Here is an 84,870-nt window from a genome sequence, read left to right as displayed (position 1 = left end):
GGCGCGCGCCCCCCCCGCGCTTCGTAGCTGTCTTTCGCCCGGCGCGTGGGGGCCTGTTGCCGACACCGACCGCGCACGACGGTTCTTCCAACGGAATCTCCGCTGCCTCACGGCAAGGAGGTCCGTCCCTGTTGGACAGTCTACGGCTTCTGCCGACACCGCGCGCCACCGACGGCACGAAAGGTTGCCCCGCGCAACGGGGCTCGAAGGGCGATCTGATGCTGCCCTCCCTCGTCATCGCCGCCACTACACCCCGCCCGCCCACGACCGCGCGGAAGGAGGTGAGTGATCGTGGCACCTGCCCGCGCACCGCGCGCCCGCCGCGCCGTGGCCGCTGAACCCACGGCGGTGGACTGGGGTGACTACGCCGCCGCCGTGCACCGCTGGGAACTCATCACCGGACGACCCGCGTCCTACCCGACCAGCCCGGCCGCCACGGACGCCCCGTCCTCGCGCCCGCGTTCGTCGAGTGGCTCATGGGCCTACCGCCTGGCTGGGTCACCGCCGAACATCTCGACCTGCCCCGCACCGCCCAACTGCGCGCCCTCGGCAACGGCGTCATGCCCCAGCAAGCCGCCCACGCCCTGCGCCTGCTGCTCGATGATCTCACTCACCTGCCCCATTGTCCGTGCCCGACGCCGGCTGGCGCACTGGCCGTGTCATCCCGCCCGCGTCGGCCGCTCGGCCTCCGGCAACACCGCGCCCTGCCGCCTCCGCACTGCGGCGCACCGCACAACTCGCCACACCAGGACCGCTGCTGACTCGCGCCGCTGACCAGCGGTGCTGCGGGGCGGTGAGCCGTCCCACCGGCCTGCCCGCTGCGCAGCATTCCACCCACCCGCGCTGCCCATGAGGAGGCCTCGCCATGCCCATCCGCAGCCGTACGCGACGCCACCGAACGGAGCCTCGATGACCGCCGCCCCCGATGCACGCGCCCCCCGCCGCTCCGCCGCGTCACGTCCGCGCAGCCCATCCCCATCGCGCCGTCCAGCCGCCACCGGGACGCCGGGCAGGGCGCGCCGTGAGCGTTACCCGGGGACACCCCGCGGCCGGTACCTCAGCCTCGGTGCCGGTGTGCAGAGCCTCTGCGTGCTGCTGCTGGCTTGCCAGGGGGAGATCTCGCCCTTCGACGGTGCCTTGTTTGCCGACACGGGCTGGGAGCCCAAGCAGGTCTACGCCCAGCTCGCCACAGCCCGCCGCCTCGGTGCCCAGGCGGGGATTCCGGTGCGGACGGTCTCGAACGGAAACATCCGTCTCGACACCCTTAACCCGGCGGCTCGGTTCGTCTGGCTGAGGTCGATCTCGACGCCACGCGCGGTCGGTCGAGCGCTGAGGAAGACGACCCCGATGGCTGCTCGCCGTTCTCCTGCCGCACGGGTACCCCCGTCTCGGGCCCGGGCACGGCATGACCAGCGATCCCGAACGCCCGAAGCGGGCGGAGCCGGACGGGCTGCGACATGGGAGCCCCGACGACGAGCAATTGCTGTACACGCCCGCGCAGGCGGCCGAACGCATGTCTCTGAAGAAAATGCTGATCTAGCGAGACACGGAAAGAGAACTTGCCATGTCCACCCGCAGCACGACGCGCCGACCAGTCGCCTGCGCGGCTGGGGTGACACCATCCGCCATCGCTGGCACTTTGGCACCCGGCGGTCACCGAATCAAGACAACCGAGAAATCTCGGGTCATTGCGCTCTGGCCCGATTTGCGCGGCTGGCCATGAGTGACCAAGCCATGTTTCCGGTCTCGAATTCACTGAATTTCTTAGGAGTCGTGATATGAAAGAGAATTTATCCCGTCGCGCGTGGACTCCGCGAGAAGTCGCGCAGCAGCTCGGGATTCCATATGAAACTGTGCTCGACTTGATTCACCAAGGAAAACTCAATTCACTCAAGGCGGGTCGCTACTACCTGGTCCCCGACTTCGAATTAAACCGATACCTGCACTCGTGTCAGTGATGCTACCGTCAGCGCTGGGCAAGTAGATTAGCATGGTAATCAACCGAACGTTGCACTTAGGGACTCGACTGTGGGACGACTATCAACTCCGATAGGCGCATACGGCATCATCAAGGTCGAAAAGCTGACCAAAACTGCCCGGCGAGGACTGTCCTACCGCGCCAGCGCCTACTTCAGAATGCCGGATGGCTCCCTGTCGCGCGTTCGGCGTCAGGCCGCGGCCAAAGACATAGCGGTCGTCCGCCTCAAAGAGGCGCTCGTGGCAATGTCCGAAGAAGCTCGCGACGGAGAGATCGACCGGTCAGCTAGATTTGCACAAGTAATCGACCTGTACCTGGACGAGCTCGAGGAAGAAGCGATCCTGGGGAACCTTACGCCGACCACGGTCCGTCTCTATCGTAGTGTGCTCAAGAACTGGGCGATCCCCGATCTTGGGCAGCTGCATTGCTTCGAGGTCGTCGTCACCCGCTGCAGCAAGGTCGTCAGGAGCGCTCGGAAAAAGAAGAGCTACGACACGGCGAAGACCTTGAGGGCTGCGCTGTCCGGTGCTTGTGACTACGCGGTCAGGCACGGTGCAATGGACGAAAATCCCATTCGCCACATCGGACGCATGTCGCGTGGTGGCGAGCCGAAGACTGTGGAAGCCCTTGACGCGGATGAGCGCGTCGATCTTCTCGCCAAGCTCCGGGCGTACGCGCTGACCCGCCAGACGGACGCACGAGGACGTTCACTGGGCTCGCGTGGCCGGCTCTGGCTGGACCTGCCCGATCTGATGGAAGTCATGCTCGCCAGTGGCGTACGGATTGGCGAAGCCCTGGCAATCCTCGGTTCCGACATCGAACCTGATAGGAAGACTGTAGCCGCGACTCATCACATCATCCGAGTAGCAGGAAGCGGGCTCATGCGCCGCCCGCTGCGGAAAGGAAACCAGCAGGAACTCGTACTCGGCGTCCCGGAATGGTCCCTTCCCGTACTGCTGCGGAGGAAGGCGACCGCCGGTGAAGGCCCGATCTTCGCCTCGTTCGCCGGTGGATTCCTCGATCCATCGAACGTCATCAACAGGATCAGCGAAGCGATGACCGCTGTGGGGTATGGGTGGGTCACCAGCCATGTGTTCCGCAAGACGGTCGGGACCGTGCTCGACGAGGCTGACCTGCCCACGACAGCGATCGCCGACCAACTGGGGAACAGCCGTCAGGTGGCGGAGCGGCACTACCGGAAACGCCGCATCGCCAACACGGCCAACGTTGCCGCGCTCGAAACCATGCTCCCGACGAGTGCGTGAGTCGACTGCTTGACCAGTTACTAACTCGGCGACCAACGGCTGCACCGAAACCGGTGATCAGCGCGAACCGGCTGACTGTGTGCCGGTGTTCATCAGCCTGTCGTTCTGGCAGTTTCGGAAGTTCGTGGAGACCGCGGATGGCCTGCGTGAGTCAACGCCCTCGGTCCCTGGGCGCTGGCTCTGGCGGAGACCTCACGTGAGCTACGAACCGCTCAGTGGCCCGGGCAGGGGGCGGGGTACCGGCGGCGTGCTCGCTGTCGGGCTCAGTTGCGGCGCGGCCGACGGCGTGCTACCCGGTGCCCAGGGCGGCTCCTGACCTGGCTGGCTCGTTGCGATTCGGACTGGCAGGACGCAGGTCGAGGTCAGCGTCCCTGCGCCGACGAGGACGGTCGGCTCGTGGCTGAATTTGCGCCGGACGCCCCGGCTCACTCATCGCACCAGTTTGTCACTCACCGTAGCAGGCGAAGCTTCGTTTTCGCTGTCTTTCATCGACAGGTCGAGGCTTGACGATCTTCGTTGGTTCGGATGGCTCCCACCTGCGTCAGCGGTGAATCTTTCGCCGAGGATTCACGCTGCGCGACCGTGATTGGGATTCTGCTCCGATACGTCGCTCCAGAACGGGGTCGAAACTGTCGTACCTCGTCGTTATGGTCAAGGAATGACTGAGGGGACGGAGCCCGGGGAACCGGATGGGCCGACGGTCGACGCGGCGCTCGGGCGGCGATTGAAGGCTCTGGCGTGCACCGCGCCGGTGCACGACCTCGACGCGCGGAAAGGCCGCCTCGACTGGGTAGACGCAAGTGCCTACCAGATGTCCGAAATCGCGCTGACGATCATCGACCAGGTCACCATCCGGATGGATTTCGACCGCGGCGCCGATCATGAAGAGGTTCTGCGCCGGAGCCTGCCGTTCGTAGCCGCCCAGGCGCCGGACCGGCCACGGGAGGAGCACCTCCGGGTCGCCAAATGGGTCATGGACAACCTGATCAATGTCGGCACGCAGGATCGCGGCTTCGCAGCGACGTACGGGACATTCGACGCCGACGGGCGGTACGAACGACGCACCTGGCCCTTCAAGCTACTGGTCGAGTCGTTCTCGACGGAGGGCGAAATCTACCTCCGCTCAACGGACGAAGCCATCAATGTCCTGGTCGGCGCGCTCGACACCGACGTCGAGTCCGCCCAGGAGGCCACGGAGACGAAACTGGCCAACCTGGTCCGGCGTGGCCGGCTCTCGGACGCGCAGCTGGCGGCGGAGGCGGCGCGGTGGCGCACCGTCCAGTACGCGGACCAGCTACGGCGGCTGCTCGACGCCACCCGCCGGGACGTGCGCTCGGTGGACTGGCTGAACGAGGTGCCAGATCTCGTCGAAGACGCCTTGGCACACATCGCGGCGCGGCACCGCGCTGAGACAGCGATCCTCACGAACATCACGCAGGCCCGCGACGAGTCGGAGTCCTCGGCCCGGAAACGACAGGCCGCGTCGCTCATCACGATCGTCCGGGACTGCATGCAGCGCCATGGCCAGCTGCAAGCGAGGCTGCTTCTCGCCGGGAAGACGTTCCGCGCCGAGCAGGACAGGCAGGAGTTCTCAGCACCGGCCAGACGGGTCATGATCGACCTCTTCGGCCAGTTGCTGACCCCGACTCTCTCGTTGAGCGTCGCGGACGCGGCCCGGGTGACGACCGCCTTCTTCGGCAAGGGCACCGGCTTGTGGGTGCGGGGAGCCCCCCGGCTGGTCGATGTCATCTACATGCTGCTGGCACCGCCGGCGGACCGCGACGACCTGGGCGAGGCGGTTCCCGAACCCGATCTCATTCCCGCCGCCGACCCGGCCGTTTTCAGCGAGGAGCAGTGGGCGGCGATCGACCAGCTACTGGCGCTCGGTCCCGTCCCCAGACGATTGTCCGGCCTGCTCGCCGAGGCCCGGCAGACCGACCCCGAGCTGCCCCAGCTGGTCGGCCTGCGGGTACTGCACCTGCTCGATCCAGGGATCACGACGGCGTTGCGTCAAGGTGACGAGTCGATTCTGCTCGCCGTCGATGACGGCGCCGTGCTGTCCGACGAGGAGTTCGGCGGCGCCGATCTGCTCGTCGGCCTGGTCGCCCTCGACACCGGGCGACACGCCACCGACCGAGCACCGACCGGCGAAGATACCCGGGACGAACGAGGAGAGGTGGTCGCGTGAACTCGGTGGCCGATGACGCTACCGATGCCGGGCGATTGCTGGCCCTGGGGATGCGACCCAAGCACCTGCCCGCCCGCGACGCCGTCTACGCCGGGTTGGTCCGGCGCTACCACGAGGACGACGCGTTCGCAGAGCTCGTGCGCGCGTTCGCCGAAGGGCTCGGCATCTCCATGCTGGCGGTCACTCAGCAGTCCGGCGCGGTACCGGCCCCTCGCGAAGAGTCACCGTTCGAGCTGAAGATCGACGAATACGCCAGGCGCACGGCCTTGGGTAACCGCGGAGTCGACAAGATGCTGCACGGTCTGGCGCATCTCGCGGTCGCGGCCCTCTCCTTTCCGCGTCCGGACGATCTCGCCAATCCGGCCTACGTCGGCTACGTGGCGGTGGCCGAGGTCGATGCAGTGCTGCGGGACGCTTGTGCAGTGCTGGAACGGCGGGCCGTCGAGGCAGAGGAGAACCAGGACGCCCTCGACACCGCTCCAGAGCTGGAACGCGCCTGGCGCGCGTACACCCGCAGGCCGGCCGCGGCATCGACCAAGGACGGCAGGCTGGCGCCGGACACCACCCGCGCGATCATCACGAAGGCGCTGCGGTTCCTCACCGACCAGGGGTTCCTGGTGTTCCGCAACGCCGAGGACGGCGGGTCCTACCGCACGACCCCGCGGTACCAGGAGCAGGTGCGCGAGGTAGCCGCGAGCGCGGCGTTCCGGGAACTGCTGGATCTCGAGGTCGTCTCGATCACCGACCCCTCGGGAAGCCTCGCGGTCGTCGCGGAGCCGGCCTCCGTGGATGGTGCCGATGTATGAGCTGGCTCGGGTCCGGTTGCATTCCGTCGGCCCGAAAGGTGCGCGGTACGACGACATCGTCCTCGACTTCCGGCACGTCGGGCCGCCGGTGGCGGCCCCGGCGCGGCGAGCCCTGTTCGACGGGGCGGATGCCGGTTCGCCGCGGCGGCCGTCACCTGCGTCGGTGATCTTCGCCGAGAACGGCAACGGCAAGTCCGTGCTGATCAAGCTGATCTTCTCAGTCATGCTCCCCGGCCGGCGGCAGATCGTCGGCACCACGAACACAAGGGTGCTCGACGACTTCGTGCTCGCCGACGACGTGGCCCACGTGATCCTGGAATGGCAGCACACCCGCACCGGACAGCGGGTGATCACCGGGAAGACCTCGGCCTGGCGGGGGCACGTGGTGTCTAGCGACCCGGCGAAGCTGACCGAAGGCTGGTGGTCGCTCCGGCCGACCGCCGGTGTCGACCTCGACACGCTGCCGCTCACCGAACAAGGCCGGCGGGTCGAGCTCGGCGGCTTCCGGGACCGGCTCACCGAAGCCCAGCGACGGGAACCGCACCTGCAGTTCGAGTGGCTGAAAGCACCCTCGGAGTGGACCGACCACCTGGGGACGTTGGACCTCGACTCGAAGCTGTTCGGCTACCAGCGCACGATGAACGCCGGTGAGGGCGAGGCCGCCGGAGCATTCGCCTTCAAGAGCGACGAGGCGTTCGTCGACTGGCTGCTTCGCGCCGTGGCCGACGACGAAGAACCGAAACTGCTCGCCGAGCTCATCGACACCTACGCCGACCGGCTCGCGGAACGCACGTCGATGATCGCTGAACGCGACTTCGTCGGCGGCGCACTGGAACGGCTCGAGCCGCTGGCGGCCGCCGCGAAGGAAGCAGCGGCCGCCGAGGAGCTGTCCGATGCCGTCGCCGGGGAAGCCGTGCGCTTCGTCCGTGCGCTGCAGGCGCGGCACGCCGAGGAAACCGCCCGGCTGGAGGTCCTCGATGTGCGGCGGGGGACGACTACCGGACGCCTTGAGCTTGCTGATCGGGAGAACCGCCGGATGAACCGGATCGTGCTCGAACTGCGCCGGGACCGGGCCCACATCGAGTGGCGCCTCGCCGAAGAGCACCTGAAGGAGCTGTCCGAGCGGCTCGCCGGACAGCGAGCCGACCTCGAAGCGTGGAAGGCCACCGACGCCTTGCTCGTGTTTCAGAGGGCGCAGGGTGCGGCCAAGGCCGTTCGTGACGTGGTGGCGAGCAAAGAAGCCGAGGCCGAGGCACCGCTGCGCGCGCGTGACGCCGCCGCCATGAAGTTGGTGCAGGGCCTGCTCGCCGTCATCGATCAGGCCACGGCGGAAAACACCCGGTTGACCGGCCTGGCACGTGACCTCGACTCGGAGATCAGGGATCTGGGTGAGCAGGAGAGCGGATACCGGGAAGCGGTCGGGAAGGAGAAAGCCCTCGCAGCGGCCGCACTCGCGAAGATCACCGATGCCCGGGACGCGGTGACGGCGGCGGTGACCGCCGGACTGCTCGACACCGGCCGGGTGCCCGCCGAGGCCGCCGAGGAAGCTGAAGCAGCGGCCGACGAGGCCGGAGCCGCCGTCAAGTCCGCGGAGGACCGGCTCGCCGGCTTGACGGACGAACGGAAGCTGGTCGACAAGGCGGTTCGAGATGCCGAGCGCGCGGTGGACGCACATCGTTCGGCGTTGGCCGACGCCGAACGGGTGCTCACGGAAGCGCAAACGGCGACCGCCGAACTCGCGGGTGACGAACGGCTGGCGGCGCTGCTCGGCACGGACTCGGTTCTCCTGGAGGCCGACTTCCCGGCGCTGCTCGCCAGGCTCGCCGACGTCATCGGCGAGGACAGCGCCGAAGAACGGAAGCTGCAGGTCGACGACGCCGCGGACCGAGACGTTCTGCAGGCGCTGGAGACCACCGACCTGCTCCCACCGCGACCCGATGTCACCTCCGTGTCCGAGGTGCTCGAGGCCGCCGGTATCCGGGCGTACTCCGGATGGGACTACCTCGCCAACACCGCCGAAAGCCTCCGGGGCCCAATCATGGCCGCCCATCCACAACTGGTGGACGGCATCGTGCTGAACAAGCCTGACGACGTGAACCACGCCCGGCAGGCACTGGCCGCCGCCCGCTTGCTCCCTCGGTCGCTGGTCGTGGTCGGCACCACCGAAACTCTGGGTAGCGCCGAGTCGGACGGCACGATCGCCGGGGCATACGTGGTCCCGCCGAACCCGGCGATGTACGACGTCGATCTCGCCGCGGCCGAACGGGCCCGCCTGCTGGCAGTGGTCCGGGAACGAGCGACCCGGCTTGACGCGCTGTCCGCTCGGCTCGAAGACGATCGCGCGCTGGTCACCCGGTTGAAGGAATGGCAGAACACCTGGCCGCCCGGCACCATCGAGTGCCTGATCTCAGAACGGGATACCGCACAGGACAACTTCGACGAGGCCGAAAGCTGGGCGAACCAGCTCCGCAGCCGTCTCGACGAGATTATCGAAGCCGAAGACACCGAAACCAGGTCGCTGCCCGCGCTGCGGTCCGCGGAACGGGCCGCGAGCGAACGATCGCGTTCGCTCGCCACCCTCGCACAACTGGTCGCGAACGAACCCACCTGGTCGCGTGAATACAAGCAAGCACAAGAAACGGCCGAGGCCGCCGAGCGTGCCGCCGAGGCCACCAACACCACGGCAGAGGGGCTACGCGGAGAGAAATCGGATCTCCTGCGCAAAGCGGACGACCAGGTGCGCACTCGGGCCACCGCCCAGGACGAGGTCGGGAAGATCCCTGGGGGCGGCTCGGCTGACCGGGCGGCTGACCCGCCCGGCGAAGCCCTGGAAGTGCTGCGCTCGACCTACGCGGCCGCGAAGACGGCGTACGAGCAGGTCGAAGTCGGCGCCGACCTCCGCGCTGATCTGGACCTCAAGCTCACCGCCGAGGCGGATGCCCGAGCCGCGCTGGAGAAACTGCCCGATCAGGTTCGGGCCCGGGCCACCGAGCTGCTGGCCGAGCCCGACGGTGCGGACCCGGCCGCTCGGACCGCTGCGACGCTCCGGACGGGACGCGCGATCGACACCCTGGACGAGCAGGTCGGCCGGGCGGGAGCCGAGGCAGGAAGCCGCAAGAACGCCTACGAGTCCCATCAGGCACAGGAGGTGTCGATGGAGCCGTATGGCCGGCCGCGCGACCTCGCCCACGCCGACGAGCTCCTGGCCGTCGCCTCCGACGACTATCTGCGAGCACGTGACACCGCGGAAGGGGTCCAAGGCGAACTAAATAGCCTCGACAAGACGATCGAGGTGACGAAGAAGACAGCCGACGGCTTCGATTCGATCGGTGACTCGGTCAGTGACCTGGCCGGGGAGACCGACGACGATACGCCCTACCGGGGGACGCTGGAGGCGGCCAAAGCGCGGCGGACGAGTGTCCGAACCTCGGTGTCGGAGGCCAAGAAGATCTTGACTAGCGCCCAGAGCGAGGTCAGCCGCCTGTCGTCGGGGTTGGGCAGGTACGCCGTCGGATCGGCCTTCGCCGAGGTCGACAGTCCGGTGCGGCAGCAGATGATCGCGGTGGACCGCGATCGCCTCGCCGACTACGCCGACGACTGGGCGACCGCCCTGAAACCTCGTCTGCGCAGCCTCACCGACGACCTCGCCCAGATTGACCGCCACCGGACCGAGATCGTGGTCCGGTTGCGGGGGATGGTCGACATCGCAGTCAAGACCCTGCGTACCGCGGAGAAGGTCAGCACGTTGCCCGAGGCGCTCGGTGACTGGGCCGGACTGCATTTCCTGCGCATCCGGTTCACCGACCTCGATACCTCGGTGCTCGACGACAGGCTCGGGGACGTGGTCGACGAGGCTGCGGCGCACGAGGTAGTGAAGGGGTCGCGTGGCGGGCCGGGAAAGCGTGACGGCATGACGCTCCTGCTGAAGGGAGTGCGAGCCGCGATGCCCAAGGGAGTCCGGGTCGACATGCTCAAGCCCGATGCCGCGCTCCGCGCGGAACGCGTCCGGGTTGCGGCGATCGCCGATGTCTTCTCGGGTGGCCAGCTGCTGACCGCGGCGATCATCCTCTACTGCACGATGGCTGCCCTGCGTTCGAACGAACGCGGCCAGCTCCGCCGCCCGCACGCGGGCGTGCTGTTCCTGGACAACCCGATCGGCCGGGCCTCCGCGGGATACCTGCTGGACCTCCAAATCGGGGTGGCCGACGCGCTCGGCGTCCAGCTGATCTACACGACCGGTCTGTTCGACATCAACGCGTTGTCGCTGTTCCCGCTCATCGTGCGGCTGCGGAACGACCGTGACCTGCGCAGCGGCATGGCGTACCTGACCGTCGAGGACGAGATCCGGGCCGGGCTGCCTCCCGCCGGGGACCCCGATCAGGGGCAGCTCACCGCCGCCCGCTTGTTCCGCAGACCGATCGAACGACCGGAGACGGCGTGATGAGCGCTGCGACGGTTCCGCAGCACGGAGTTCCGCTCAGCCCGCGCGCCGGCCGGGTGGCGGATCTGCTCGTCGGGTGGCCACGGCGGAGAGTCACCCTCGTTGAGCTGTGGCAACTGTTGGATACCGCGGATCCGGCCGCCGGGGCCGTAGCGGGCCGCCGGAAAGTGTTGGCCGGTGTCGTCGCGGAGCTCGGTCGGGCGGGACTTGTGAGAGCGGCGGGGGCGCGGTCGTGGGACCGTAGTCAGAAACCCCCGTTGCCGAACTTCGTCACCATCCCGGCGCCGGCAACGTCCGGTGCGCCGAAGCGGGTGGTGTGGCACCACAAGCTGTCCTGGGTCGCGGACGTCCGCGTCACTCCTGCTCAACGTGAGCACCTTCGACTGGTGAACGCGTGGTTGTACGAACACGACCATGAGCAGCTGCCGGTGGTTCCCCATCGGGAGCGGTCGGTCAAGATCTTCGGGAACGAGAAGGTGCTGGACAAGCTGATGGTCACGTCGCTCTTCGGAGAGGGACGGCTCACGTTGGAGCTGGTGCGCGCCCGGCGGGTCGCGCCCCGCTTCACCTTCGAAACCGTGGGGCCGGGGGATCTGCTTCTCGTGGTCGAGAACAGCGACACCTTCGACTCTCTGGTGTCGGCGCTGACCCGGAATCCGGGACAAGTCGGGTTGGTCGGCTGGGGCGCAGGTGGCGGTTTTGAACAGTCGGTGCTGTCGGTCCCGCGGCTGGGCCGGGCGGTGCGCGAGGTGCGGTACTTCGGTGATCTGGATGTCAAGGGGTTGCAGATCCCGGCCAACGCCGACCTGGTCGCCGCGGGCGAAAACCTACCGCGGGTCCGGCCGGCTGCCGGGCTCTACGAAGCGATGTTCCGCCATGCGCGCGCCCAAGCGTGCCAGACCCCTGCCAGCGCCACCACCGCGGCCGCGCTGGCCGGCTGGCTGCCGGAGCCGCTCCGGAGGCCGGCCGGTGCGCACTTGATGGGCGGTACACGGCTGGCTCAGGAAGAGGTCGGGATCACCGAGCTCGGCGCCGGCGAAAGCTGGCGCGCCGATCTGCGGTGAGCGGGCTTGGGCGGTCGCTACGACGGAACACTCGCGTGCGCATCGCGCCCGGCTCTTGAGCAGGGGGCGGCTGCGGTCGAGCAGGCGGCACTTCCGGCAGGGCGCCGCGCAATGCGGAGGCGGTCGAAGCGGGTGTCGGCGACTCGCTCGTGGCTGAGGCGGGAGCCGGCCCGAACACGCCGGTCGGGGTCGATCCGAGCCGGGCCAGCATTGCCCGCATGTACGACTTCGTGCTCGGCGGGAAGGACCACTACCGGGTCGACCGGGACGAGCTGGCGCGGCTGCAGCAGGTCATGCCCGAGGTCGCCGACCTGGCGCTGGAGAACCGGCGGTACCTCATCCGGGTGTGTCGTTTCCTCGCCGAGCGGACCGGGATCGATCAGTACCTCGACTGTGGGTCGGGGCTGCCGACGACGGAGAACGTGCACCAGGTCGTCCAGCGCGTCGACAAGCTGGCCAAGGTCGTCTACGTCGACAATGACCCGGTCGTGGTCGCGCACGGCCAAGCGTTGCTGGCGGAGAACGACCGGACCCGGTTCGTGGCCGGCGACATCTTCGATCCGAGGACGATCCTGCAGGACGAGGTCGTGCGAGAACACCTCGACTGGTCGCGCCCGATTGCTCTGATGTTCGTGGCCACGCTGCACCACTACAAGGGTGACCGGCGCCGACCGGCTGAAATCATGCGGGAGTACGTCGATGCTCTCCCGTCGGGTTCCTACGTTGCCATTTCCCACCTGTTCGATCCGGGCGAAGGCGGCGATCACGACACGATGGCAGCCTTCCAGGACGCCGTCGCCCGCGGCTCGCTCGGTGGCGCCACCGCGCGCACCGAGGCGGAGATCGAGGAGCTGCTGCCGGGCTTGGTGCCGGTGGAGCCGGGGATTGTGCTGCTGGCGAACTGGTGGTCGGACGGGCCGAACCTGAAATCGCTCAACGCCGCGCAGCGGCTCATCGCCGGTGTCGTGGCACGGAAACCCTGACGATCGGCCCAGCCTGATTCAGCGACTGCGCTATTGCGGTGGCGGCCGGGCGTAGGCCGTCGACACACCCTCGTAGGCGCCCGGCCGGCTGTCACCCATGGAGTGAACTGCAACGAACTGGGCACGTTTCTGCGGATGGCGGCGGACGCCGGTCAGCGTGCGACACGGCCCGATCGAACGCACGTTTCTAGTAGTGCTTTGTTAGGTCATGGGTTCAGGTGGTTGCTGGAGCCACGTGACTGGTTGGTGGCAGGTGGTGCATGCGCCGGTCCAGACCGCGAACAGTGCCTGGAGTTCGCGGAGGACGGCGTAGAGGGTCAGGCCGGCGCAGGGGCTTTTGGGTCGTAGCGCAGCTGGGTGCAGAACGCCTGGGCCAGTGCGGCGAGGGTGACGTGGCGGTGCCAGCCGATCCAGCTGCGGCCTTCGAAGTGGTCGAGGCCGAGGCCGTCTTTGAGTTCGCGGTAGTCGTGTTCGATGCGCCAGCGGATCTTCGCCAGCCGGACCAGATCCCGCAGGCGGGTGTCGGCGGGCAGGGTGGAGAGCCAGTAGTCGGTGGGTTCGGGTTCTCCGGGTGGCCATTCGGCCAGCAGCCAGCATTCGGGGAGGCTGCCATCGTCGGCCTTGGGGATGTCACGGTTGGCCGGACGCACCCGCAGCGCCAGGAATCTCGACCGCAGGGCGGCGGTGGGGTTGCCCGGGGTCTTGCGGGAGCCGTGGCGCCAGGTCACCATCCGGCCGGCCTTTCGCCCCGCGGTCATGATGAGAGTCTTGAGGTTGGCGGGTTGGTCGCGGTAGCGCGGCACCGGGCGGCGGCCGACGCCGGGGGTGTAGGGCAAGGTCTGCGGGAGGGCGTCGGCGGGGAAAGCTGTGGTGGTCGCTTTCACTGCCAGGACATATGACAGGCCCCGTTCGGTCAACCCGAGCCGGAACTCGGTTGCGTCGCCGTAGCCGGCGTCGGCGACCACGGGCCGATCCGGTAATCCCCATTCGCCGGCGGCGTCGTTGCCGGTGATCTCGTCGAGCATGTCCAGCGCCAGCCGCCACTTTTCCTTGTGTCGCAGGTCATCGGGAACCTTGGACCTGCTGCGCCGACCTCGGATTTCAGCGGCGGCATCGGGGTCGGTGACCGTGGTGTCGTCCCAGGACTGCGGCAGGAACAGTCGCCAGTCGATCGCCGCCGACGCCCAGTCGGTCACCGCGTGCACGCTGACCCCGACCTGACAATTCCCGGTCTTGCCCAGCGCACCGCAATACATTCGGGCGACGCCGGGGGAATCGACGCCGTCTTTCGGGAATCCGGTGTCGTCGATGACGTAGGCCTCCGGGGCGATGAACGCATCGGCCCAGCGGGCGATCCGGTGCCGGACATCGACATAGTCCCAGGTGGAGGAGGTAACGAACTGCTGAAGCTGCTGATGATCCACCCCGAGCCGCTCGGCCATCGGCTGCATGGACTTCCGCTTGCCGTCCAGCATCAGCCCACGCAGATACAGTTCACCCTTCGCCCGTTGATCCGCCCGCGCCAGCCCACCCAGCATCTCGGCGGCGAACGCCGCCAGCCGCGGACGGACCTGCTCCAACTCCTCCGGTTTCACCGCGACAGCAGATCACATCACTACCCTGACCAGCCGCAACGACACACCTAACAAAGCACTACTAGAAGCTTGCTAACGTGGCCGCGGTCTACGTGAGCTCAAGCAGTCAACAGGAGGACGCGTGGCGTGGTTGTTGCGAGAGCGCACCACTGGTCGCGAGTGGCGTGTTGGCGACAGCGATCTTGCCTGGGATGCCGGTGGGTACGACACGGCTCGATTCGAGCTTCACGTTCTCGATGAGGACATCGTTGGTATCCCTGACGGCCGCCCGGATTCCTCGCCGTCGAGCTGAATTGCCGAGAGGTGCCAGCTTTGTGTTGCCGGCAAGGCCCGTCGAGGGGTGAGTTGGGTTCTCTGCTGTTGGCGAGTGGTGACATTGCTGTCGTCGTCGTGGTGTGCGGACGGCGATGCGCGCGGCCGACTGAACGTCTGTCTTGAAATTTCACCTCGGAGGGGATTGTCTGGCGTTAAGCGGGGTGCTTCGTGTCGGTTTTCAGCATCGCGGTCAAACGGTTACGCCCGATCTGCTTCTCGGGTCGTATCCGCCCAGTCGGCCGGAAGATCGACATTGCTTTACGGAGAGGTGTGCGGCCCTGGCCCGCTCCGAGTTCGAGTGTCCGATAGGACGGACGTCCAGCCGAGGGTGGGTCGAGTCGCCGGGTTGTGCACCGGTGGCGCCGGAGCGTGCCTTTGGGAGCGCCTTCGTCGGCGAACTGAAAATGCGGCCGTACGGCCAGATAACAAAGTTCGCGATCGTAGCCATCGGTGGCAGAAACATCATCAGGCGTGAGCGCGCGGGCATCTCTAGCTCGACGTGTGGATTTTCTCAATTCTATTTCCTTGGGAAAGTGGTTCAGGTCACTGGCGTCATTCATCGAAGGACTCATCATGCCCTCTGCCATCAGGTTGCTGTCTCCGGGGAACAAGGCCATGGAAAGCGGTTATCGATATCTGTGCTTGCCGCCCGCCGGGGACACGGTCGGCGTGTTCCGCGACGTTGCCGGCGCCGCTACCGCGGAAATCTGGGGTGCGGAGTACCCGGGCCGGGGCGACCGGTGGGAGACGCCATTGCCCGCGTCCCTGGAACAGCTGGCTGAGCAGCTCACCGCCGAGGTGCTCACCCGGTTCGTCCCCGGGCGGGTGCTGCGGACGGTGGTGGCAGGGTTCAGCATGGGCGCGTTCCTCGCCGTGGAGCTGGCCCAGCGGCTGCACACCCACGCATGCGTGGCGCCTGCGGCTATTGTTGTGGTCGGGGCACCGGCGCCACAGAAGCGGGTCTGTGGGCGGTATCCGCAGCTTGGCGAGGCGACGTTGGCCGAGGTGCTGGGCAGCGAAGGATTCGTGCGTGGCCTCGGGAACCGCGCGTCCTTCGAGGTATGGGCCTACGCCAAGGACCTGCTGCGCCGTGACATCGAGCTGACCACCGCCTACCGCGGTCCGGCCGATGCGGCACGGCGCTGCCCGCTGGCCACGTTGTGCGGCGAGGCCGATCCCGTCGAGACGGAGGACGCGACGGTGGCGTGGCGGACCTGGACGATCGGCCCGTTCCTGGCCGCGACGGTGCCGGAGAGCCACCTCGAGCTGCTGGCGCCGGGACGGGGCGAGCAGTTCTGGGCGTGGATGCGCCGGATCGAGCAGGACGTCGTCGCGGCCGGGGTGCGTGATGCGGGACCGGCCGCTTTCCGTAGTGGGGGCAGGCCGCGTCGTGCCAGGGGTGGGCTGGCAGGAGCAGTTCGCGCTGCGGGCACGCGCGTACCCGGGCCGCACGGCCCTGGTTGCCGACGACCTCGCGTGGCGCTTCGCAGACCTGCAACGCGGGAGTGGCCGGCTGGCCGACGTCCTGTGTGAAGCCGAGGCACGGCCAGGTTCCGTGGTCGCGTGCGCGATGACCCGGTCAAGTCCCAGCAGTGCGACCGCGGTGGCCCGCACCTGGCGACCAGCGTCCACGCCTGCTGTGGGTGCTGGTCGTGGATGTCGTGGTCTGATTGGTACGTTGAGCTTCGGCGATCACAGCTGTCACCTGGTCGGGAGTTCTCGCGCGAGATTCCTTCGTGTGCGGGGAGGGCGCAGCGGGTTGGTGGTCTCGATAGCGGCGTAGCGCTGCCTGCCCTACGAAGCCGACGTCTTCGCCAACGGGCTTCGCCGGCTCCGTCGGTCAACAGATCGGCGGGTTACCCGGACGGACGATCACGCTCGGGGTCCGCGACGGCTGGTCGCCGGTCGCCGGGACCGGTGGGCACACCCGGACCACCGGTGGACCCGCGTCCGCGCGGTTGCCGCTGTTGTCGAACGTGATGGGGCCGCCGGCGCCCGCCACGGCCTGACCGCTCGAGGAGAACCCGCTGATCGCGGTGTTGACCTGGCTGCGCTGCACCGGCTTCGCCGACGGGAGCGTCCGCAACGCCGCCGAAATCGTGGTCACGGCGTCGTAGCCATTGACCGCCCAGCCGTCATCGAGGTGAGTCGCATCGAACCCGGCGCCGGCGAACGCCGTTTCGAGGTCCCGGAACCCGGGATTGTCGCCGCGGAAGCGGTCGGCTCCGGACACGAGCGTCGAGATGAGCCGGATCCGGCCGTCGGTGAAGCTCTGCGACCGCAAGGCCTGCAGGCGAAGGTCCTCCAGCATCGCGTTGTCTTCCGGCGAGCGGACCCGCAGTCCATCGGACGTGCTTATCACAGTGACCGACGTGGCCGCGCACCGCCCGCCAAGGAAGGCTTCGTCGAGGCTGAAGAGGAACCGCGCGAGGTCGCTGCCGCGCGCGATGTAGAGCACTTCGACGTCCTTCGCAGTTCCACAGACACGTTGAGCGGTCAGCGGGACTGTGCTCGCTTCGTCGGCGTCGAACTTGACCTCGGTGATCTTGCCTCCGAAGCGGCGCTGCATCATGGGCAGCGCGGTGCACGGGTACGGGTCGGAGCCGCCGGTGGGCACCATGATGAAGTCCGGCCGGCCGGGCAGCACCCCGGCGAGTTGCTCGATCTGCACGGAGTTCCGGTAGGCGACGCGATAGAAATAGTCCTTCCCGACGCCGCGGGGATAGGTGATGTCCGGGTCGCACGAGCGGAAGTCCGGCTGGTCGTCGCGGGACCCGGTCTGGTCGAATCCCTCGGCGGTGATCAGGTCGGACACCATCGGGACCTTCGCCGCGGCCAGCAGGTCCGCCACCTCGGCTGATCGCTGTTGGCTCAACCCGAGACCCGCGACGGCCACGACGTCCGGGTCGTCCGCGAGCTCACGGGCCACTTCGACGGCTTCGTTGTCCGGACCGTACGCGCCGACGTTCGCGACGACCAGCCGCATCGGGTGCAGGCACCCGGTGTCGTTGGCGTGGCGTTGTCCGGCAACCATCCCTTCGAGCTCGTGCAGCGCGCGCCCGCCGGCATTGCGGTCGGTCAGCGTCAGCAGCACCCCGACGGTCACCGGGGAGCCCTGGGGATCGCATTTGTCCGCGGCGGCTGTGTTCTGCTGCTCGACCGCGTGCAGCACGGTGGTGAAGCGGTCGAGTCCGAAGTCGTAGGAGCCGTCGCTGAGACCCACGCACTCGTCACCGGCCGACCAGGCGGAGCCGTCGAACCAGCCGCAGGTGAACGCCCGCTGCAGCGGTTGCTGGAAGACGAGGCCGCCGGCGACGACGATGGCGACGACGAGCGCGATGGAAAGCCGCCACCAGTCTGTCCAGCGGTGCGGGAAGTCCCGGCTCGGAGACGGGAAGATCAGCCAGCGGTAGCGCGGGGACAAGGTCGGGTCCTTTCGGAACAGAGGTCAGTACCAGCCGCTGTCCGCGGAGTAGCGGGCGGCTCGGTCGAGGAACGGCTGCTTGTCCGCCACCCCTTCGGTTTCGGCGAGCCGGAGGAAGCCGTGCCCGGCGAGCTTCCGCAGCGCCGCGATGTCCTCCGGCCGCGTCACGCACGGGTCCCGCTCCAGGGCGGGCACAATGCCGAGCAGCGCGTCGGTGTGCCCGACCGGGGTCGGCGGCCGGCCGAGACCCTTCATTTCCGCCAGGTCGGTCGCCCGCGGGTCGGGTGTGACCACCACGGCGTCGAACAGCTGCAGCCACTCCGCGGACGGCAGTTCGGGCAGCAGGGCGGCCAGTTCGTCCGCGACCTTCTTGCGGCCGCCGAGCATCCGTTCGTGGTGCCATCGCCCGGCCTGGTCGTCCGGATGGGTTTTGCCTCGCAGGAGGCGAAAAACGCCTTCCCAGCCCGTTTGCGCGTCCGGACGCGCGGCCAGCGCCCGCAAGCCGAGGTAGCGGGCCAGCGGGTGGAGCCGGCGTTCGCCGCCGGGAGCGGCCCACAACGTCGGCGAGGTGTAGAGCGGCGAGCCGAGGTCGAAGGGCGGTGGCAGCAGGGGAACGAGCGTCCCGGCTTCCTGCCAGGTCCGGGCGGCCGCCAATGTGATCAGGGCCTCGACCGAGGCGTCGTCCGGCGTCCGCTGCGGGTCGAGCCCGCGAACGAGGATCTGCAGCAGGTGACGGTCGACGCGCACATTTTCATCGGGCTCGTGGCCGTCCAGGAGGGTGCCCAGGTGGTCCAGCAGCCGCGGGTCCTCTCCGAGCCGGCGCAGCACGAACTCGGTCGCTGCCGCGTGGCCGTGGGTGAGCCGGCCGGCCACGCTCCCGGTGCGTTCCGAGGTCGCCCAGTCGTGACTCCGGGCCAGCTGGAGCACCTCCGCGGAAGTCAGGTCGGCGACGTCGACCCGCAGTCTGGGTCCGTCCACCGGCCCGGTCCCCGGCCAGTGCGCGGCACCCGCCGCGGCCGGCCCAGCGCTGGTCGTGACCACGGTCAGTGGATCGGGCAGCCGGTTCTCCGGAGTCGGGCGGCTGTCGGCGATCGCTTGGCGCACGCGAAGCAGCGAGCGGACGAACGTCACGGCCGCCGGCACGTCGCCGTCGTCCAGCAGCAGGAGCATCTGCGGCGGCCGTCCCCGGACGCGGGCGTGGCTGCGGCGCAGGTCCGCGAGGAAAGCGGCCACCAGGACATCGTCGACGCCGCGCCGGATCACCGGGTCAGCGCTTTTGGCTCGGGCGCCGAGCTGGATCAGCGTCGCCTCGGCGTCGTTCGTGAAGTCCTGATCTTGGTGCGTGAACCAGTCCACGGCGTCGCCCCAGGAGAACCGCATCAGGCCACGCCCCCGGTACAGGCGGTTCAGCGCACTTTCGGCGGCTTCCGCCGCCAGCTTCGGGACCAGTTCGGACAACCCGGGGACCTGGACGTGCACGAGGGTGAAAGAGTCGTGCGCCAGCGCTTTGAGGAAACGGTCGAGCGCGGGTTTGCGCTTGTAATCGTTGAGCCGTTCCCTCAGTCGGATCCGCTGGTCGTCGGCGGGCTGGCCGGCGAAATCCGCACTGATGGCGAGCTGTGCGATCAGGGAGCGGGGAAATGACACCGAATAGCCCGGAACTCCGACGCCCAGCCCGAGCATGATCGACGTGAGCAATGGGCGCAGCGACGCCCGGTCACCGTCCAGGATCAACGGCTGGACCAGCACGGACGCCGTCCGGTCCCGCCAGGTCCGCAGCGCTTCATCGAGGATCGCAGTCCGTCCGGAACCGCCGCAACCCGTCAGAACCACGACCGGCCGTGGACCGCCGGAAGGGTTCTCGCCACGAGGTCCGGTCAGGTCGTCGATCAGCTCCAGGACCGACGTCCGGCCCACGAACATGTGTCCCCCTCGACGCCATTCGCTCTTCGCCGCTCCCCTGCGAAGACCGGCACTTTATCGTTCCCGGGCCGGTCGGAGAACAGAAAATGGTCCGAATGGCCGAAGATCAGCCGAACGCCTCGATGATGACCCGAATGCCACAGTGCTTGGCACACGCGGAGTAACGAGTTCTGCCGGATGGATGTAGCTGCCCCCGGGTGCGGGCGCCGCCGCGACCCGCACTGAGGCGCAGATCAGCGAGCTCCTGCCTTGCTCGGTACGGCGGAGCCGGGGTTGTGCTGCTGGCGAAGTCGTCGGCATTGGAGAAGGAGTTCGCCAGGGTGCTGGGCACACCACCGGGCACGGTCGTGGCGGACCTCACGAACGTCACGTTCTGCAGCTCCAGCGGGCTGGCCACGTTGGTCAAGCTGCACAGTGCCTGCATCGCGGCGAACCTCGATCTGGCCATCGCGCCGTCGCGCATCGTGCGGAAGGCCGTGGACGTCACCGGCCTTGGTGTGGTGCTTCCCATCGACGAGGCCTGACCAGGGCGCGACCATGGGGCGGAAGTCCGGATGTCGGATGTAGCGCGGACAACGGGTGGAGTCGCTGGTGAACGGCATCGCGTAGAGAACGTCGCAGCGGCGACGGCCAGGCACACGAGCGCGGCGAGGAAGAACGCCCGTTTCAGCTTGCGGTTGCCGGTCCGGGCCGGGTGCTCGCCCTTGATGCTGGGCGCCGGAGCGGCGGTGATCCGAGCCTGAGCCGTGGTTCTTCCCCGAGACGCTGGTAAAGGGTGGGCTCCGGGTTGACAGCGGGACCCCTCCCGCGCCGCCTGGCTACCGTCCGCTCCCGTGACGAAGACCACTCGGCTGAACTACTCGTGGCGGACTCGGATGCCGGCCGCGGTGATCGTGGTGGTCGTGACCGCGGGCGTGACGGCCGCGGTCACCGGCGCCGCGGACTCGCTGCCCGGCCTGCGGGTGGTCCCCGGCGGGCACTGGATCTACAACTCCGTGCTGCACGTGGCTTTCCACGTCGACGGCGGCACCGCGGGCATCGACGCGCAGGCCACCGTGCCCGGCGACCAGGGCAGTCAAGTGCTGCAGGGTGACACCAGCGGGTACGTCGTCGGCAGTACGCGGATCACGGAGTTCGGCAAGTCGGACCTGGCGGCCGGGCCGTCGGCGGTGCCTCCGTCGGCCGAGCTCCCGGTGGGCGTGGAGACCGCGGGAGGCCCCTACGTGGTCTACCGCAACGCCGGCCGGATCGCCCGGCTCGGCGACCCGGCGGCGACGATGTCCGCCGGCGGTCCGGTCGGTGACCCGGTCGCCACCGCCGATGGCACGCTGTGGCTGCCCCGCACCAGTTCCGGCCTGCTCTGCCGGGTCGATCGCGGCGCGGTCGGTGTTTCGTCCTGCCCGGTGCCGCTCCCGGCCGGCCACCGCGGCGCGCTGACCCTGGTCGGTGACACCCTGCACTTCGTCGACACGACCGACGGCGCCGTGCGCCAGGTCGAGACCGGGGGGCTCGGCGGGGCGGTGCCGATGGGTGTCGCGGCGACCGCGGACCTGCGGCCGGCCAGCAACGATGTCGCCGGCCGGGTGCCCGTCCTCGACCCGTCGGGGAACCGGCTCTACCTCGTGGATCCCGCGCCGAACCCGCGGAAGCCGATCACCGTGGAGCTGCCCGCGGGGCAGTACGACGGCCCGGTGGCCGGCGGCTCCGTGGTCGCGCTGGTCAACCGCAGCTCCGGCACGCTGCTCACGTTCGACGCCGTGGGGCGGCCCACCGACGTCAAGCCGGTGCCGCCCGGTGAAGGAACGTCCCGGCTCGTCCGCGGCGAAGACGCCCGTGTCTACGTCGACGGCGGGCAGGGCACGCACGTACTGGTTGTCGGCAAGGACGGCAAGGTCACCGACGTCCCGGTCGTGCCCCCGGCCGGCAAGCCGGACCAGCCGGTGCCGGACCACCCCGCGCCGGGTCAGCCGCCGGTCCTGCCCCCGGTCGAGCAGCCGGGTACCGGGGGCAAGCCGGACGTCGACGCGGGCAACAAGCCGAAGCCGCAGAACCCGCCGCCTCCGCCGCGGAAGCCCTCGCCGCCCGCGGTGCCGGCCAGTCCGCCGGGCGCACCGCCCGGCGTCTCGGCGACCGGTGGCGACAGTTCGGCGACGGTGAGCTGGGGTGCGGCGGCGGACAACCGGGCGCCGGTGACCTCCTACCGGGTCAGCTGGGCTGGCGGGTCGAGAACGGTCGGTGGCGCGAGCCGACAGGTGGCCGTCACCGGGCTGGCCAACGGAACCCGCTACACGTTCACTGTCGTCGCGGTGAACAAGGCCGGTACGGGGCCGGGCGCGTCGGCGTCGGCGACACCGGCGGCGGCCGCGTCGGCACCGAGGCTCACCGCGACCTACCGCAACGGCGGCGCGGCCCTGTCGTGGACACAACCGGACCTCGGTGGCGGGCAGCTGGTGCACTACGTCGTCACCGGCACGGGGCTGGCGCAGCAGACCGTGTCCGGCACGACGGCGACGTACTCCGGGCTGACGACCGGGAAGACCTACACCTTCACCGTCCGCGCGGTGACCCGGACACCCGACGGGCAAACGCGGACCGGCGCCGCGGCGTCGAAGAGTCTCACCGTGCCGTCGCCGAAGATCACGATCAGCGAGGGCGCGCCCACCACAAGCGGCAGCTGCGACGCGCCGGACTGCGGGTTCGTGAACGTGACGATGACCGGCTTCGCGCCGGGCACGCGCTACGGGATCAAGCTCAGCTCGAACAGCACCGGCAACGTGCAGACCGAATACGCCACAACGAACTCGAGCGGCTCGCTCACCTACAACCAGCTCGACTACGACGAACCCGGCCAAACCATCTGGGTCAGCGTCGTCACTCCGGACGGCACCATCCAATCGAACCGAATCACGTGGAAGAGGCCATGACGCAAGCACTCCCGCCCGGCGCCGTCTACGAGCGCATCGCAGCGAACGTCCACAGTGTCCTGCGCGGCAAGCCACAGATCGTACGGCTCGCGGTCGCGGCCCTGTTCGCCGAGGGCCACCTGCTCCTCGAAGACGTGCCCGGCGTCGGCAAGACGACACTGGCACGCTGCGTGGCGCGCAGCATCGGCGGCTCGTGGAACCGCATCCAGTTCACCCCGGACCTGCTGCCCGGCGACATCACCGGCGTGCCGGTGTACCACCAGAAGGACGAGCGGTTCGAGTTCCACCCCGGCGGCGTGTTCGCCAACGTCGTGGTCGCGGACGAGATCAACCGCGGCACGCCGAAGACGCAGTCGGCGTTGCTCGAGGTGATGGCGGAGCGCACCGTCACGGTCGACGCGGTCCGGCACGAGGTGCCGCGGCCGTTCCTGGTCGTCGCCACGCAGAACCCCGATCGAGCTGGCCGGCACCTACCGGCTGCCGGAAGCGCAGCTGGACCGGTTCCTGATGCGGCTCGACGTCGGCTACCCCGACCTCGCGTCCGAGGTCATGGTGATCATGGGCGAGTGCGCGGGGGTCGGCCCGGACGAACTCTCGCCGGTGGTGGACATCCCGACGTTGCAGCAGACGATCCAGCAGGTCCGCGCGGTGCACGTCGACCGTGCGATCTGCGAGTACGCCGCCCGGCTCGCGGCCGCGACGCGCACGCACGCCGCGCTGCGCTACGGCGCCAGCCCGCGCGGCAGCATCGCGCTGATCCGCGCCGCGCAGGGGTACGCCGCCACCGACGGCCGCGCGTACGTCACGGTCGACGACGTCAAGGACGTCGCCTACGCCGTACTGGCGCACCGGCTGATCCTCACCTCCGACGCCGAGCTGAACGGCCGCCGCGCCACCGGGGTCGTCGACGAGGTGCTCGCCGCGACCCCGGCGCCGATGAAAGCGGGGTCGCAGGTCTGATGATCCGGCTGACCCGGCGTGGTACCGGGGTGCTCGCGGGCACTGTCGTGCTCTTCGCCTTCGGCCAGTGGGCCGGTTACCCGTTCTTTCTGGCGATCGCGGGTGCCGGGGCCGGTGCCCTCGTGGCGGCGGTGGTGCTGACCGGACGTCGTCCGCGCGTCGCCGTCACGCGGGAGATCTATCCGGACCGCGTCGAGCGCGGCCGGCCGGCCATGGCCACGCTGCGGGTGCGGAACCCGACCGGCCGCAGGCACGGGGCGTTCAGCGCGGGCGATCGGATCGGCGGCGGTGTGCGCGCGGTCCGGATCCGCGCGCTGGCGCCGAACGCCGAAGCCACGCACCACTACGAGCTGCCGACGGCACGGCGAGGCCGGCACCAGGTCGGCCCGCTCACCCTGGACCGGGGCGACCCGCTCGGGCTCGGCCACCGGCGGCTCACCGCCGGGGAGATCGCGACGCTGTGGGTGCATCCCCGGGTGCACGTCATGCACCCGCCCGGTGGTGGCCGGCCGCGCCACCACCACGAGGGGACCGCCGTCGACGACCGGCTGCGCGGCTCCTTCGACCTGCGCGAAGTGCGCGAATACGTGCTGGGGGACGAAGTGCGCCACCTGCACTGGAAAGCGACCGCGCGGACCGGGCAGCTGATGGTCCGCGACTACGTCGACCCCGACCAGCCGCGATTCACCGCGCTGCTGGACAGCCGCCTGGAGGGCTCGTTGCTGGAAGAGGTGATCGACATCACCGCTTCGCTGGTGACGTCCGCGGCGCACGCGGACCGGCCGGCGCGGCTGGTGTCCTCCGGCGGTCTCGACCTGGACACCTCGGGCGGCGTGCAGGCGGTGCGGCCGCTGCTGGACGCCCTGTGCGTGCTCGAACCGGCCGCCGGTGCCACCCTGGTGCCCGAGCAGCTGACTCGCGGCGGGGTCGGCGGATTCGCCGTGGTCACGGCGGGCGGCACACCCGCCGACCGAGCCGCGCTGGCCGCCCTGCGCGACCGCTACACGCCGCTCGTCGTCTTCGTGCTCGGGCCGCCCGGATCGCTCACCGGGATTCCCGGCGCGACCGTGTTCGAGGTCTCCGACGCGGCCGACGCGGCGCGGCGCTGGAACGCGGTCGCCCGATGAATCCACAGTGGACCCAACGCACGACGGTGATCCTGCTGCTGCTCGCCACCGGGTTGCCCGGGCTGTTGTTCGCGCCGGTGTTCGGGTTCCGCCCGCTGCTGCTGCCGATCGCGGTGGCGCTGACGGCGTGCTTCGCCGTCACCGAGCTCTGTGCCCGCGTCGCCGCGCTGGGGCCGTGGCGGCCGCTGCTGGCCCTCGTCGCCGGTCTGCTGGCCCTGGGGGAGCTGGAGTTCGGCCCGCGCCTGCCGGACGCGGCGCTCTTACGTGGCCTGCTCGACGGCGTGACCCAGTCCTGGCAGCTGACCCTGCAGTCCACCTGGCCGGCGCGCCCGGACCCGGACCTGCTTCTCTTCGTCCCGCTCGCGGTGCTGGCCGCCGCCGCGCTCGGCGTCGAGCTGCAGCGCCGCCCGGTCGTGGCCTTGACGCCGGGCCTGGCCGTCGCGGGCCTGAGCCAGGCCTACACGGCGCTGTCCGGGCCGGTCGCGACGGCGGCCGGGCTGGCGTACTGCGCCGTCGTCGGCGCGCTCCTCGCGGTCACCCGCCGCGGCGCCGGCCGGCTGGCGCTGGTGGTGCCGTCCGCGCTGGTCGCGGTGGCCGCCGCGGCCGGGCTCACCGCGCTCGACCAAGGGAACCGGCCGTCGCTGGCCATCACACACGAGGCCGTTTCGCCGCAGGCCCTGCGAGTCGACGATCCGCTCGACGACGTCGCGGACCGGCTGACCCACCCGGCCCCGCCGGTGTTCAGCTACACCAGCACCGCGCCGGTCGACCGCTGGCGCACGGCCGTCCTCGACGACTTCGACGGCGTCACCTGGCGCGCCGACGCGAACTACCTGCGGCTGGGATCGTCGCTCGGCGAGGCCACGTTCCACGCGCGGATCACGGTGCCGCCGGGTTCGGGCGGGCCATGGTTGCCGAGCCAGGCCGAACCCGCCGCGGTCTCCGGTGTCGCGCCCCTGGTCGACCCGCGCACCGGCATGCTCCTGCTGCCGGACCGCCGCGGCGCGGTCGGCTACGAGCTCGGCTGGCGCGAACCGGCCGTCGCGCCGGGCGACCTGCTCGACGCCGGCATCGACGCTGGGGGGCACCTGGCGGGCGGCGTCGGGCAGGTGCCACCCGGCGTCGCCGACCTGGCGAAGACCGCGACCGGCGGGCTGCGGCCGTCGTTCCGGACGGCGCTGGTGCTGGAGCGGTACCTCGCCGAGCATTACCACCAGGCCGTGGGGCCGGTGCTGCCGACCGGCAGCGGCTGGGCGCAGCTGCGCACGTTCCTGTTCGGCACCCGAGCGGGCACCAGCGAGCAGTTCGCCGCCGCGTACGTCGCACTGGCCCGGATCGTGGGCATCCCCGCCCGGATCGCGGTCGGCTTCCGGGCCCCGCCCGGCGTCGGCGGATCGGTGACCGTCCACAACGGAGACGCGTTCGCGTGGCCGGAGGTCGCCGTGGCGGGTGTCGGCTGGGTGCCGCTGGACCCGACCGGCGGCGCGGCCCGGGGTGCGGGCGCGGCGCCGGGCGGTCTGTCCGGGAGCACCGATCAGGCGCGGCGGGATCTCCCACCGCAGCCCCAGCTGTACGACCCGGACGTCCCGGACGGCGATTCCCCGGCGCCGGCGACCGGGGAGTCGCCGACGGACTGGCTCGTGGACGCGGCGGCCTGGCTGGGCGCCGGTGTTGCCGCGCTCCTCGTCCTGCTGACCGTGGCGGTCCCGGTGCTGCGCGCCGCGCGCACGGCACGGCGACGTCGCCGTGCTGGCGCGGACGCCGTCGTCGCGGCGTGGAAGGAGGCGCGGGACGTGCTGCGGGCGTACGGCTTCGCCACCCCTCGCGGGGCGACCGTGCGCGACCTCGTCCGCGCTCTTCCGGCCACTGTGGACACATCGGTGGCGGAGGGGCTGGTGTGGCTGGCCCGGCTGGTGGACATCGCGCTGTGGTCCGGTGACGGTGCCGACCACCGGACCGGGGAACAAGCGTGGTCGGCCGTGCGGGCGATCCGTAAGGGACTGACCGGGACACCGTGGCGAGCCCGGGTGCGGGCCGCCTTCGACGTGCGCAGCCTGCGTGCAATGCCGAGCTGAGGTGATGGTGATGAACGCGGTGGTGACGGTGCCGGACGAACGCACCCTCGGCTCCGGCCCGGTGGCGACAGTCCATTCCGGACTGTTCGACGACGTGCCGGTGGCGCTCAAGATCTTCCCGGCCCGGTTCGACCGGGCGACGCTGGCGGCGGTGGAACACGACCGCGCCCGGCTCCAGGAACTGCCCGGCGTGCTCCCGGTCGACGGCATCGAGCAGCTGGCCGACGGCCGGCACGCGATCCGGATGGAGCTGTGCCCCCAGTCCCTCGCCGCACTGATCGACGGCGACCGGTGGCTCCTGCCCGGCGAAGCCGTCGTGCTCGGACACGTGCTGGCGACCGCGCTCGCCGGTGCGCACGCCGCCGGGGTGGTGCACGGTCGCGTGCAGCCCGCGAACGTGCTCTTCCGCCCGACCGGAGAACCGGTGCTGGCCGACTTCGGCGTCGCCGTGCGGCGGGCGTTCCCGCGGGACATCGCCGGTGAGCTGGAGTACCTGGCCCCGGAGACGTTGCGGGACGAGACACTCGACGAGCGGACCGATCTCTACGGTCTCGGTGCGCTCCTGTACCGGGTGCTCACCGGCAAACCGCCGCTGCCCGGGCAGCTCGGCGAGCCGGTCGGGGAGCGGATCCTGCGGCTGTTGCGCAGCCCCGTCCCGGCGATCGACGACCCCGACGTCCCGGTCATCCTGTCCGCGGTGGTGGGCCGGTTGCTCGCCCCGAATCCCGAGCACCGCCCGCCGGACGCGGCCTGGGTCGCCGAGCGGTTCGCCGAGCTGCTGCCGGCTGAACCCGCCGCGGTGGTCACCGGGTTCCCATCGGCCGTCTCGACGCTGGATTCCGTGCCGGCGAAACCGTCGAGGCGGCTTCGCCGGCACGTCGTTCTCGGTGGCGCGGGGGCGGTGTGCGTCGCGGGGATCGGAGTGGCGATGTTCCTCACAGACGGCCAGGGCGGATCGGCTCCGGTCCCGTCGCTGTCGCCGTCGCTGTCGCCGTCGGTCGCGGCTCCGGGAGCCGCGCTGGAGTTGGCCGAGCCCGAGGATCACGGCAACGAGGTCGTGCTCACCTGGACCAGTTCCTTGGCCGACGTCGACTACGCCGTGATCGTCGCCCCGGAAGGCGAGCCGAACCACGCGATCCTGGCGGCCCGGCTGCATACCGCGACCGTCCGGGTCGATCCCTTGCAGCGCTACTGCTTCGAGGTCCGGGCCACCGACGGCCGGACCGTCTACACGAGCCTGTCCCACTCGATCCGGGGCGCGGTCTGCAGCCGGTGAACCCGTCAGGGGGAGGGCGAGATCCGGAGCGTGACCGTGCGGTTGGACGCCGGGTCGGGGAACGGGGGAGCGCCTTGGTCCCCACTGGCCAGGGTGAACCGGGCGAGGGGCAGGTTGCCGGCCGTGGCGAGCTCGCGGGCGGCGGCGCGGGCCCGGCTCCAGGCCACCGGTGAACCACCCGACGGCGGCCCGCCGGGCAGGGCCACCGTCCAGCCGACCACGGTGATCGTTCCGCCGGCCCGGGACAGTGCCGTGCCGAGTCGCCGCAGCCGCTGCCGTCCGTCCGCGGTGAGCTGGTCGCCGGTGCGGTAGAGGCCGCCGGCAAAACGGACCTCCACGGCGTCCGGTGCGGTCCGGACGGTCACGCCGGGCTGCGCCACCAGCTCGGCGGTCGTGTTCAGGGCGGCCTCGTGCCGGGCGGCGGTGGTTTCCTGCGCGGCCAGTTGCTGCTCGAGTTCGGCTACCCGCGTCGAGCCGCACCCGGCGGGTGGCGCGGTGCCCGCCACCGGGCCGTCGGCGAACCAACCACAGAGGGTGATCACCCCGGCGACGACGATCACCCCGGCCGCGGTCACCCGGGCCGGCCGCAGCAGGGGCCTCCGCAGCCGGCGCCGGGCGCGGATAGCCTCGATCGTGGCCCGGCCCGCAGCCGCGCCGGGGTGCTCGGGATCGGTGGCCTGTACCCGCGCCCAGCACAGGTCGGCCTGTTCGAGATCGCCGCGTTGAGCGTGGATCCGGGCCAGCAGATCGAGTCCGGCGTTGCCGGCTGCTTCGACCGTCGCCAGCACCGCCGCCGCGCCGGTGAGGTCGCCGGCTCTCGCCAACGCGGCCGGGGAATTCATCACGTCCACGTCAGCTCGCTGCGGTGGAATCCGGGGAAGAGCCGAGCCGCCGGTTTCGTCCCGGACCGGTGGCTCGATGCGGAAAGCGGCGTGGTGGCTGTGCTGGCGCAGGTGTTCGGAGAGGGCCCGGGCCCAGCGGCGCAGCACCGGTTCCTCGGTCACCGGTGCGTCCATCCGTGCATGACGGGAGATTAGGCCGGGGCCCGCGGGACCCTTCCCGCGCGATTGCCCAGCGTTGTTCCGGGAATGCGGGTCCCTTTCCCCGGCCGCTCATTCACCCGCTATGTTCGGCGAATGGACCGTGGTGATCTGGTCGCTAGCCGTTACCGCCTGGAGGAGCAGATCGGGCGGGGCGGCATGGGTGTCGTCTGGCTGGCGACGGACACCACGTTGCGGCGGCTGGTGGCGCTCAAGGTGGGGGTCGAGGCCGACGAACCCGTCGCCGGCGCCCGGCTTACTCACCCGAACGTGATCGCCGCGTACGACCTGGTCCAGGACGACGAGGGCCGCAACTGCCTGGTGATGGAGTACCTGCCGTCCCGCAGCCTGCGGCAGATCCGCGAGGAAGACGGCCCGCTGCCGCCGCAGGACGCCGCCGCCATCGGTGCGCAGATCGCCGCCGCGCTGGCGCACCTGCATGACAAGAACATGGCGCACCGCGACGTCACCCCGGCGAACGTCCTGGTGACCAGGGATCGCACCGCCAAGCTCACCGACTTCGGCATCGCCACCTGGGCCAGCGACACCCAGACCGAAGACCCGAAAACCGGGGGAGGAACTCACGGGTTCCAAGCACCTGAGGTGGTGCGCGGGCACCGAGCGACGTCCGAATCGGACGTGTTCTCACTGGGCATGACGATCCGGAACGCAGTCGAGGGACATCCCGCTCCCCAAGTCGCGCTCGGTGATCTGCTGGCACGTCTCACGCACCGTGATCCCGATTCACGGCCCCCGGCGGAGACAGCCCGGCAGCAGTTCGCGGCGCTGGCCAAACCGCGCGCCCGCCGACACTGGACGCTGGTCGCGGCCGGGGTCGTCGTGCTCGTCTTGGTGGCGTCCTCGGCGGTCTGGTTCACGACTCGTGGCGACACCTCGACGGCTGCTCCGGCGAGCTCACCGTCCGCGCCCGCCCCTCCTGCCGCCGCCGAGTCGATCATGGGTGATCCCCGCACCGCCGACCCGTGCGCCCTGACCTACGCCAACGCGCTCGCCGGCTACGGCGTGGTCGAAACCTCGCACGACTACGGCAACTTCAACCGCTGCGACGCACTGGTCTACCTGACCAAGGACCGGCGGAACTACGTCGACGTCAGCGTGGAGCTCGCGATCGACGAGCAGGATGACGCCACGCCGGTGCAGCAGGTCGGGACGGTCGGGATCCAGCGTCCGGCCGCCGAAGACGACAGCTGCGCCCGGATCCTGCTGCTGCCCGGCTACGAGGTCGTCATCAACGCGGACCTGACCGGCGACGGGAAGATCGACCTGTGCGGGATGGCCGAGGCGATCACCAGCAGCGCGCTGGTCTCCCTGAACGCCGGCCGCATCGCCCGCCGGGCGGCCCCCGCCGGGCAGCTCGCCGTCAGGGACGCCTGTGCGCTGCTGGACACCGCGGCCGTGACCGCGGCACTCGGCCCGGGGCCGCTGAACCAGGTCCGCTCCTTCGGAGACTGGGAGTGCCAGTGGAGCTTCACCGACCGGTCGGGGGTCGCGAAAGTCGTCTTCGACCGGACACTCGCCGAAAGCTTCGCCGCCTCCGGGAGCACTCCGCTCCGAATTGGCGGCTACGACGCGCGGGTGACGCCCCAGGGACGCAGTGACACTGACTGCGAGGTAGCCATCGTGTACCACAGCTACGTCGACGGGACCCGGCCACGGGTTGACGAGCTGGCGCTGGTCGATGTGGAAGACAGCGAGAAGCAGCCCGAGCAGCTGTGCGAGCCCGCGCGGCGCCTGGCCACCACGGTGGCGCAGCGGCTGTCGCGCTGACCGCGGGAGGGGTCCCGCCGAGGCCGGGAGACCATGACCGGAGTTCGGCAGGGAGCAGCAGGAGGACAGATGGGCGGGACACGGGTGAACGCGCGGAAGTACGAGCACTTGCGTGGCGGGGTGACCGACCCGGTGCCGGGCTCCCTCTTCGCGCTGGCCCTGTCACAGGGGATCACCGTCCCGCCGGCGCCGGGGCGAGAGTTGCGGTTCGGCCGCAACCGGCCGCAGGTCGACCTGTGCATCGGCGAGGACGACCTGCGGGTCAGCCGGCAGACCGGAGTGATCAGCCACCGCGACGGCGGGTGGCAGGTGGCCAACACCGGCCGGTTGCCCATCCGGTTGCCCGGCGACCAATGGCTGTTCCCCGAGCACGACCCCCTTCCGCTGGTCTTCGGCTACACCCCGATGTTCGTGCGGGGCACCCGCGGCCGGGAGCACGTGATGGAGGTGTACGTGATCGGCCCCGACGGCGCCTGCCCACCGGCCCTGTTCGACGCGGTCACCCAGCCACCGAAGCGCTATTGGCTGACTCCGGACGAGAAACTGGTGCTCGTCGTACTGGGCCAGCGCTACTTCGCCCAAGAGGCGTTCGCCCAGCCACTCGGCCGGAAGCAGGTCGCCGAGGAGATGACGAAGCTGCAACCCGGCGAAGACTGGAACGAGAAGAAGATCGACCGCACGATCGCCGCGGTCCGGCTGCGGCTGCACCAGGACGGCGTCCCCGGCATGCTGAAGGAAGAACTGGTCGAACCGATCGGCAACATGCTCAACCACAACCTGGTCCAGGTCCTCATGAGCAATTCGACCCTGGTCCCGTCCGACCTCAAGCTGCTGGACGGCTGGGACTGAAACCAGCGGTGAAGACGCCTCGGTAACCCATCGGTACCGGTTTCGCACGTCAACCAAGGCCGGCGAGGTGCCTCCCTGCGACACCCAAGTGGCTTACGCCGATGCGACGGTGGCCTCGGCGTTGTCGTGCCCGCCGGGTGCGGGTTGAGAGGTCCCGGTGGCCGCACAGGCTAAGTGGCGGCCACCGGGAAATCACCCACCGCCCCGACGCCGGTGCCGATGCGGCAATGATCATCCCGAAAGAGCGTGGTTACTGCATTGCGAGGCGAGCGCGACGCACTGCAGCACCAGTCGGGTGCCGCCGCCGCGACGACGCCGTCGCGCGGTTGACGAACAAGGGAATCAGGACATCGGCGCCTCTGGAAGGTACTCGTGTGCCCAGCGGATCACGGTCTGGGCGGGATGCCAGAATTCCATGTCGTCGTGGAAGTCGCGTCAGAGAAACTTGATGGACTCGGCGAGGTTGTACGCGAGGTTCAGATTCCCCCGGGGCCCGCCGACGGTGAACAGGTCCGAAGTGTTCGTGTAATTGACGTTGGTGAACACCCTGACGTCGTGACCCGTGCGGTTCCACGCCGACTCGGCGTTGCGCCAGACGCATTCGCCCTTGCCGTATCCGGCTCCACGGAACTCGTAGCATGTCGGTTGGGCCGGACCGAGATCGGGGATGTTACCAACGGCGAAGTCCGACAATGAACCGCTGGTCGTACCTGCCCCGTAGTAGTACAGGCAGAACTCTCCGGGATCGCAGTAGCCGTCCCGTGCACCGGTTGCGTGGGCCGTGCCGGCCAGAGGTATCGCCAACCCGACGACGGCGCCGACAACTGCCACCAGCCTGGCTGTCCTCGAGCGACCGGAGCGGCGCACCTTCGTGCTGGTTCCCATCTGGATCTCCCTCTCGTCAACACGTGTTTCCTGACGACGGAAGCCTCGCAGTGCTTGCTGCAGCCGCACTGCAGTCTTACGGAAAGTAGCTGGTCGGAGGTACGCTCCAGCCAGGGAGGGGGCGTTTGCATGCCCGGTATTCGGTTCGGTGTACTCGGGCCGGTCGCAGGCTGGCGTGGGACGGACGCGGTCGAGATAGGTTCCGGCAAGTGCCTCCGAGTGCTCGGGATACTGCTGCTGCACGCGAATCATCGGGTGGAGCGCGAGGAGATCATCGAGGGCGTCTGGGGCGGGAATCCGCCGAGAAGCGCGGTGAACCTCGTCCAGAAGTACATCGGCGACGTGCGCCGGTCGCTGGTGCTGGACGACGGCTCGCTGCAGACCGTGGGCACCGGGTACCTGCTGCGCGTGGCCGCCGACCAGCTCGACAGTGCCCAGTTCACCTCCGGGCTCATGCGGGCGCGGGAGAAGAAAAGCGATGGTGACCTGGCCGCGGCCAGGCAGCACCTCGCCGACGCGATGGCGCTGTGGCGCGGACCTGCTTACACCGGCATCGAAACCCCCGCGGCCGCCACCGAACGGGCTTGCCTGGACGACTATCGCTCCGGCGCGCTGGAGGACCTCGCCGAGCTCGATCTGCTGCGCGGGGAGATCGCACTGGCGATCCCCGAGCTGTCCCGGCTCGCGGCCGAGCACCCGTACCGCGAACGCGCGCGTGAGCTGCTGATGGTTGCGCTCTATCGCTGCGGCCGCCAAGGGGATGCCCTCGCCGTGTTCGACGAGATCCGGCGGCTGCTGGCCGATGAGCTCGGTGCCAGTCCCGGGCACGGCCTGCAACGCGTGCACGCCCAGATCCTGCGCGCGGACCCCGCGCTCGGCTCAACCCCTGTGAAGGAAATCCGGCCGAGCGTGCCGCTGCCCGCGGACATGCCCGCTGCGCGGCGTAATTGCCTTCCTCGCGATCTCCCGTACTTCGCGGGGCGACACGACGAGCTCGCCAGGTTGACGGTGTCAGCGGACGATCGGGCCACGGTTTACACGGTGGACGGGATGGCGGGGGTCGGTAAGACCGCGTTCGCCGTCCACGCCGGTCACATGCTGGCCGACCGGTTCCCGGACGGTGCGCTCTTCGTCGATCTGCAGGGTCATAGTGCGGGGAAGACACCGTTGACCGTCGAAGAGATCCTGAACGTCCTCCTGGGACAGCTAGGGGTCACACTGGCCGGGGACGCCGGGGCGCAGTGGCGGGCGAAGACCGCGGCGCTGCGGCTTCTGGTCGTCTTCGACAACGCTGTCGACGAGACGCAGGTGGCGCCATTGCTGCCGACCGGGCCCAGCCTGGTGATCGTGACGAGCCGCGCGAGACTGCTGGAGCTGGACGGTGCGCGGCCGATGTCCATGACTGTCTTGGCGGAGGCCGAGGCCGAGGCGTTCTTCACGCACTTGGTGGGCGCCGACCGCGCGAGCGCCGAACCTGAGGCTGTGGCGCAGATCGTCCGGCTGTGCGCCGGCTTGCCGCTCGCGCTCCGGCTGTCCGGGGCAAGGCTGGCGCACCGCACGACCTGGCCGGTCGCGCACCTGTCCGCGCAGCTGGCCCGGGCGCGCCGCCGGCTGCCGAAGCTGTTCGCCGACCGCGAGGTGGCACTGGCGTTCCGCATGTCGCACGAGCAGCTGTCCCCGGTCGACCAGCAGCTGTTCTCCGCACTGGGCCGACATCCTGGCGCCGACGCGGACACCGCCGTGCTGGCGGCGATGATCGGCTTACCGGACGGACGGGCCGACGAAGCCCTGCAGCGGCTGGTCGATGTCCACCTGGCCGAGGAACCGGCGCCCGGCCGGTACCGGCAACACGACTTGCTGCGGCAGTACGCCCGCGGCATGTCGGACGACCCGGGCATGACCGAGAAGATGCTCGACCACTACTTGACGGCCATCACGGAGGCAGCGGCCTGCGTCGAGGAGAACAGCCCAGGGACGGGGGCCGCGCGGGTCTGGCTGTTGGCCGAGCGTGCCAACGTCCTCGCGGCGACCCGCTGCGCCGCGGCCGAAGGGCAAGGCGGCTATGCGTGGCAGCTGGCGATCTCCCTCTGGCACGTCCTGGGCCGCGACCTCGCCGGCGACTCGATCGAACTGCTCGAGCACGCCCTGGCGGCCGCGCGCGAGACAGCCGAGGGCGGTGAAGACCTTCTGCGCACGCTGCTGGCGCTGGCCCACTGGTCCGCCGGCCACACCGCCCGCGCCTACGACCTGCTGACCACGTCGGCCATGCAGCGCGAGAACACCGAATCACACGCGCACACCCTCGCCTTGCTCGCGTTGATGCACCTGCACCGCGGCGCTCACGCCCAAGCCGCGCAGCACGCGCAGACGGCCTTCGACGAGCTCGCCGATCTGGCCGAGTTGTCCCCGCTCGGCATCGACGCCAAGATCATCACGCACTGGACCCGAGGCGTCGTTCAGTGGCTGGAAGGCTCGCCCGAGACGGCGCTGGCCCACCTACGGACGGCCTACGCGCTCTGCGGCGACCTGGGCCAGCTCAGTCCCAATGACCACGTGCTCACGGCGTTGGCGCGATGCCTCATCGAGCTGAGCGCCGCCGACGAAGCCCTCGACCACCTCCGCCGGGCCTGCGAACTTCGCCAGCGGATCGGGGATCGGGACGGGGAAGCGGAAGCACTGACTCTCATCGGAGCAGCGCACCGCGCGATGGGAGATGCCGGCGCCGCCCTGAAATCCCAACAGACGGCCATGACCCTGCTCGACGACGGCTCTCGGCTGCGGGTTTACGCTCGCCTCGAGCTCGGCCGCACTCTTGCCGCTCTCGGGGACGGAACCGAAGCTGTTCGGCAGCACGAGCTCGCCCTCGCCATCGCGGTGCGAGGTGGTCACCTCCGCGAACAGGCTCAGGCGCATGACGAACTTGCTCGTATCTACACGGGTAATAATCCTGGAGAAGCCCGAAAACACCAGCAAGCCGCTGCGGACTTAGCCGTCCGGCTCGGCCTGACGTGCCCGAAATCGCTCCCTCATCTTCGTCCCGCCGGCTGGTAAACACCGTCGGTGAGCCGGGGCATGGGAAATCCGAACCACCGTTGGCTTATCTCGACGCGGCCGTGTTGCGTTGTCCAGTCGCTGCAGCCGGTGAAGTCGTCCCACTGGCAGGGAGCCGAGGAGGGACCCGGGCCGGTCCCGGAATCCGTCTAGGTTTCCGCCTTGGTTCCCGGGCCGCGTAGCCGGCGGTGGGCTTCATTAGGGGGCCGCCCGAGCCTTGTTCCCGCTGGTGAGGGAGGAGATGGGTCGAGACGGTCGACGGGCGAGCTCCCTGCGTTCCCGGATCCTTCCCCGCCCGCGTCCCCGGCGTCCCGGCGGATAAGGGCGGCCATGATGTCGACGGCAGGCACGATCATCACACAGTGAGTGATCGGCGCTGCTGGTCGCCGCGCCGCGCGGGCCTCCCTCAGTTGCTAGTACACAACAGGAGACGGAGCGCCCCCTGTCACACGCGGTGACCGTTTTGTGGTGGTTTCACCTGGTTAGCGGTGATCGTTCGCGTGCGAAGCCGTTAGCGTCGCTATGGACTGCGGGGAGGTCAGTCCAGTCGCCTTGGGTCTCGTGCCAGAACCTCGCCACAGTCACGATTTCTCACGTCAAGCAACTAAACGAGGGGTATCATGTTTAGGGTAGTGCGAAGACGACCCATAGTGCTCAGTGTCGCGGCGGTTGCGTGCGCCTTGCTGCTATCGTCGGCAAATTTCGCTTCGGCGAGCAATATAACGTTGGTGGACAGGCTTAGACAGGCAGTCGTGAACGCCGGTCATCAGAAAAGTGGAAAGTCCATGGCAACAAACGGAAAGGAGGTACAGATGGTGGCGCAACAACCGGCACTCGACATAATCGAAGCGGTGCAACTGTTCGCAAAGTCAAACAACCTGAATGGATACGTTCAGGCGCGCATTGCTCCGAGCGCGAACGCGGTAACGATCTACTGGCATGGCCCGGTCCCCGCTCAACTCGCGGAATATGCCGAAACAAAGCGTGGCGCGATTGAGCTCAGCTTTTCTGTTGTGCAACATTCTTATGACGAGCTCGTGAAGGAAGCGGCAAGAATCGTTGCCGAGAACTCTCCTCGCGTGACCAGTGCCAGTCCCAATTCCGACTTCACTGGAATTACAGTTGGCGTGGACGCCAGCAAGGCGAGCTTGCAGTCTATTTCGATTTCATCTTCTGTGTCAGTACAGCTTAGCTATGCCGACAGTTATTCCGCCGCCTCCCGAGCGGCGGACACCTCCCCTTTTTGGGGCGGGTCATTGATCGTGGATAACACGGGGAATTACGGTTGCAGCACCAGTTGGACCGTGCGAAAATCCAACGGTGCAACAGGGCTATTGACCTCTGGTCATTGTCAACACACAACGTCCTCGCCGTGGTATGCAGGCCTCAGCGACAGGGTCGTCGGAAACGAAGGTCCTCGGAGCACTGCAACCGATTCAATGACCCTTGAAGGACAAGCCTACAATCCCACAGTGTATGTCGATGGCTGGGATTCAACTCTCGGACTTCCTGTGCATTCCTGGTCCGATGTCGTGATGGGCGAAGTGATTTGCGAAGATGGTGCATTCTCGGGTCAGGTCTGCGGGCCCGTGGTCGACCAGGTTGGTTTCTCTGTTGACTACGGCTATGGGACCGTTGGTCCCGGATTTACCGCGACACTTCCGGCTACCACCCTCGCCAGCGCTGGCGAGGGCGACAGCGGAGGACCTGCCTACAACCAGGCCGGACGGGGCAGCGGGCAAATCAAGCTGCGTGGCATGATCGAGGCGCTGAACAACAATGCGCAGTACCTCGCTCCATGCGTAGGCATCACGGATCGAACCTGCTCGCGGAAGAATTTTCACGTGAACGTGAATGCCGTCAACTCAGCACTGGGCGTAGTCCCCGTCACGACTTAACAGAGACTGACGACCCCGTTCGCAACGGAGCCCGGCAACCTCGTTCGTGGTTGCCGGGACTCCAGCCGTGCGGACGGTGTGAGGCCCCTCTGCCCCATGGGCAGAGGGGGCCGCTGCGCTGCGGGCCGTCAGCGGGCTCAGCACATCCGGGATAGCGCGTCGCACGCTGCGGTAATCCTGCCTGCCAGTTCCTCGATATCCGTACCGTCGACCGCAACCCACAGTGTGCCGTCCGGATCCGCTGTCAGCGCCACTGTGGGACGGTTGGCCGCCGGGTCCGCCGGGTCCGCCGGTCTGCTCGGGGCGCACGGCTCCAAGCGGCCTACGGCCCGTTCAGGTCGTTCTACGGTGGTGCCCTACCGGGTGCGGCGGGGCCGGTCGGTGTCGGACTGGTCTCCGCTGTCCGGGCTGTCGGCACGGTCACCGATGCTCCTATGGATGGGTCTTCGCCACTGATTGCTTGAATTCGTCCGGTGTGAACTGGACGTCATCGAACGGCTTTCCTTTGCCGATCGGGTAGGCCATCCACTCGGGCGCGGTCTCCATCCACCGCGCCACCCCATATGCCGGCTCAGTGCCGGCAGGAGAACCGGCGCTTGGGGGGAGCGGAATCCCGGCCAGGTGAGTTCAGAACCGACAGGCGCGTAGCGCGGGTCAAGGCGATGGCCTTGCTGATCACGTGGGCCCGCATAGATCTCCTCCACCACCTTGACCTGATCGGTGGTCAGGCAGTCCGGTCCATCCGGTCCTTTGCACTCGATGGACACCGGTTGGAAGTTGCAGTCGCGCGGGTCGCCAATGAGGCCGTCACCAACGACGCGGTCATTGGCGTCGCAGGCTTTGATCACGGCGTCGTGGAGCGGCCCGATCTTGTTTGCGGTGAGAATCGGCGAGCCGTCCGGCCGAGTGTTGACCCTGATGTCCCAGCCCATGAAGAACTGGCTTCCTGACTGGTTGTTGGCAGGAGCCCCGGCGACAATGCCATTGAAGTCCTTCGGATAGCGCTGAGACTCCATCAGCCCTTCACGGCCGCCGTCGGAACAGCCGGCAAAGTAGGAGTACCTCGGCGGTTGGTCGTAGTAGGCGGTCTGGATCGCCTTCGCCGCGGTTGCCAGGAGTGCACGGAACGATAGCCGTAGTCGATCCGATGCTGCTCGTCCGTGCCCGCCCACATCGCGTCCGTGGGCCTCGCATTGTGGCCGTCATTGGTCGCTGCGATCGCGAAGTCGCCGCCGAGCTGGGTGCGGCAGGCGGGAAATGCTGTCTGGCTGATGAAACCACAGACACCGGCGCAACCGAACTGCAGGTAGCGACCCTGCCACGTCGAGGTCGGCAGTTTGAGCTCGAATTCGGTCTGCGGCTGGACGTACCCATGGACGTCACAGAACGCCGGCTGTGTTGCGGTTGCGGGGACGATGCTGGCGGAGGTGATACGGGTCGGGGCCCCGGGAATCTTGAGGAAGTCAGGTACATGGGCGTTGCGCGTTCCCCCGTCCTGCACAAAGGCAGCGCAGTCCATCTTGGCCGGGATGGTCGGAGCGCCGGTGGACGTCGGCGCGACCGGCGAGGCCGTCGGCCCACTGGCTCCGGTCGCCCCGGTCGCCACCGCGAGGGAACCAGCTAGTGCCATTGATGCAGCCACCAACACAACTTGCCAGACCGGCTGCCGCTGTCGAGCACGGTCTCTTATGTGTTCTCCGGGGCTTTTCGTCCTTGACCGCAACTCTCGCCACGCTACGAGCAGTTGTTTCACGGTGCTCCCTTCCGGGTGACAGCACCGTGTGAGCAGCCTCACACAATAATGACATTCAAGCACCGTGCGAACATTAAGTCAATAGTACGTCTTTTGACGTAGGGTTCTACCTGTTAATGTCAGGTATTTAAATGTCTGACATTAACTGTTGCCAGGCGCTTGCATAACGAACGCGCGAGAAGTCCGGACGGGTCAGATCGGACGCGCCGACAGAATAAGTTGACGTCGTTCGATGCCTACTTTTACGGCCGGTCGGCCGGGTTGTATCGACGAGGAGGCGGCCTGCGACCAGGGGATCCAGTCCCGAACGGGTTTACCGGATCGTCCGTCGCCTGTCCGCGCCGGGTGCAATCTTCCATGGGGTCGTGCGGCGTGCAGGTCGTCAAGACCACCACGACGACCGTGCTCGCTCCGCGTGCGTGCGAACCGTCTCCGCCGGCTGAGTTCCGTCGTCGCCGGACCGTCGTCGTGATCTCAACCCGTCAGGGCGAAGGCTCGTGGGGGCAGTCGCCATCGGGTGCGTGTTGTGGTGGACGCTCGGAGGACGTGGGAAGTAAGCGTCCGATCGCGTACTTCCCGAGCGCGATCGGGTTGTATGTAGACGGCGTGCGGGTGCTCAGTGTGGATATCGGCGTGGTGAACGCGGTGCGGCCGACCAGTTGCCGTCCAATGTGGACCTGCTCGCGAGCCGGACGAAAGTCCTGTGGATCAGCGCGGCGCCCTCGCGGAGATCCTCGATGTCGCCCCGCTGGGGTTGAGCAACCTCATCGAGGCCTATAGCGGAACAGTGGGCAGGTCGAGGTTCGGACGGGCTGATGCAGTCGGCTGCTGCAGCGCGCGACGTCGACCTGGGCATACCTCACGTCAGCCCCGTTGCGCGCAATGGCTTGGCCGCCATGGTGCCGCGTGTCTCATCACATGCGCCGAGGTCAGCCGCACGTCGGCGAAGCCCGGCGTTCGCGCCGGCCACGCGTGGCGTCCTACTCGGATCGTCCTATTTGTCACCGCGCCCTGATGACTGCGTGCCAGCTGGACAGTCTGCGGGTTAGACCGGCTCGCCCGACCGGCGGGTGTTGAGGTCCGGTAACAGCCTGTTACCTGGTATATCGACGACCTGCTTGACAGTAGCGCGGCTAGTTGTCAGCATAGCTATTGTCAGACCGATGTCGAGGTGGTCGCCTTTACCACGTCGAGCGGACATAGAGAGGTGCTCCTCGATGGGACCGGTTGGATTCGTTGGTGTTGGAGCCATGGGTTCCGCGATCGCCAGTCGCCTGGTGGCGTCGAGCGACCTGCGGGTGACGGACCGCAATCCGGCGGCCGCGGACGAGTTGGTCGCGGCCGGAGCCCGCTTCACGACTGCGGAGGACATCGCGGCCAGCTGTACCGTTGTATTCCTCTCTTTGCCCGGACCGACGGACGTCACCGGACTGCTCCTCGGTGAGGCGGGGCTCGCCGAGCTGCTGCAGCCGGGAAGCGTTGTCATCGACACGACGACGAGCGTCCCGACCGCAGATGCCGAGATCGTGAAGGCACTGAGTCCTCGAGGCATCGATTTCGTCGACGCGCCGATCGGTGGCGGCGTCCGGCGGGCGCGGGAAGGCACGGCCACGTTGATGGTTGGCGCGTCACCCGAGGCCTACGCCAAGGTGAAGGATCTCCTGCTCGCCGTTACGCAATCGGTGAGCCACGTCGGTCCGGTCGGATCAGGCCACACCATGAAGGTAATCAACAACTTGCTGAACAGTTGCAACCGGTTCGCGGCTCTGGAGGCGATTCGGCTGGGGCAGCGGGCCGGCCTGGAGCAGGACGTGATCGTGGACGTCCTGAACCGCTCGACCGGGCGCAACTACACGACGGAGTACACCTTCCCCAACCTGCTCGCCGGCGATACCTACCTGCCGCAGGGGTTCGCCCTGGCGCTGATGCTCAAAGACATCGGGCTGGCCAGCACCATGGCAGCCGAGCTGGGCCACCGGCTACCTATCGGTGAGCTGGTAGAGAAGCTGACCGCGGAGGCAGTGGAGCGGTTCGGTCCCGACGCGGACCAAAGTCAGTTGATGGCCGAGTGGTACGAGAAGCAGTAGCCACGATCGCGCCGGGTAGCCAGGGCAAGGAAGGAATATCGAAAGATGTCGATCGAGTCGTATTCGATGCTCATCGACGGCGAGTGGTGTGTGAGCTCGGACGGTGGGACGTTCGAGTGCACCAACCCGTTCACCGGCGAGGCGTGGGCGAGGGTGCCTCTCGCCACCCGCGACGATGTGGACAAGGCAGTCACCGCCGCCGAGCGTGCATTCACCGAGGGACCGTGGGCGTCATCGACCCCCAAGCAGCGCGGCCAATTGCTGCGTAAGCTCGCCGAGCTGGTTACCGCCCAAGCCGATCCGCTCGCGCGCTTGCTCGTCCAGGAGAACGGCAAGCTGATCCGCGAAGTCGGCGGCCAAGCGCGGGCGCTCGCCGACAACTGCAACTTCTTCGCCGGCGTCGCGGAGATGCCGACCGGGGAAACGCTGGCGAGCAGTATCCCGCACATGGAGGCGTTCACGCGGCGCGAGCCAGTAGGCGTCGTCGCGGCTATCACGCCGTGGAACAGCCCTCTCACACTGCTGATCATGAAGCTGGCGCCAGCTCTGGCTGCGGGCTGCACGGTCGTCGTGAAGCCGTCGGAGGTCACGCCGGTTTCCACGCTCGTCCTCGCGCGCCTGATCGAGGAAGCCGGTTTCCCTGCGGGCGTGGTCAATGTGGTCACAGGTCCCGGTGATGTCGGTGCCGCTTTGGTCGAGCACCCCGGGGTCAAGAAGATCTCGTTCACCGGATCCACCGCGGTCGGCAAACGGATCGCGGCCACCGCGGCGAGCCGGATGGCCCGGGTGTCGCTGGAACTCGGCGGCAAGTCGCCGAACATCGTGTTCCCGGATGCAGACCTGAGCAACGCCGTCAACGGCGTCATGGCCGGGATTTTCGCGGCAACCGGTCAAACCTGCCAGGCCGGATCCCGGGTCCTCGTGCACGAGGAAATCTACGACGTCTTCAGCAAGGCCGTTGTGGAGCGCGCTTCGCGGATCAAGCTCGGCGATCCGCAGGATCCGGCCAGTGAAATGGGCACTGTCGCCAGCAAGGCGCAGCACGAGAAGGTACTACGGTACATCGACATCGCCAAGAGTGAAGGTGCGCACCTTGCCGCGGGCGGGAAGCGACCGGACGATCCGGCGCTGGCTCGGGGTCTCTTCGTGGAACCGACCGTGTTCACGAAAGTCACCAACGACATGCGCATCGCCCGGGAGGAAGTCTTCGGCCCGGTAGCGTCGATCATTCGCTTCACCGACGAGGACGATGCAGTGCGGATCGCCAACGACACGTCATTCGGTCTTGCGGCCGGTGTCTGGACGAACGACGTCGGGCGTGCGCACCGGATGATCCGCAAGCTCCGCGCGGGCACGGTGTGGATCAACAACTATCGGCAGGTGAACCACGTCGGACCCTTCGGTGGCTTCAACGAATCCGGAATCGGCCGGGAGAACGGGCTTCACGCGGTCGACGAGTACACCGAGGTCAAGACGGCCTGGATCAACACAGGAGGGGTCATCGCGGATCCCTTCAACCCGCGGGCTTGACCGCCGGCCGAACAGTCTTCTGGGAGTCCTGCCAGGCCCTCTGCCCGTCCATGCGGCCGGGTCACAATGTTGTGGAGGAAATGACCATGCAGGAGCAGTCGCCGGTAACTGAACGGCAATCCGATGTCGTTCCGGCTGTGACGCCGCGAACGATGTGGAAGGTCGCGTCCGTCAGCCTGATCGGCAACATGATCGAGTTCTACGACTTCTTCATCTACGCCACTGCCGCGGCGCTGGTGTTTCCGCACACCTTTTTCCCGGCACTCGGGAGCGCGGCAGGGACGGTTGCGTCGTTCGCGACACTCGGCGTGGCCTTCGTGGTCCGCCCGCTCGGTTCGGTTGTCTTCGGGCATATGGGCGATCGGCTCGGCCGGAAGGCGACGTTGGTCATCACCCTGCTGATGATGGGTGTAGCGACCCTGCTCGTAGGCCTGATGCCGACTGCCGCGCAGATCGGCGTGCTGGCCCCGGTCCTGATCGTGCTGCTCCGCGTCCTGCAGGGCCTCGCCGCAGGCGGGGAGTGGGCGGGCGCAGTGCTCTATGCCGCGGAGTACGCCCCAGGGAACCGGCGCGGCTTCTGGAGCAGCTTCCCGCCGGTCGGCGCGGGATTCGCCCTGGCGACGGCCAACCTGGCGTTCATCCTGGTCGGCCTGAGCATGGACCAGAGTGCGTTCATCAGCTATGGGTGGCGTATCCCCTTCCTGTTCAGCACCGTCCTCGTCGCCGTAGGCCTCTACATCCGGCTGCGCACTGCCGAGACGCCGATCTTCAAGCAGCACCTCGCCGCCGGTCGACCGGCGCGTCTCCCACTGGCTGACGTGATCCGCTTTCAGCCTCGTCAGGTCCTGCTGGCTGCCGGCGGCGTGATCAGCGTCTTCGTGCTGTATTTCACCGGTTCGACCTACCTCGTCAACTACGGCACGACGGTCCTGAATCATAACCGGAACGCGGTGCTCACGATCGTGATGGCCGGTGGCGTCGCATACTCAATCGTCTGCCTTGGATTTGGCCGGCTATCGGACAGCTATGGTCGGCGCCGCATGCTCATGGTCGCGGTAGGGCTCGGCGTCGTGTGGTCGTTCGTCGCGTTCCCGTTGGCGAAAACGGGATCGCTGACGGCGTTCGCTGCGGTCGTGATCGGGTTCCTCGCGATCAGTGGCGCCGGGAACGGACCGCTGGGTGCATTTTTCTCTGAGCTGTACCACACCCACTATCGGTACACCGCCGCGGCGCTGAGCTACAACATCGGCAGCGTGGTCGGTGGCGGTATCGCACCGCTGATCATCGCGTCGATCGCCGCGTCGTCGGGCACTGCCGCACTCGCCTGGTTCATCGGGGCACTTGGCCTGACCAGCCTGGTGTGCCTGGCTTTCTTGACCGAGACACGGACCCACCGCCTGGACGCCGCTGACCTCGCTCGGCAGTGATCTGGCCCGCCGCCTCAAGGCCCAAGCGCACCGATCATGATCGACTGGGAAGGAGGAGAATGGCATGCTCCAAGCGCGCCGGCCTTGCGATCACCGAAGTGCTTGCTCACGAATTCGCACAGTTCAAGATCCCGGTCGGGGTCAGCGTCGTCGGGCCTGGGCCGGTTGCCACCCCTCCCATGCTCGGGTGACCATACCGGGAGAGTCAGCCGATGTATTCCCGACGGTCGAGCGGACCCTGAATTTCGTCGCCGCCGAGGACGTGGCTGTGGCGACGTTGTCAGCCATCGAAAACGGAGACGAGTCCGTCTTGGTCGACAAGGCGGCCGCCGACTACGTCCGCGGTCAGCTGACCGCCTGGCGCGAAGCGATCACGAGCGCTACTCGCGAACGCCCAGGTCAACCTGCCTTCAGAATACGAGTTCCCGCCCCTCCGACCGGCGAGACTCCTGTCCGACCCGATGAACGGGCCGTCGTACGAACGAGGCGCGTATGTGCCGCGAGATAGGAAGGAACGATGACATGTCCCAGTCGGTTGCCCAGCCCGGAGGGCCCGTCCTGGTCACGGGCGCGGCCGGATTCCTGGGTGCGCGAGTCGTCGAGCAGCTCGTACGGAGTGGGCGTGAGGTGCGTGCCGTCGATCTCGGTGCCACCGAGCGGTCGACTGGGCTGTCCGACCTGCCCGGCGTCACCGTGCACCGCGTCGACGTGCGCGACACGGATGTCGTCGAGCCGATAGTGCGAGGGACCGAAGCGATCGTGCACCTCGCAGCTCTGCGTCCCAAGGCCACGCAGAGCCGGCCGCACGAGTCGTTCCAGGTGAACGTCGAAGCGTCCTACGGCTTGCTCCGGCTCGCGGCCGAGAACGGGGTGCGCCGGATCGTCTTCGGTTCGTCGCACAGCGTGTACGGCTCGTTCGCGAAGCCCCGGCCGTTCCGCTGGCGCGAGGACGACTTAGCGCCCGGTGCGGACCTCAGCATGTATGGAGCGAGCAAAATCGCGGTCGAGGCGTACCTGAACGCATTCGCCGCCGCGGGCGGCCCGAGCTACGTCTCAGCTCGATTGGCCACCTTGTACGGACCGCATTCCAATCGTGACAACTCCTTGGCAGGCATCATGCTGGACGTACTCGCGGCCGTCGGCCGAGGCGAACGGCCTGTGGTGCGGTGGGCGCCCGCGGCGCTCCATGATCTCGTCTACGTGGACGACGCCGCCCGCGCCGTCGTCGCCGCGCTCGACCTCCCCGCGGCGGAGGCGAACCTGGCGCTGAACATCGTCGGAGAGCCTGTCAGCTCGGTGCAGGTCTTCGAGACGCTCGTCGAGCTGGGCGGCGGCGACCCGGCTGCCATCGACTGGAGGCCCGAGCTGAGCCGCTACCAGCTCACCAGCCCCGACCTGATGCGGTCGGTGCTGGGTCCGGTGATCACCACGGATCTCCGGACTGGCCTGGGCGCCTTCGTGGACTGGGCGGCGTTGCTCCCGGCCACGGACGATCTGGCCGCTACCACGCTCTGAACCGCCGATGGGCGACACGAGAGAGAAGTGCCTGTGGCCATAGATGCTCACTTCCTGCGGCGGTCTCCATCCGGAAGACCGGATCAGTTCGGCGTGATCTTTCCCCCCGATACCGCCTGGCTGGCTACGACGCCCGCTGAACCATCATTGATCACCGTGCCGGTTATCGACGCGCACCACCACCTGTGGAACCTGCCCGCCTACGACTATGACCCGCCTGAGCTGCTCGCCGACCTGGCCGAGACGCCAGCGGTGTCGGGCACGGTGTACGTCGAATGCCATTCGCATTACCGCACCGACGGGCCGGAGTACCTGCGACCGGTGGGGGAGACCGAGCACGTGGTGGCGCTCACGGCCGGCAGCGACCCAAGGATCGCGGCCGGCATTGTCGGATTCGCCGACCTGGACCTTGGCGAGGCGGTCACGGAGGTGCTCGAGGCCCACATAGAGGCCGGTGCAGGCCGGTTTCGCGGTATCCGCTTCGGGACGGGCTGGGACGACAGTCCCGAGATCCAGAACACGCAGACCGCGCGTAGGCCCGGCATGCTCACTGAGGCCCGGATCCACGCTGGAGCCCGTCGCCTGGCCGAGCTGGACCTGTCCCTCGACGTGTGGCTGTTCCACCGGCAGCTGGGTGAGGTCGCCACGCTCGCGGATGCGGTGCCGGATCTGCGGATCGTGCTCGACCATTGCGGCGGACCACTCGGTTACGGGCCCTACGCCCGCCACCGCCGCGAGCACTTCGCCGAGTGGCGGAGAGGTCTGCGCGAGCTGGCCGCGCGACCGAACGTGGTGTGCAAGGTCGGGGGACTGCTCGCAAGGGGAGCCGCCTACGACTATGTGAGGTCCTCGACGCCGGCTGGCTCCGCAGAATTGGCTACGATTTGGCGGCCGTGGGTCGAGAGCTGCATCGAGGTGTTCACACCCAGCCGGTGTATGTTCGAGACCAATTTCCCGGTAGACAAGATGGGCGTTCGATATGGGACGCTCTGGAACACCTATGCCCGGCTCGTGAGCGGCGCGTCCGAGGCTGAGCGTCAGGACCTATTCAACGGGACGGCGCGGATGCTCTACCGGCTCACCTAGATTTCGGATCCAGTTCTGGCGGTTAACGTGGCTCATGGCGCTCTGGTTCCCGCGACTGGCGGCGCGCCCTGGTTCGCGGCGGTGTTCCTTTCGCTGGTGTGCGCTGGGATTGATCGGCGGGCTGTTGCTGCCCGGGCGGCCGTCGCTCGGCAGATTGGCGGGTCGGCGGATGGAGCACGCCGTCGTGACCGAGTCGGCTTGAGACCGTGGAAGTGACGGTTCTCGTGCTTGGCCACGGCGGCTGGCCGTTGGGCTAAGGCCCGTTCGCCCGCGGAGTTCGCGTGGTGATGCCGGGGTCCGGGAGCTCGCCAGGAGACCGGGCATCACTGCAAGATCGGTGGCTTGCTCACCCGTGGTGCCGCCTTCGACTGCCTGCACGCACCGGTCTCGCCCACCTCGACCAAACTCACCGAGATCTGGCGGCCGTGGGTGGAAACCGCGGTCGAGACGTTCGGTGCCGACCGCTGGATGGTGGAAACCAACTTCCCGGCGGACAAGATGGGCACCGGCTACCCGAACCTGTGGAGCTGCTTCGCCCGCTTTGCTGCCCGTGCGTCGGACGTGGAGCGAGCCATTCTCTTCGGGCGGAACCGCGCTGGCGGTTTACGAACCGTCCTGAGCCGATGGCGCACGACGGCTTCGGATCGGCGAGCCCTCCGGTCACCCGCTCGCCGAGGCCGGTGACCAGCATCGATAGCGCCGCGACCGCATCGTCGGGTTTCCCGCGCCACCGAGGTCCTGGTCGAAATAGTTTCTCCGCGTGATAAAGGTCAAACTATTGCACTCGTGTCAACTCTGTGCTTTTCTGTGCTGTGAGTGGCGCCACATGATCAAGATCGAGCGCCCTTCTCTGGACCCGGAGGACTCATCGATGTCCGCTGTCACTGTTGACACACCCGACGGCACGCCGTCGGCGCGGCCGCCGTCTCGCGCGAGGCCTAGCTGGTGGGCGACCCCGTGGTGCCGTGCCTTGATCGGGCTCGGGGGATTCATGCTGCTGCTGGACGTGCTGCCCCGGCTGGGCGTCGTGGACCGGCAGTTCGTCCCGCCGTTCGGCGATATGGCCGCCGCGTTGGGCGAGCTGGCGTCCACACAGGACTTCTGGTATTCGCTCGGAGACACGTTGCGAGGCTGGGGCATCGGCTTCGCCGTCGCGATGGTCGCCGGTGTCGTGGTCGGTGTGCTGATCGGGAGTGTGCCGGTCCTGCGCGAGATCACGGCGTCGACCATCGAGTTCCTTCGCCCGATCCCTTCGGTCGCGTTGATCCCGTTGGCCGTGCTGCTCTTCGGAACCGACTTGCGCGCGACGCTGATCCTGGTCATCTACGCGTCGTTCTGGCAGGTGCTGGTGCAGGTTCTGTCCGGCGTCCAGGATGTTGACCCGGTCGCCGAGCAGACCGCCCGCTGTTACGGGCTGCGGCGGCTCACCGTGGTCCGAACGGTCATCTGGCCGACCGCACTTCCCTATGTCATGACCGGATTCCGGCTCGCGGCCACCGTGGCCCTCGTCCTCGAGATCACCGGTGAGCTCATCATCGGCACACCCGGGCTGGGCAACCGGATCGGGTTGGCTCAGTCCGGGGGCCAGATCCCCACCATGTACGCCTTGGTCATCGTCGCCGGTCTGCTCGGTGCCGGCATGAACGCGGTGGCCCGCGCCGCCCAGGCGAGGATGCTGCGGTGGCACCCCTCGATTCGGCGGGAGCTCACATGATCCGCGTTGTCGCACGGCGCGTGCTGGTGGCGGTCGCGCTGCCCATCATCCTGGTCGGCATCTGGTGGTCGGTCACGCAGAGCAGCACGGACGTCTTCTGGCCGCCGCTGTCGAAGATCCTCAGCTCCTTCGCGCCGACATGGTTCGAGGGCCGGCTCACCAGCGACGTCGTTCCCAGCCTGGTGCGGCTGGCCGTGGGTTACGGCATCGCGGTGATCGGGGGAATCGCCGCCGGTACCGCGATCGGTTCGTTCCGGATGCTGCGCGAGATCCTCGAACCCATCCTGGAGTTTCTCCGTGCGGTGCCGCCGCCGGTGCTCATCCCGGTCATCATGTTGTTCGCCGGCATCGGCAACACGATGAAGATCGCCGTGATCGCTTTCGGCTGCGCATGGCCGGTCCTGCTCAACACGGTGGAGGGCGTCCGCAGCGTCGACGAGGTTCTCCGTGACACCGGCCGGATCTACCGGCTGCGCCGGCGGACCGGCCTCGCCAAGATCGTCCTGCCCGCCGCCGCCCCGCAGATCGTCGCCGGCGCACGCCAGGCCCTGTCGATCGGAATCATCCTGATGGTCATCAGTGAGATGTTCGCGGCGACCAACGGGCTCGGCTTCACGACCATCCAGTTCCAGCGCACCTTCGCCGTCCCACAGATGTGGACGGGCATCCTCCTGCTCGGGATCATCGGCGTCGTGCTCGCGTTCTTGTTCAAGCTCGTCGAGCGACGTGTCCTCGCGTGGTACCTCGGCATCCGGCAGACTCAGCGGAAGGGTTGATCCATGACGACCACACCCGTGTCCATCGATGCCGCGGGCGATCGGGACCGTACGAAGTTCAACCGCGACCGGCCAGTCCTGGCCGTCGAGCACGTCCAGAAGACCTACCGCAGCAGGGAGCGCTCGGTCGAGGCGATCCGAGATCTTCATTTCACGGTTCAGGCCGGCGAACTCGTCTGCATCGTCGGCCCCTCCGGAGCCGGCAAGACAACCCTGCTCCGCTGTATCGCCGGTCTCTTGCCGGTCTCGGGGGGCACGGTGGTCTTCGAGGGAGAGAAGGTCAGCGCCCCGCCTGCGGGGATGGCGGTGGTGTTCCAGGAGTACGCCCGCAGCCTGTTCCCGTGGATGACCGTCAGGCAGAATGTGATCCTGCCGCTGAAAGAGAAAAAGGTTCCCAGGGCCGAGCGGGCCCGACTGACTGACGAGGCACTGGCGGCCGTCGGCCTGGCCGACAGCCACGACGCGTATCCGTGGCAGCTTTCCGGCGGCATGCAGCAGCGAGTCGCCATCGCGCGGGCGGTGGCCTACGAGCCGGACATCCTCATCATGGACGAGCCGTTCGCCGCCGTGGATGCGCAGACCCGCGCCGAGCTCGAGGACCTCGTCCGCGAGCTGTGGCGCCGCCTCGGCGTCACCGTGCTGTTCGTGACGCACGACATCGACGAGGCGGTGTACCTCGGTCAACGGGTGCTCATCCTCTCCAACCGGCCGACCGTGATCCTCGAGGATGTCGCCATCGACCTCCCCGACGACCGCAACCAGCTCGAGACGCGTTCGGATCCGGTCTTTGCCGCCCACCGGGCGCACATCTACGGGCGGATCCAGGAAGCCAAACGCGGCACCGCGCCGTCCCGGCCGAGCAGCGACTGAACAGGGCCGGGCATCGGCACCGGCTCAGCCGGATTCCGCGCCTCGCAACGATTCCTCCGCCGCGGTCTACCGAACCCTGCCGGTCTCCGTTTCGGCACGAAGACCTCGTCAGGATCCCCGCTGCCGGCACGAGCCGGCGAGCAGCCGCTGACCATCGATCCGGTCACCATCAATCACTAGAGGACACGAGGAAGACCCATGACAGATGCCCTCGTCGAGGCGATGCGAGAAAACGACACACAGACATCGCAACGAGCGTTGGTGTCGGTGGCGGGACTGACCAAGTCGTTCGGGCGCCGCGGCAACGAGGTGCATGTCCTCCGCGACGTCGATCTCGAAGTCGCTGACGGCGAACTGCTCGTTCTCCTCGGCCCGAGCGGCTGCGGGAAGACCACCCTGCTGCGCTGCCTCGTCGGCCTCGAACGGCCGAACGCGGGTCGGATCGAGCTGGGCGGCGCCTGCGTGGTCGACGCGGCGCGCGGCGTGTTCGTTCAGCCGAATCGACGCGACGTGGGCATGGTTTTCCAGAACTACGCCCTGTGGCCCCACATGAAGGTCCGCAAGAACGTCGCCTACCCACTCCGTTCTCGAGGCCATACCGCAGCCCTCGACGATGGGAGGGTCGAGGAGGTCCTCGACATCGTGCAGTGCCGCCACCTCGCGGACCGGTATCCGCCTGAGCTCAGCGGGGGGCAGCAACAGCGTGTCTCGCTCGCGCGTGCGCTGGCTCCGCGACCGGCTTTGCTGCTGCTCGACGAGCCGCTCAGCAATCTCGATGCGCTCCTGCGCGTCGAATTGCGTGCGCAACTGCGGCTTCTGCATCGCGAACTGGGCTTCACTGCTGTCCACGTCACGCACGATCAGGAGGAAGCGATTGCCCTCGGCACCCGGGTCGCGGTCATGAACGCGGGCCGGGTCGAGCAGATCGGCGAGCCCCTCGACGTGTACCGCGCTCCTGCGAGCGAGTACGTAGCCGACTTTCTCGGGGCCAGGAATCGGATCGAGTTGCGAGCGGAGGCGTCCGGCGCCGTGCTTGCCGGCCAGCCCATTGCCGGTCTGGTGCGCGACGGCCTCCGCGGCTCCTTCGCCGTCAGGTTGCGGGATGAACACTTGTCGGTGCGTCCGGGAACAGACGACGGGTCTGGGGCCCACGCGGACGCGACCACGGCGTGGCTCCGTGGCGGACGCGTCGTCGAACTTCTCCCGGGTGTCGAGACCAGCGAGTGCGTCGCCGAGATCGGCGACCTCCGGCTGTTCGCCCGGGTGTCCACGGGATCGGCCGACGTACGACCGGGCGAGGCCGTGGACGTCGGGTTCACGATCGGCAAGGCACGCTGCTACGCCAAGGATGACGGCCGGCTCGTTCCGGGCTGGGCGGATCGCCGCGGCCGCGCCGATCTCGCCCTGGGGGTGCCGTCGTGACCACAGACGTCCGCAGCGGTGACACCGCAGAGGACCACGCCGTCGGTGCACCGAGCACACGTGCGCCAGGTTGGACCCCCGCGGCGTTCGCACGCCGGCTCAGGCGCCAGGCACCGTGGCTGGTCCTCACCGTCCTCGTCGGCTGCGTGATCCTGCTTCCGGTCGTCCCGTTGCAACAGCGCGCCTTCGCCGACCGTGCCGCCGGCATCCGCGGAGCGCTCGAACTCGACGACGTCGCGGGGATGTTCGTCAGAACTCTCCTCCTCGGCATCGGGGCCCTGGTCGTCGCCTTGCTCGTCGGCACAGTCCTGGCCTTGTGCATGAACGCGATGTCGCCGCGGATGCGCAAGTACCTGGCCTTCATGCCGGTCCTGCCGATGATCATCCCGGGTGTCGCTCATGTGGTCGGGTTCGTCTTTCTCTTCTCGCCCGAGAACGGGTACGTGAACTCGCTCCTGCGTGCCACGCCCTTCTTCGGTGGCGATTCCGGCCCGATCAACGTCTACAGCCAGTTCTGGATCATCGTCTACACCGGTATCAACCTCGCCGCGTTCGTCTACCTGTTCGTCTACGCGGGCCTGCGGAACCTCGGAAATGACTACGCTCTCGCCGCACGCGTCAACGGCGCCGGGCCGTTGCGGATCCTCCTGACCGTGACGCTCCCTCTGCTGCGGCCGGTTTTCGTCTACGCAGGGGCGGTCTGCTTCCTGCTCGCGCTCGGTCAGTTCACCGGCCCCCTGATCCTCGGGCGGCGAGAGGGGCTCGACGTGCTCACGGTGCGCATGTTCGAGCTTTCCGCGCAGTACCCGATCGACTATGCCACCATCGCGGCGCTCGGCACACCGCTCATCGCTCTCGCGCTCTTGATGGTCATGGTGCAACGCCGGCTGATCGGAAACCAGAACCGGTTCGTCGGAACCGTGAGCACGGCATCGCCGCACAGCACCAGCCGATGGGTCAGTATCGGGTCCGCGTCCATCGTGCTCGTCTTCACCGCATTGTCGGCGCTGGCGCCACTTGTGGCACTCGTCTTCGTCGCGCTCTCGCCGTTCTGGAGCGGGTCGGTCTCGTTCGGTGCGCTGACCCTGCAGAATTTCTCCGAGATGTTCCAGGATCGGGTGTTCGTGCAGTCGATCATGAGCAGCACGTTCGCATCGGTGATCGCCGTCGCAGTCGTCCTCCCGCTCGGCACCTTGATCGCGCTCGGCATCTACAACCGCGACCGCCTCTGGCGCCCGCTGCCGGCGATACTCGACCTCTTCGCCAACATTCCCCTGGCGATGCCCGGAGCGCTGCTCGGTTTCGGCTTCCTCTTCGCCTACTCCAGCCCGTCGGTGGGTCTCTATGCCACGAAGACCGGGCTCATCCTCGCCTACATCACGATCATGGTGCCGTATGCGGTGCGCTACCAGCTGGCCACCCTCGTCGCGCTCGGCCGCACCACCGTCGAGTCTTCGCGCGTCAGCGGCGCCGGCGCCCTGCGGACGTTCCTGCGCATCGTGCTGCCGCTCGGACGCGCCGGTATGGCCTCGTCGGCGGCCATCATGTTCGTGCTGCTGATCCACGAGTTCGGCGTCTCGCTGCTGATCCGCTCGGCCAAGGTCAACGTGATGTCCGTGGTCTTGTTCGAGCAGTACGACGCCGGCGGCTACCCGCAGGTCGCGGTGATCGCGATCGCGATGACTGTCATCACCGCCATCGGAGTCTTCGTTGCCCTGCTGTTCGGAGGTAGCCGTGCGCTCGAGCGTTTCTGAACCGCGGATAGGCAATTTCGTGGGCCATGCGCGCAAGTTCGTCGCGATGGTCGTGGCCGCGATCTCGGTCACCACGCTGACCGCATGCGGCCCGGCCGCCGGCTTCTTCGGCGACGGGGGCCGGACGGTCCGCGTCTACAGCGTTGCGGCGCCGTCGCAGAACCAACGGCTCGAGCGCGCGTTCAATGCGTCTCATCCCGGGATCACTCTCGAGGTCATCCGGGGCGCCTCGGATCTGGTGCCCAAGGTGGACGCGGAAATCGCGACCGGTGCGGACGGCGCGGACATCTTCATCATGTCCGGCGACTCGTGGTTCCTGAGCAACAAGAAAAATCTGGCGCCAGTCACCGGCGCTGCTGCCAAGACGTACCCTGGCTGGGGAGTCAACGGCTTCGCGCCGATCGTGTCGTACTCACCGTTCAGCATGATTCTCTGGAACACGAACGCCTTTCCCAAGGGCTTCGAGACCTGGCACGATCTGCTGGCGCCGGAGGTCAACGGCCGGTTGGGCGTACGAGACACGATGAGCGCTGTGCTCGCTTCCTACCTGCAGTACCTCCAGGACAAGAACGGTCCCGGTTATCTTCCGGCACTGGCCAAGCAGAATCCGAAGTTCTACCCCTCTCTGATCCCGATGGCACAGGCTGTGGCGTCCGGGGAGATCGGCGTCGCCTACACGGCCAGCCCGGCGGTCGTGCACGATCTGGAGAGCCGGGGAGCGCCGATCGACTCGGTGCTCATCAAGGACGGCTGGGCCTCCCCGTTCATCGCCGGCATCCTCAAGAAGTCTCCCCACCAAGCTGACGCCCAGGTCGCCATGGACTACTTGCTGTCGCCCGAGGGGCAGCGGGTGTTCAACGGAAGCGGCGACGCAGGCAGCCCGATCCGCGGACTCGACGGCACGATCGACACAACGCACATGCGTGTTCTCTCCCACGAGAACACGCCGCCCAAAGTGGTCAAGGAGTGGGGCGTGCGGCTACGCACGATCTTCAATCGGGCGTGAGGCAGCTGCGCCGGCCGGTGTCCAAGGGGGAGCGAGTGGTGGAGGCCGTTTGCGGCGTCCACCACTCGCTTGCTTTGGCGGCGCGACTAGAAGAGGAACACGCCTTTCCCGCTGCGCTGCTGATCGAACGAGGCGTACGCCGCATCCGCCTGGTCGAGCTGCCAGCGGTCGGTGAACAGGCGGCCGACCGGGAGGTCATGGCGGTCGGCGAAGTCGACGCAGCGGATCAGGTCGGAGATCGAGAGCGTCCAGGAAGTCATGATCGTGGCCTGCGTGCGAAGCAGCGCCGTCACGTCGACCTCGAACGGCCTTCCGCCGAGCCCGACGAAGCAAGCACGGCCCCAGGTGGCGAGGCAGGCGAGCACATCGGTCGCCGCGTGCGGGACACCCGAGGTTTCCAGCACGTGTGAAACACCGATGCCGCCGGTCACGTCTCGCACGGCTGCTTCGACCGGAACCTCACGGGGGTTGATCACCTCGGCCGCGCCTAAGTCGCGGGCCATCTGCAGGCGGCCATCCTGGACGTCGACCGCGATCACCCGGGCACCGAGGGTGGAAGCGATCATCGTCGCCGACAGGCCGACCGGCCCTTGGCCGGACACAAGCAGGTCCGAGCCGGCAAGATCGCCCAGCCGACGGAGAGCACCCCACGCCGTGCCGGTACCGCATCCCAGCGCCGCACCGGTTTCGTAGCTCATCGACTCGGGCAGGCGCACAAGGGTAACGGCCGGCACCGTCATGTACGGCGCGTGCGAACCGTGGGCATCGGCGCCGTACCGCACGGTTCCCTCGCGGCACAGCTGGTACCAGCCGGAGCGGCACTGATCACACACTGTGCAACCCCCGTAGTGGTGCACGGTCACCCGGTCGCCGACGCGGGCCAGACGTGGATTCACCCCGGCGCCCACTTCCTGGACGATGCCGGCGGGCTCGTGCCCCGCGATGCATTGTGGAGGGCTCTCGGACCGGTACTGGTGGAGGTCACTACCGCACATCCCGGAAGCCATCATCCGGATGACGACCTCGCCTGGTCCGGGGCTGGGGTCGGGGAACTCCGCGAGTTCGAGTGAGCGCTGTCCGGGAAAGACGATGCCCTTCATTCCTTTTCCTTCCGCATCGGCGTTGACGGGTGATGAGGAGACTGCGGGCGCAAGGACTGTCAGGCCTCGACGTGGGCGAGCTCGCGATCGCCGGCCTCGCGCAAGCCGAGCACACAGAGCACACTCAGCAGGCTGAGGACCGCGACCAGCACCCCGTAGGCCGGAGGGCCGAACGTGGAACTGATCGACGCGGCGAACAACGGCGGGACGGCGCCGCCCAGAATTCCGGCGAAGTTGTAGCAGAAGCCGGTCGCGCTGTACCGGTACTGCGTCGGGAACAGCTCCGACAGGAACGCGCCGAGGGGGCCTGTCGCACACCCGGTGATGAACATGGTCCCGCACATGGCGGCTCCCAGCCCCATGAGCGTGCCGGAACTGGCGATCGAGAAGAGGACCAGCGGGTAGACGACGGCGCAGCCCCCGGCGACGAGCATCAGCCGGCGGCGTCCGAAGCGATCGGCCACGGCACCGGTGAGGAAGATGCCGACGGTGTAGAACACCGTGGCCACGAGGGCGACGAGCAAGGTGGTGGACCGGGCGACGCCGAGCTCGGTCGTGCCGTAGTTGGTGAGGAACGTGATGCCGAGGTAGTACGACGAATAGATCATCAGCATCATTCCGGAGGCGAACACGATCTGGCGGGGCTGCGCGCGCAGGGCTTCGGCGAACGGCACCCGGGTGACGCCGTGCGCCTTGACGTGCGCTTTGAACACGGGCGTCTCGTCAATGGTCAAGCGCGCCCAGAGCCCGACGGCCAGCAGGCCGATGCTCGCCAGGAACGGGAGCCGCCAGCCCCAGCTCAGGTAGTTCTCCTGGCTCATCCCGAGGCTGCCGCCCACGACGAGGGCACTGCTGATGATCGCGCCGAACCCGCCGCCGAGCGAGGCGAACATCGACCAGAACCCCCGGCGTTCACGCGGGGCGCGCTCCGAGGTCGTGAGCACGGCACCGGCCCATTCACCACCCACGGCCAAGCCCTGCGCGAACCGCAGGGCGACCAGGACGATCGGCGCGGCGACCCCGATCTCGGAGGCGGACGGAAGGCAACCGACGAGCACCGTCGACAGCCCCATGACGACGAGGGTCGTGATCAGCGTGCCCTTCCGGCCGAGCCGGTCGCCATAATGTCCGAAAAGGACACTGCCGAAGGGGCGCGCGACGAAGGCGACGCCAAAGGTCGCCAGCGACGCGGTCAAGCCGGCCGCACTCCCGAGCGCGGGGAAGAAGACGTGGGGGAACACCAGTACGGAGGCGAGCGCGAACAGTCCGAAGTCGGCGAGCTCGATCGTCGTGCCGACGCCGCTGGCGATCGCCAGCTTGCGCATGGTGGTGCTCGGCAACGGATCCGTGGCCGGGCCGGCTTTCGGCGCGACCGCACCGGAAGGCAATCTGCCGGGTCCTTGACTCATGGATGTTCCTTCCCTCTTGTGCCGCGGCGGACCGATGCAGGGCTGTGGCCGCGGTCGAACTGTGGTGTCTGAGCTGAGGTCGGTCAGTCGCCTCCGGCGCCGCGAGCACGGTGGACGAGCACGCCTCCGACCGCCAGCAGAGCGGCCGGCCCCGTGAATGCCGCGGCCACGCCGGCCGGGCCGGCGAGGGCACCGACGATGAGCGGCACGACGGTTTGCCCCAGCCGGTTCCCGGCGAGCCGCACGCTCATGGCGGTGCCGTGGATCTCCCGGGGCACCTGGCCGGCGACCCAGCCGAGGGTGATCGGCTGGCACAGGCCGAGACCGAGGCCGCTCACGGCCATGATCCCGTACAGAGCTGGCACCCAGGTCACGAACGGCAACATGCCCAGCACCAGTGCCGGGACGAGCATGCTGATCGTCAGCAGGCGCCGGCGGCCGATCCCGGCGATCAGGCGGGTCATGGCGAGCCGCCCCAGCATCGACGCGACGCCGTGGGCCGCCAGCAGCAGGCTCACGGTCCGGACCGAGATGCCGTGCTCGGCGCCGTACGCGGGCAAGTAGGCGGCCAGGAGGTCAATGGCCGAGAGGGTGGTGAAGCTGGCGAGGAGCGCCACCGGAACGCTGCGGGCACGCAGAACCTCGCCCACGGGGGAGTGGGTGCGCCTGGTCACCGGAGACCGGGAACGCGGCCCGGGGCGGCGGAGCAGGCTGGCTACCGCGACCAGGCCGATCACACCGACGACCACCACAGTCGCGTACACCCGGCCGCTGTTGGTGACTTCGCCGCTTCCTTCCATGGCCGTGACATTGCCGACGAGCAGGCCGCATGCGGCCGGGGCGATGAGCTGGGCCGCGGAGTTGACCAAGGTGTAGGTCGCGAACCGACGTTCCCGGACAGCCGTGGTCGCGCTCTTGGCGACGAGGGTCTGAATGCCGATGGAGGCGCACAGATGGCCGATCCCGAGCGCCGCGCTCGCCGCGACGAGTGTCGCGACCGTGTCGGCGGCGGCCACGGCAACCGGTACCACCGCCATGACCGCCGTGCCGACGACGACAAACGGGAGTTCGCCCCAGCGATCGACGGCCCGGCCCATCGGCAGTGCCGCGATCAGGGACAGCGCCGAGAACGAGGCAGCGATGAAACCGAGTTCGGCGACGCCGGCGTGCCGTGCCAGTGCCTCGTAGGAAAGAAAAGGCCGGATGGCGAACACGATGAACTGCACGGCGGCCGTCACCACGAGCAAGCGGGCGAACGAGGTCACGGGAACCGTCACCCGCTCGCAGGCAGCACCACGCCGTGCCCGCCGGCTTCTAGCGTGGGGATGGCGATCAGTGGCCACCGCCGTACTCGGCTTCGGTGACCGCCTGCTCCCAAGCCGTGTCGCCTACGGTCACAGCCGTGTGAAGCAGGTAGCGATCGTTTGAGGCGCCGTGCCAGTGCCGCACCCCGGGAGGGGTCCACACCATGTCGCCGGCCCGGACGGTGACCGTCTGAGCCTCTTCGCCGACGTATCCCTCGCCGGCGACGATGATCAGGAGCTGTCCTCCGACGTGCGAGTGCCAATGGGTTCGTGAGCACGGCTCGAAGAAGACGTTTCCGACGGCCACTCCGTCCTTCGGTGCCATCAGCAGGTCACGCCAGGCCTGTCCGGTGAATGTTCCCGTGGCGACCTCGGAACGGCCGCCGGATCCGCCACGTACGACTGTCAACATGGCACCCAGTCTCGGCACGTAGTGCCTGCCTGTCAATAATCTGACAAATTAAATGCCAGACTCTTGCGTTGCTGGTCACGGAGTGCTTCCATGTTGGCCCGGGCGCAGCTCTCCGGCAGGTGTGCGACGCCGCCCCTTCGCTGAAAGGTTTCCACCATGAAGAGACTCATGGCCGCGGCGGTGGCAGCGGCGCTTGCATTGGGTTCGGCCGGCTGCGGGGGAGGAGGCGCAGCGACCGGCAGCAACGGCCTCGAGAAGGTCGTGTTCGGGCTGGCGCCGGTCGCGCCCGCCGGTGCCTTCCAGGTCGGCATCGACCAGGGGTTTTTCAAAGCCGAAGGCATCGAGCTGGAGCTGAAGGTCGTGCAGGGTGGCGCCGCGGTGCTCCCCGGAGTGATGTCGGGCAACCCGATGTTCGCCACGTCGAACGCGATCACCCTGCTGACTGCGCGAGACCAGGGAATCCCAGTGAAGATCGTGTCGAACGCGTCCGCTGACAGGGTGCCGCCGGCGAAGGGGCTGTACGGCGTGGTCGCTCGCCAAGGCTCGGCGATCAGGACGACCGCCGACCTCAAGGGGAAGACGGTGGCGATCAACACGCTCCGCGGGCTCGGCGAGTTCACCGTGGGCGAAGCCGTCAAAAAGGCAGGCGGCGCGCCCGGCGACGTGCACTACGTCGAACTACCCTTCCCGGACATGGCGGCCGCCCTCAAGAAGGGCAATGTGGACGCCGTATGGGTTCCCGAACCCTTCCTCACGTCGTTGACCACGGACGGCACCGGGCAGTTGGCGGGCTACACGACGCAGGAATCCGTGCCTGGGCTCGCGTCGTACGTGTTCACCTCCGAGCGGACCGACGCCGATGTCGTGGCGCGGATGACCCGGGCGCTGAAGAAGACGTTGGACTACGCCGAGGGACACACGGACAAGGTGCAGGCGGCGGCCACTGTTCTGAGCGGCATCCCGCTCGCGACGCTGCAGAAATCCGGCATGGAGAGCTTCGGCACCGATCTGCACACGGACACGCTGTCGGCCGTCGGGAACCTGATGCAGCAACGGGGGTGGATCAAGGACGGCGCCGGAGCGGTGAAGGGCCTGTTGCCATGACCGGCGGTGTTCCGGGTGAGGGCAGTCCCGGAGCCGGCGCGGACCGGGTGGGGCAACGACAGAAGACCGGGGTGAGGACCGATGGAGTACTGCCAGCTGGGCCGGAGCGGGCTCACGGTGAGCCGGCTGTGTTTGGGCACGCTTAACTTCGGCTTCAACACTCCGGAGCCCGAGTCGCACGCGATCATGGACCACGCCCTCGATCTCGGCATCAACCACTTCGATACTTCCGACGTCTACGGCCAGTTTCCCGGAGAACCCACCGAGTCGGCGACGGAGCGAATCATCGGCCGCTGGTTCGCGAAAGGGGGCCGGCGGCGCGAGCGGACGGTGATCGGGACAAAGGTGTACGAACCGATCAGCAGCTGGCCCAACGACGGCAGGCTCTCCGCACTCCACATCCGGCGCGCGTGCGACGCCTCCCTCGAACGACTCCAGACCGACTACGTCGACATCTACCAGATGCACCACATCGATCGGCGCACTCCCTGGGACGAAATCTGGGAAGCGATGGACGTCCTGCGCGCCCAGGGCAAGATCCTCTACATCGGTTCGTCGAACTTCGCCGGCTGGCACCTCGCGCAAGCGCAGGAGGCCGCGCTCGCGCGATCCATGCTCGGCATCGTGAGCGAGCAGTCGATCTACAACCTGGCCACCCGGGACATCGAACGGGAGGTCCTCCCCGCCGCCGAGGCCTACGGGATCGGCGTCATGGCGTGGTCCCCCCTGCATCGGGGCATGCTCGCGGGAATCCTCGGCAGCGACGTCGCCGGCACCCGCTACCGGCCCGCGCAGCTCGAGGCTCATCGTGGACAGCTGGAGAAGTACGAGGCGATGTGCGGGGAGATCGGTGTCGCGCCCGCCCGGGTCGCGCTGGCATGGCTGCTTTCCCGTCCGGGCATCACGTCCCCGGTGATCGGTCCACGCGCCGAGGAAGACCTCGACTCCGCCGTCGCCGCGCTCGACGTCCAGCTCGACGTGTCGGTCCTGGGCCGCCTCGACGCCATTTTCCCCGGATACCGGACCGCTCCCGAGGACTACGCCTGGTGACCCGCGGGGCCCGGAGCACCGGCCGGCGAAGACCCGGCTCATCAGCATCGCTGTCAACACGAGGAAATCCGGCTGGTGGCCGGAAAGCTGCGAAGGGAAGCGAATGGTGCGGCAAGACCGGGCGGACCGGCTGTTCATCGGCGGCCGGTGGGTGAGCGGGACCGGCGAGGTACTGGAGGTCGTCTCGCCGGCAACCGAAAAGGTGATCGCGCGGGTCCCGTCCGCTTCGAAGGCGGACGTCGACGCGGCCGTGCGGGCTGCGCGGCTCGCCTTCGACGACGGTCCGTGGCCGCACACGCCGCTTGCCGAGCGGCTGGACCGGATACGTGAGCTGCGCCGGCTACTGGCGGACAACCAGGAGACGATCGCGCGCCTCATCACCGACGAGATGGGGTGCCCGATCACGCAGTCGCGGGCCGTCCAGGCGACGAACCCGCTCAGGGTGATCGACGCCTACATCGATATCGCGCACGACTACAAGTTCCGCGAAGTGCGCCGGTCGGAGACCGGCAATGCCCTGGTCACCCGCGAACCAGTGGGTGTGGTTGCCGCTGTCGTGCCGTGGAACGTGCCGCTCGGCATCAGCGCGCAGAAGGTGGTTCCTGCGCTCATCGCGGGATGCTCGGTCGTGCTCAAGCCCGCGCCGCAGACGTCCCTCGACGGCTGCTTGTTCGCTGAGCTCGTCGAGAAGGCGGGCTTCCCCGACGGGGTGGTCAACGTGGTCCCGGCCGAACGCGAGGCGAGCGAGTACCTCGTCTCCCACCCGGGCGTCGACAAGGTGACGTTCACCGGCTCGACGGCCGCCGGACGGCGCATCGCCGCGCTGTGCGGGCAGGATATGCGGCGAGTCACCTTGGAGCTCGGCGGAAAGTCCGCCGCCATCCTCCTCGACGATGCCGACCTGGGCCAGGCGGTCGAGACGCTGCGGATGGGAGCGTTCCGCAACAACGGCCAGATTTGCACCTTGAAGACCAGGCTGCTCGTGTCTTCGCGGCGTGAACAGGAGCTGCTGGAGCGAATGGAAGCCCTTGTCGCCTCCATGCCGGTCGGTGATCCGCAGGACGAGGCCACCGAGATCGGCCCGCTGTTCAGCGCCCGCCAGCGAGACACGGTGGAGGGGTATCTCTCCGCGGGGCGTGCCGAGGGGGCGAGGGTCGTCGTCGGGGGTGGCCGGCCGCGGGACCCGGGTCAGGGCTGGTTCGTCGAGCCGACGGTGTTCGCCGGGGTCACTCCGGACATGACGATCGCGCAGGAAGAGATCTTCGGCCCGGTCGTGTCCGTGATGACCTACGAGGACGAACAAGAGGCGATCGCCACTGCGAACGACTCGCAGTACGGCCTCAGCGGAGCTGTCTTCACCGGCGACCTCGAGCACGGGCTCCGCGTCGCGGGCCGGTTGCGTACCGGCGTGGTCGAGCTGAACGGAAGCCCGATCGGCCTGCTGGCGCCGTTCGGTGGTTTCAAGCACAGCGGCATCGGTCGAGAGAACGGCCCGGAGGGTCTCGATTCCTACACCGAGCCGCGGTCGGTCGGGCTCCCGGAGAATCTCGCCGTGTCGTTGTCGTAGGGCGCTCGCACGCCCACCCGCCCCCTGGCGCGAGGTGCCAGGTTCAGCAGATCGAATCCCAGGAGCGAAGCCATGAGTGACAGTGACGAGCCGACCCTCGCCCGGGTGGTGGTGACGGGCGTGGCCACTGACGGCCGTTCGGTGATCACCAGCGACGGGCCCGCGCGGCCGTGGACCCGCAGGCCGACCGGCACGCTCGTGATGGATCTGTGGCGGGCCGACGCTCTCCCGATTTCTGTGGACGCCCGCTCCACGGCCACGGACGAAGTCGTGCTCTCCCCACCGCCTGAGGGATTGGTCGTGCGTACCACCATCTTCCCGCCGGACAGCTCGATCTCGCCCGAGGCGGCTGCCGCCTATGCCGCGTCGATGGCCGATATCTACGGTCCTCAGGGCGGCGCCGAACCTGCTGTCCCGGGCATGCACACGACGGAGACGATCGATGTCATGACGGTGATCGAAGGAGAGATCTGGGCGGTGATGGAAGACGGCGAGACTCTTCTGCGTGCCGGCGACACGATGGTGCAGCGGGGCACCAGGCACGCTTGGCAGAACCGGAGTGACCGTCCGGTCAAAGTGGTGACGACGATGCTTCCGGCCAGCCGCACCTGACCGGATCCTTGGGGTGCTGCCACGAGAAGCATGATCCCGATTTCGGGAAGCACGATGACCGGAGAATCTGCGCGGCGCTTGGCCCCGCCGCACCGTCGAGCCGGGCTTCGAGGCCCGGTCGCGACCGTTGAGACGCGTCGAATCAAAGGAGATCACGTGAAACACGCCAGCGATCGCCGGAAGCTGCTCGGCGGAGCCATCGGAAACATCGGCGAGCAGTTCGACTACTCGATCTACGCGCTGGTGGCCCCCACGCTCGCCACACATTTCTTCCCCGGCACCAACTCGGTCGCCGCGCTGCTGAGTACCTTCGCCGTCTACGCCTTGTCCTTTGTGGCCCGCCCCTTCGGCGGGGTGCTCTTCGGGTACATCGGCGACAAGCACGGCCGGCTCGCAGTGCTGACCTGGACGGTGGTCCTGATGGGCGGCGGCACGATGCTCGTCGGCCTGCTGCCCACCTACGAGACCATCGGTGTCGCCGCCCCGATCCTGCTGGTGGTGTGCCGGCTCCTGCAGGGCTTGTCCCTCGGTGGCGAGACCACGGGTGTCGAAAGCTACATCGCGGAGTCGGCTCCGGACGGCAAGCGTGCTTCGTGGATGGCGACTGTCATGTCGTTCGTCTACTGGCCGGCCGCCGCGGTCGCTGTCTTCGTCCTGGGCGTCCGTTCCGTCATGAGCACGGCCGCTTTCGACAGCTGGGGCTGGCGCATCCCGTTCCTGCTGGGCGGTGCCGTGGCGGTCGTCGGGTACGTGCTGCGCCGGACGCTGGACGACCCCGATGAGTACAAGGAAGCCAAGGCTGAGTACCAGCAAACCGCTGACGCGGGCGAATCGAAGTCCGTCGTCCGCGCCTTGGGTGCCTCCTTCGGCACCCGGAAGTCGATGTTGCTGGTCATCCTGTTGCAGCCGCCAATGGCGATCGCCGCTTACCTGCTGACCGGGTACATGTACACCTTCGTCGTCCGGGAGGGTGGGCTTTCGCCGATGCAGGGCCTGCTTTCGAACTCGGCCGCCATCGCCGTGCTGGCAGCACTGTTGCCGGTCATGGGCAGGCTGAGTGACCGGTTCGGTCGCAAGCGCATGTACCTCGGCGGTGCGATGTGGTTGTTCCTCACGGCGTACCCGGCGTTCCGGCTCGCTGGAGCAGGCAACGTCGCCGCGGCTTTCGGCGGCCAGGTGCTGCTCGCCATCGGGATCTCCATCTACGCGTCCGCATTGTTCGTCGGCATGGTGGAGCTCTTCCCCACGGCGGTTCGCTGCCGCAGCCACGGCATCTCGTACAACATCTCGGTGGCGCTCTTCGGCGGGACCACGCCGCTGATCGCCACCGCGCTCATCGGCGGCACGGGCAGCCCGGTCGCGCCCGCCTTCTACGCGATGGCGATGATCGCCGTCATCGGGCTGGTGGGGGTGCTGCTGGTGCCGGAGACCAAAAACGTCAGCCTGCGCTATTCCATCTTCGAAAAGCCGGACGGCGCGCGGTCCACCGCCTCGGCGGACACGCCGGTCCGCAGCGTGTGACCATCAGCCCGGCGCTCTGCTTCCGTCTCCGCAGGGCGGTACTAGCGCGTGTTTGTATTCCTGACCAGCCAAGGAACCCAGCATGTACACAGTGGAAGGCCGGTACTTCGAGGAGCTCGCTGTCGGCCAGGTCTTCGACTGGGCCCCGGCGGTGACCCTCACCGACGCGCTCGCCTCGGCCCACCAGGCGATCACCGGCGACCGGCTGCTGCTGCCGCTCGATCACCACCTGGCGCAGGAAGTGACCGGCGAAGGCACGCCGGCGCATCCAGCCCTCGTGTGGAACATCGCCATCGGCCAGTCGACGCTGGCCACCCAGCACGTCAAGGCGAACCTCTTCTACCGCGGCCTGGTGCTGCGCCGGTCGCCGCTACTGGGCGACACTTTGCGGACCAGCGTCGAAGTGGTCGCGCTGCGGCAGAACAAGCCGCGGGAAGGCCGCCACCCGACTGGGCTCGCGGCTCTGCGGATCACCACCACCGACCAGCACGGCCGGCCGGTGCTCGATTTTCAGCGCTGTGCGATGGTGTCGTTGCGCGACGGCGCGGTCCGGACGGGCCACAACGATCCGATGGCGGACACCACGGCTCGGCTCTCCCCGGCGATCCTGGCGGAACCTCTGCGGGGCTGGAAGCTCGACCGGTTCGCGGCCGGGACTCGCCCGGGACCGGAAGTCGCCCTGGAATCGGGGAAGACGTACGAGATCGGCGGCGGCGACGTCGTCACCAGCGCGCCGGAGCTGGCGAGACTTACCCTGAACATCGCCTCGGCGCACCACGACGCTCGCGCCGCCGGTGGTGAACGCCTGGTTTATGGCGGCCACACGATCGCGGTGGCACTGGCGCAGGTGACGCGGGCGTTTCCGCGGCTGGTCACCGTCCCCGGCTGGTACGGCTGCGATCACTTGGGGCCGGTCCGGGAAGGGGACACGCTCCACAGCTCGGTCACGATCGAGCGTGTGCGGGCGTTGCCGGGACCGGGGAAACTCGCGGACCTGCGGTCTCGAGTGCGCACCGCGGACGACCGGGACGTCCTCGACTGGCGGTTCGTGGCGGTGATCGTGTGATGACGGGCGTGGAGGTTCTCCGATGCTGGACGCCGTGACCTGGTTGTTCGTGCCGGCAACCCGGCCTGACCGATTCGTGAAGGCGGCAGGCGCCGGCGCCGACGTCGTGATCGTGGATCTGGAGGACGCCGTCCCGGCGGCGAGCAAAGCCGGCGCGCGGGAGAACCTACGCGCGAACTGGCCGTTCGGGCCGGATGTCGCGGTACGGATCAACGCCCGTACAAGCCCTGAACACGACGCCGACATGGCTCTGTGCCGCGAACTCGGCCCGGCGGCTGTCGTGCTCCCGAAGACGGAGTGCGCCGAGGACGTGACGACAACGGCGCGCCGCGCCGGCTGCCCGGTGGTCGCGCTGGTCGAAACGGCACGGGGGTTGCTCGGCCTTGGCGAAATCTGTTCGGCCGAGGGCGTTGCGAGACTCGCGTTCGGCAGCATCGACCTGGCCTTGGACCTCGGCGTTACCGCGGATGCGGCGCTGGACCACGCGCGCAGCGACCTGGTGCGGTGGTCTGTTGCGAGTGGACTTCCCGCACCGATAGACGGTGTCACTCCGTCGATCACCGATACCGCGGTCGCGGCGCGGGAGGCTCGCCGCGCGAAAGAGTGGGGCTTCGGCGGCAAACTCTGTATCCATCCGGCCCAGCTACCGGTCGTCGGCGCCGCGATGCGCCCGCGTTCCGAAGAGATCGCCTGGGCGCGGCGTGTCGTCGAGGCGGACAAACGGGCTGGGGGAGCCGCAGTCTCGCTGGACGGAGCGATGATCGACCGGCCGGTCGTGGAGCAAGCCCGGCGGCTGCTGGGCTCGGCGGAGTAGCCGGCAGTCTTGTCAACGGTTCGATCTTGCGCCGAGGCGACCGCGGTCCGGCACGCCGGCCCTCCTCGCCGGAGGGTGGTTTTCTCGGTGTGAGGTGTTCCGAGTGTTCCGTGCCACGAGGACGACGCCGAAGTGCAGCAGCGCGCCCGCGATCACAATTTGGCGCCAGCTGTGTGCCGGTCAGTGGCCGACAAGTGACATGTGGTGTTCGTTGTAGCGGTCGCCTTGGACTCCGATCCGCGCGGCGAGGTCGTTGAGGTCGGCGAGTTCGTCGGCGGAGAGCGGTATTTGGGTGGCGGCGGCGTTCTCCTCGACCCGTTCGATGCGGCGGGTGCCGGGGATGGGCACGATCCAGGGGTGCTGGGCGAGCAGCCAGGCGAGGGCGATCTGGCCGGGCGCGGCGTCCTTGGCGCGGGCCAGGCGGGTGACGTACTCGACCAGGGCCTGGTTGGCGCTGCGGTTGTCCGCGGTGAAGCGGGGAATGCTCGCGCGGACGTCGCTGGAGTCGAACTGGGTGGCGGGGGTGACGGTGCCGGTGAGAAAGCCTTTACCGAGAGGACTGAACGGCACGAAGCCGATGCCGAGTTCGCCGCAGGTTGGCAGAACTTCTGGTTCGGGGTCGCGGGTCCAGAGTGAGTATTCGCTTTGCACGGCGGTCACGGGATGGACGGCATGCGCGCGACGGATGGTGCCCGCGGCAGCTTCGGAGAGCCCGAAGTGGCGTACTTTGCCGGCTTGGACGAGTTCGCCGACGGCGTCGGCGACTTCCTCGATCGGGACGTCCGGGTCGACGCGGTGCTGATAGAACAGGTCGAGGGTGTCCGTTTGCAGGCGGCGCAGTGAGGCGTCGGCGACCCGGTTGATCTGCTCGGGTCGGCTGTCGAGCCCGACTGACCGGCCGTCCTCGATGTGCCAGCCGAATTTCGTCGCGATCACGACCTGGTCGCGCAGCGGGGCTATCGCTTCCCCGACGAGTTCTTCGTTGACGTAGGGGCCGTAGACCTCGGCGGTGTCGAAGAACGTGACGCCGCGCTCGACTGCGCCGCGCACCACGGCGATCATCGCGTCGCGGTCGCCGGGGTTGGGGCCGTAGCTCTGGGACATGCCCATGGCGCCGAGGCCGATGGCCGAGACCTCCAGGTCGCTGCCTAGGGTTCGCGTGTGCACGGGTTGATCAGCTCCCTGCGTTACTGCTGGTGGGCGTCTTGGTATTGCTGGTCGGTGACGGGCTCGAGCCACGTGGTGCCGTCGCCGCCTTCTTCGGGGCCTTCCAGCAAAGCGAGGTGACTCATGCAGTTGGTGTTCGTGCCGCCGTGCCAGTGCTCCTCGCCGGGCGGTGTCCACACGGTGTCGCCGGCGCGCATGTGGATGACCTGGCCGTCGCGGTTGACGACAAGACCGGCGCCTTCGGTGACGTGCAAGGTCTGTCCGACGGCGTGGGAGTGCCAATTGGTGCGGGCCCCCGGGGTGAACCGGACCATGGATGCGACGAGCCGCGAGGGCGGCTCGGGCGTCTTGATCATGGTGAGGTAGACGTCGCCGGTGAAGCGCTCGGCCGGGGTCTTGACGGTGTCGTTGAGGGGAATGTGCTCCATCAGCTTTCTCCAGTTCTCAGGGGCGTAGGAGGGTTTTGACGGCGCGGCGTTCGTCCATGGCACGGTAGCCCTCGGCGACCTGGTCGAGCGGCAGTTCGAGGTCGAAGACCTTGCCGGGGTCGATGGCGCCGCGCCAGATGCGGTCGATCAGGTCGGGCAGGAACCGCCGCACCGGTGCCGGGCCGCCGAGGAGCCGGACGTGGGAGTAGAACAGCTCCTCACCTGGAAGGGTGACGTCGTGGGCGACGCCGACGTAGCCGACTGCGCCACCGGGGCGCGTCGAGCGGATGGCCTGCATCATCGATTCCTGGGTACCGACAGCCTCGATCACGCTGTGCGCGCCCAGGCCGCCGGTCAGCTCCTTCACCGCGGCGACGCCGTCGTCGCCACGTTCGGTGACGATGTCGGTGGCGCCGAACTCGGTGGCCAGCTTCTGGCGGGATTCGTGCCGGCTCATCGCGATGATCCGCTCCGCCCCGAGCTCCTTGGCGGCCAGTACTGCGAGCAGGCCGACGGCGCCGTCACCGACGACCGTCACGGTCGCGCCCGGTTGCACGTCGGCGGCGACGGCGCCGAACCAGCCGGTCCCGAGCACGTCGGAGGCGGCGAGCAGGCTCGGCACGAGGTCATCGGAGGGGACCTCGGGGGTGGCGACGAGGGTGCCGTCGGCGAGCGGGACCCGCAGGTACTCGGCTTGGGCGCCGCCAGCGCCGACGAACTCGCGGTGCACGCAGGAGGTCTGGAACCCCGCCCGGCAGATCTCGCAGGTGTTGTCGGAGGCGAAGAACGAGCCGATGACGAACTGGCCGGGCCGGATGGTGGTGACCTCGCTGCCGACCTCCTCGACAATCCCGACGTACTCGTGCCCCATCGGCGTGGGTGCGGTGACGGGGTTGATGCCGCGGTAGTCCCACAGGTCCGACCCGCACACGCAGGTCGCGGACAGGCGGATGACCGCGTCGGTCGGGGCCAGGATGGCCGGGTCGGCGCGCTCCTCGAAGCGGACGTCGCCGGGGGCATGGATAACTGCGCCACGCATGGGTCATGCTCCTTCTGTTGCTGTGTCCGGCGGTGGTGGTGATTTGGAGGTTCAGCGGGCGGTGTAGCCGCCGTCGACGGGCAGGGCGACGCCGACGATGAAGCCGGCGCCGGGGCTGCACAGCCACAGCACGGCCGCGGCCATCTCCTGCGCGGTGCCGAGACGCCCGATGGGCTGGTTGGCGGCGGCTTCGTCGCGGTCGAGGTCGCCGGAGTCGATCATGGCGGTGACCATCGGGGTTTCGATGGTGCCGGGGCAGATGGCGTTGACGCGGATGCCGCGCGGGGCGTATTCGAGGGCGGCGCTGCGGGTCAGGCCGAGGACGCCGTGTTTGGACGCGTGGTAGGCGGCCCGGCCGGGCAGCCCGACCAGCCCACCCAGCGACGAGCAGTTCACGATCGCGCCGGAACCCTGGGTCCGCATCTGGGCGAGTTCGTGTTTCATGCTGGCCCAGATCCCGCGCAGATTGATGGCGTTGATGCGGTCGAACACCTCCGCGGTCTCGTCGGCGGCGTCGGTCATCGGCGACTGGATGCCGGCGTTGTTGTAGGCCAGGTCGAGGCTGCCGAACTGCTCGACAGTGGTGGCCACCGCGGCTGCGACTTGGTCTTCGTCGGCCACGTCGCAGTGCACGGCCAGCACCCGGTGCCCGGTTGCGGCGAGTTCCCGCTCGGCGGCCGCCAGTGCGTCGGCGTCGACGTCGGCCAGTGTCACCGCCGCGCCGGCCTCGGCGAAGGCCCGCGCGGTCGCCAGACCCATCCCCGAGCTCGCGCCCGTGACGAAAGCGACCTGCCCGGTGAAGTCGTAAGCCGGGTTCACGGTTCGTCGCTCCGGAAGACCTTCTTGGCAACGCTCATGGCGGCCATGGCTTGGGGCCAGCCGGCGTAGAAGGCCAGGTGGGTGATCGCTTCGATCAGCTCGGCCTCGGTGTTGCCGTTGTCCTTGGCCAGGCCGAGGTGGTAGACCAGCTGTTCGGTGTTGCCGTTGGTGGTCAGCGCGGCGACGGTCACCAGGCTGCGTTCCTTGGGCGTGAGCTCGGTGCGCTTCCACAACTCGCCGAAAAGGACATCGTCGGTGAAATGCACCAGCGCGGGCGCGAAGTCGCTGAACAGCTTTGCTGCGCCGGAGGGCTCGGGCTGGGTGTTGTCGGTCATGAGTTTCCTCTCGTTGATGTTGTTCTAGTGGCGAGTGCCCAATCCCGCGACCGCGGCCAGAGCCCCCGCCGCGGCGACGGCCGCGGCCAGTAACAGACTGACCCGCATCCCCGCCGCCAAACCCGGAGGCGCGGACAGCAGGGCACCGAACACAGCGACGGCCAGCGCGCCACCGAGCTGCCGGCTGGTGTTGAGCAGGCCGCTCGCAGTCCCCGAGCGGTGTGCGGGAACCGCAGCGAGCAGGACCGCGATCACCGGCGGGATCACCGTGGGGCCGCCCAGCCCGACGAAAAGCAGCACTGCGGCGGTCACCCACGTGGGTGCCGTGGCGGGGAGCGTGGCGAGGGTGGTGAGTCCGGTCGTCATCAGCGCCAGGCCTGTGACGACGACCGGTCGGGTGCCGGTCCGTTCTGTCACGTGCGGGACGAGCGGGGTCAGTACGAGCCCGGCCAGCATCATCGGCAGGAACACGACACCGGTGCCCAGCGACGACAGACCACGGTCCTGCAGTACCAGGCTCAGCACGAACGGCATCCCGTAGTAGCCGACCATGAACGCGAACCCGATCACGACCGCCGTGACCACGGTGCGGGACCGGAACAGGTCCGGGGGCAGCATGGGGTGCGTAACGCGCGCCTGGAGCGACACGAAGGTGACCGCCGCGACAACGGCGATTCCGAACGCCACCAGGACTCCTGCGTCTGCAAACCAGCTTCGGCCCGCCTCGATCGCCCCGTAGACCAAGGCCGCAATCGCGACGACCGCGGTCACCTGCCCGGCGCGGTCGAAGGGCATCCGGTGCGTCCCCGAGCGAGCCACCCGGGCCAGCAACATCAGCGCCGCCATCCCCACCGGCACGTTGACCAGAAAGATCCAGCGCCAGCTCGCCGTAGTGAGAAGCCCACCCACGACCGGTCCCGCCGAGGACGCCACGGCGCCGCCCATTGCCCACAGCGCTACCGCCCGCGCCCGTTTCACCGGATCGGGGTACGCCTGCGCGATCAGCGCCATCGACGACGGCATCACCACCGCTGCCGCGGCACCTTGCAGGAAACGGAACACCACCAGCACCGCCAGGACCGGCGCGAGCCCGCAGGCCAGTGACGTGAGCACGAACACGCCCACGCCGAGGCCGAACGCCCGTTTCGCGCCGATCCGGTCGGCGAGCGACCCAGCCGAGAGCAGGAAAGCGGCGAACGTCAGCGTGTAGCCGTCGACCACCCACTGCAGGCCCACGATGCCGCCACCCAGGTCGGCCCGCATGGCTGGCAGGGCGACATTCACGATGACCGCGTCCAGGGTGACCACGAAGAACCCGAGCAGCGCCGCGGTCAGCGTCGCGACAGAACTGCCGGTCACCGGCGGGGCCGTGGACTTCTCGGAAGTGGTCACGCCCCTATGCAACGCCGGTGTACGGGCGGCCGGGAGGTCGCATCGTTCCGGGTTCCAGCAGAACCCCCCTCACGAGTTTGACGCGTCGTACCGTGGAGGGCATGAACGCCAAGAGCACCGAGGCCCGTGACTTCCTGGTCACCCGCCGGGCCAAGGTCACGCCCGAGCAGGCGGGGCTGCAGCACTACGGCGGCAACCGCCGCGTCCCCGGTCTGCGCCGCGAAGAGGTCGCCATGCTCGCCGGTGTCTCCGCCGATTACGACACGCGCGTCGAGAAGGGCAACCTCGCCGGTGTGTCCGACAGCGTCCTGGACGCGATCGTCGGCGCGTTGCAGCTTGACGAGGCCGAGCGCGTTTACCTGTTCGATCTCGCCCGCGCCGCCAACGCCGCCGGACGGCCCCACACCGCGGCCGGGCAGCGGCGCCGGTCTCAGCAGCGGGTGCGGCCGGTCGTGCAGCAGATCCTCGACAGCATGATGACGACGGCCGCGTTCGTCCGCAATGGACGCTTGGACATCCTGGCCACCAACCTGCTCGGCCGTGCGCTGTACTCGCCGGTGTTCGACAGCCCGACCCGCAGCAGCGAGGTGTCGCTGCCGAATCTCGCCCGGTTCGGCTTCCTCGACCCGGCCGCTCGCGACTACTTCCCCGACTACCCCAAGTCCTGCCACACCTCGGTCGCCATCCTGCGCACCGAAGCCGGCCGCGACCCGCACAACCGGGACCTCTCCGACCTCGTCGGCGAGCTGAGCACTCGCAGCGAGGACTTCCGCACCCGCTGGGCGGCCCACGACGTGCGCCTGCACCGCAACGGAACGAAGTGCTTCCGCCACCCGGCCGTCGGCGAGCTGACGCTCGACTTCGAAGCCATGGAGCTGTCCACGGACGCCGGGCTCGCCATCACCGCCTACACCGCGCGTCCCGATACGCCGTCCGCCGAACGACTCCAGCTCCTCGCGAACTGGGCGGCCACCCGGATGCTGACCAGCGAACTCGAGCATCGCGACTGAAGGCGCTGCACAGCCACCGCGTGCGTAGGGGGAGATGGTCACGATCGAACGCCGCATGACGATTATCACGAAGCGGCTCCAAGTGGTGATCATGTAGCTGCTGCGGGATCCAGCGGAGTGATGCGAAGCTCCGGCGGCACGAACTCGATCTCCGAGTTGCAGAGGTGCTCGATCAGGTCGCCGGGTGCGGTGAAGATGAACCGTACGGTCTTGGAACGGCCGTCTTCGTAGTTCATGTGCGTGTAAACGGTCAGGCGCGGGCCCCTGCGAATGACGTCGCTGAGGAAATCCAGCGTGCGTGGTGGGCGGGCGTCGATGAACTTCCGGATGACGTCGCGTCCGGCGCGGTGCCCGCCGCGGTAGTCGTCGAGGACACCGTCCTCGGTGAACAACGCCGCCGCGCGTGCTCCGTTGGCGCTGCACATCGCTTCAAGATAGTGATGAACGATCGAGCTGTCGGCCATGGCTCCCTCTCAGTGGTTCACCAGTGGCTGCCGTGCGTGGAGGGCGGCCTTCGCGGCGAGCCGTCCGAAAACGAGGGCACGGGAGAGGCCGCCTGCATAGCCGGCCACGTTGTAGCCGCCCTGGTCGATGCCGGCCGCGAACAAGCCGGGCATGAGCGAACCGTTGGTACGCAGCACCTGGCCGTACCCGTTGGTGCGGATCCCGCCGAACGTCGACGTCACCGCGGCCCTCACCTCAACGAGCGAGACCTGCCCGGGCCCGACGGGGAACTGGTGACGGGAGCGCGCCGGCCGGGGCGAGTCGCCGTTGGTCACGAGTTCGTCGTACTCCGTCAGTGTTCTGAGTGCAGTTGTCCCGTCACACCCCCACCTTGCAAGCTTGCGCACGGCCCCATCAAGCGAATCGATCGTCGCGGTCCGGGCGCCGCGCTCCGCGGCAGTCCGGAGCATTTCGGTGAGGTCGATACCGACGCGGTCGGCCGACTCGCGCAGGGCGTCGGGGCCCAGCACGAGGAACGCCCGTCCGGCGCGGGCGACCGCGTTCGCCAGTGGGACCGCCCCGGCCGACTCGTCGGTGAGCCGCTTGCCATCGAGTCCGAGCACGACGCCGTAGACGACCGAATGGATGACGAGGCCGCGGTAGTCGGCTTCGGTGAGCACACCCCGGACCGCGGGGAGGATGACGCCGTAGAAGGTGTCCATCCGCCGCGAGGTCGCCGCCCCCGCCCGCAGCGCGAGTTTCAGGCCGGTGCCTTGGCTGTGCGGGTTACTGCGAACCGCGACCGAGTCGCCCACCCGGTCGCCGAGGTACTCGGCACGGAGGGCGGAGCTGGCCTGAAAGCCGCCGCTGGCTAGTACGACGGCTTTGGCCTGGACCTCGAACTCGTCCCCCGAAGCGACGTTCCGGAGACGGCCGCCGGTCACCGCACCACCGGATACGGTGAGTTCGGTCGGCGTGGTGCCGTGGAGGATCCAGCCGCCGGCCGCTTCGACGACGCGGCGGGCTCGGGCCAGGAACGTCTCGATGTCGATGTTGCGGCCGATCGGTGGCGGGTCATAGGTCGAACTGGACGAAGAACGATGACGCTCGCGCACGGCGACCCGGAGTTTCGCCAGCCACTTGAACGATTCCTCGAGGTTGCCGCGGACGACAGCCCACAGCACGGCGTCGCCCTCCGGATCCGCTCGCCGGAAAGCCTGCTCGTCCCGCACGGTCCAGACGTTGCCGGTCGACAGCAATGCCGTGCCGCCGAGGTGATCGGCGATCTCGGCGACGATCACGTGGGCGCCTTCGCTCGCGGCCTGGGCGGCGGCCGCCATGCCGGCCATGCCGCCGCCGACCACCAGCAGGTCGGTCTTGGTCGTCTCGGTCATCGCCCGCTCGCCGGCTCGTGCGCAGTATCGGTGACGAGGAACGGGATGTCGTACATCTCGGCCGCGCGGGCGAGCACTTCAGCCGGAGGCGAAGCGTAAAGCCCCCGGCGGCTGGTCCAGTGGCCAGTCTGCTGGTGGATGGCGCCCGCGGTCTCCGCGAACCGGGCGAGGAGCACGTAGGTGTCCTGGATGATCACACTGTCCACTTCGCGCAGACCGGCATGTGCCGCGAGCGTAGTGTGCACTCCGCCGCCGATCACGACGTCGGCGCCGCGTACGGCGAGCCTGCGCGCGGATTCCCGGTAAGCCTCGACCACGGCGGCCGCGACCTCGGGATCGGTGAACGCCTCATGGATCCGCGGCAAGTAGTCGAACCGGACCGAGTCGACGCCGGCGAGCCGATCGGCGAGGCCGTACCCGTGCACGATCTCGCGGTAGCGCGGTTCGGCCTTCGCGTTGGTGGCCACCACGCCGAACTTCTCTCCGGTCATGCACGCGACGGCGCACGACACTTCCATCTGCACGACGACCGGGATGTCCAGGACCTCCCGGAGTGCGACCACGCCAGGATCGAGGGAGTTGCCCAGGGCGAACACGTCGAACCCGTCTTGCTGCGCCCGCAGACCGTTCGCGATGATCTCGCGCTCGTCGTAGTGGAACAGCAAGCGGTACTGGTCGGCGTAGGCTCCGTGGGTCGTTCCCCGGACCACGACGGTGGTCGACGGGCTCACGCAGGCTTTCAGCTGCTCCTGCACCGCGGCGATGAAGCCCGGACTGCGCGTTTCCGACGCCATCAGCTGGAACCAGATCTTCACAGGCGTCCCTTCGTTGCCGGACGGCTCGGCTCGCCGGAATGCGGCACCATCGTCTTCAGGTCGGTCTTGCGGATCTTCCCGGTGGCTGTCTTCGGGAGGGCGTCCAGGGCCGTGATGCCTTCGGGCAGGAACCGGCGGGAAAGCCCTTTGGCCAGAAGGAACTCGCGCATCGCGTCGATGCTCATCGTCGCTGCCGGGCGAAGGGCGACCACCGCGTGGGCACGCTCGCCGAGCCGTTCGTCGGGAAGCCCGATCACTGCGGCGTCGAGCACGTCGGGATGCTGGTACAGCAAGCTTTCGATGGCGACCACCGGAACGTTCTCACCACCTCGGATGACGATGTCCTTGGTGCGGCCGCTGAGGGAGACGAACCCGTCGACGGCCAGGACCGCGCGGTCTCCGGTGCGGAACCACCCGTCGGCGGTGAATGCTTCGGCGGTGAAGTCAGGCCGTTCGAAATAGCCGACGAACAGACCCGGCCCGCGGACCTGCAGGTCCCCGTCGACGCCGGCCGGCAGCGGGGTGTCTTGGGCGTCGCAGACCCGCACCTCGCACGAACCGATCGGAACCCCGTCCGTGGCCTCCATCCGGTCGCGGGGCAGGGACGGCGCACCGGACAGCCCGATGCCGTACTCGGTCATCCCCCAGGACGGGATCACCTGGCAGCCCAGCTGTTGCCGGGCCCGGGGCACCAGCCCTCGGGGGATGGGCGCACCCGGGATGGAGACCACGGACAGATGCGGGACGTTCTCCACCCGGGCGTCCGGCAGGGCGACGATGTCCTGCAGGAACGTGGGGGATCCGACCATCGCGGTGACGGCCTGTTCGCGCAACGCGCGCAGGCCCGCTTCCGGGCTCCACCGCTCGAGGTAGACCGCGGTTCCCTGCAGCAACGCGGACATCATCGCACCCCAGTAAAACCCGGTGCCGTGCCCGACCGGCGACATCACGAGGTTGACCAGCGGTTCGCCCAGCGCGCCCTGGCCCAGGTGACGCGGCCATTCCCGCACGATGGTATCGATCGTCTGGTGGAGGTGGACGACGGCCTTCGGTTCGTTGGTCGTCCCGGAGGTGAAGCCCAGGAAGGCGATCGTGGTCGGGTCGACCTCGGGCAGCTCGGACTCCTGCTCGGTGCCGGCCAAGGTGTCGAAGTCCGTCCAGCCGGGTTCGGCCGGTGCCCCCGCGCCGAGAACCACGACGTGTTCGACACCGGGGTTCGACGCGCGCACCCGGCGGGCGAGCGCGACGAGGTCGTGCCGGCCGAAGGCGGCGGCAATGATCAGAACCTTCGTGTGGGCCCGGCCGAGCATGAACTCTACTTCGTGGTGCCCGTAGGTGATCGGGATTCCCGAGTACACCGCGCCCAGCCGAGTGATCGCGAAGGCGAGTGCCGAAAACTCGGCGCAGTTGGGGACCATCACCGACACGGTGTCGCCGGGTCGCACACCCAAAGCCCGCAATCCGGCGGCGACGCGGTGGCTGAGGTCGTCGAGCTCGGCGTACGTCAGCGAGCGGACGCGTTCCCCGGTGGCGTCGATGCTGATGGCGGCGATGCGTTCGGGGGCGGCCCGGACGGCCTCGTCGAGGTAGCTGCCGAGGGCCCGGTCGCGCCACAGGCCGGTCTCCCGGTAGCCGGCGATCACGGATGCGTCGAGCCTGCTGCCTGCTCCGGTGAGGAACTCGCGCTTCACGGTACCCGCGGTGACCTCCATGTCTGCCATCCGAAGCTCCTTTGCGTGGCGCCGTCCGTGCGCAGGCTGGGTGTACACCGTAACAAATGTCTTACAGTAAGGGCAATGTAAGTTTTGCTCGGTCGGCGATTGACGAGGACCGGGCGTCGCGGCTTGACTTGACAGTCACGATTATGTCAGACACATTGGCTCGTGAGCGGCGGAAGCCGCGCGCCGGCGTCGGCGAGGTCCGTAGTCCCTGCGTGGTCGGTGGAGCCCGTCTTGGCCGATCGGGAACGACAGGAGAAACGAATGCCTCCAACGACGGACCACGGCGGCACCGGAGCACCGGGGCGGCCCACCGTCCTGGTGACCGGTGCGGCGGGGTTCCTGGGCTCGCACGTGGTCGAGTCACTCAGTGCAGCGGGGAAGTTCGACGTGCTCGGGACCGACGTGGTCCGGTCGGACCGGACCGACGCGCTCACGACATTGCCGGGTGTGCGGTTCCACGCCACGGACCTGCGGGACGAGTCCGCGATCGACGAGTTGATCCGCGACTGTGACAGCGTGGTCCACCTCGCCGCCGTACGGATGAAGGCGTCGTCCGCCGATCCGCGGGCGGCCCACGACATCAACGTCGGAGCGACGTACGGGCTGATCTCGTTGGCGGCGAAGCATTCCCTCCGGCGCTTCGTCTTCGGGTCCTCGCACACGGTGTACGGATCGTTCGCGGATCCGAACGTGTCCGCCTATCGTGAAGCCGACGCGACCGTTCGTCCCGGACTGAGCATGTACGCCGCGAGCAAGCTCGCCGTGGAGGCCTTCCTGTCGGCCTTCGCCGCGGCAGCCGGGCCGGAATACGTGTCGTTGCGGTTCGGCACTATCTACGGCCCACGGGTCAATCTCGATTCCAACAACGGGATCCTGCTGGCCGTGCTCGAAGCGATGGGCCAAGGGCGGCGTCCCGCCATCCCGTGGGCCCGGGATTCGGTGCACGCGCTGACCTACGTCGGCGACGCGGCGAACGCCGTCGTCCGGGCGCTCGAGGTCGACGGCGAATCCGGCCCCGTGAACGTGGTCGGTGAGCCGATGACCGCGGAAGTCATGTACACGACGCTGGTCAAGCTCGCGGGCGGCGATCCCGCCGTTCTCGACTGGCGTGACGAGCGCACCCGCTACCAGCTGGTGAACGCGGACCGGCTGCGGTCGGTCCTGGGCATCGAACACCGTACGAGCCTGGAAACCGGGCTGTCCACCTTAATCGACTGGTACCGGTCGGGCCGAGCATGAGCACGACGGAGTCTGGGAGTTCCGTGACGAAAATCCTTTACCTCAGCATGTCGAACGAGAAGTACTCGGTGAACTACTTCCCGTTCCTGCGCGATTACGTGCGCTCCATCGCCGGACCGGACACCGAAGTCGTCCTCCGCGGCACCCGTGTTGGGCGGATCGACAGCTACCGCTTCTTCGAGACCCTCGATACCGTGTCCATCCTGGACTCGGCATTGGACGGCGAACGGACCGGATTCGACGCCGTGGCCATCGGGAACATCCTCGACCCCGGCCTGCGCGAGGCACGGTCCATGGTGGACATTCCGGTCGTCGGCCTCGGCGAGACCTCCATGCTCACCGCGTGCATGATGGGCAGCCGGTTCGGGCTGATCGGGGTGAACCCGTTCTTCGGCGGGCGATTCGAGGAGAACGTGGCCAAGTACGGCCTGCGCGAAAGGCTCGCCGCGCTTGAGTTCATGGCGCTCACCCCGCACGAGCTCGATGCGTGCTTTTCCGATGATGCCGCCCGGCAGCGCGCCGTGGCCGCGTTTCATGACGCCGCCCGGGCCGCGCTCGATGCCGGCGCGGAGGTGATCATTCCCGCCGGCGGCCGGCTTGTCGCGTTCCTGAACGCCAACAAGATCCGCGAGGTGGACGGCGCACCCGTGCTCGACGGCACGGTCGCGCTCATCACGGCCGCCGAATCGGCCGTTCGCATGCGCGCGGCCGCGGGTTCCTTTGTCAGCCGGCGCCGGCTGTACGCCAAGGCGCCCGCCGCGACCATCCGCGATGTCGCCGCGGAGTACGCCGAGAGCTACCGGCTCCCGGCGCTCGCTGAGCCGGGCCTGCCGCCCGGCGACGGCGCATGACCGGATTCCACACTCCGACTGGCAGAGAGAGAATCATGTACCCGCTCAGCAAGCAAGAGAACTTCGTGTCCAATCTGGACCGTGTGCGCGAGGTTTCGCCCGAGGTTGCCACCGCCTTCCGCGGGTTGCGTGAAGCGGTCGACGGATACGGCTCCCTGGACGCCAAACAGCGTGAGCTGTGCCTCTTGGCCGGATTCGCGGCAACGCGGAACGAAGGGGGCTTCCGGGTCCACTGCACCCGGGCCGCGACGGCCGGCGCGACGCTCGCCGATGTTGAGCAGGTGGTCTTCCTGATGCTGGGCACGAGCCTCGGCCTGGCGCCGGTGGTGGAAGCACTGCACTGGGCGCAGGACGAGCTGGGCTGACGCGCTCCGCGAGCGTTCGGCGGACCTGGCCGCCACCGTCCATCCGCCGCGGCGGGCTTCGTGCCGTGCTCGCGCACCGATCTCGGGAGTCCCTATGGAAGGGCCGCGTTCCTCGGCGACCGGAAGGTCGAGCTGTGGGAGTTTCCGGACCCGGAGCCCCGCCCGGGCGGGGGCGGCGATCGGCTGCGCTACCGGGACCGTGTGGGGCGGTCTGAAGCGGATGGGGGACCTCGGCGGAGCCTCGATCGCGGTGTTCTGCCAGGGGCCCGCCGGGCTGTCGGCGACGCTGCGACCGTCGATCCCACGGCGGCATCGGCGTCGCTGGCGCTTCGCGAACTGACCGACTGTGTGGGAGTGCCAGTGGTCCTTGAGACGTCCGGGGCGACAGCCGCCGCGTCGGAAGGACTCGCCGCGCTCGCCCCGTGGAGAAGGTCTGTTTCGTTGGCCTGGACGGTGAGGTCCAGTTCGAGGTGCCTGCCTTCCATCGTCGGCAGGTGATGCTGCCGATGTCGCGGTCGATGTCGATCGTCCAGCAGCGGCTGTGCGCCGCGTTCATCGCGCGCAACCGGCTTCCGGTCGACGAGCTTTACAGCCATCAGTGGCGGCTCGACGAGGTTGTGGAGGCGTACCGGGGAGCTCGACCTGCAGTGGGCGGGCAACGGAGTCATCGTGGTCGCCGACGGGTCTTGACAGTCAGCCCGCAAGGCGTCAAGTATGTAAATGTAAGGCAGTTTGCACAGTGATAGGTCGCGAGAGGTCACGGACCTTCGCCGGCGGGGTGCGGAGCACGACTCTCAGGGCGTGACCGCCGCCAGGTGCCACCAACGACTGCGAGGAGGTGCGGTTCGCATGGCTACGAGCGGCGCGAACGACAAGAAGACGGCCCTGGTGGTCGGCGCGGGTTCCGGCATCGGCCGTGAGACCGCGAAAGTGCTGGCGGGCAAGGGACTCACGACACTCGTCGCCGACATCAACGTGGCGGCGACGCGTGAGCTGGCCGAGGAGGAGAGCGGGATCGTCGCACTGGGCGATCGCTCCTGGGACGCGACCGACCAGGCCGCCTGCCAGGAGCTGCTCGACCTCGCGGTCGCGGAGGTCGGCCGGCTCGATGTGGTCGTGTCGACGGTGGGCTGGACGGCGGTCAGCAAGTTCCTCGACGAGACGCCCGAGTACTGGCGCAAGATCGTCGATCTGAACCTCATGTCGGCCATCTACCTCTGCGCAGCCGCGGGGCGGGTCATGCGGGAGCACGGCGGAAGCATCGTGCTCACCGCGTCCGAGGCAGGCAAGGTCGGGACCTCGGGCGAAAGCGTCTACTCGGCCACGAAGGGCGGCGTGATCGCCTTGGCGAAGTCGCTGGCGCGGGAGTTCGCCCGGTACAAGATCCGCGTGAACGTGGTCGCGCCCGGCATCACCGCTACGCCGCTCCTGGAAAGCCAGGGCGGGGCTCAGATGCTGGACAGCATCGTCAAGCAGGTGCCGCTGCGGCGTGTCGGCCAGCCCGAGGACATCGCCGGCGCCATCGCATTCCTCGCGCTGGACGAGGCCGACTACATCACCGGGCAGACACTCTGCGTGGGCGGCGGCCTGACGATGACGTCCTGACCCGGCATGACGACGGCACGGCACAGATCAGGAGAGGCGTTGGAGACGGCAAGAACGGTCACCCAGCTCATGCGGCAGATCGAACGCCGGCCGTCCGGCGCGGTCGCGGTCGAGTCGGGCGACGGCAAGATCACGATCGGTGAGCTCAGGAGCCGGTCGAACCGCCTGGCGAATGCCTTCGCCGGGCTCGGACTGCAACCCGGCGCCCGGGTGGCCTACGCGGCGGCCAACGACCCGTCGTACGTGGTCCTGGAGTTCGCGCTGCTGAAGGCGGGACTGGTGAAGGTTCCGCTGAACCACCGCCTGACCCCGGCCGAACTGGTGCGCTGCCTGGAGCTGGCGGAAGTGCGGCTGGTCGTCGCGGACGTCGCCACCGCGGCCGCGCTCGATGACGTCCTGCCCGATGCCGGTCCGCTGAGGGTGGTCCTTGGTGAGGCGCGTGGATGGTATTCCTTCGAAGGCTTGGTCGCGGGCGGAAAGGACAGCTCGCTGCGCGCCGAGACCGGGCCTGACGATCTCTACCACATCCGGTTCAGCTCAGGCTCGACCGGAACGCCGAAGGGGATTGCGATCTCGCAGAGCGCCGCGCGGAGTGCGATCCTGGGCAACACGTGGGTGATGAGCTCGAGCGCCCCCGTCGCGGCTCCGCGTACGCTGCAGGTGGCTCCGCTCGTATACGCGGGCGGCTGGAGTGTACTGCCGACGTTGCTCTGCGGCGGCACGAACGTGGTGTTCCCCAAGTTCGACGCCGATGCCACGTTGCGGGCGATCCGGGACGAGGCGATCGACTGGATGTTCGCGGTACCGACGATGCTGCGGAGAATGGGCGAGTCGGCGGAGCTTCCAGCCCTGCGCGAATCCGGCCTCGGATGTCTCATGCTCGCCGGCGAACCTGCCGCCCTTCCAGCGCTCGAAACCGTATCGGAATACACCGATGCGCTCGTGCAGTGCTGGGGCCAGACGGAGGCGCCGGCTTCGACGACGCTGTTGACGAAGGCCGAGATGTCGAGCCGGGAACTCTGGTCCTCGATCGGCAGACCGATTCCGGGGGTGGAGTTTTCCCTGTTCGTCGACGGCAAGGTGCTCGACGAGCTCACGCCGGGTATCGAGGGCGAGCTGGTGATCCGGTCGGCCACGATCGCCTCGGACCTCCTCGGTGCCTCGGAGGAGCACAAGGAACGCCTGCTTCCGGACGGCTGGTGGCGGACCTCCGACGTCGGCCGGTTCGACGAGGAGGGCCGCGTCTACATCGTGGGCCGCGCCAGTGAAACCATCATCACCGGTGGTACCAACATCCAGCCGGTGGAGATCGAACGAGCTCTGGAGCGCCATCCAGAGGTGGCCGAGGCGGTCGTCGTGGGTGTTCCCGACGAACGCTGGGGCGAGACGCCGGCCGCTCTCGTCCATGCGCCGGCTTTGTCCGGCGAGCGTGGCGGTGCGCTGGCCGATTGGTTGCGCGAGCAGTTGGCGGGCTTCAAACGACCACGGCACGTGTTCGTGTCGGCCGAGCCGATTCCCCGGCGCTCGGGCGAGTCGAAGATCGCCCGCGGTGAAATGAAGCGGCTGCTCGGGCAATGGGTGGCCGCGCCGGAAAGTGTCCCTTCCCATGTGAGCAAAGTGGTGAAACCTCATGACTGACGAAGTGGTTGTCGAATCTGCCGGTGAGATCGGGACGGTCCGGCTCAACCGGCCCGACCGTGGCAACTCGGTCACCCCCGACGTGGTGACCAGCATGGGCGACGGTGTCCGCGAGCTGGCCGAAACCGACGCCGTGCGGGCCATCGTGCTGACCGGTACCGGAAAGGTCTTCTGCGCGGGAGCCGACGTCCAGGAGATGTACGCGGTGTTCGTCGCCGACGGCGCGGACGGGCTCATGACCTATCTCGCGGACGTGTGGATGCCGGCCGTGCAACGAACGGTCCGTGCACTGTGGAGCGTGCCCAAGCCGTTGGTCGCGGCGTTCAACGGCGCGGCCACCGCGGGTGGGCTCGACTTCGGGCTCTCGTGCGACGGCCGCGTAGCGGCGTCGACGGCGCGCTTCGCGGAGAGCTACGTAAACCTCGGAATGGTACCGGTCGCGGGCGGTATCTTCCTGCTGCCGCGGTTGGTCGGCCCGGCCGCCGCGACCGAGTTGATCGCCAGTGGTGAGCTCATCGGAGCGGAGCGGGCCCAGGCGCTCGGACTGGTCAACGAGGTGTGCGAACCGGACCAGTTGACCGCGCGCAGCGCGGAACTGGCGAGCCGGCTCGCCAAGGGACCGGGGGCCACCTTCACCCGGCTCAAGCTGGCCATGCGACGCGCGGAGACCGAAGAACTGGAGCAGGTGCTGCGGGAGAGCTACCAGGCCAATGTCGATCTCCTCACCCGCGACGACGTGCGTAGCCGCGTAGTCGCGGTGATGGAGCGGTACAGCCGGTCGAAAGCCGAGTCACGGTGAAGTGATCTCGGGCAGAGTCCGCTGCCTCCCACGGAAGGGGAAAGCCCTCCGTGGGAGGCAGTTTTCATCGGGCCGCCTGGCGGACCGCCGCGCGCAGGGACTGGCTAGCGCGGTAGCGGGGATCGTGGTATTCGGCCCAAAGCGTATCAAGAAGCTCTAGAACGGACTGGGGGCTCCAGCGTCGGCACCAGGCGAAGGGGCCGAGCGGGTAGTTCGTCCCCAAGGTCATGGCGGTGTCGATGTCCTCGGGGGAGGCGGTCCCCACGCGCGCGGTCTCCCACGCCTCGTTGATGATCATGCTCACGACCCGGGCGACGACCAGCCCCGGGGTGTCGGCGATCGGATACGCCCGCACTTTGCCACGTGCAAGCAGTGCGACCACGGCGTCTGCGAGTGGCCCGCTCTCACCGGCGAAGGCGATGGCCGACACCTTTTCCGGGGCCAGGCACCGGTCGAGGACCAGCACCGCTCCTCCACGCAGCAGGGACTCCTCGGCAGCGGTCTTCCCCGCCGTCACCGTGACCAGGCCCAGGCCGGGAAGTTCCAGGCTCGGAAGGCCGCCGGTTTTCTCGACCGAGTAACGCACGGAGGCACGGTCGAGCAGGGTGCGCAGCTGCGGACATTTGCCCCGCAGAATGGCGGCGCCAGGGCAGGCGGCATCGTCGGCGACTGCCGGGTCGGGGTCGGGTCGTTCGCCGTCGTAGCTGTCGTAGAAGCCGGCACCGGTCTTGCGCCCGTACCGGCCGCCCGCGACGAGTTCGCGCTGCAGGTGCGAGGGTTCGTAGCGCGGGTCGTGATGGAAGGCGGTCCACACCTTCCGCGTGACCTCGAAGTTCACGTCGTTGCCGATGAGGTCCATCAGCTCGAAGGGACCCATCCGGAACTCGCCCGCCGACCGCAGCATGGTGTCGACGACCTCGATCGTCGCGGCCTGTTCTTCGACCAGCTTCAAGGATTCGCCGTAGAACGGCCGGGCGACCCGGTTGACGATGAAGCCCGGCGCCGACCGCACCCGAGCCACGCTCTTCCCCCATGACGTCGCGAGTGTGGCCACG

66 protein-coding genes and 3 pseudogenes (1 of these 69 running past the window's edge) are annotated in these 84,870 nt (G+C 68.5%); 47 read left to right on the top strand and 22 right to left on the bottom strand.

Annotated elements, in window-relative coordinates; all coding sequences use genetic code 11:
• Positions 1–482: 482 nt before the first annotated feature.
• The gene (locus AB0M59_RS05945) at positions 483–614 is read right to left on the bottom strand and encodes a hypothetical protein (RefSeq protein WP_364609416.1); all 132 of its coding nucleotides are present in this window, start codon (positions 612–614) and stop codon (positions 483–485) included.
• Positions 615–1,405: 791 nt separating this feature from the next.
• Here AB0M59_RS05945 and AB0M59_RS05940 point away from each other — a divergent pair.
• From AB0M59_RS05940 to AB0M59_RS05905, 8 genes are all read left to right on the top strand, one after another.
• Positions 1,406–1,540, top strand: a complete 135-nt coding sequence (locus AB0M59_RS05940; protein WP_364609413.1) for a hypothetical protein — start codon at positions 1,406–1,408, stop codon at positions 1,538–1,540.
• A 238-nt stretch (positions 1,541–1,778) separates the two neighbouring features.
• On the top strand, positions 1,779–1,958 hold the full coding sequence (locus AB0M59_RS05935) for an excisionase family DNA-binding protein (RefSeq protein ID WP_364609410.1): 180 nt from the start codon (positions 1,779–1,781) through the stop codon (positions 1,956–1,958).
• Positions 1,959–2,028: 70 nt separating this feature from the next.
• Positions 2,029–3,243, top strand: a complete 1,215-nt coding sequence (locus tag AB0M59_RS05930) for a tyrosine-type recombinase/integrase (protein WP_364609407.1) — start codon at positions 2,029–2,031, stop codon at positions 3,241–3,243.
• Between the two features lie 658 nt (positions 3,244–3,901).
• Entirely contained in the window at positions 3,902–5,431 is a 1,530-nt protein-coding gene (locus AB0M59_RS05925) for a hypothetical protein (protein WP_364609405.1), read from the top strand.
• A gap of 50 nt (positions 5,432–5,481) precedes the next feature.
• Entirely contained in the window at positions 5,482–6,237 is a 756-nt protein-coding gene (locus AB0M59_RS05920) for a hypothetical protein (RefSeq protein ID WP_364609701.1), read from the top strand.
• Entirely contained in the window at positions 6,230–10,678 is a 4,449-nt protein-coding gene (locus tag AB0M59_RS05915) for a hypothetical protein (protein WP_364609402.1), read from the top strand. The genes AB0M59_RS05920 and AB0M59_RS05915 overlap by 8 nt, the downstream gene beginning before the upstream one ends.
• A gap of 257 nt (positions 10,679–10,935) precedes the next feature.
• Complete coding sequence (locus AB0M59_RS05910; protein WP_364609399.1) at positions 10,936–11,742, top strand: Wadjet anti-phage system protein JetD domain-containing protein; 807 nt, start codon at positions 10,936–10,938, stop codon at positions 11,740–11,742.
• A 149-nt stretch (positions 11,743–11,891) separates the two neighbouring features.
• Positions 11,892–12,725, top strand: a complete 834-nt coding sequence (locus AB0M59_RS05905) for an SAM-dependent methyltransferase (protein WP_364609396.1) — start codon at positions 11,892–11,894, stop codon at positions 12,723–12,725.
• A gap of 317 nt (positions 12,726–13,042) precedes the next feature.
• Here the strand turns inward: AB0M59_RS05905 and AB0M59_RS05900 are convergent, their stop codons facing one another.
• A complete protein-coding gene (locus AB0M59_RS05900; RefSeq protein ID WP_364609393.1) occupies positions 13,043–14,320 on the bottom strand; it encodes an IS701 family transposase in 1,278 nt (425 codons plus the stop codon).
• 888 nt (positions 14,321–15,208) lie between these two features.
• Between AB0M59_RS05900 and AB0M59_RS05895 the strand changes: the two genes are divergently transcribed.
• On the top strand, positions 15,209–16,168 hold the full coding sequence (locus AB0M59_RS05895) for a thioesterase domain-containing protein (protein WP_364609390.1): 960 nt from the start codon (positions 15,209–15,211) through the stop codon (positions 16,166–16,168).
• A gap of 307 nt (positions 16,169–16,475) precedes the next feature.
• Here the strand turns inward: AB0M59_RS05895 and AB0M59_RS05890 are convergent, their stop codons facing one another.
• Together AB0M59_RS05890 and AB0M59_RS05885 are read right to left on the bottom strand one after the other, a co-directional pair.
• The gene (locus tag AB0M59_RS05890) at positions 16,476–18,059 is read right to left on the bottom strand and encodes an ABC transporter substrate-binding protein (RefSeq protein WP_364609387.1); all 1,584 of its coding nucleotides are present in this window, start codon (positions 18,057–18,059) and stop codon (positions 16,476–16,478) included.
• A gap of 24 nt (positions 18,060–18,083) precedes the next feature.
• Positions 18,084–19,982 carry a hypothetical protein gene (locus AB0M59_RS05885; protein ID WP_364609384.1) on the bottom strand — a complete coding sequence of 633 codons (1,899 nt, stop codon included), beginning with the start codon at positions 19,980–19,982 and terminating at the stop codon, positions 18,084–18,086.
• Positions 19,983–20,257: 275 nt separating this feature from the next.
• Here AB0M59_RS05885 and AB0M59_RS05880 point away from each other — a divergent pair, with 275 nt between their 5' ends.
• The 6 genes and pseudogenes from AB0M59_RS05880 (at position 20,258) to AB0M59_RS05855 (ending at position 28,344) form a co-directional block, all read left to right on the top strand.
• Positions 20,258–20,506 (top strand): STAS domain-containing protein, encoded by a 249-nt coding sequence (locus AB0M59_RS05880; protein WP_364609381.1) that lies wholly within the window; start codon positions 20,258–20,260, stop codon positions 20,504–20,506.
• 309 nt (positions 20,507–20,815) lie between these two features.
• The gene (locus AB0M59_RS05875; protein ID WP_364609379.1) at positions 20,816–22,906 is read left to right on the top strand and encodes a fibronectin type III domain-containing protein; all 2,091 of its coding nucleotides are present in this window, start codon (positions 20,816–20,818) and stop codon (positions 22,904–22,906) included.
• A pseudogene (locus AB0M59_RS05870) lies at positions 22,903–23,866 on the top strand (MoxR family ATPase). The gene AB0M59_RS05875 and the pseudogene AB0M59_RS05870 overlap by 4 nt, the downstream one beginning before the upstream one ends.
• Positions 23,866–24,993 (top strand): DUF58 domain-containing protein, encoded by a 1,128-nt coding sequence (locus AB0M59_RS05865; RefSeq protein ID WP_364609376.1) that lies wholly within the window; start codon positions 23,866–23,868, stop codon positions 24,991–24,993. The pseudogene AB0M59_RS05870 and the gene AB0M59_RS05865 overlap by 1 nt, the downstream one beginning before the upstream one ends.
• Positions 24,990–27,068, top strand: a complete 2,079-nt coding sequence (locus tag AB0M59_RS05860) for a transglutaminaseTgpA domain-containing protein (protein WP_364609373.1) — start codon at positions 24,990–24,992, stop codon at positions 27,066–27,068. Before AB0M59_RS05865 ends, AB0M59_RS05860 begins: the two co-directional genes overlap by 4 nt.
• Before the next feature lie 10 nt (positions 27,069–27,078).
• The gene (locus AB0M59_RS05855; RefSeq protein WP_364609370.1) at positions 27,079–28,344 is read left to right on the top strand and encodes a protein kinase; all 1,266 of its coding nucleotides are present in this window, start codon (positions 27,079–27,081) and stop codon (positions 28,342–28,344) included.
• 5 nt (positions 28,345–28,349) lie between these two features.
• Here AB0M59_RS05855 and AB0M59_RS05850 read toward each other — a convergent pair whose 3' ends face one another.
• Positions 28,350–29,360 (bottom strand): hypothetical protein, encoded by a 1,011-nt coding sequence (locus AB0M59_RS05850; RefSeq protein ID WP_364609367.1) that lies wholly within the window; start codon positions 29,358–29,360, stop codon positions 28,350–28,352.
• Positions 29,361–29,480: 120 nt separating this feature from the next.
• On the opposite strand from AB0M59_RS05850, the gene AB0M59_RS05845 reads away from it, so the two are divergent.
• On the top strand, positions 29,481–31,172 hold the full coding sequence (locus AB0M59_RS05845) for a protein kinase (protein ID WP_364609365.1): 1,692 nt from the start codon (positions 29,481–29,483) through the stop codon (positions 31,170–31,172).
• A 69-nt stretch (positions 31,173–31,241) separates the two neighbouring features.
• Positions 31,242–32,021: an FHA domain-containing protein gene (locus AB0M59_RS05840; protein WP_364609363.1), complete on the top strand. Its 780-nt coding sequence runs from the start codon at positions 31,242–31,244 to the stop codon at positions 32,019–32,021.
• 435 nt (positions 32,022–32,456) lie between these two features.
• Here the strand turns inward: AB0M59_RS05840 and AB0M59_RS05835 are convergent, their stop codons facing one another.
• A complete protein-coding gene (locus AB0M59_RS05835; RefSeq protein ID WP_364609361.1) occupies positions 32,457–32,906 on the bottom strand; it encodes a peptidase inhibitor family I36 protein in 450 nt (149 codons plus the stop codon).
• Between the two features lie 219 nt (positions 32,907–33,125).
• Between AB0M59_RS05835 and AB0M59_RS05830 the strand changes: the two genes are divergently transcribed.
• Positions 33,126–35,957, top strand: a complete 2,832-nt coding sequence (locus tag AB0M59_RS05830) for a BTAD domain-containing putative transcriptional regulator (protein WP_364609358.1) — start codon at positions 33,126–33,128, stop codon at positions 35,955–35,957.
• Between the two features lie 752 nt (positions 35,958–36,709).
• On the top strand, positions 36,710–37,855 hold the full coding sequence (locus AB0M59_RS05825; RefSeq protein WP_364609355.1) for a hypothetical protein: 1,146 nt from the start codon (positions 36,710–36,712) through the stop codon (positions 37,853–37,855).
• A gap of 356 nt (positions 37,856–38,211) precedes the next feature.
• Here the strand turns inward: AB0M59_RS05825 and AB0M59_RS05820 are convergent.
• A pseudogene (locus AB0M59_RS05820) lies at positions 38,212–39,374 on the bottom strand (tannase/feruloyl esterase family alpha/beta hydrolase).
• An 887-nt stretch (positions 39,375–40,261) separates the two neighbouring features.
• Here AB0M59_RS05820 and AB0M59_RS05815 point away from each other — a divergent pair.
• The 13 genes and pseudogenes from AB0M59_RS05815 to AB0M59_RS05755 form a co-directional block, all read left to right on the top strand.
• Positions 40,262–40,401: pseudogene (locus AB0M59_RS05815) on the top strand (ABC transporter substrate-binding protein); the annotation flags it as partial.
• Between the two features lie 370 nt (positions 40,402–40,771).
• Positions 40,772–41,695: an NAD(P)-dependent oxidoreductase gene (locus AB0M59_RS05810; protein WP_364609352.1), complete on the top strand. Its 924-nt coding sequence runs from the start codon at positions 40,772–40,774 to the stop codon at positions 41,693–41,695.
• Positions 41,696–41,740: 45 nt separating this feature from the next.
• Positions 41,741–43,225: an aldehyde dehydrogenase gene (locus tag AB0M59_RS05805; RefSeq protein ID WP_364609349.1), complete on the top strand. Its 1,485-nt coding sequence runs from the start codon at positions 41,741–41,743 to the stop codon at positions 43,223–43,225.
• Positions 43,226–43,305: 80 nt separating this feature from the next.
• Positions 43,306–44,652, top strand: a complete 1,347-nt coding sequence (locus AB0M59_RS05800; RefSeq protein WP_364609346.1) for an MFS transporter — start codon at positions 43,306–43,308, stop codon at positions 44,650–44,652.
• A gap of 522 nt (positions 44,653–45,174) precedes the next feature.
• Positions 45,175–46,167, top strand: coding sequence for an NAD(P)-dependent oxidoreductase (locus tag AB0M59_RS05795; RefSeq protein ID WP_364609343.1), 993 nt, complete (start codon positions 45,175–45,177; stop codon positions 46,165–46,167).
• A gap of 156 nt (positions 46,168–46,323) precedes the next feature.
• Positions 46,324–47,253, top strand: coding sequence for an amidohydrolase family protein (locus AB0M59_RS05790; RefSeq protein WP_364609340.1), 930 nt, complete (start codon positions 46,324–46,326; stop codon positions 47,251–47,253).
• Positions 47,254–47,595: 342 nt separating this feature from the next.
• Positions 47,596–47,937, top strand: coding sequence for a hypothetical protein (locus AB0M59_RS05785; protein ID WP_364609337.1), 342 nt, complete (start codon positions 47,596–47,598; stop codon positions 47,935–47,937).
• Positions 47,938–48,244: 307 nt separating this feature from the next.
• The gene (locus AB0M59_RS05780) at positions 48,245–48,967 is read left to right on the top strand and encodes an ABC transporter permease subunit (RefSeq protein ID WP_364609334.1); all 723 of its coding nucleotides are present in this window, start codon (positions 48,245–48,247) and stop codon (positions 48,965–48,967) included.
• Positions 48,964–49,743 carry an ABC transporter permease gene (locus AB0M59_RS05775; protein ID WP_364609331.1) on the top strand — a complete coding sequence of 260 codons (780 nt, stop codon included), beginning with the start codon at positions 48,964–48,966 and terminating at the stop codon, positions 49,741–49,743. The genes AB0M59_RS05780 and AB0M59_RS05775 overlap by 4 nt, the downstream gene beginning before the upstream one ends.
• A 3-nt stretch (positions 49,744–49,746) precedes the next feature.
• Positions 49,747–50,613, top strand: a complete 867-nt coding sequence (locus AB0M59_RS05770) for an ABC transporter ATP-binding protein (RefSeq protein WP_364609328.1) — start codon at positions 49,747–49,749, stop codon at positions 50,611–50,613.
• A gap of 198 nt (positions 50,614–50,811) precedes the next feature.
• Positions 50,812–52,035, top strand: coding sequence for an ABC transporter ATP-binding protein (locus tag AB0M59_RS05765; protein ID WP_364609325.1), 1,224 nt, complete (start codon positions 50,812–50,814; stop codon positions 52,033–52,035).
• Positions 52,032–53,789, top strand: a complete 1,758-nt coding sequence (locus AB0M59_RS05760; protein ID WP_364609322.1) for an ABC transporter permease subunit — start codon at positions 52,032–52,034, stop codon at positions 53,787–53,789. The genes AB0M59_RS05765 and AB0M59_RS05760 overlap by 4 nt, the downstream gene beginning before the upstream one ends.
• Positions 53,770–54,795, top strand: coding sequence for an extracellular solute-binding protein (locus AB0M59_RS05755; protein ID WP_364609319.1), 1,026 nt, complete (start codon positions 53,770–53,772; stop codon positions 54,793–54,795). The genes AB0M59_RS05760 and AB0M59_RS05755 overlap by 20 nt, the downstream gene beginning before the upstream one ends.
• A gap of 86 nt (positions 54,796–54,881) precedes the next feature.
• Here AB0M59_RS05755 and AB0M59_RS05750 read toward each other — a convergent pair whose 3' ends face one another.
• The 4 genes from AB0M59_RS05750 to AB0M59_RS05735 all read right to left on the bottom strand — a co-directional run bounded on the left by AB0M59_RS05750 (position 54,882) and on the right by AB0M59_RS05735 (position 59,038).
• Entirely contained in the window at positions 54,882–55,895 is a 1,014-nt protein-coding gene (locus tag AB0M59_RS05750) for a zinc-binding dehydrogenase (RefSeq protein ID WP_364609315.1), read from the bottom strand.
• A 59-nt stretch (positions 55,896–55,954) separates the two neighbouring features.
• Positions 55,955–57,304 (bottom strand): MFS transporter, encoded by a 1,350-nt coding sequence (locus AB0M59_RS05745; RefSeq protein WP_364609312.1) that lies wholly within the window; start codon positions 57,302–57,304, stop codon positions 55,955–55,957.
• Between the two features lie 83 nt (positions 57,305–57,387).
• Positions 57,388–58,569, bottom strand: a complete 1,182-nt coding sequence (locus AB0M59_RS05740; protein ID WP_364609309.1) for an MFS transporter — start codon at positions 58,567–58,569, stop codon at positions 57,388–57,390.
• 67 nt (positions 58,570–58,636) lie between these two features.
• Positions 58,637–59,038 carry a cupin domain-containing protein gene (locus tag AB0M59_RS05735; protein WP_364609306.1) on the bottom strand — a complete coding sequence of 134 codons (402 nt, stop codon included), beginning with the start codon at positions 59,036–59,038 and terminating at the stop codon, positions 58,637–58,639.
• A 150-nt stretch (positions 59,039–59,188) separates the two neighbouring features.
• Between AB0M59_RS05735 and AB0M59_RS05730 the strand changes: the two genes are divergently transcribed.
• The 7 genes from AB0M59_RS05730 to AB0M59_RS05700 all read left to right on the top strand — a co-directional run bounded on the left by AB0M59_RS05730 (position 59,189) and on the right by AB0M59_RS05700 (position 66,754).
• Positions 59,189–60,124 carry an ABC transporter substrate-binding protein gene (locus tag AB0M59_RS05730; RefSeq protein ID WP_364609303.1) on the top strand — a complete coding sequence of 312 codons (936 nt, stop codon included), beginning with the start codon at positions 59,189–59,191 and terminating at the stop codon, positions 60,122–60,124.
• Positions 60,125–60,205: 81 nt separating this feature from the next.
• The gene (locus tag AB0M59_RS05725; protein WP_364609300.1) at positions 60,206–61,174 is read left to right on the top strand and encodes an aldo/keto reductase; all 969 of its coding nucleotides are present in this window, start codon (positions 60,206–60,208) and stop codon (positions 61,172–61,174) included.
• 103 nt (positions 61,175–61,277) lie between these two features.
• The gene (locus AB0M59_RS05720) at positions 61,278–62,741 is read left to right on the top strand and encodes an aldehyde dehydrogenase (protein WP_364609297.1); all 1,464 of its coding nucleotides are present in this window, start codon (positions 61,278–61,280) and stop codon (positions 62,739–62,741) included.
• Between the two features lie 72 nt (positions 62,742–62,813).
• Positions 62,814–63,353, top strand: coding sequence for a cupin domain-containing protein (locus AB0M59_RS05715; protein WP_364609294.1), 540 nt, complete (start codon positions 62,814–62,816; stop codon positions 63,351–63,353).
• A gap of 156 nt (positions 63,354–63,509) precedes the next feature.
• A complete protein-coding gene (locus AB0M59_RS05710; RefSeq protein WP_364609291.1) occupies positions 63,510–64,874 on the top strand; it encodes an MFS transporter in 1,365 nt (454 codons plus the stop codon).
• 82 nt (positions 64,875–64,956) lie between these two features.
• Positions 64,957–65,940: a MaoC family dehydratase gene (locus AB0M59_RS05705; protein WP_364609288.1), complete on the top strand. Its 984-nt coding sequence runs from the start codon at positions 64,957–64,959 to the stop codon at positions 65,938–65,940.
• Between the two features lie 22 nt (positions 65,941–65,962).
• Complete coding sequence (locus tag AB0M59_RS05700) at positions 65,963–66,754, top strand: CoA ester lyase (protein WP_364609285.1); 792 nt, start codon at positions 65,963–65,965, stop codon at positions 66,752–66,754.
• Positions 66,755–66,934: 180 nt separating this feature from the next.
• On the opposite strand, the gene AB0M59_RS05695 is transcribed toward AB0M59_RS05700, so the two are convergent.
• The 6 genes from AB0M59_RS05695 to AB0M59_RS05670 are packed head-to-tail and all read right to left on the bottom strand — an operon-like array spanning position 66,935 to position 71,850.
• Entirely contained in the window at positions 66,935–67,921 is a 987-nt protein-coding gene (locus AB0M59_RS05695; protein ID WP_364609282.1) for an aldo/keto reductase, read from the bottom strand.
• A gap of 20 nt (positions 67,922–67,941) precedes the next feature.
• Positions 67,942–68,349 carry a cupin domain-containing protein gene (locus tag AB0M59_RS05690; protein ID WP_364609279.1) on the bottom strand — a complete coding sequence of 136 codons (408 nt, stop codon included), beginning with the start codon at positions 68,347–68,349 and terminating at the stop codon, positions 67,942–67,944.
• A gap of 16 nt (positions 68,350–68,365) precedes the next feature.
• Positions 68,366–69,388, bottom strand: coding sequence for a zinc-dependent alcohol dehydrogenase family protein (locus AB0M59_RS05685; protein ID WP_364609276.1), 1,023 nt, complete (start codon positions 69,386–69,388; stop codon positions 68,366–68,368).
• Positions 69,389–69,439: 51 nt separating this feature from the next.
• A complete protein-coding gene (locus AB0M59_RS05680) occupies positions 69,440–70,207 on the bottom strand; it encodes a glucose 1-dehydrogenase (protein WP_364609273.1) in 768 nt (255 codons plus the stop codon).
• Positions 70,204–70,542, bottom strand: a complete 339-nt coding sequence (locus tag AB0M59_RS05675; RefSeq protein WP_364609270.1) for a carboxymuconolactone decarboxylase family protein — start codon at positions 70,540–70,542, stop codon at positions 70,204–70,206. Before AB0M59_RS05675 ends, AB0M59_RS05680 begins: the two co-directional genes overlap by 4 nt.
• A 24-nt stretch (positions 70,543–70,566) precedes the next feature.
• Complete coding sequence (locus AB0M59_RS05670) at positions 70,567–71,850, bottom strand: MFS transporter (RefSeq protein WP_364609267.1); 1,284 nt, start codon at positions 71,848–71,850, stop codon at positions 70,567–70,569.
• Positions 71,851–72,035: 185 nt separating this feature from the next.
• Here AB0M59_RS05670 and AB0M59_RS05665 point away from each other — a divergent pair, with 185 nt between their 5' ends.
• On the top strand, positions 72,036–72,944 hold the full coding sequence (locus AB0M59_RS05665; protein WP_364609264.1) for a helix-turn-helix transcriptional regulator: 909 nt from the start codon (positions 72,036–72,038) through the stop codon (positions 72,942–72,944).
• 89 nt (positions 72,945–73,033) lie between these two features.
• Here AB0M59_RS05665 and AB0M59_RS05660 read toward each other — a convergent pair whose 3' ends face one another.
• Genes AB0M59_RS05660 through AB0M59_RS05645 form a run of 4 tightly spaced genes read right to left on the bottom strand, consistent with a single transcriptional unit; the run spans position 73,034 to position 77,318 of the window.
• The gene (locus AB0M59_RS05660; protein ID WP_364609261.1) at positions 73,034–73,408 is read right to left on the bottom strand and encodes a nuclear transport factor 2 family protein; all 375 of its coding nucleotides are present in this window, start codon (positions 73,406–73,408) and stop codon (positions 73,034–73,036) included.
• A 9-nt stretch (positions 73,409–73,417) separates the two neighbouring features.
• Positions 73,418–74,782, bottom strand: coding sequence for an FAD-binding protein (locus AB0M59_RS05655; protein ID WP_364609258.1), 1,365 nt, complete (start codon positions 74,780–74,782; stop codon positions 73,418–73,420).
• On the bottom strand, positions 74,779–75,597 hold the full coding sequence (locus AB0M59_RS05650; RefSeq protein ID WP_364609255.1) for an aspartate/glutamate racemase family protein: 819 nt from the start codon (positions 75,595–75,597) through the stop codon (positions 74,779–74,781). Before AB0M59_RS05650 ends, AB0M59_RS05655 begins: the two co-directional genes overlap by 4 nt.
• On the bottom strand, positions 75,594–77,318 hold the full coding sequence (locus AB0M59_RS05645; RefSeq protein ID WP_364609252.1) for an AMP-binding protein: 1,725 nt from the start codon (positions 77,316–77,318) through the stop codon (positions 75,594–75,596). Before AB0M59_RS05645 ends, AB0M59_RS05650 begins: the two co-directional genes overlap by 4 nt.
• Before the next feature lie 261 nt (positions 77,319–77,579).
• Between AB0M59_RS05645 and AB0M59_RS05640 the strand changes: the two genes are divergently transcribed.
• The 7 genes from AB0M59_RS05640 to AB0M59_RS05610 all read left to right on the top strand — a co-directional run bounded on the left by AB0M59_RS05640 (position 77,580) and on the right by AB0M59_RS05610 (position 83,815).
• Positions 77,580–78,557, top strand: coding sequence for an NAD(P)-dependent oxidoreductase (locus AB0M59_RS05640; RefSeq protein WP_364609249.1), 978 nt, complete (start codon positions 77,580–77,582; stop codon positions 78,555–78,557).
• A 23-nt stretch (positions 78,558–78,580) separates the two neighbouring features.
• The gene (locus tag AB0M59_RS05635; RefSeq protein WP_364609246.1) at positions 78,581–79,408 is read left to right on the top strand and encodes an aspartate/glutamate racemase family protein; all 828 of its coding nucleotides are present in this window, start codon (positions 78,581–78,583) and stop codon (positions 79,406–79,408) included.
• 35 nt (positions 79,409–79,443) lie between these two features.
• The gene (locus AB0M59_RS05630; RefSeq protein ID WP_364609243.1) at positions 79,444–79,773 is read left to right on the top strand and encodes a carboxymuconolactone decarboxylase family protein; all 330 of its coding nucleotides are present in this window, start codon (positions 79,444–79,446) and stop codon (positions 79,771–79,773) included.
• Between the two features lie 422 nt (positions 79,774–80,195).
• On the top strand, positions 80,196–80,516 hold the full coding sequence (locus AB0M59_RS05625; protein ID WP_364609242.1) for a hypothetical protein: 321 nt from the start codon (positions 80,196–80,198) through the stop codon (positions 80,514–80,516).
• A gap of 106 nt (positions 80,517–80,622) precedes the next feature.
• Positions 80,623–81,378: an SDR family NAD(P)-dependent oxidoreductase gene (locus tag AB0M59_RS05620; RefSeq protein ID WP_364609240.1), complete on the top strand. Its 756-nt coding sequence runs from the start codon at positions 80,623–80,625 to the stop codon at positions 81,376–81,378.
• Positions 81,379–81,417: 39 nt separating this feature from the next.
• Positions 81,418–83,016 (top strand): class I adenylate-forming enzyme family protein, encoded by a 1,599-nt coding sequence (locus tag AB0M59_RS05615; RefSeq protein ID WP_364609237.1) that lies wholly within the window; start codon positions 81,418–81,420, stop codon positions 83,014–83,016.
• Positions 83,009–83,815, top strand: coding sequence for an enoyl-CoA hydratase/isomerase family protein (locus AB0M59_RS05610; RefSeq protein ID WP_364609234.1), 807 nt, complete (start codon positions 83,009–83,011; stop codon positions 83,813–83,815). The genes AB0M59_RS05615 and AB0M59_RS05610 overlap by 8 nt, the downstream gene beginning before the upstream one ends.
• Before the next feature lie 64 nt (positions 83,816–83,879).
• Here AB0M59_RS05610 and AB0M59_RS05605 read toward each other — a convergent pair whose 3' ends face one another.
• Positions 83,880–84,870: the 3' portion of a 3-hydroxyacyl-CoA dehydrogenase NAD-binding domain-containing protein gene (locus AB0M59_RS05605; protein ID WP_364609231.1), read on the bottom strand. It continues 515 nt past the right edge of the window; 991 of the gene's 1,506 nt are visible here — the last part of the coding sequence; its start codon lies beyond the right edge, outside the window; it ends in the stop codon at positions 83,880–83,882.

Source organism: Amycolatopsis sp. NPDC051371, from assembly GCF_040682155.1.
Classification (GTDB): domain Bacteria; phylum Actinomycetota; class Actinomycetes; order Mycobacteriales; family Pseudonocardiaceae; genus Amycolatopsis.
The sequence above is the reverse complement of the archived record's forward strand: the minus strand, read 5'-3'. Positions and strand labels throughout refer to the sequence as shown.

Bases quoted from the DNA above. Each gene is read 5' to 3' on its own strand.
- AB0M59_RS05860 (WP_364609373.1), top strand. From the start codon at position 24,990: ATGAATCCACAGTGGACCCAACGCACGACGGTGATCCTGCTGCTGCTC.
- AB0M59_RS05765 (WP_364609325.1), top strand. From the start codon at position 50,812: ATGACAGATGCCCTCGTCGAGGCGATGCGAGAAAACGACACACAGACA.
- AB0M59_RS05725 (WP_364609300.1), top strand. From the start codon at position 60,206: ATGGAGTACTGCCAGCTGGGCCGGAGCGGGCTCACGGTGAGCCGGCTG.
- AB0M59_RS05630 (WP_364609243.1), top strand. From the start codon at position 79,444: ATGTACCCGCTCAGCAAGCAAGAGAACTTCGTGTCCAATCTGGACCGT.
- AB0M59_RS05715 (WP_364609294.1), top strand. From the start codon at position 62,814: ATGAGTGACAGTGACGAGCCGACCCTCGCCCGGGTGGTGGTGACGGGC.
- AB0M59_RS05855 (WP_364609370.1), top strand. From the start codon at position 27,079: ATGAACGCGGTGGTGACGGTGCCGGACGAACGCACCCTCGGCTCCGGC.
- AB0M59_RS05895 (WP_364609390.1), top strand. From the start codon at position 15,209: ATGCCCTCTGCCATCAGGTTGCTGTCTCCGGGGAACAAGGCCATGGAA.
- AB0M59_RS05810 (WP_364609352.1), top strand. From the start codon at position 40,772: ATGTCGAGGTGGTCGCCTTTACCACGTCGAGCGGACATAGAGAGGTGC.
- AB0M59_RS05845 (WP_364609365.1), top strand. From the start codon at position 29,481: ATGGACCGTGGTGATCTGGTCGCTAGCCGTTACCGCCTGGAGGAGCAG.
- AB0M59_RS05800 (WP_364609346.1), top strand. From the start codon at position 43,306: ATGACCATGCAGGAGCAGTCGCCGGTAACTGAACGGCAATCCGATGTC.
- AB0M59_RS05640 (WP_364609249.1), top strand. From the start codon at position 77,580: ATGCCTCCAACGACGGACCACGGCGGCACCGGAGCACCGGGGCGGCCC.
- AB0M59_RS05665 (WP_364609264.1), top strand. From the start codon at position 72,036: ATGAACGCCAAGAGCACCGAGGCCCGTGACTTCCTGGTCACCCGCCGG.
- AB0M59_RS05770 (WP_364609328.1), top strand. From the start codon at position 49,747: ATGACGACCACACCCGTGTCCATCGATGCCGCGGGCGATCGGGACCGT.
- AB0M59_RS05685 (WP_364609276.1), bottom strand. From the start codon at position 69,388: ATGCGTGGCGCAGTTATCCATGCCCCCGGCGACGTCCGCTTCGAGGAG.
- AB0M59_RS05925 (WP_364609405.1), top strand. From the start codon at position 3,902: ATGACTGAGGGGACGGAGCCCGGGGAACCGGATGGGCCGACGGTCGAC.
- AB0M59_RS05795 (WP_364609343.1), top strand. From the start codon at position 45,175: ATGTCCCAGTCGGTTGCCCAGCCCGGAGGGCCCGTCCTGGTCACGGGC.
- AB0M59_RS05730 (WP_364609303.1), top strand. From the start codon at position 59,189: ATGGCCGCGGCGGTGGCAGCGGCGCTTGCATTGGGTTCGGCCGGCTGC.
- AB0M59_RS05935 (WP_364609410.1), top strand. From the start codon at position 1,779: ATGAAAGAGAATTTATCCCGTCGCGCGTGGACTCCGCGAGAAGTCGCG.
- AB0M59_RS05690 (WP_364609279.1), bottom strand. From the start codon at position 68,349: ATGGAGCACATTCCCCTCAACGACACCGTCAAGACCCCGGCCGAGCGC.
- AB0M59_RS05885 (WP_364609384.1), bottom strand. From the start codon at position 19,982: ATGTTCGTGGGCCGGACGTCGGTCCTGGAGCTGATCGACGACCTGACC.
- AB0M59_RS05850 (WP_364609367.1), bottom strand. From the start codon at position 29,360: ATGGACGCACCGGTGACCGAGGAACCGGTGCTGCGCCGCTGGGCCCGG.
- AB0M59_RS05940 (WP_364609413.1), top strand. From the start codon at position 1,406: ATGACCAGCGATCCCGAACGCCCGAAGCGGGCGGAGCCGGACGGGCTG.
- AB0M59_RS05750 (WP_364609315.1), bottom strand. From the start codon at position 55,895: ATGAAGGGCATCGTCTTTCCCGGACAGCGCTCACTCGAACTCGCGGAG.
- AB0M59_RS05915 (WP_364609402.1), top strand. From the start codon at position 6,230: ATGTATGAGCTGGCTCGGGTCCGGTTGCATTCCGTCGGCCCGAAAGGT.
- AB0M59_RS05620 (WP_364609240.1), top strand. From the start codon at position 80,623: ATGGCTACGAGCGGCGCGAACGACAAGAAGACGGCCCTGGTGGTCGGC.
- AB0M59_RS05655 (WP_364609258.1), bottom strand. From the start codon at position 74,782: ATGACCGAGACGACCAAGACCGACCTGCTGGTGGTCGGCGGCGGCATG.
- AB0M59_RS05865 (WP_364609376.1), top strand. From the start codon at position 23,866: ATGATCCGGCTGACCCGGCGTGGTACCGGGGTGCTCGCGGGCACTGTC.
- AB0M59_RS05610 (WP_364609234.1), top strand. From the start codon at position 83,009: ATGACTGACGAAGTGGTTGTCGAATCTGCCGGTGAGATCGGGACGGTC.
- AB0M59_RS05805 (WP_364609349.1), top strand. From the start codon at position 41,741: ATGTCGATCGAGTCGTATTCGATGCTCATCGACGGCGAGTGGTGTGTG.
- AB0M59_RS05920 (WP_364609701.1), top strand. From the start codon at position 5,482: ATGCGACCCAAGCACCTGCCCGCCCGCGACGCCGTCTACGCCGGGTTG.
- AB0M59_RS05660 (WP_364609261.1), bottom strand. From the start codon at position 73,408: ATGGCCGACAGCTCGATCGTTCATCACTATCTTGAAGCGATGTGCAGC.
- AB0M59_RS05775 (WP_364609331.1), top strand. From the start codon at position 48,964: ATGATCCGCGTTGTCGCACGGCGCGTGCTGGTGGCGGTCGCGCTGCCC.
- AB0M59_RS05700 (WP_364609285.1), top strand. From the start codon at position 65,963: ATGCTGGACGCCGTGACCTGGTTGTTCGTGCCGGCAACCCGGCCTGAC.
- AB0M59_RS05745 (WP_364609312.1), bottom strand. From the start codon at position 57,304: ATGAGTCAAGGACCCGGCAGATTGCCTTCCGGTGCGGTCGCGCCGAAA.
- AB0M59_RS05720 (WP_364609297.1), top strand. From the start codon at position 61,278: ATGGTGCGGCAAGACCGGGCGGACCGGCTGTTCATCGGCGGCCGGTGG.
- AB0M59_RS05840 (WP_364609363.1), top strand. From the start codon at position 31,242: ATGGGCGGGACACGGGTGAACGCGCGGAAGTACGAGCACTTGCGTGGC.
- AB0M59_RS05645 (WP_364609252.1), bottom strand. From the start codon at position 77,318: ATGGCAGACATGGAGGTCACCGCGGGTACCGTGAAGCGCGAGTTCCTC.
- AB0M59_RS05705 (WP_364609288.1), top strand. From the start codon at position 64,957: ATGTACACAGTGGAAGGCCGGTACTTCGAGGAGCTCGCTGTCGGCCAG.
- AB0M59_RS05675 (WP_364609270.1), bottom strand. From the start codon at position 70,542: ATGACCGACAACACCCAGCCCGAGCCCTCCGGCGCAGCAAAGCTGTTC.
- AB0M59_RS05780 (WP_364609334.1), top strand. From the start codon at position 48,245: ATGCTGCTGCTGGACGTGCTGCCCCGGCTGGGCGTCGTGGACCGGCAG.
- AB0M59_RS05835 (WP_364609361.1), bottom strand. From the start codon at position 32,906: ATGGGAACCAGCACGAAGGTGCGCCGCTCCGGTCGCTCGAGGACAGCC.